The 110,432-nt window shown below is 70.8% G+C and carries 111 protein-coding genes, 1 pseudogene and 1 riboswitch (1 of these 113 running past the window's edge); of the genes and pseudogenes, 56 read left to right on the top strand and 56 right to left on the bottom strand.

Features of this window, described 5'->3' with window-relative positions:
* The 5 genes in view from ACFYWI_RS05525 to ACFYWI_RS05505 are tightly spaced (at most 11 nt apart) and all read left to right on the top strand, a layout consistent with a single transcriptional unit that may run on beyond the window.
* Positions 1 to 196, top strand: the 3' portion of a protein-coding gene (locus ACFYWI_RS05525) for a bifunctional 3-phenylpropionate/cinnamic acid dioxygenase ferredoxin subunit (RefSeq protein ID WP_389225519.1). 122 nt of this gene lie to the left of the window's left edge; the window shows 196 of its 318 coding nt (coding positions 123-318); its start codon lies off the left edge, out of view; its stop codon occupies positions 194 to 196.
* Between the two features lie 7 nt (positions 197 to 203).
* Positions 204 to 968, top strand: coding sequence for a Fe-S cluster assembly ATPase SufC (gene sufC, locus ACFYWI_RS05520; RefSeq protein ID WP_389225516.1), 765 nt, complete (start codon positions 204 to 206; stop codon positions 966 to 968).
* A gap of 2 nt (positions 969 to 970) precedes the next feature.
* Entirely contained in the window at positions 971 to 2,233 is a 1,263-nt protein-coding gene (locus ACFYWI_RS05515; RefSeq protein ID WP_389226286.1) for a cysteine desulfurase, read from the top strand.
* Between the two features lie 11 nt (positions 2,234 to 2,244).
* Complete coding sequence (gene sufU / locus ACFYWI_RS05510; RefSeq protein ID WP_389225513.1) at positions 2,245 to 2,709, top strand: Fe-S cluster assembly sulfur transfer protein SufU; 465 nt, start codon at positions 2,245 to 2,247, stop codon at positions 2,707 to 2,709.
* Positions 2,706 to 3,044: a metal-sulfur cluster assembly factor gene (locus tag ACFYWI_RS05505; protein WP_389225510.1), complete on the top strand. Its 339-nt coding sequence runs from the start codon at positions 2,706 to 2,708 to the stop codon at positions 3,042 to 3,044. The genes sufU and ACFYWI_RS05505 overlap by 4 nt, the downstream gene beginning before the upstream one ends.
* Before the next feature lie 126 nt (positions 3,045 to 3,170).
* Here the strand turns inward: ACFYWI_RS05505 and ACFYWI_RS05500 are convergent, their stop codons facing one another.
* Positions 3,171 to 4,253, bottom strand: coding sequence for a hypothetical protein (locus ACFYWI_RS05500; RefSeq protein WP_389225507.1), 1,083 nt, complete (start codon positions 4,251 to 4,253; stop codon positions 3,171 to 3,173).
* A 118-nt stretch (positions 4,254 to 4,371) separates the two neighbouring features.
* Positions 4,372 to 4,503, bottom strand: coding sequence for a hypothetical protein (locus ACFYWI_RS05495; RefSeq protein WP_389225504.1), 132 nt, complete (start codon positions 4,501 to 4,503; stop codon positions 4,372 to 4,374).
* A gap of 76 nt (positions 4,504 to 4,579) precedes the next feature.
* On the opposite strand from ACFYWI_RS05495, the gene dapD reads away from it, so the two are divergent.
* A complete protein-coding gene (gene dapD, locus ACFYWI_RS05490) occupies positions 4,580 to 5,581 on the top strand; it encodes a 2,3,4,5-tetrahydropyridine-2,6-dicarboxylate N-succinyltransferase (protein WP_389225501.1) in 1,002 nt (333 codons plus the stop codon).
* An 84-nt stretch (positions 5,582 to 5,665) separates the two neighbouring features.
* Here dapD and dapA read toward each other — a convergent pair whose 3' ends face one another.
* Both dapA and ACFYWI_RS05480 read right to left on the bottom strand, forming a co-directional pair.
* On the bottom strand, positions 5,666 to 6,562 hold the full coding sequence (gene dapA, locus ACFYWI_RS05485) for a 4-hydroxy-tetrahydrodipicolinate synthase (protein ID WP_389225498.1): 897 nt from the start codon (positions 6,560 to 6,562) through the stop codon (positions 5,666 to 5,668).
* Positions 6,563 to 6,734: 172 nt separating this feature from the next.
* Positions 6,735 to 8,573: an endonuclease/exonuclease/phosphatase family protein gene (locus ACFYWI_RS05480; RefSeq protein ID WP_389225495.1), complete on the bottom strand. Its 1,839-nt coding sequence runs from the start codon at positions 8,571 to 8,573 to the stop codon at positions 6,735 to 6,737.
* Between the two features lie 283 nt (positions 8,574 to 8,856).
* On the opposite strand from ACFYWI_RS05480, the gene ACFYWI_RS05475 reads away from it, so the two are divergent.
* From ACFYWI_RS05475 to ACFYWI_RS05465, 3 genes are all read left to right on the top strand, one after another.
* Positions 8,857 to 10,350 (top strand): hypothetical protein, encoded by a 1,494-nt coding sequence (locus tag ACFYWI_RS05475; RefSeq protein ID WP_389225492.1) that lies wholly within the window; start codon positions 8,857 to 8,859, stop codon positions 10,348 to 10,350.
* A gap of 421 nt (positions 10,351 to 10,771) precedes the next feature.
* Positions 10,772 to 12,247 carry an alkaline phosphatase PhoX gene (locus ACFYWI_RS05470; protein WP_389226283.1) on the top strand — a complete coding sequence of 492 codons (1,476 nt, stop codon included), beginning with the start codon at positions 10,772 to 10,774 and terminating at the stop codon, positions 12,245 to 12,247.
* A gap of 250 nt (positions 12,248 to 12,497) precedes the next feature.
* A complete protein-coding gene (locus tag ACFYWI_RS05465) occupies positions 12,498 to 12,728 on the top strand; it encodes a hypothetical protein (protein ID WP_328402060.1) in 231 nt (76 codons plus the stop codon).
* 77 nt (positions 12,729 to 12,805) lie between these two features.
* On the opposite strand, the gene ACFYWI_RS05460 is transcribed toward ACFYWI_RS05465, so the two are convergent.
* The 4 genes from ACFYWI_RS05460 to ACFYWI_RS05445 form a co-directional block, all read right to left on the bottom strand.
* On the bottom strand, positions 12,806 to 14,008 hold the full coding sequence (locus tag ACFYWI_RS05460) for a TerD family protein (protein ID WP_389225487.1): 1,203 nt from the start codon (positions 14,006 to 14,008) through the stop codon (positions 12,806 to 12,808).
* Between the two features lie 45 nt (positions 14,009 to 14,053).
* Positions 14,054 to 14,272, bottom strand: a complete 219-nt coding sequence (locus ACFYWI_RS05455) for a hypothetical protein (RefSeq protein ID WP_389225484.1) — start codon at positions 14,270 to 14,272, stop codon at positions 14,054 to 14,056.
* Positions 14,273 to 14,354: 82 nt separating this feature from the next.
* Positions 14,355 to 15,179: an NAD-dependent epimerase/dehydratase family protein gene (locus ACFYWI_RS05450; RefSeq protein ID WP_389225481.1), complete on the bottom strand. Its 825-nt coding sequence runs from the start codon at positions 15,177 to 15,179 to the stop codon at positions 14,355 to 14,357.
* Between the two features lie 505 nt (positions 15,180 to 15,684).
* Positions 15,685 to 15,810 carry a hypothetical protein gene (locus tag ACFYWI_RS05445; RefSeq protein WP_389225478.1) on the bottom strand — a complete coding sequence of 42 codons (126 nt, stop codon included), beginning with the start codon at positions 15,808 to 15,810 and terminating at the stop codon, positions 15,685 to 15,687.
* On the opposite strand from ACFYWI_RS05445, the gene ACFYWI_RS05440 reads away from it, so the two are divergent.
* The gene (locus ACFYWI_RS05440; RefSeq protein WP_389225475.1) at positions 15,809 to 17,215 is read left to right on the top strand and encodes an NCS2 family permease; all 1,407 of its coding nucleotides are present in this window, start codon (positions 15,809 to 15,811) and stop codon (positions 17,213 to 17,215) included. The genes ACFYWI_RS05445 and ACFYWI_RS05440 overlap by 2 nt on opposite strands.
* A gap of 152 nt (positions 17,216 to 17,367) precedes the next feature.
* Here the strand turns inward: ACFYWI_RS05440 and ACFYWI_RS05435 are convergent, their stop codons facing one another.
* From ACFYWI_RS05435 to ACFYWI_RS05410, 6 genes are all read right to left on the bottom strand, one after another.
* Entirely contained in the window at positions 17,368 to 18,816 is a 1,449-nt protein-coding gene (locus ACFYWI_RS05435) for a peptidoglycan D,D-transpeptidase FtsI family protein (RefSeq protein ID WP_389225472.1), read from the bottom strand.
* A 115-nt stretch (positions 18,817 to 18,931) separates the two neighbouring features.
* Entirely contained in the window at positions 18,932 to 19,627 is a 696-nt protein-coding gene (locus ACFYWI_RS05430; RefSeq protein WP_389225469.1) for a response regulator, read from the bottom strand.
* Positions 19,624 to 20,904, bottom strand: a complete 1,281-nt coding sequence (locus ACFYWI_RS05425; RefSeq protein ID WP_389225466.1) for a sensor histidine kinase — start codon at positions 20,902 to 20,904, stop codon at positions 19,624 to 19,626. The genes ACFYWI_RS05430 and ACFYWI_RS05425 overlap by 4 nt, the downstream gene beginning before the upstream one ends.
* The gene (locus tag ACFYWI_RS05420) at positions 20,901 to 21,890 is read right to left on the bottom strand and encodes a hypothetical protein (RefSeq protein ID WP_389225463.1); all 990 of its coding nucleotides are present in this window, start codon (positions 21,888 to 21,890) and stop codon (positions 20,901 to 20,903) included. Before ACFYWI_RS05420 ends, ACFYWI_RS05425 begins: the two co-directional genes overlap by 4 nt.
* An 89-nt stretch (positions 21,891 to 21,979) precedes the next feature.
* Entirely contained in the window at positions 21,980 to 22,462 is a 483-nt protein-coding gene (locus tag ACFYWI_RS05415; RefSeq protein WP_389225460.1) for a GNAT family N-acetyltransferase, read from the bottom strand.
* 4 nt (positions 22,463 to 22,466) lie between these two features.
* Positions 22,467 to 23,237: an IclR family transcriptional regulator gene (locus tag ACFYWI_RS05410; protein WP_389225457.1), complete on the bottom strand. Its 771-nt coding sequence runs from the start codon at positions 23,235 to 23,237 to the stop codon at positions 22,467 to 22,469.
* 128 nt (positions 23,238 to 23,365) lie between these two features.
* Between ACFYWI_RS05410 and ACFYWI_RS05405 the strand changes: the two genes are divergently transcribed.
* Together ACFYWI_RS05405 and ACFYWI_RS05400 are read left to right on the top strand one after the other, a co-directional pair.
* Entirely contained in the window at positions 23,366 to 24,922 is a 1,557-nt protein-coding gene (locus tag ACFYWI_RS05405; protein WP_389225454.1) for an aldehyde dehydrogenase (NADP(+)), read from the top strand.
* Positions 24,923 to 24,927: 5 nt separating this feature from the next.
* A complete protein-coding gene (locus tag ACFYWI_RS05400) occupies positions 24,928 to 25,536 on the top strand; it encodes a DUF1349 domain-containing protein (protein ID WP_389225451.1) in 609 nt (202 codons plus the stop codon).
* Positions 25,537 to 25,734: 198 nt separating this feature from the next.
* On the opposite strand, the gene ACFYWI_RS05395 is transcribed toward ACFYWI_RS05400, so the two are convergent.
* On the bottom strand, positions 25,735 to 26,172 hold the full coding sequence (locus tag ACFYWI_RS05395; RefSeq protein ID WP_389225449.1) for a hypothetical protein: 438 nt from the start codon (positions 26,170 to 26,172) through the stop codon (positions 25,735 to 25,737).
* Positions 26,173 to 26,187: 15 nt separating this feature from the next.
* The gene (locus tag ACFYWI_RS05390; protein ID WP_389225446.1) at positions 26,188 to 26,346 is read right to left on the bottom strand and encodes a hypothetical protein; all 159 of its coding nucleotides are present in this window, start codon (positions 26,344 to 26,346) and stop codon (positions 26,188 to 26,190) included.
* Between the two features lie 230 nt (positions 26,347 to 26,576).
* Between ACFYWI_RS05390 and ACFYWI_RS05385 the strand changes: the two genes are divergently transcribed.
* Complete coding sequence (locus ACFYWI_RS05385) at positions 26,577 to 27,053, top strand: GNAT family N-acetyltransferase (protein WP_389225441.1); 477 nt, start codon at positions 26,577 to 26,579, stop codon at positions 27,051 to 27,053.
* Between the two features lie 129 nt (positions 27,054 to 27,182).
* Here ACFYWI_RS05385 and ACFYWI_RS05380 read toward each other — a convergent pair whose 3' ends face one another.
* Both ACFYWI_RS05380 and ACFYWI_RS05375 read right to left on the bottom strand, forming a co-directional pair.
* A complete protein-coding gene (locus tag ACFYWI_RS05380; RefSeq protein WP_389225439.1) occupies positions 27,183 to 28,001 on the bottom strand; it encodes a helix-turn-helix domain-containing protein in 819 nt (272 codons plus the stop codon).
* Positions 28,002 to 28,242: 241 nt separating this feature from the next.
* Entirely contained in the window at positions 28,243 to 28,692 is a 450-nt protein-coding gene (locus tag ACFYWI_RS05375; protein ID WP_389225436.1) for an ATP-binding protein, read from the bottom strand.
* A 115-nt stretch (positions 28,693 to 28,807) separates the two neighbouring features.
* Between ACFYWI_RS05375 and ACFYWI_RS05370 the strand changes: the two genes are divergently transcribed.
* The 5 genes from ACFYWI_RS05370 to ACFYWI_RS05350 all read left to right on the top strand — a co-directional run bounded on the left by ACFYWI_RS05370 (position 28,808) and on the right by ACFYWI_RS05350 (position 32,913).
* On the top strand, positions 28,808 to 29,653 hold the full coding sequence (locus ACFYWI_RS05370; RefSeq protein ID WP_389225433.1) for a helix-turn-helix domain-containing protein: 846 nt from the start codon (positions 28,808 to 28,810) through the stop codon (positions 29,651 to 29,653).
* Positions 29,650 to 29,892, top strand: a complete 243-nt coding sequence (locus tag ACFYWI_RS05365) for a DUF397 domain-containing protein (RefSeq protein WP_389225430.1) — start codon at positions 29,650 to 29,652, stop codon at positions 29,890 to 29,892. Before ACFYWI_RS05370 ends, ACFYWI_RS05365 begins: the two co-directional genes overlap by 4 nt.
* 75 nt (positions 29,893 to 29,967) lie before the next feature.
* Entirely contained in the window at positions 29,968 to 30,681 is a 714-nt protein-coding gene (locus ACFYWI_RS05360; RefSeq protein ID WP_389226280.1) for a DsbA family oxidoreductase, read from the top strand.
* Positions 30,682 to 30,769: 88 nt separating this feature from the next.
* Complete coding sequence (locus tag ACFYWI_RS05355; RefSeq protein WP_389225427.1) at positions 30,770 to 31,819, top strand: aminotransferase class V-fold PLP-dependent enzyme; 1,050 nt, start codon at positions 30,770 to 30,772, stop codon at positions 31,817 to 31,819.
* 698 nt (positions 31,820 to 32,517) lie between these two features.
* Entirely contained in the window at positions 32,518 to 32,913 is a 396-nt protein-coding gene (locus ACFYWI_RS05350; protein WP_389225424.1) for a hypothetical protein, read from the top strand.
* A gap of 213 nt (positions 32,914 to 33,126) precedes the next feature.
* Here the strand turns inward: ACFYWI_RS05350 and ACFYWI_RS05345 are convergent, their stop codons facing one another.
* A complete protein-coding gene (locus ACFYWI_RS05345; protein ID WP_389225420.1) occupies positions 33,127 to 33,633 on the bottom strand; it encodes a MarR family winged helix-turn-helix transcriptional regulator in 507 nt (168 codons plus the stop codon).
* A 166-nt stretch (positions 33,634 to 33,799) separates the two neighbouring features.
* On the opposite strand from ACFYWI_RS05345, the gene ACFYWI_RS05340 reads away from it, so the two are divergent.
* Positions 33,800 to 34,873: an alkene reductase gene (locus tag ACFYWI_RS05340; RefSeq protein ID WP_389225417.1), complete on the top strand. Its 1,074-nt coding sequence runs from the start codon at positions 33,800 to 33,802 to the stop codon at positions 34,871 to 34,873.
* An 83-nt stretch (positions 34,874 to 34,956) separates the two neighbouring features.
* Here ACFYWI_RS05340 and thpD read toward each other — a convergent pair whose 3' ends face one another.
* The 4 genes from thpD to ectA are packed head-to-tail and all read right to left on the bottom strand — an operon-like array spanning position 34,957 to position 38,099.
* Entirely contained in the window at positions 34,957 to 35,853 is an 897-nt protein-coding gene (gene thpD / locus ACFYWI_RS05335; RefSeq protein ID WP_389225414.1) for an ectoine hydroxylase, read from the bottom strand.
* 3 nt (positions 35,854 to 35,856) lie between these two features.
* Positions 35,857 to 36,255 (bottom strand): ectoine synthase, encoded by a 399-nt coding sequence (locus ACFYWI_RS05330; RefSeq protein ID WP_328402109.1) that lies wholly within the window; start codon positions 36,253 to 36,255, stop codon positions 35,857 to 35,859.
* Positions 36,256 to 36,290: 35 nt separating this feature from the next.
* Positions 36,291 to 37,559, bottom strand: coding sequence for a diaminobutyrate--2-oxoglutarate transaminase (ectB, locus tag ACFYWI_RS05325; protein WP_389225410.1), 1,269 nt, complete (start codon positions 37,557 to 37,559; stop codon positions 36,291 to 36,293).
* A gap of 36 nt (positions 37,560 to 37,595) precedes the next feature.
* The gene (ectA, locus tag ACFYWI_RS05320; protein WP_389225407.1) at positions 37,596 to 38,099 is read right to left on the bottom strand and encodes a diaminobutyrate acetyltransferase; all 504 of its coding nucleotides are present in this window, start codon (positions 38,097 to 38,099) and stop codon (positions 37,596 to 37,598) included.
* 521 nt (positions 38,100 to 38,620) lie between these two features.
* Here ectA and ACFYWI_RS05315 point away from each other — a divergent pair.
* Entirely contained in the window at positions 38,621 to 39,706 is a 1,086-nt protein-coding gene (locus ACFYWI_RS05315) for an amidohydrolase family protein (RefSeq protein ID WP_389225404.1), read from the top strand.
* Between the two features lie 391 nt (positions 39,707 to 40,097).
* The gene (locus ACFYWI_RS05310; protein ID WP_389225401.1) at positions 40,098 to 41,015 is read left to right on the top strand and encodes an SCO1860 family LAETG-anchored protein; all 918 of its coding nucleotides are present in this window, start codon (positions 40,098 to 40,100) and stop codon (positions 41,013 to 41,015) included.
* 101 nt (positions 41,016 to 41,116) lie between these two features.
* Here ACFYWI_RS05310 and cobC read toward each other — a convergent pair whose 3' ends face one another.
* Positions 41,117 to 42,952: an Rv2231c family pyridoxal phosphate-dependent protein CobC gene (gene cobC / locus ACFYWI_RS05305; protein ID WP_389225398.1), complete on the bottom strand. Its 1,836-nt coding sequence runs from the start codon at positions 42,950 to 42,952 to the stop codon at positions 41,117 to 41,119.
* A gap of 99 nt (positions 42,953 to 43,051) precedes the next feature.
* Here cobC and ACFYWI_RS05300 point away from each other — a divergent pair, with 99 nt between their 5' ends.
* Positions 43,052 to 43,177: a hypothetical protein gene (locus ACFYWI_RS05300; protein ID WP_389225395.1), complete on the top strand. Its 126-nt coding sequence runs from the start codon at positions 43,052 to 43,054 to the stop codon at positions 43,175 to 43,177.
* 26 nt (positions 43,178 to 43,203) lie between these two features.
* Here the strand turns inward: ACFYWI_RS05300 and ACFYWI_RS05295 are convergent, their stop codons facing one another.
* From ACFYWI_RS05295 to ACFYWI_RS05265, 7 genes are all read right to left on the bottom strand, one after another.
* Complete coding sequence (locus tag ACFYWI_RS05295) at positions 43,204 to 44,547, bottom strand: cobyrinate a,c-diamide synthase (protein WP_389225392.1); 1,344 nt, start codon at positions 44,545 to 44,547, stop codon at positions 43,204 to 43,206.
* Positions 44,541 to 45,149, bottom strand: a complete 609-nt coding sequence (gene cobO, locus ACFYWI_RS05290) for a cob(I)yrinic acid a,c-diamide adenosyltransferase (RefSeq protein WP_389225389.1) — start codon at positions 45,147 to 45,149, stop codon at positions 44,541 to 44,543. Before cobO ends, ACFYWI_RS05295 begins: the two co-directional genes overlap by 7 nt.
* Positions 45,149 to 47,404, bottom strand: a complete 2,256-nt coding sequence (locus tag ACFYWI_RS05285) for a putative cobaltochelatase (protein ID WP_389225386.1) — start codon at positions 47,402 to 47,404, stop codon at positions 45,149 to 45,151. The genes cobO and ACFYWI_RS05285 overlap by 1 nt, the downstream gene beginning before the upstream one ends.
* 205 nt (positions 47,405 to 47,609) lie before the next feature.
* The gene (locus ACFYWI_RS05280; protein WP_389225383.1) at positions 47,610 to 49,157 is read right to left on the bottom strand and encodes a cobyric acid synthase; all 1,548 of its coding nucleotides are present in this window, start codon (positions 49,155 to 49,157) and stop codon (positions 47,610 to 47,612) included.
* Positions 49,154 to 50,173, bottom strand: coding sequence for a cobalamin biosynthesis protein (locus ACFYWI_RS05275; RefSeq protein WP_389225380.1), 1,020 nt, complete (start codon positions 50,171 to 50,173; stop codon positions 49,154 to 49,156). The genes ACFYWI_RS05280 and ACFYWI_RS05275 overlap by 4 nt, the downstream gene beginning before the upstream one ends.
* A gap of 108 nt (positions 50,174 to 50,281) precedes the next feature.
* Positions 50,282 to 50,418: riboswitch (cobalamin riboswitch) on the bottom strand.
* Positions 50,419 to 50,570: 152 nt separating this feature from the next.
* The gene (locus ACFYWI_RS05270) at positions 50,571 to 50,792 is read right to left on the bottom strand and encodes a hypothetical protein (RefSeq protein WP_389225377.1); all 222 of its coding nucleotides are present in this window, start codon (positions 50,790 to 50,792) and stop codon (positions 50,571 to 50,573) included.
* A 12-nt stretch (positions 50,793 to 50,804) separates the two neighbouring features.
* Positions 50,805 to 52,052, bottom strand: coding sequence for an anion permease (locus ACFYWI_RS05265; RefSeq protein WP_389225374.1), 1,248 nt, complete (start codon positions 52,050 to 52,052; stop codon positions 50,805 to 50,807).
* Between the two features lie 242 nt (positions 52,053 to 52,294).
* On the opposite strand from ACFYWI_RS05265, the gene ACFYWI_RS05260 reads away from it, so the two are divergent.
* From ACFYWI_RS05260 to ACFYWI_RS05250, 3 genes are all read left to right on the top strand, one after another.
* The gene (locus tag ACFYWI_RS05260; protein ID WP_389225371.1) at positions 52,295 to 52,954 is read left to right on the top strand and encodes a class II aldolase/adducin family protein; all 660 of its coding nucleotides are present in this window, start codon (positions 52,295 to 52,297) and stop codon (positions 52,952 to 52,954) included.
* A gap of 266 nt (positions 52,955 to 53,220) precedes the next feature.
* On the top strand, positions 53,221 to 54,348 hold the full coding sequence (locus tag ACFYWI_RS05255; RefSeq protein ID WP_389225366.1) for an alpha/beta hydrolase: 1,128 nt from the start codon (positions 53,221 to 53,223) through the stop codon (positions 54,346 to 54,348).
* A gap of 89 nt (positions 54,349 to 54,437) precedes the next feature.
* Positions 54,438 to 55,883 (top strand): hypothetical protein, encoded by a 1,446-nt coding sequence (locus tag ACFYWI_RS05250; RefSeq protein ID WP_389225363.1) that lies wholly within the window; start codon positions 54,438 to 54,440, stop codon positions 55,881 to 55,883.
* 16 nt (positions 55,884 to 55,899) lie between these two features.
* Here the strand turns inward: ACFYWI_RS05250 and ACFYWI_RS05245 are convergent, their stop codons facing one another.
* Entirely contained in the window at positions 55,900 to 56,307 is a 408-nt protein-coding gene (locus ACFYWI_RS05245) for a VOC family protein (protein ID WP_389225360.1), read from the bottom strand.
* A 469-nt stretch (positions 56,308 to 56,776) separates the two neighbouring features.
* On the opposite strand from ACFYWI_RS05245, the gene ACFYWI_RS05240 reads away from it, so the two are divergent.
* The 3 genes from ACFYWI_RS05240 to ACFYWI_RS05230 all read left to right on the top strand — a co-directional run bounded on the left by ACFYWI_RS05240 (position 56,777) and on the right by ACFYWI_RS05230 (position 59,927).
* A complete protein-coding gene (locus ACFYWI_RS05240; RefSeq protein ID WP_389225357.1) occupies positions 56,777 to 58,375 on the top strand; it encodes an ABC-F family ATP-binding cassette domain-containing protein in 1,599 nt (532 codons plus the stop codon).
* Between the two features lie 364 nt (positions 58,376 to 58,739).
* Positions 58,740 to 58,961 carry a helix-turn-helix domain-containing protein gene (locus ACFYWI_RS05235; protein ID WP_006123601.1) on the top strand — a complete coding sequence of 74 codons (222 nt, stop codon included), beginning with the start codon at positions 58,740 to 58,742 and terminating at the stop codon, positions 58,959 to 58,961.
* 174 nt (positions 58,962 to 59,135) lie between these two features.
* A complete protein-coding gene (locus tag ACFYWI_RS05230; protein WP_389225354.1) occupies positions 59,136 to 59,927 on the top strand; it encodes an enoyl-CoA hydratase/isomerase family protein in 792 nt (263 codons plus the stop codon).
* A gap of 339 nt (positions 59,928 to 60,266) precedes the next feature.
* Here the strand turns inward: ACFYWI_RS05230 and ACFYWI_RS05225 are convergent, their stop codons facing one another.
* Positions 60,267 to 60,944: a hypothetical protein gene (locus ACFYWI_RS05225; RefSeq protein ID WP_389225351.1), complete on the bottom strand. Its 678-nt coding sequence runs from the start codon at positions 60,942 to 60,944 to the stop codon at positions 60,267 to 60,269.
* 91 nt (positions 60,945 to 61,035) lie between these two features.
* Here ACFYWI_RS05225 and ACFYWI_RS05220 point away from each other — a divergent pair, with 91 nt between their 5' ends.
* From ACFYWI_RS05220 to amaP, 5 genes are read left to right on the top strand one after another with little or no spacing between them, the layout of a single operon-like run.
* On the top strand, positions 61,036 to 61,533 hold the full coding sequence (locus ACFYWI_RS05220; protein WP_389225348.1) for an Asp23/Gls24 family envelope stress response protein: 498 nt from the start codon (positions 61,036 to 61,038) through the stop codon (positions 61,531 to 61,533).
* Positions 61,534 to 61,552: 19 nt separating this feature from the next.
* Positions 61,553 to 61,744, top strand: a complete 192-nt coding sequence (locus ACFYWI_RS05215; RefSeq protein ID WP_389225345.1) for a hypothetical protein — start codon at positions 61,553 to 61,555, stop codon at positions 61,742 to 61,744.
* On the top strand, positions 61,741 to 62,121 hold the full coding sequence (locus ACFYWI_RS05210) for a hypothetical protein (RefSeq protein ID WP_389225342.1): 381 nt from the start codon (positions 61,741 to 61,743) through the stop codon (positions 62,119 to 62,121). Before ACFYWI_RS05215 ends, ACFYWI_RS05210 begins: the two co-directional genes overlap by 4 nt.
* A complete protein-coding gene (locus ACFYWI_RS05205; RefSeq protein WP_389225339.1) occupies positions 62,118 to 62,768 on the top strand; it encodes a DUF6286 domain-containing protein in 651 nt (216 codons plus the stop codon). Before ACFYWI_RS05210 ends, ACFYWI_RS05205 begins: the two co-directional genes overlap by 4 nt.
* Before the next feature lie 7 nt (positions 62,769 to 62,775).
* Positions 62,776 to 63,354 (top strand): alkaline shock response membrane anchor protein AmaP, encoded by a 579-nt coding sequence (gene amaP / locus ACFYWI_RS05200; RefSeq protein ID WP_389226277.1) that lies wholly within the window; start codon positions 62,776 to 62,778, stop codon positions 63,352 to 63,354.
* Positions 63,355 to 63,697: 343 nt separating this feature from the next.
* Here the strand turns inward: amaP and ACFYWI_RS05195 are convergent, their stop codons facing one another.
* The 6 genes from ACFYWI_RS05195 to ACFYWI_RS05170 form a co-directional block, all read right to left on the bottom strand.
* The gene (locus ACFYWI_RS05195; RefSeq protein ID WP_389225336.1) at positions 63,698 to 64,453 is read right to left on the bottom strand and encodes an SDR family oxidoreductase; all 756 of its coding nucleotides are present in this window, start codon (positions 64,451 to 64,453) and stop codon (positions 63,698 to 63,700) included.
* Positions 64,454 to 64,457: 4 nt separating this feature from the next.
* Positions 64,458 to 66,248, bottom strand: coding sequence for a glycoside hydrolase family 15 protein (locus ACFYWI_RS05190; RefSeq protein ID WP_389225333.1), 1,791 nt, complete (start codon positions 66,246 to 66,248; stop codon positions 64,458 to 64,460).
* Between the two features lie 30 nt (positions 66,249 to 66,278).
* Complete coding sequence (locus ACFYWI_RS05185) at positions 66,279 to 67,067, bottom strand: SURF1 family protein (RefSeq protein ID WP_389225330.1); 789 nt, start codon at positions 67,065 to 67,067, stop codon at positions 66,279 to 66,281.
* Between the two features lie 111 nt (positions 67,068 to 67,178).
* Complete coding sequence (locus tag ACFYWI_RS05180; protein WP_124002417.1) at positions 67,179 to 67,412, bottom strand: hypothetical protein; 234 nt, start codon at positions 67,410 to 67,412, stop codon at positions 67,179 to 67,181.
* Positions 67,413 to 67,476: 64 nt separating this feature from the next.
* Positions 67,477 to 68,547 (bottom strand): DEDDh family exonuclease, encoded by a 1,071-nt coding sequence (locus ACFYWI_RS05175; protein ID WP_389225328.1) that lies wholly within the window; start codon positions 68,545 to 68,547, stop codon positions 67,477 to 67,479.
* Positions 68,548 to 68,592: 45 nt separating this feature from the next.
* Positions 68,593 to 71,154 (bottom strand): MXAN_6230/SCO0854 family RING domain-containing protein, encoded by a 2,562-nt coding sequence (locus tag ACFYWI_RS05170; protein ID WP_389225326.1) that lies wholly within the window; start codon positions 71,152 to 71,154, stop codon positions 68,593 to 68,595.
* Between the two features lie 207 nt (positions 71,155 to 71,361).
* Between ACFYWI_RS05170 and ACFYWI_RS05165 the strand changes: the two genes are divergently transcribed.
* The 3 genes and pseudogenes from ACFYWI_RS05165 to ACFYWI_RS05155 all read left to right on the top strand — a co-directional run.
* Complete coding sequence (locus ACFYWI_RS05165; protein ID WP_389225323.1) at positions 71,362 to 72,084, top strand: VIT family protein; 723 nt, start codon at positions 71,362 to 71,364, stop codon at positions 72,082 to 72,084.
* A gap of 157 nt (positions 72,085 to 72,241) precedes the next feature.
* Positions 72,242 to 73,123 (top strand): sterol desaturase family protein, encoded by an 882-nt coding sequence (locus tag ACFYWI_RS05160; RefSeq protein WP_389225321.1) that lies wholly within the window; start codon positions 72,242 to 72,244, stop codon positions 73,121 to 73,123.
* Positions 73,124 to 73,183: 60 nt separating this feature from the next.
* Positions 73,184 to 73,387: pseudogene (locus ACFYWI_RS05155) on the top strand (IMP dehydrogenase); the annotation flags it as partial.
* A gap of 120 nt (positions 73,388 to 73,507) precedes the next feature.
* Here the strand turns inward: ACFYWI_RS05155 and ACFYWI_RS05150 are convergent.
* Together ACFYWI_RS05150 and ACFYWI_RS05145 are read right to left on the bottom strand one after the other, a co-directional pair.
* Positions 73,508 to 74,887: a CoA transferase gene (locus ACFYWI_RS05150; RefSeq protein WP_389225319.1), complete on the bottom strand. Its 1,380-nt coding sequence runs from the start codon at positions 74,885 to 74,887 to the stop codon at positions 73,508 to 73,510.
* Between the two features lie 77 nt (positions 74,888 to 74,964).
* A complete protein-coding gene (locus tag ACFYWI_RS05145; RefSeq protein ID WP_389225317.1) occupies positions 74,965 to 76,497 on the bottom strand; it encodes a S8 family serine peptidase in 1,533 nt (510 codons plus the stop codon).
* 266 nt (positions 76,498 to 76,763) lie between these two features.
* Here ACFYWI_RS05145 and ACFYWI_RS05140 point away from each other — a divergent pair, with 266 nt between their 5' ends.
* The 3 genes from ACFYWI_RS05140 (at position 76,764) to moaA (ending at position 79,891) form a co-directional block, all read left to right on the top strand.
* A complete protein-coding gene (locus tag ACFYWI_RS05140; protein WP_389225315.1) occupies positions 76,764 to 77,132 on the top strand; it encodes a DUF485 domain-containing protein in 369 nt (122 codons plus the stop codon).
* Positions 77,129 to 78,751, top strand: coding sequence for a cation acetate symporter (locus tag ACFYWI_RS05135; protein WP_389225313.1), 1,623 nt, complete (start codon positions 77,129 to 77,131; stop codon positions 78,749 to 78,751). The genes ACFYWI_RS05140 and ACFYWI_RS05135 overlap by 4 nt, the downstream gene beginning before the upstream one ends.
* A gap of 150 nt (positions 78,752 to 78,901) precedes the next feature.
* A complete protein-coding gene (gene moaA / locus ACFYWI_RS05130; RefSeq protein ID WP_389225311.1) occupies positions 78,902 to 79,891 on the top strand; it encodes a GTP 3',8-cyclase MoaA in 990 nt (329 codons plus the stop codon).
* Here the strand turns inward: moaA and ACFYWI_RS05125 are convergent.
* Together ACFYWI_RS05125 and ACFYWI_RS05120 are read right to left on the bottom strand one after the other, a co-directional pair.
* Entirely contained in the window at positions 79,874 to 80,149 is a 276-nt protein-coding gene (locus tag ACFYWI_RS05125) for a hypothetical protein (RefSeq protein WP_389225309.1), read from the bottom strand. The genes moaA and ACFYWI_RS05125 overlap by 18 nt on opposite strands.
* A 191-nt stretch (positions 80,150 to 80,340) precedes the next feature.
* A complete protein-coding gene (locus tag ACFYWI_RS05120; RefSeq protein WP_389225307.1) occupies positions 80,341 to 80,715 on the bottom strand; it encodes a DUF3099 domain-containing protein in 375 nt (124 codons plus the stop codon).
* A 242-nt stretch (positions 80,716 to 80,957) separates the two neighbouring features.
* Between ACFYWI_RS05120 and ACFYWI_RS05115 the strand changes: the two genes are divergently transcribed.
* Positions 80,958 to 81,230, top strand: coding sequence for a GlsB/YeaQ/YmgE family stress response membrane protein (locus ACFYWI_RS05115; RefSeq protein ID WP_389225305.1), 273 nt, complete (start codon positions 80,958 to 80,960; stop codon positions 81,228 to 81,230).
* Positions 81,231 to 81,398: 168 nt separating this feature from the next.
* Here ACFYWI_RS05115 and tyrS read toward each other — a convergent pair whose 3' ends face one another.
* The 3 genes from tyrS to ACFYWI_RS05100 all read right to left on the bottom strand — a co-directional run bounded on the left by tyrS (position 81,399) and on the right by ACFYWI_RS05100 (position 85,650).
* Positions 81,399 to 82,667 (bottom strand): tyrosine--tRNA ligase, encoded by a 1,269-nt coding sequence (gene tyrS, locus ACFYWI_RS05110; protein ID WP_389225303.1) that lies wholly within the window; start codon positions 82,665 to 82,667, stop codon positions 81,399 to 81,401.
* A 62-nt stretch (positions 82,668 to 82,729) separates the two neighbouring features.
* A complete protein-coding gene (locus ACFYWI_RS05105) occupies positions 82,730 to 84,127 on the bottom strand; it encodes a metallopeptidase TldD-related protein (RefSeq protein WP_389225301.1) in 1,398 nt (465 codons plus the stop codon).
* Positions 84,127 to 85,650 (bottom strand): TldD/PmbA family protein, encoded by a 1,524-nt coding sequence (locus ACFYWI_RS05100; protein ID WP_389225299.1) that lies wholly within the window; start codon positions 85,648 to 85,650, stop codon positions 84,127 to 84,129. The genes ACFYWI_RS05105 and ACFYWI_RS05100 overlap by 1 nt, the downstream gene beginning before the upstream one ends.
* Before the next feature lie 237 nt (positions 85,651 to 85,887).
* Here ACFYWI_RS05100 and fabG point away from each other — a divergent pair, with 237 nt between their 5' ends.
* From fabG to ACFYWI_RS05085, 3 genes are all read left to right on the top strand, one after another.
* On the top strand, positions 85,888 to 86,607 hold the full coding sequence (fabG, locus tag ACFYWI_RS05095) for a 3-oxoacyl-[acyl-carrier-protein] reductase (protein ID WP_389225297.1): 720 nt from the start codon (positions 85,888 to 85,890) through the stop codon (positions 86,605 to 86,607).
* A 5-nt stretch (positions 86,608 to 86,612) separates the two neighbouring features.
* On the top strand, positions 86,613 to 87,383 hold the full coding sequence (gene fabI / locus ACFYWI_RS05090; RefSeq protein ID WP_389225295.1) for an enoyl-ACP reductase FabI: 771 nt from the start codon (positions 86,613 to 86,615) through the stop codon (positions 87,381 to 87,383).
* Positions 87,384 to 87,597: 214 nt separating this feature from the next.
* Positions 87,598 to 87,999: a hypothetical protein gene (locus ACFYWI_RS05085; protein WP_389225293.1), complete on the top strand. Its 402-nt coding sequence runs from the start codon at positions 87,598 to 87,600 to the stop codon at positions 87,997 to 87,999.
* Here ACFYWI_RS05085 and ACFYWI_RS05080 read toward each other — a convergent pair.
* A complete protein-coding gene (locus ACFYWI_RS05080; RefSeq protein WP_389225291.1) occupies positions 87,962 to 88,648 on the bottom strand; it encodes a FadR/GntR family transcriptional regulator in 687 nt (228 codons plus the stop codon). The genes ACFYWI_RS05085 and ACFYWI_RS05080 overlap by 38 nt on opposite strands.
* Before the next feature lie 122 nt (positions 88,649 to 88,770).
* On the opposite strand from ACFYWI_RS05080, the gene ACFYWI_RS05075 reads away from it, so the two are divergent.
* The 4 genes from ACFYWI_RS05075 to ACFYWI_RS05060 all read left to right on the top strand — a co-directional run bounded on the left by ACFYWI_RS05075 (position 88,771) and on the right by ACFYWI_RS05060 (position 91,183).
* Complete coding sequence (locus ACFYWI_RS05075) at positions 88,771 to 90,045, top strand: CynX/NimT family MFS transporter (RefSeq protein ID WP_389225289.1); 1,275 nt, start codon at positions 88,771 to 88,773, stop codon at positions 90,043 to 90,045.
* Positions 90,046 to 90,062: 17 nt separating this feature from the next.
* Entirely contained in the window at positions 90,063 to 90,179 is a 117-nt protein-coding gene (locus ACFYWI_RS05070; RefSeq protein ID WP_389225287.1) for an SGM_5486 family transporter-associated protein, read from the top strand.
* A gap of 155 nt (positions 90,180 to 90,334) precedes the next feature.
* Positions 90,335 to 90,541, top strand: coding sequence for a hypothetical protein (locus ACFYWI_RS05065; RefSeq protein ID WP_389225285.1), 207 nt, complete (start codon positions 90,335 to 90,337; stop codon positions 90,539 to 90,541).
* Positions 90,542 to 90,631: 90 nt separating this feature from the next.
* A complete protein-coding gene (locus tag ACFYWI_RS05060; protein WP_389225283.1) occupies positions 90,632 to 91,183 on the top strand; it encodes a SixA phosphatase family protein in 552 nt (183 codons plus the stop codon).
* A 135-nt stretch (positions 91,184 to 91,318) separates the two neighbouring features.
* Here ACFYWI_RS05060 and serB read toward each other — a convergent pair whose 3' ends face one another.
* Both serB and ACFYWI_RS05050 read right to left on the bottom strand, forming a co-directional pair.
* Positions 91,319 to 92,545, bottom strand: coding sequence for a phosphoserine phosphatase SerB (gene serB / locus ACFYWI_RS05055; protein WP_389225281.1), 1,227 nt, complete (start codon positions 92,543 to 92,545; stop codon positions 91,319 to 91,321).
* 440 nt (positions 92,546 to 92,985) lie between these two features.
* The gene (locus ACFYWI_RS05050) at positions 92,986 to 94,560 is read right to left on the bottom strand and encodes a streptophobe family protein (protein ID WP_389225279.1); all 1,575 of its coding nucleotides are present in this window, start codon (positions 94,558 to 94,560) and stop codon (positions 92,986 to 92,988) included.
* Positions 94,561 to 94,794: 234 nt separating this feature from the next.
* Between ACFYWI_RS05050 and ACFYWI_RS05045 the strand changes: the two genes are divergently transcribed.
* Positions 94,795 to 97,356 (top strand): FHA domain-containing protein, encoded by a 2,562-nt coding sequence (locus ACFYWI_RS05045; protein ID WP_389225277.1) that lies wholly within the window; start codon positions 94,795 to 94,797, stop codon positions 97,354 to 97,356.
* Positions 97,357 to 97,426: 70 nt separating this feature from the next.
* Here the strand turns inward: ACFYWI_RS05045 and ACFYWI_RS05040 are convergent, their stop codons facing one another.
* The 3 genes from ACFYWI_RS05040 to ACFYWI_RS05030 form a co-directional block, all read right to left on the bottom strand.
* Positions 97,427 to 98,161: a transglycosylase SLT domain-containing protein gene (locus ACFYWI_RS05040; RefSeq protein ID WP_389225275.1), complete on the bottom strand. Its 735-nt coding sequence runs from the start codon at positions 98,159 to 98,161 to the stop codon at positions 97,427 to 97,429.
* 284 nt (positions 98,162 to 98,445) lie between these two features.
* Positions 98,446 to 99,552, bottom strand: coding sequence for an S-adenosylmethionine:tRNA ribosyltransferase-isomerase (locus tag ACFYWI_RS05035; protein ID WP_389225273.1), 1,107 nt, complete (start codon positions 99,550 to 99,552; stop codon positions 98,446 to 98,448).
* The gene (locus ACFYWI_RS05030; RefSeq protein ID WP_389225271.1) at positions 99,549 to 100,244 is read right to left on the bottom strand and encodes an SDR family NAD(P)-dependent oxidoreductase; all 696 of its coding nucleotides are present in this window, start codon (positions 100,242 to 100,244) and stop codon (positions 99,549 to 99,551) included. The genes ACFYWI_RS05035 and ACFYWI_RS05030 overlap by 4 nt, the downstream gene beginning before the upstream one ends.
* Before the next feature lie 171 nt (positions 100,245 to 100,415).
* Here ACFYWI_RS05030 and ACFYWI_RS05025 point away from each other — a divergent pair, with 171 nt between their 5' ends.
* From ACFYWI_RS05025 to ACFYWI_RS05015, 3 genes are all read left to right on the top strand, one after another.
* A complete protein-coding gene (locus ACFYWI_RS05025; protein ID WP_389225269.1) occupies positions 100,416 to 101,561 on the top strand; it encodes a GAF domain-containing sensor histidine kinase in 1,146 nt (381 codons plus the stop codon).
* A gap of 94 nt (positions 101,562 to 101,655) precedes the next feature.
* The gene (locus tag ACFYWI_RS05020) at positions 101,656 to 102,279 is read left to right on the top strand and encodes a response regulator (RefSeq protein WP_389225267.1); all 624 of its coding nucleotides are present in this window, start codon (positions 101,656 to 101,658) and stop codon (positions 102,277 to 102,279) included.
* Between the two features lie 154 nt (positions 102,280 to 102,433).
* Entirely contained in the window at positions 102,434 to 102,682 is a 249-nt protein-coding gene (locus ACFYWI_RS05015; protein ID WP_389226274.1) for a chaplin, read from the top strand.
* Positions 102,683 to 102,905: 223 nt separating this feature from the next.
* Here ACFYWI_RS05015 and ACFYWI_RS05010 read toward each other — a convergent pair whose 3' ends face one another.
* Complete coding sequence (locus tag ACFYWI_RS05010; protein WP_389225265.1) at positions 102,906 to 103,697, bottom strand: hypothetical protein; 792 nt, start codon at positions 103,695 to 103,697, stop codon at positions 102,906 to 102,908.
* A gap of 134 nt (positions 103,698 to 103,831) precedes the next feature.
* Between ACFYWI_RS05010 and ACFYWI_RS05005 the strand changes: the two genes are divergently transcribed.
* The 4 genes from ACFYWI_RS05005 (at position 103,832) to ACFYWI_RS04990 (ending at position 107,079) form a co-directional block, all read left to right on the top strand.
* Positions 103,832 to 104,623: an ABC transporter ATP-binding protein gene (locus ACFYWI_RS05005; protein WP_389225263.1), complete on the top strand. Its 792-nt coding sequence runs from the start codon at positions 103,832 to 103,834 to the stop codon at positions 104,621 to 104,623.
* A 128-nt stretch (positions 104,624 to 104,751) separates the two neighbouring features.
* Entirely contained in the window at positions 104,752 to 105,180 is a 429-nt protein-coding gene (locus ACFYWI_RS05000) for an NfeD family protein (protein ID WP_389225261.1), read from the top strand.
* A gap of 100 nt (positions 105,181 to 105,280) precedes the next feature.
* Complete coding sequence (locus tag ACFYWI_RS04995) at positions 105,281 to 106,228, top strand: SPFH domain-containing protein (protein ID WP_389225259.1); 948 nt, start codon at positions 105,281 to 105,283, stop codon at positions 106,226 to 106,228.
* 83 nt (positions 106,229 to 106,311) lie between these two features.
* Positions 106,312 to 107,079 (top strand): sulfite exporter TauE/SafE family protein, encoded by a 768-nt coding sequence (locus ACFYWI_RS04990; protein ID WP_389225257.1) that lies wholly within the window; start codon positions 106,312 to 106,314, stop codon positions 107,077 to 107,079.
* Positions 107,080 to 107,153: 74 nt separating this feature from the next.
* Here the strand turns inward: ACFYWI_RS04990 and ACFYWI_RS04985 are convergent, their stop codons facing one another.
* From ACFYWI_RS04985 to ACFYWI_RS04975, 3 genes are all read right to left on the bottom strand, one after another.
* Entirely contained in the window at positions 107,154 to 107,660 is a 507-nt protein-coding gene (locus ACFYWI_RS04985) for an HNH endonuclease (RefSeq protein WP_389225255.1), read from the bottom strand.
* Positions 107,661 to 107,851: 191 nt separating this feature from the next.
* Positions 107,852 to 108,388, bottom strand: a complete 537-nt coding sequence (locus ACFYWI_RS04980) for a YbhB/YbcL family Raf kinase inhibitor-like protein (RefSeq protein WP_389225253.1) — start codon at positions 108,386 to 108,388, stop codon at positions 107,852 to 107,854.
* 49 nt (positions 108,389 to 108,437) lie between these two features.
* The gene (locus tag ACFYWI_RS04975; protein WP_389225251.1) at positions 108,438 to 109,220 is read right to left on the bottom strand and encodes a sporulation protein; all 783 of its coding nucleotides are present in this window, start codon (positions 109,218 to 109,220) and stop codon (positions 108,438 to 108,440) included.
* Between the two features lie 75 nt (positions 109,221 to 109,295).
* On the opposite strand from ACFYWI_RS04975, the gene ACFYWI_RS04970 reads away from it, so the two are divergent.
* Entirely contained in the window at positions 109,296 to 109,937 is a 642-nt protein-coding gene (locus tag ACFYWI_RS04970) for a DNA-3-methyladenine glycosylase (RefSeq protein ID WP_389225249.1), read from the top strand.
* Positions 109,938 to 110,432 lie beyond the last annotated feature (495 nt).

Genomic DNA, 110,432 nt, shown 5'->3' with positions numbered 1-110,432 from the left:
CATCTGCTCGCACGCGAACGTCTCCCTGTCGGAGGGCGAGGTGGAGGACTGCTCCATCGAGTGCTGGCTGCACGGCTCCAGCTTCGACCTGCGCACCGGCAAGCCGTCCGGTCTTCCCGCGACGCGCCCCGTCCCCGTATACCCCGTAAAGATCGAAGGGGACGATGTGCTCGTCTCCGTCACCCAGGAGTCCTGAGTCACCCATGGCAACGCTTGAAATCCGCGACCTGCACGTTTCCGTCGAGGCCGAGAACGGCCCCCGGGAGATCCTCAAGGGCGTCGACCTGACCGTGAAGCAGGGCGAGACCCACGCCATCATGGGCCCCAACGGCTCAGGCAAGTCGACCCTCGCCTACTCCATCGCGGGCCACCCCAAGTACACGATCACCAGTGGCACCGTGACCCTGGACGGCGAGGACGTCCTGGAGATGTCCGTCGACGAGCGCGCCCGCGCCGGCATGTTCCTGGCCATGCAGTACCCGGTCGAGGTCCCCGGCGTCTCGGTCTCCAACTTCCTGCGCACCTCCGCCACCGCGGTGCGCGGTGAGGCCCCCAAGCTGCGTACCTGGGTGAAGGAGGTCAAGTCCGCGATGGAGACGCTCCAGATGGACCCGGCCTTCGCCGAGCGCAATGTGAACGAGGGTTTCTCCGGCGGTGAGAAGAAGCGCCACGAGATCCTTCAGCTGGAGCTGCTCAAGCCGAAGATCGCGATCCTCGACGAGACAGACTCCGGTCTGGACGTCGACGCGCTGCGCCAGGTCTCAGAGGGCGTCAACCGCGTCCACGCGAGTGGCGAGGTCGGCACTCTGCTGATCACCCACTACACGCGCATCCTGCGCTACATCAAGCCCGACTTCGTGCACGTGTTCGCGAACGGCCGCATCGCCGAGTCCGGCGGCGCCGAGCTCGCCGACAAGCTCGAGGCCGAGGGCTACGAGGCATACACGAAGGGTGGCGTATCCGCGTGACAGTGGCCCACCAGGGGCTCGCCGGCCTCCTCGACACCGAGGCGATCCGCAAGGACTTCCCGATCCTCGACCGGGTGCTCCACGACGGCAAGAAGCTCGTGTACCTGGACAACGCGGCGACCTCGCAGACGCCGCGCCAGGTCATCGACGTGCTGAGCGAGTACTACGAGCAGCACAACGCCAACGTGCACCGCGGTGTGCACGTGCTCGCCGAGGAGGCCACGGCGCTGTACGAAGGTGCCCGTGACAAGGTCGCCGCCTTCATCAACGCACCCAGCCGCAACGAGGTGATCTTCACCAAGAACGCCTCCGAGTCGCTGAACCTCGTGGCCAACATGCTCGGCTGGGCCGATGAGCCCTACCGCGTGGACAGCGAGACCGAGGTCGTCATCACGGAGATGGAGCACCACTCCAACATCGTTCCGTGGCAGCTGCTCTCGCAGCGCACCGGCGCGAAGCTGAAGTGGTTCGGGCTGACCGACGACGGCCGGCTCGACCTGTCCAACCTCGACGAGATCATCACCGAGAAGACGAAGATCGTCTCCTTCACGCTGGTCTCCAACATCATGGGCACGGTCAACCCGGTCGATGCGATCGTCCGCCGCGCGCAGGACGTCGGCGCCCTGGTGCTGCTCGACGCCTCGCAGGCCGCGCCGCACATGCCGCTGGACGTCCAGGCGCTGGGCGCCGACTTCGTGGCCTTCACCGGCCACAAGATGTGCGGCCCGACCGGTATCGGTGTGCTGTGGGGCCGGCAGGAGCTGCTCGAGGACCTGCCGCCGTTCCTCGGCGGCGGCGAGATGATCGAGACGGTCTCGATGCACTCCTCGACCTACGCACCCGCGCCGCACAAGTTCGAGGCGGGTACGCCCCCGATCGCGCAGGCCGTCGGCCTCGGCGCGGCCGTGGACTACCTCTCCTCGATCGGCATGGACAAGGTCGCCCAGCATGAGCACGCGCTGACCGAGTACGCGGTCAAGCGGCTGCTCGAGGTCCCGGACCTGCGGATCATCGGCCCCACCACGGCCGAGGACCGCGGCGCCGCGATCTCCTTCACGCTCGGTGACATCCATCCGCACGACGTCGGTCAGGTCCTCGACGAGCAGGGCATCGCTGTCCGCGTCGGCCACCACTGCGCGCGGCCCGTCTGCCTGCGGTACGGAATTCCTGCGACCACGCGAGCGTCGTTCTATCTGTACTCCACGCCCGCCGAGGTCGACTCGCTGATCGACGGGCTGGAGCACGTACGGAGCTTCTTCGGATGAGGGACTGACGCGTGAAGCTGGATTCGATGTACCAGGACGTCATCCTGGACCACTACAAGCACCCCCACGGGCGGGGCTTGCGGGACGGCGACGCCGAGGTGCACCACGTCAATCCGACGTGTGGCGACGAGATCACACTCCGCGTGAAGTACGACGGATCGCGGATCGAGGACGTCTCGTACGAGGGCCAGGGCTGCTCGATCAGCCAGGCCAGCGCCTCGGTGCTGAACGAGCTGCTGGTCGGCAAGGAACTCGCCGAGGCCCAGAAGATCCAGAGCACCTTCCTGGAGCTGATGCAGTCCAGGGGACAGATCGAGCCGGACGACGCGATGGAGGAAGTGCTGGAGGACGCCGTCGCGTTCGCCGGCGTCTCCAAGTACCCGGCCCGGGTGAAGTGTGCCCTGCTGAGCTGGATGGCATGGAAGGACGCGACCGCCCAGGCACTGGGCGAAGGCGCCGAGAGGAAGACGGCATGACCGAGAACGCCGAGGCCACGGTGAAGCCGGCCTCCGAGGAAGAGATCCGCGAGGCGCTGTACGACGTCGTCGACCCCGAGCTGGGCATCGACGTGGTCAACCTCGGCCTGATCTACGGCATTCACATCGATGACTCCAATGTCGCCACCCTCGACATGACGCTGACGTCGGCGGCGTGCCCGCTGACCGATGTGATCGAGGACCAGGCCAAGTCGGCCACGGACGGCCTGGTCAGCGAGCTGAAGATCAACTGGGTCTGGATGCCGCCGTGGGGGCCGGACAAGATCACGGACGACGGTCGCGAGCAGCTGCGCGCGCTCGGCTTCAACGTCTGAGACTTCAACGTGCGCGGTCCGCTCCGGACCCGCGAGCCGCAGGCTCGCGAAGAACGCTCATGCCCGCCGGGAACACCGGCGGGCATGAGCGTTTCCGCGTGCGCGTGGGGCGTGCCCGGACCGGGTCTAGACGGCCCCTCGCGGCACCGCGGCGGCCTCGATGAGGGACGGGGCCAGGTTCTCGTTGCGGATGCGCTGGTCGACGTACAGAAGGCTCGACACCAGCTGCGGGAAGGCAGCGGTGAGGACCTGGCCTATCAGTGTGCTGATCAGGCCGAACGCCAGGCTGGTGATGATGATGGTGGCGGCGACCCCGCCGTTGGACGCGTCGTCCGACAGCGAGGCCCCGCCGCTGGGCAGGGCGTTCAGCACGGAGAGCGGCAGCTGGATCAGATAGCTCGCCATGGCGGCCATGGCATACGCCAGCAGCGAGATGCCGAAGATCCGCCACCAGGCGCCGCGCACCAGCTGGGCGGAGCGGGTCATCGAGGCGACGGCCCCCTGGCCCTCGAAGACCGCGACGGCCGGGGCGAGACTGAACCTCACCCAGAGCCAGATCGCGACCGGGCCGGTGGCCAGGGCACCGAGGAAGCCGACCAGGATCACCCAGGCGTACTCCCCCGTCCCCGCCACCGTCAGAGTGATCATCGAGACGACGATCCCGATGAACATCATGCCTGCCAGGAGCAGCGGAACGACGGAGACCAGCGCGGTGAGCAGGACACTGCCGAGCACGGCCCACGTCCGCGACAGCGCGCGACGCCAGACGGAGCCGAAGGTCGTCGGGCGCCCCAGGACCGCGTCCTGGAGGATGGCGGGGCAGCTCGCGTAGATCACCGAGTTGGCGACCAGCAGCATGATCATGCCGAAGACATAGACCCCCAGGAACGTGAGCACCAGCGGACCGATCTCGTCCCAGCCGGGCGCATGGTCGCCCGACGGGTCGAGTACGCGGTCGAGTCGGTCCGAGACCGCCAGATACGCGAGGCCGATCGCCGCGACGACCACCAGGGCGACCGCGGTGTACGTCGCCAGCGCGATGCCGAGCAGCTGCTTCCAGTGGCGCCCGATGGTCGAGAACGCCCCGCCCAGGATCTCGCCGAGGCCGAGCGGCTGCAGCGGTATGACGCCGGGCTTGGGCGGTGGCGGCGGGGGCATCCAGCCGCCGTAGCCGGGCGGACCTGGGTAGGGCGTGCTTCCGTAGGCCACTGGTGGGTTCCCCCGTGTTCGAGATCGATCGAGTCGCAAGTGATCCCATCGGAGTTGATCCGATCGGACGGCACACCGTAGCCGGGCGGGTCCGTGCGCATGCACGGGCCCCCTGCGCTCAGCTGTGTGTGCCGCGGCGCGCCTCGGCCGTCGCCTCGGGCAGCGCGGGCGCCGCGCTCTCGAAACAGCGCGAGCCCGGCCCGGTCGGCTCGGCCGCTCCGGCGTGGTGGTCCCCGCGGTCCTTGTGCATGTGCATATGGTGGACAGGCGCCCGGCACCTGAGACCGGTTCGCGGGGGCGGTGCCCGGCCGGTTAGGTTTTCTGTCATGACTGACTCGCCCGCCAGCACCACCGCTCCGCGCACCACCGGCGCCGTCGCCGCCGGACTCGCCACCCTGACGGCCGACGGCACCGTACTCGACACCTGGTTCCCCGCCCCCGGGCTCACGGCCGAGCCCGGCCCCGCCGGGACCCGGCGGCTGACCCCCGAGCAGGCTGTCGAGCTGCTCGGCGAGGGCGCCGCCAAGGCGTTGGGCCCCGACCCCCGCCGCGGTGTCGAGGTCGTCGCGGTCCGCACCGTGATCGCCTCCCTCGACGACAAGCCGCTGGACGCGCACGACGCGTATCTGCGACTGCACCTGCTCTCGCACCGCCTCGTCCGGCCGCACGGCCAGAATCTGGACGGCCTCTTCGGCCTGCTCTCCAATGTCGCCTGGACCTCGCTCGGCCCGGTGGCGGTCGACGACGTCGAGAAGGTGCGGCTCAATGCCCGTGCCGAGGGCCTGCACCTTCAGGTGACCTCGATCGACAAGTTCCCGCGGATGACGGACTACGTGGCGCCCAAGGGTGTCCGGATCGCCGACGCCGACCGCGTCCGGCTCGGCGCGCACCTCGCCGAGGGCACCACCGTCATGCACGAGGGCTTCGTCAACTTCAACGCCGGCACGCTGGGCACCTCGATGGTCGAGGGCCGTATCTCCGCCGGTGTCGTGGTCGGCGACGGATCCGACATCGGCGGCGGCGCCTCCACCATGGGCACGCTCTCCGGCGGCGGCAACGTCATCATCTCCATCGGCGAGCGCTGCCTGATCGGCGCCGAGGCGGGCGTCGGCATCGCGCTGGGTGACGAGTGCGTCGTCGAGGCCGGTCTCTATGTCACCGCCGGTACCCGGATCACGCTGCCCGACGGCCAGATCGTCAAGGCGCGTGAGCTCTCCGGCGCCTCCAACATCCTCTTCCGCCGCAACTCGGTGACCGGCGCCGTCGAGGCCCGTCCGAACAACGCGGTCTGGGGCGGCCTCAACGAGGTGCTCCACAGCCACAACTGATGGGCTGTCACCGGGGGCCGGGCTGATCGCCGTATCGCCCGGTCCGCCGTGCGACTCCAGCACGCCGCGATCCCCGGCACCTCCCTACGTGGACGACCGAGTCAGCTCCTCGTAGGCCGCCAGCAGCCCGCAGGACGCCTCGCGCCCGGCGGGCTGCAGCGGTTCGCGCACCCCTCCCGCGGACAGCCCGAGCGCGCCGAGCAGCGCCTTCGCCGTCACCGTGCCGGGCAGGCCCGAGGCCATCATCAGCTCCGCGAGCGGCAGTGCGAGCTGGTTCAGGCGGATCGCCCGGGCGTTGTCGCCGACGTCGAACGCGTCCAGTACCGCGCGCAGTTGTGGGGCCGCGACATTGGCCACCGTCGACACGAAGCCCGCGCCGCCGACCGCGTACAGGGGAAGGTTCAGCTCCTCGCATCCCGAGTAGTAGGCCAGTTCGCTGCGGGCGATGACCTTCGTGCTGGCCGGCAGGTCGTACGCGCAGTCCTTGACGGCCACGATCCGCGGGTGGGCGGCCAGTCGCAGCAGGGTGTCCGGCTCGATCCGGGTGCCGGTGCGGCCCGGGATGTCGTACAGCATCAGCGGCACTCCGACCGCGTCCGCGACCCGCAGGAAGTGGGCCTCGACGGCGGCCTGCGGCGGGCGGCTGTAGTACGGGGTGACCACGAGCAGGCCGTCCGCGCCCGCCGCCTCGGCCGCCTGCGCGAGCTCGACCGTGTGCCGGGTGTCCGGGCTGCCGACCCCGGCGACGATCGACGTCAGACCGCCCACGGCCTCGCTCACCGCCCGGACCAGCGCTGTCTTCTCGGCGTCCGTCGTGGTGGGGGACTCCCCGGTGGTGCCGTTGAGCACGAGCCCGTCGCAGCCGTCGTCCACCAGCCGGGCGGCCAGCTTCTGGGCGCCGTCGAGATCGAGGGACCCGTCGTCACTGAAGGGCGTGACCATGGCGCACAGCGCCCGGCCCAAAGAATGCGAGGAGGACATGGACGCAGTCTGAACCCGAACCGTCGTGAAGCTCCAGTTAAATCTGCTTCAGGCCACAGGCAAGCAGGACTACGAGATTGCCTGGTCCGGCCGGGCCCGCAGGGTCGAACGCCGATGCGCCGGCCTGTGCGGGCCGGCGCATCGGTGTGTTCCCCCTTCGCAGGGCGGAGCCTTACGGGCGGAAGCGCAGCACCTGCGGGTCGTGGTCGCTGTTCTGGTCGGCGAACTCCGCGTTGACGTGCACGCTGTCGTAGCTGAAGTCACAGATCGACGGGCTGGTCAGGATCTGGTCCAGGACCTGACTGTTGCCCTGGTAGACGTACGAGTAACGCTCCCAGCGCGGCAGGGACTTGATCGCCGGGTACAGCGCCCCGCCGTCCGTCAGCGCCTCCGTCGTGGCCGAGAACTCGAAGTCGTTGATGTCGCCCAGCACCAACACGTCGGCGCGGCGGTCGGCCTTGAGGATGTCCTTGACGAAGGTGTTCACGGCCTGTGCCTGCAGCAGGCGCTTGCCCTCCGAGGAACGGTTCGGCGGCTGGTGGTGCGAGACCAGGCTCTCGTCGCCGCCCTTGGAACCGAAGTGGTTCGCGATCACGAAGACCGTGCGGCCGTGGAAGGTGAACTCGCCGGCCAGCGGCTTGCGGCTGTTGTCCCACGCCGTGTTCGCCGGGTCGATCCGGCCGGGGGACAGGGTCAGGGCCGCTTTGCCCCGCTCCGCCACGACACCGGTCGCGGCCGTCGCGTCGCCGCCCGCGCGGTCGGTGAAGGAGACCCGCTCCGGGTTGAACAGGAAGACCTGGCGGATGTTGCCTCCGGGCTCGCCGCCGTCCTTGTTGTTCTGCGGGTCGACCGAACGCCACTCGTACGCCGGACCACCCGCGGCGACGATCGCGTCCGTGAACTTCTTGACCGTCTGGTCGGCGGTGACCGTGCCGTCGTTCTTCGCGCCGTTGTTGTCCTGGATCTCCTCCAGGGCCAGGATGTCGGGCGAGGCCAGGTTCTCGACCACGGCCTTCGCCAGCGCGTCGAACTTCTCCTGCGGGTCGGACGGGTCCAGGTTCTCCACGTTGTACGTGGCCACCGCCAGTTCGCCCTTGCGCTGCGGGCGGGTCTGCTCGCGCTCCAGGCCGCGGTCGCGGACCGTGCCGAGAGTCCGCGCGGTCAGCGTGTAGCCACCGAACTGGTTGAAGTCCAGCGGGCCTTCGGTCGTGCCCGCCAGCACATCGCCGGCGTTCGCCTTGGGGAACGGCTGCTGGGCGAGCGGCGTCAGCGACTGGATCTGCAGCCGGCCGGTGTTCTGCGCGGTGTACGAGCCGTAGATCGAACCGCCGCGCGGGCTCGGGTTCTCGAACGGCTTCACCGTCACCCACAGCTCGGCGTACGGGTCGGTCGCGCCGACGATGCGCGAGCTGCCGATGCGGATGTTGGAGCCCTCGAGGGACTCGTAGTAGTCGAGGGCGTACGCGCGGGGCTGGAGCGTGAGCCCGTTGATGCTGCCGCCCGCCGCCGGGTCGCCGTCGGGTGTGTACGCCGAGGGGACCGACCGGGCGGAGACGGTGACCGGCGCGGGCAGTTCGTTGCCCGACGAGACGACGGTGACCGTCGGCTTGGCTATCTGGGTCAGCGACTGGTTGCCGGAGGACGTGCCGCCGGGGACGTACTCGCCGACCGTGCCCGCGACCAGCACCTGATCGCCGACGGCGACGGTGGGCGCGGAGCCGGTGTAGACGAAGATGCCCTCGCTGGTGGCCGGATCGGCGTCGGCCTGCGGGTCCTGGAACCAGAAGCCCTTCGAGCCGTACGTCCGCACGCCCGTGACGATGCCCGGCACTTCGGTGACCTGCTGCCCCACGAGCGGGGAGGTCCGGGTGGTGCCCTGGATGTCATGGATCCGGGCCGGGGTGGCCAGGGCTTCGGAGGCGTCGGCGGTGCCGGCGAGCAGGCCCGCGGCCAGCGCGGCGGCAATGACGGCCGAGATGGCGGTGGTTCTCGGTACGACGGAGGAAGGCATCAAGGTTCTCCGGAATGTGGGATGAGGGTTCTACGCGCGTCAATCTCTTGGCTGAGTAGGGCACTTGTCAAGAGTGGTCAGGTATACGGGGAGTGGCCGGCCGGTGAACTCACCGACGCGGCGGCCCCGTTCGATGCCGCCTGCGGCGCCCACCGCCACATGGTGAGCGGCCCCCGCGCCCACCCCTGTGCCCGAGCGCGGCGAAACCCGGTGAAATACGTCTACGCTGGGGGCCGCCCACAGGGCCGCCCGGATTCCGTACGCCCCGGAGGAGAACCGCCAGATGCCCGAGGACCGCCCCATCCTGCCGCCGGCGCGGCTGCACTCGGAAGTTGATCTGGCGCGGGCCGCGCTCGCCACTCCGCTGCTGACCAGGGCCGTCAGGCTCGCCCGCTGGGCGGGGCCCGACACCCGGGTCGGTGTGGGCGGCGAACTCGTCGACGAGCAGCTGTCCGTGGCCGCGGAAGTGCTGGGCCTGGGCGGGGCGAAGGGGCACGGTGGGGGCGAAGCGGAGGACGACGGCTACGGCGACGGGCCGGCGTACGCGAGCGAGGCCTGGCGCATCGCCGTCGACACCGGCCTGGTGGAGGTCGAGGAGCCCGAGGACGACGGCGATGCGGGGACCGTTTCCTCCGGGGACAACCTGGCGCTCGTCACCGGCGGCGGCCCGCAGGATGTGCTCGGCCTGTGGCTGGACGCCCTGGACGTGGTGCTCGCCGATGCGATCGCGCCCGTACTCGAGGACATCGCCGGCATCGACGACATCCTCGGTGAGGACGGCACGATCGACTTCGAGAGGCTGGACTGGGACCCCGAGGCGGAATCGGAGTTCCTGGACGGTGTGCTCGGCAATCTTTATCTGCTGACCGTCAGCGAGGGCCGCGCGGGCGAGGAGCCGGTGCCGCTGCCTGTCCTCGCCGCGTCCATGGTCGTGCCCGACGACATGGGCGAGCCCACCGACGACGTACTGGAGCAGGTGTCGGAGGCGATGATGCGCCTCGACGACCAGTTCCGGCTGCTGGAGCCGATCGGTCTGGTCGAATACCGGCCGGTCGACGAGGCGTTGATGGCCGAGGAGGGCGAGGAGCCCGTGCCGCCGGTCGACGACGAGGACGTCTCCCGGTACGGGATGGTCAAGCTCACCCCGCTCGGCCTGTACGGCGTCCGGGCCCGCATGCTGGAGGCCGGGGTCGACGCGCCCGCGGTCGGCGACCTCGCGGACAAGGCCGCGGACGCCCTGCTCGACGGTCTCGCGCGCTTTCCCGAGTTGTCGGCGCGTGCCGAGACCGAACAGTGGCTTGCCCGGCGCGCCCCGGTGGAAGCGGCCCGCGAACTGCTCACCGCCGCCAAGGGCGCGGACGCCGGCGCGCCGCTGCGCCGGCTGTACTGCCAGCAGGCCCTCACCCTGGTCGGCCCGTACGCCGAGCCCGCGGTTCGCGCGGTCCTGGACGATCCTGAGCTCGGCGGCCTGGCGCGCGTCTGGCTCGCGGAAAGCGGCGCGGCGGACGTGCCGGCCCCGCCGGAGCCGATGATCTTCTGGCTGGCGATCGACACGATCGCCGCCCAGCTGGACGCGGCGGAGGAGCCGGAGGAGCTCCAGGACCTCGTGGAGGGGCTGGTCGGCCGGCACAGCGGCTTCTTCGAGGCGGCCTGGCGGGTGGACCACCCGGCGACGGCGACGGTCCTGGAGGCGATGGGCCGCCTCCACCGCGACAAGAAGGCGGCCAAGGACGCCCGCAAGGCGGCCTTCAAGGCGCGCTCCCGCAGGGGGAGTTGACGCTCTCGTCACGTCCTCGGGGGCGTTGCGTCCCCCGGGGCGCCTGTCCCGGGGCGTTGCACCCCGAGCGGTGCGGTGCTGCCGCGGTGGGTGGGTGGTGCGGGGGCCGTGGCCTGCGGAGCGGGGTGCCCGGGCCGCTTTCCTGACCGCGCCACGCGCGAGTTGCGCCGCTTTACGTCCGGGCACCCCTCTCCTGCGACCCCGACCCCCCACGCGGGCGGGCGGCTGCGGGACGGTGGCCGTCCGCATGACCGGGAATCGGCCCCCCTGCCGGGCGGGTGCAGGCCGTGACCGGGCAACGCCCGAGACGCGCAGTCCGAGGGCCCTCTCGATGTCGTGCGGCGTTCAAGTGCCGTTTATGCGGGGACGCGAAGGTATGGCCCACATCAGCCAGGCCGGACGCGCCCCTCAGGAGACCTCGATGTCGCTCACTCGCAGGGATTTCACCAGGCAGACTGCTCTGACCGGCGCAGGCGTCGCCCTCACCGGGGTCGTCGGGGCGCTCGCCACCGCGCCCGGCGCGCTCGCCGCCGAGGACGGTGCCGTGGGCGAGAGCCACGACGACACCGAGGGCGAGGGCCAGGCTTCGCACGGGCAGCGGGAGCCGGGCTACGGGCCGCTCATCCCCGACCCCGACGGCATACTGGCCCTGCCTGCCGGCTTCTCGTACCGCGTCCTCGCCCGCAGCGGCGTCACCAGGCTGGAATCGGGTGAGTTCACCCCTGGCAAGCACGACGGCACCGCCACCTTCGAAGGACCGCGTGGTGTGACGCTGCTCGTCGTCAACCATGAGCTCAAGGGCGTGCGCTCCTCCGTCGAGCACCCCGTCCCGCTCACCGAGGGGCTGGTCTACGACCCCGCCGCGCCCGGCGGCTGCACCGTCGTCGAGAGCCACCGCAGCGGCGAGGTCGCCCAGTGGGTGGGCATCGCCGGGACCGTGCAGAACTGCGCGGGCGGCTCGACCCCCTGGGGCACCTGGCTGACCTGCGAGGAGACCGAGGACCGGGTCGGCAAGAACGGCGCGGCCAAGGACCACGGCTATGTCTTCGAGGTCGACCCCTGCGACCGCCGTGCCAACCAGGACCCGAAGCCCGTCAAGGCGCTGGGCCGGTACGCCCATGAGGCCGTCGTCGTCGACCCCAAGCGGGGCCACCTGTATCTGACCGAGGACGCGGACACCCCGAACGGCCTGCTCTACCGCTGGGTCCCGCCGCACGGCTTCAAGCACGGCCGCGGCCGGCTGCGTACGCTCGCCGACGACGCCGGGGTGCTGCAGGCCGCGACCTGCTACGACTCCGGCGGCCGGTTCGTCGACGATCTCTCCCGCGCCACCAGGATCGGCACGGTGTACGGGGTGGACTGGACCGAGGTGCCCGACCGCGACGCCAGGACCGTTTCGGTGCGCAAGCAGTTCGGCGCCGGCGAGGTCACCCGTGGCCGCAAACTGGAAGGCATGTGGTGGGGCGACGGCGGCGCCTATGTGGTGTCCTCGTACGCCCGTGACGAGAGCCCGCTCCAGCACGACGGACAGGTCTGGTTCTACGATCCGCGCCGCCGGACCCTGACGCTCAAGGTCCGCTTCGGAGTGAACCCCGACCCCTCGCGCGACGGCGCGTACGACGGCCCGGACAACATCACGGTGTCTCCGTACGGCGGGCTGATCCTCGCCGAGGACGGCGAGGGCGTCCAGCATCTGATCGGCGCCACGGACAGCGGCCGCACCTATCCGATCGCCCGGAACGAGCTGAACCTCGGCACCGCGGAGGATCCGGGCTACAGCGAGTTCGCCGGTGTCGTCTTCTCTCCCGACGGCCGGACCCTGTACGCCAGCATCCAGACCCCGGGCATCATGCTGGCCATCACCGGCCCCTGGAAGCGCCAGCCGCGCCGCCCCTGATGCTTTCCCGCCGGGTGTGCCGCACGGAGCGGGGCACCCGGCAGCCGCCCTCGTGAGGCCGGAACAAGGCGGGATTCCGGGCCCGTCCCGGGCCGTCGGGCACGCCCGGTCGGCACATTTTCGGCAGGCCCACCGATGCCGCGTTCCCCGTGGTAGCGCCGCTGGAGCGGGGCCGCGGCGGCGGATTGGCCGCGGCAAATGAGAGCCCCAACGTGGCGCTGGAGGGGGCCGGGGGCGCATACTCCAGGTAATGACAAAGTCAGCCGGTTCTCGGCGCCACCTGCCCTCCAGTCCCTTCAACCGTCCGGCCGCGCCAGAGCCGCCGATCGAACGCTACGAAGCGGGCGATCGGGTGTCCCATGATCAATTCGGCCTCGGCAGAGTCCTCGCAGTGGAAGGAGACAACGCCGCGGTGCTTGTCGACTTCTCCGGGAGGCAGGGCCGTATCCTCAGCCCCTTCGCCAAGCTGGCAAAACTCTGAGGATCGCTTCCGCCGCGGGCGGCCGTCAGTGATGGCGGGCACCCGCGGCGGATTCGTTCACACCGCCTGCGGTCGGTTCACAGCGCCTGGGCGGCGGGTTTGACCATGCCGCGCACGGTGCGGGACTTCACGAAGTCCCCGAGGGCGGTCATCTCCCACTCCCCCGAGAACTGCTTGATCAGCTTGGCCATCATCACGCCGGTCTGCGGCTCGGCGCCGGTCAGGTCGAAGCGGACGAGCTCCTCGCCGGTCGACGCGTCCAGCAGTCGGCAGTAGGCCTTGGCGACCTCGGTGAACTTCTGACCGGAGAACGAGTTGACCGTGAAGACCAGGCCCGTCGTATCGGCCGGGAGCCGGCCGAGATCCACGACGATCACCTCGTCGTCGCCCGCGCCCTCACCGGTCAGATTGTCGCCCGAGTGCTTGATGGCGCCGTTCAGGATCGACAGCTTGCCGAAGTAGCAGCTGTCCAGGTGGTTGCGGTTCGGACCGTAGGCGATCACGGACGCGTCGAGGTCGATGTCCGCGCCGCGGAAGGCGGGCTCCCAACCGAGGCCCATCTTGACCTGGGAGAGCAGCGGGCGGCCGCCCTTGACCAGGGACACCGTCTGGTTCTTCTGCAGGCTGACGCGGCCCTTGTCCAGGTTGATCTTCCCGGTGCCGGGCGGGGGTGCGGCCGGCGGTGCGGCAGGCATGGGCGGTGCGGGTGCGGTGACCCGCGGGTCGGCGGACGGTGCGGGTGCGGCTGCGGGGGCCTGTGCCGGGGCGGCAGCGGGCTCCTCGTCGACCGAGACACCGAAGTCGGTGGCGATGCCCGCCAGCCCGTTCGCATAGCCCTGGCCGACGGCACGGGCCTTCCAGGCTCCGTTCCGCAGATAGATCTCCACGACCACCAGCGCGGTCTCGGCGCCGAGCTGCGGCGGGGTGAAGGTGGCGATCGCGGTGCCGTCGTCGGCGTTGCGGATGGTGGCGGTCGGTTCGATGCCCTGGAAGGTCTGTCCGGCGGCGTCAGGGCTCGCCGTGACGACGATCTTCTCGATGCCGGGCGGGACGGCGGCGGTGTCCACGACGATCGCGTCGGGCGCGGAGCCGGCCCCGGAGCGATAGGCGACGCCGGGACCCGTGGGTTGGTTGTAGAAGATGAAGTCGTCGTCGGAGCGCACCTTGCCGTCGGCGGTGAGCAGCAGGCCCGATACGTCGAGCCGCACCGGTGCGGCGACGTCCACCGCCACCCGCGTGGTGGCCAGAGGGATGTTCGAGCCGGGGGTCATAGCTGTCATGCCAGGGGTAACGAGCGAGGGCGCTTTACCGTTCCCTTACCTTGGTCATCTGTTGCGCGGGTGGTTTCTGGCCATGCGCTCGTTCCCGAATTTGTACGCGCCGGTCCACCGGGCCATGACCAGCTGTGCGTCCCCCGACTCCACCTCGGCCAGGAACCTCCCGGCGCGTGAGCCGCGCAGCGTGCCGGCCGCGCGGCCGCGGTGGGTGATGACGACCGTGCCGTCGCCGCGCTGCTCGTAACTGAATCCAAAGGGTCTGGCCATGGCCGCCATCCTGACGGGTGGGCGGCCGGTGCGGCATGCGAATATCCCGGCGCGGCACGCGAATGTCAAGGCCGCACGGCGCTCAGTGGGGCCACTGCGGCGGGTCGGTGGTGAACTCGCCGCCCAGACAGGCGTGGTCCGGATTGTCCGGGTCGAGTTCGCCCTGCTCCGCGACCAGCTTCTCGGCGTACTGCTCCGAGTCGTCCTGCGGCTCGTATCCCAGGGCGCGGGCGGTCGACAGGTCCCACCAGAGCCGGGTGTTGGCCGACGATCCGTAGACGACGGTGTGGCCTACCTCCTCGGCGCCGAGCGCCGCGTGGAACAGCCGTGCGCCGTCCCCGGGGCTCATCCAGACCGACAGCATCCGTACCGAGGTCGGCTCCATCAGGCAGGAACCGATGCGCACGGAGACGGTCTCCAGGCCGTGCCGGTCCCAGTACAGCTGGGCCAGGTCCTCGCCGAAGCACTTGGACAGGCCGTAGAAGGTGTCGGGGCGGTGGCGGGTCTCCACGGGAATGAGCGCGTCCGGGGCGATGGGGGCTTCGCCCCCGGGTCGCGGTACGAAGCCGACGGCGTGGTTGCTGGAGGCGAAGACGACACGGCGGACGCCCTCCTCGCGGGCGGCCTCGTAGAGGTTGTACGTGCCCTCGATGTTCGCCCGCAGGATGTGGTCGAACGAGGCCTCCAGCGCGATGCCCGCCAGATGCAGGATCGCGTCGACGCCCTGTACGGCTTCGCGCAGCGCCTTCCTGTCGGCGAGATCGGCTGTGATCGCCTCCGGTGCTCCTTCGATCGGGTTGGCGTCGAGGAGGCGGAGCTCGTAGCCGTACGCGGGCAGCAATCCGCGCATCAGTGTGCCGATGCCGCCGGCTGCGCCGGTGAGCAGGACGGTGCGGGCAGCGGGCATGGGCGGATCTCCTCGCGATGCTCTTTGCTCTTGGATCTCATTCACATGCGTGGACACGCTAGGGAGTGGGCAGAGGCCCGTCAAGTGCGCCGAGACGCGTGATCCTTGCCACGACGCCCAGTTATGTGTCCTGACCTGCGCGGCGACGCCGTCATGGCATGAGCGTGTTCAGAAACATGGACACTGATCAGAAACGTGCGCGGTGTGGCGACCCGCCGCAGGGCTCAGGGGCGCCCGTGACCCGCCCTCGCCGAGATTCAGGTCTTGGGGCACTCGCCCACAACTCCCACCGGGGAGCGGCACATCGCGCGAGATCCGCGCTCGCCACGAACTCACGATCGGGGGTTTTCGGGTCGCGTCCCCGAGTGCGACAGAACTGCGGCTGCACCAGGCGGGCTTGGCGTCGGACGGAGACGGAGCGGCGGTTGTCGAGGCGCTGCCGTGTCGCTCGACCGCCTGACCGCCGGGGTGCCCCCACGGTGCACGTCTCAGTGCCGCCAGGCCGTCAACTGCCCTGGTCGAAGGGGTGACCGACGAGGCCGATGCGTAACCCGCGCGTGATCTGAAACCGCTCTTGCGCGGGCACAATCCAGCTACCTGCCGAGCGGATCAAGCCTTCGAGGAGCGTCATGTCAGCGATGGTCGACCGTTACTTCAAGATCAGCGCAAGAGGTTCGACCTACGCCCGGGAGGTACGCGGCGGTTTCGCCACGTTCTTCACGATGGCCTACATCCTGGTCCTCAACCCGATCATCCTCGGCGGCGCCGCGGACAAGTTCGGTCACAAGCTCTCCGACGTCCAACTGGCCACCAGCACGGCCCTGGTGGCCGCCGTGATGACCGCGATCATGGGCCTCGGCGGCAATCTGCCACTTGCCATCGCCGCCGGACTCGGCCTCAACGCCGTCGTCGCCTTCCAGATCGCGCCGCTGATGAGCTGGCCCGACGCGATGGGCCTGATCGTCCTCGAAGGCCTGCTCATCTGCGTGCTGGTCGTCACCGGGCTGCGCGAGGCGATCATGCACGCGATCCCTCAGTCGCTCAAACAGGCCATCAGCGTCGGCATCGGCCTGTTCATCGCATTCATCGGCTTCATCGACGCGGGCTTCGCCACCCGCATCCCCGGCGACACCGGCACCGTTCCCGTCCAGCTCGGCCTGAGCGGGCAACTGTCCGGCTGGCCGGTGCTGGTCTTCTGTATCGGTGTGCTGCTCACCATCTCGCTGATGGCCCGCAAGGTCCGCGGCGCGATCCTCATCTCCATCGTGGTCACGACCATCGTCGCCGTCGTCATCAACGAGATCGCCACCATCGACCCGTCCGCCTGGGGGCTGACCGTACCGGCCGTGCCCGCCGACATCGTTGCCGCGCCCGACTTCGGCCTTGTCGGCTCCTTCAGCCTCCTCGGCGCGTTCGAGCAGGTCGGCGTCGTCACCATCGTGCTGCTCGTCTTCACGCTGATCCTCAGCGACTTCTTCGACACGATGGGCACGGTCGTCGGTGTCTCCAACGAGGCCGGGCTCCTCGACGAGAAGGGCGAGGTCCCGAACCTCGGCCGGGTGCTGCTGATCGACGGCGCCGCCGCGGCGGCCGGCGGTGCGGCCTCCGCCTCCTCCGCCACCTCCTACATCGAGTCGGCGGCCGGCGTCGGCGAGGGCGCCCGCACCGGACTGGCCTCCGTGGTCACCGGCGCCCTGTTCGGCCTCGCGCTCTTCCTCACCCCGCTCGCCACGGTCGTCCCGGCCCAGGCAGCCGCGCCCGCCCTGGTCGCCGTCGGCTTCCTGCTGATGACCCAGGTGCGGCACATCGAGTGGGAGCGGTACGACGTCGCCATCCCGGCCTTCCTGACGATCGTCGTGATGCCGTTCACGTACTCCATCACCAACGGCATCGGCGCGGGCTTCCTCGCCTATGTCGTCATCAAGACGGTGCTGGGCAAGGCGCGTGAGGTGCACTGGCTGCTGTGGGCGACGGCGGCGCTGTTCCTTGTCTACTTCGCCATCGACCCGCTGCAGCAGCTGCTGGGCGTCAGCTGACGACACCGCTCCCGGAAGGCCGCCGCTCGTACGCGGCGGCCTTCCCACGGTCACGTTCCCCGCGGCGTCGCGGTCGCGGTCATGCCCGGTGCCGCAGGGACGCAGCCGCCACCGACAACGCGGCGCGTCAGGTCACGCCGGGCCGCTGCGGGTCAGCGCAGCGCCGCCTTCATCATCTTCTGGGCGATCGGCGCCGCGAGGCCGTTGCCGCTGACCTCGGAGCGTTCCGCGCCCGAGTCCTCGACCACCACCGCGACCGCCACCTGCTTGCCGGTCCCGGGATCCTTGGCGTACGAGGTGAACCAGGCGTACGGCGTCTTGCTGTTGTTCTCGCCGTGCTGGGCGGTGCCCGTCTTGCCTCCGACCTCGGCGCCGTCGATCCTCGCGTTGGTGCCGGTGCCCTCCTCCACGACCGTCACCATCGCGCTGCGCAGCTGCTCGGCGGTGGAGGAGGACACGATCCGCCGGCCGTCCCCGTCCCCGTACGACTGCAGGGCGTCGCCGTCCGCGTCCACGATCTTGGAGACCATGTGCGGCGCGGCCAGCACCCCGTCGTTGGCGAGCGCGGCGGACACCATGGACATCTGCAGCGGGGTCGCGGTCACGTCGAACTGGCCGATGCCCGTCAGCGCCGTCTGCGCCTTGTCCAGGCCCGACGGGTACAGGCTCGCCGTCGCCCGCACCGGCACATCCTGCTCGGCGTCGTTGAACCCGAACTTCTCGGCCGTCTCGCGGACCTTGTCCTCGCCCAGGTCGGCGGCCATCTTCCCGAAGACGTTGTTGCAGGAGAACTGCAGCGCCGTGCGGATGGTGGCGTCCTCGCAGGGCGCGGACGGGTTCTCGTTCTCCAGGTCCCTGGTCGTGCCGGGCAGCCGGTACGGGTCGGGGCTGTCGGTGTCCTCGTCGACCGAGCCGTACAGACCGTCCTCCAGCGCGGCCGCGGCGACCACCAGCTTGAACGTGGAGCCGGGCGGCAGCGGCTGGCGCAGTGCCCGGTTGAGCAGCGGCTGGTCCGTGTCCGCCAGCAGCTCCGTCCAGGCGTCGCCGTCCGTCCTGCCGCTGATGGTGGACGGGTCGTACGAGGGCGTGCTGACCATGCCGAGGATCTCGCCGCTCTTCGGGTCGATCGCCACGGCCGCACCCTTGGTGTCGCCCAGCGCCCGGTACCCGGCCTTCTGGACGGCTGGGTCGATGGTGGTCAGCACGCTGCCGGGCTCCTGCCGCTTGCGGGTGAGCGCGTCCACCGGGTTCTTCAGCCGGCTGTCGGTCCCGTCCAGCACATCCGAGTAGATGCCCTCGAGCTGTGTGGCGCCGAAAGCCTGCGAGCTGTAGCCGGTGACAGCCGCGTACATCGCGCCGTCGGTGTACGTGCGCCGGTAGGTGAGGTCGCCGCCGGCTGCCTTCTTCGAGCCGGTGACCGCGGAACCGGCCACGACGATGTCGCCCAGCGGCTGTCCGTACTTCGCGATCACGTTGCGCTGGTTGTGCTTGTTGTCGGCGAGAGCCTTGCCTTCGTATGCCTGCACCCAGGTGGCCCGCACCAGCAGGGCGAGGACCAGCAGCAGGCTGAAGACGGCGGCGCGCCTGATCGTCTTGTTCATCCCGTATGAGGACGAGTGGCCCGCACGGCCGCGTTCCGGTCCGCCGGTCTTCTCAGAGAATTCTCATACGGGCGCGCGATGCCCGGCCCGGCCCACTGGGCCCGGCACCGCCGCCTCATCGAGGGGCGATGAACCCCGTCTCGTACGCCGCGATCACTGCCTGTGTACGGTCCCGGGTACCTGTCTTCGCCAGTACCGACGCCACATGTGTCTTGACGGTCGCCGGGCCCACACTCATGCGATCGGCGATCTCCGCGTTGGTCAGACCGGTGGCCATCAGGCGCAGCACCTGTGCCTCCCGCTCGGTCAGCCGTGCCGCCCAGGGAGGGGCCGGGGCGGAGGTGCGGCGGCCGTACTCGGCCAGTGAGCGGACGGCCGCCGGGAAGAGCAGCGAGTCGCTGCGGGCGACCAGGCGCACCGCCTGCACCAGTTCCTCCGCCGCGGCCCGCTTGAGCAGGAAGCCGGCCGCTCCGGCGCGCAGCGCGTCGTACACGTACGAATCGTTCTCGAATGTGGTCACGACCACGATGGACGGTGGGTCGGCGAGGGTGCCCAGGATCTGCTCGGTGGCCCGTATGCCGTCGATCTCCGGCATACGCACATCCATCAGGACCACGTCCGGGCGCAGCCCGCGCACCACCGACACCGCCTCCGCGCCCGTCCCTGCCTCGCCGACGACCTCGAGGTCGGGCTCGGCAGCGAGGATGACGCGCAGCGCGGTGCGGACCATCCGTTCGTCGTCGGCGATCACCACCCGGATCACGTTCGTCGCGCCCGTGCCCGTCGTGCTCGTCGCCTCCGGCGTGTTCATCGGGGGCCCGTCGACGGCAGCCGGGCGGACAGCCGCCACACCCGGCCCTGCGGGCCGGCCGCCGCCTTCCCGCCGAGCAGGGCGGCCCGCTCGGCGATGCCGCGCACCCCGCGCCCGCCGCCCGGGCGGATGACCGGTGCCCGTTCGGGCAGCGGGTTCTCCATGCTGATCTCCAACTCCTCGCCGCGCGCGGCGATCGACAGGGACACCGGAGCCGCCCCGGCATGGCGCAGTGCGTTGCTCAGCCCCTCCTGGACGATGCGGTACGCCTCGCGGGAGACGGCCGCGGGGACGGCCGTCAGGTCGCCGTCGACGGTGAGGGAGACCGGCACGCCGCCGCGGGACAGCAGACCGTCGAGCGAATCGAGGTCAGGACCGGTGGTGACCCGCGGGCCGTCGGCGTCGTCGTCCTGGCGCAACAGGCCGAGGACGGAGTCCAGTTCGCCGACCGTGCGGCGCGTGGTCTCCTCGATCGCGGCCAGGGCCTCGCGTACGAAGGCCGGGTCGGTGTCCAGAACCTTGCGGGCAGCGCCCGCCTGCAGGGTGACGGCGCTGAGTGCGTGGCCGACCGAGTCGTGCAACTCGCGGGCCAGACGGTTGCGTTCGGCGAGCTCGATGGCATGCCGCTCGGCCGCGGCCAGCCGGTCCGCGGGCGTCGGGCCGAGCAGGACCGGCGCCAGGCGGGCGAGCAGTGCCCCGGCGGCCGCGGAGCAGGCCACGAGTGCGAGCAGCATCGCGATCCCCGCGAGCGGCAGCAGCAGCGCCGACCAGAGCGGACGCAGCGACCGCGGCACTCGCAGATGGTCCTGAAGCACCGGGGCGAACGGCGCGGCGATCACCGTGGCCGCGAACGGTGGCAGCGCGAGGGAGGTGCCGCTGACCAGCGCACCGACGCCCAGATGAAGGGTGAACCAGCCGGAGGTGCGCACCCGCGCGGTCCAGCCGCGGGCGGGCCCGTCGGCGAACCGCTCGGCCCCCACCCCGCTGAGCGACCGGGCCGCGCTCACCGACAGCGGTCTGGTCAGCGGGAACAGCGCGGCGATCGCGGCGAGTGGCAGGGCGAAGGCGTAGGCGCCGAACTGCAGCGCGAACGAGTTGGAGAACATGCCGTCCGCACCGACGAGAGGCCCCATGAACACGGTGCCGACCAGCCAGAACGGCATCAACAGTGCGCCGCCGAGCACCAGATGCACCCAGCGCAGCCTGGCCCGCGCCCCGAACAACGCCTGCCGGGCCGTGCGCCACAGCGCGCCGGAGTCCTTCACGCCGTTCGTCATGCGCCCCGGCGCCTCAGCCACGACGCGACGGCGGCGGTGAGCAGAAAGCCGGAGATCATCTCCACAGCGTAGGTCAGCGTCAGCATCGCCGAAGCCTGCTTGGGGTCATCCGCCTGGGCCGTCAGGGATGTGAGCAGCAACCAGCCACCCCAAGCGCCCAGTGCGCTCGCCCCGGCCCAGGCCATGCCCAGCGGGAGCTTCACCGGCAGCGAGGGGCCGCGGCGGAAGGCGAGCGTCAGCGTCCCGGTCACGGCGATGGCCACGAAGGCGAACCGTACGCCTTCCAGCAGGTAGAAATCGGTGGTGCGTTCGCCGCCTCGGGCGGGGGAGAGCGCCAGGGACGATCCCGCGGCCCACAGCAGATGCGTGACGGCGGGCAACAGCGCGGTCAGCGAGCCGAGTACGGCCAAGGTCCGCAGGGCGCCGCCCGTGGTGAAGTGGGGAAGCTCCCTCACCGGGCCGCGCCACAGATGACCCCAGCGGTCCCCCGAGTACAGCAGGAACAGGGCGCCGAGGGTGAGGCCTTGGAGGATGAAGCCGCCGTACACGACGCCGAACACCCAGTCGTCGAGGAACGGCCGGTCGAACGAGTCCTGCGTCCTGGTGCCACCGAAAGCACCGGCCAGCAGCTGCACCGGATAGCCGATCATGATGGGCAGCAGCAGCCCGGTCGCTCCCCAGATCGGCACAGCCAGCAGCCAGGCCCTCACCCGCAGCCCCCAGGGCCGGGTGAGCAGCAGGGCCAGCACGACGACGGCGCCGTCCATCAGGACCGTGACGCTGTTGGCGAGGGCCATCACGCCGCGGTGCTCCAGCAGCACACTGCCGGCGGGGATACCGATGCGGCTGCCCGCGATCCAGGCGATCTTGAGCGCTAGATACGGCACGCAGGCGGCGATCGCAAGTGCGCGCAGTGCCGGGAGCAGCGGGCGGGGCCGTACGGGAAGCAGCTCATCGCGGGCGGTCGGAAGCGAGGTCGGTGTCATGGCGTCCACGCTCCTCGAGCGGACGCCCGAGCACCTCCTGCGCTGCGACGATTCCCCTCCGCCGCACGGCGGAGGGACAGCGCGCCGACTCAGCCGGCGAGGGTGAGCACCAGCTCGTCGATCTCCTCGCCCCGGGCGTTGGCGAAGCCCCGGTCGTACCCGGTGACGGTGAACCCGCACTTCTCCAGGACGCGGAGCGAGCCCTGGTTGTCGGCGGCGGTCCGGGCGTACAGCGGCCGCACCGGTACGACCTCCAGCAGGGCGGTCAGCGCGGCGGTGGCCACACCGCGGCCCCAGTACGACCGGTCGATGACGTATGTGACCTCACGGAACTCCGGCGGCCCGTACACCGCGGTGTGCCCGACGACCTCGCCGTCCGCGAGCACGGTGCGGATGACGACGTCCTCCGAGGCCCGGATACGTGCCCAGTGGGCGTCGAAGGCGGCCCGGTCCGAGGGGTCCTTGCTGGTGAAGGCGGCGATCCGGTTCGACTCGGGGTCGGTCGTGTGCCGGAAGAACACCGGCAGGTCGGCGTCGTCGACCTCACGCAGCACGATGATCACGGGTTCCATCAGGTCAGAGCCTCCGGGTGGCGAGCGTGAGCCGGTCGCGGGCGTCGAACAGCGCGTCCTTGATCATCTGTTCGTGGGCCGGGGTGAGCCTGGCCACCGGCACCGAGCAGCTGATCGCGTCGCGGGCGGGGGTCCGGTAGGGGATCGCGACGCCGAAGCAGCGCAGTCCGAGGGTGTTCTCCTCGCGGTCCACGGCATAGCCCTGCTCACGGATCAGGTGAAGCTCCTCGATGAGCCTCTCCCGGTCGGTGATGGTGTGCTCGGTCAGCGGCGCGAGCGTCTCGGGCAGCATCTTGCGTACCTGCTCGTCGCTGTGGGTGGCCAGCAGCGCCTTGCCCAGCGACGTGGAGTGGGCGGGCAGTCGGCGGCCGACGCGGGTGAAAGGACGCAGATAGTGCTGCGACTGACGGGTGGCCAGATAGACCACGTTGGTGCCGTCGAGCCGGGCGAGGTGGATGGTCTCGGTGGTGTCGTCGGAGAGCCGGTCCAGGGTGGGCCTGGCGGCTGCGACGACCTCGTCGCCGTCGATGTACGAGGTGCCCACCAGCAGTGCGCGCACGCCGATGCCGTACCGGGTGCCGGTGGCATCGGTCTCCACCCAGCCGAGCTCGACCAGGGTGCGCAGCAGCATGTAGAGGCTGGACTTGGGGTAGCCGACCGCCTCCTGGACCGAGGCGAGCGAGTGCATACCGGGGCGTCCGGCGAAGTACTCGAGCAACTCCACCGTCCGCACAGCGGACTTGACCTGTGCCCCACCGGAATCGACAGCTGACATTGCCTTCGCCCCTTCTTGACCGTGCGGAACGCGCGGAAATAGAGTCCCCACACATTCACCACCGGGAACGCTGTTCAGAATACCGAACGCGGGTCGGTGGGTGGCAGTCGACCTGGAGGGAAGCCGCGGTGGCAGCAGCATCAGTCTGGAGTGTCGATCCCCGTACCGGGAACCCGCGGGCGCAGGTCGCGGTGGAGTCCACGTCACAGGAGATCGACCAGGCGGTCCGCGCGGCACACGCCACCCGCCCTGCGCTCGCCGACCGCGGCTTACGCGCGCGCCTGCTGCGCACTGCCGCCGAACTGCTCGACGAGGCCGCCGAGCGCATCGTTCAGGAGGCCGACGCCGAGACCGCCCTCGGACCGGTCCGACTGACCGGTGAACTCGCCCGCACCACCGCCCAGTTGCGCGCATTCGCCGACGTCGTCGACGAGGGCGCCTACCTCGACATCCGCATCGACCACGCAGACGCCGGCCGTACGCCGCCATGGCCCGACCTGCGCCGTTACAAGATCCCCCTGGGCGTGGTCGCGGTCTACGCCGCGAGCAACTTCCCACTCGCCTTCTCGGTGCCCGGCGGCGACACAGCCAGTGCCCTCGCGGCCGGCTGCCCCGTCGTGGTCAAGGCCCACCCCGACCACCCCGCCACCTCACAACGGTGCGCCTCGGTCCTGCGCACAGCCGCCTGCCGGGTCGGGCTGCCCGAGGACGTGGTGATCCTCGTCCACGGCTTCGAGGCGGGCGTCGAACTCGTCCGGCACGCGCTGGTCGCGGCGGCCGGCTTCACCGGCTCCGTACGCGGCGGCCGGGCACTGTTCGACGCAGCGGCTGCCCGCCCCGTCCCCATCCCCTTCCACGGCGAACTGGGCTCGCTCAACCCGGTCGTGATCACCGCGGCCGCCGCCGAGGAACAGGCCGAGCAGCTCGGAGCGGGCCTCGCCGGTTCGATGATCCTCGGCAAGGGCCAGTTCTGCACCAAGCCCGGATTCGTCCTCGCCCCGGCGGGCGACGCGGGCGACCGGCTCGTCAAAGCCCTGAGTGCAGCAGTCAGCGAGAGCGAGCCCGGTGTGATGCTCGACCCGCGGATGCGCGACGCCTTTGTAGCGGGCGTCCGCGAACGCGCCGCGCTCGCGGACGTCGAGACGCCTGTCGCCCCCGGCGCGGGCCGGGAGTCCTCCCACCCCCAAGCCGCAGGGGGACAGTCCGTCAGCGCCGGCTTCCTCACCGTCCCTGCCCGGCTGCTGGCCGCCGAAGGGGCCCACGACCTGCTCCTTCAGGAGTGCTTCGGCCCGGTCACCGTGGTCGCGCGCTACGACAGCGACGCCGAGGTCACCGCCGTACTGAGCCGGCTGCCCGGCAATCTCACCGCCACCCTGCACCTCTCCGACGGCGAGGCCGCGGGCGAGGGCCGTGGCGCCGAACTGCTGGCCGAACTCACCCCGCTCGCCGGACGTGTCCTTGTCGGCGGCTGGCCCACCGGCGTCGCCGTCGCACCCGCCCAGCACCACGGCGGCCCCTACCCGGCGGCCACCTCCACCTCCACATCGGTCGGCGCCACCGCGATCGAACGCTGGCTGCGCCCGGTCACGTACCAGACCACCCCCGGGGCACTGCTCCCGCCCGAGCTGCGCGACGACAATCCGCTCGGACTTGCCCGCCGCGTGGACGGGCGCCTGGAACACTGATCCGCATGGATGTGAAACTGCCCGAACTTCCTTTCCCGCTGCGGGCGTACGGGCCCGAGGGCGACTGGACGCACGAGGACGGCCTCCTGACCGCCTGGGCCGGGCCGCGCCAGGACCGTTTCGTCCCTCCCACGGGCGACGCCCTGGACCCGACATCCGACGCTCCGCGTCTGCTCGGCGCGCCGGAGGGCGACTTCCAGCTGATCGCCCGGGTCAAGGTGACCTTCGCCGCCGCCTTCGACGCCGGGGTGCTCTATGTGCACGTCGGCGAGCGGAAGTGGGCCAAGCTGTGCCTGGAGCTCTCCCCGGACAGGCCCACCGTCTGCACGGTCGTCACCCGTGGCCACTCCGACGACGCCAACTCCTTCGCGGTGGACGGCGACAGCGTGTGGCTGCGGGTCAGCCGCACGGGCAAGGCGTTCGCGTTCCACGCGTCGGCGGACGGACAGCACTGGACCTTCGTCCGGATCTTCGCGCTGGGCGACGAGGAAAAGGCAGGGGCGGCACTGGTCGGGTTCATGGCCCAGTCGCCGGTGGGGGAGGGGTGCGTGGTCACCTTCGACCGGATCGAGTACCGCCCGAGCTGGCCGGCGGGCCTGCGCGACGGCTCGTGAACGCGGGGCTCGTGCGCGCCGGCCGGGCGGTCCATGTCTCGCGGTTCGCCTTCGCCCAGGCGTTCAAGCCGGCGAGCGTTCAAGCGTTCAGGAGGAAGTACGGGGTGGCGCGGGCCGGTACCGCGGGCGGGGCCGACCAGGTTCTGTCCGGCCGACCGTGAGCGGAGCCTCAGCGGGCGGGATGCCCGCCCGGCCGGTTCAGCCCTGACGACGAGGACTCCGGTCGGCTACGGCCGGCTCCGTCCTGCCCCGGGCTCGCTCAAAGGACCACACGCCGAGGCCTACCAGCACGGCCGCCCCGGCCGCGTACACCGGAAGCCAGAGGGTCGTCGTGGCTGCCAGGCATTCGGCAACGACGTCGTGGCTCCGGACGTGCTGCGCGCGGGCCAGGGCAGCACTGTCGCGATCAGCCAGGTTCGCCAGCGCGGCCTCCACACGGAGGCCCTCGTACCGGCCCAGCTCACGACACTCACTGCGAGTGCCCGGCATCGGAAACAGCCATGCCCAGCGTTGCAGCACCGGGGCCAGTGTGATCGCGACGCACAGGCCCACGATCAGCGAATAGGCTGCCAGACTCCGCACATACGCAGACCCGCGGGGCATCCACACCGGCACGCGGTAGAAGCAGAAGAGCACCGCGAGAAGTGTTGCTCAGATGCAAGTGGCGAACCACTGCCAGGAACCGCTTGCGAAAGAGACCGTCAGCACGGCGGCGAACGCGATGCCGATGACCCCCGGCTGACCGGCGGTGCCAGGGCCCGCGCCGGGGGGTGCCGGTTTCCTGAGTCCTTGAGGGCTGATGTCGTCCACGGTCTCTCCTGCCTGGTTCCGAGGCCACCAGTGTCCGGGCACATCTCAGCGCCGGATCCGCACCATGCCGGGCCGGGCCGGAAAGCCCCGCCCGGTTGGCGGGGCCTGCGCATGTCCCATGGCCGTCCTCCGCTTCCTGTACGCGGATTCCGGTCACACCGGAATCCGCGTACACGACCTGCGCGACATCAGCCGGAACCGTGATCCGGCCCCACCGCGTCACCGTGATCATGCTCAGAATTGCCACTCCCGACGACCTCGACGCCATCGCCGTTCTCCACGCCGAGGCGCGCGCCGGCTACTACCGCGGCCACATCCCCGACGAGGACTTCGACAGCCCCGCCGAGCACGCCCGCACCCGCGCACGCTGGGCCGATGCGATCGAGCGCGGCGTGGTGCTGTGCGCCGTACGGGACGGGGTGGTCGCGGGGATCGCCGCCTCCCGGGAGGTGGACGGTGTCATGACCCTCGCCCAGTTCCACGTCGATCCGGGGCGCTGGCGCTCCGGCGTCGGCACCGCCCTGCACGCCGCGTGCGTGGAGGGCTGGCAGCGCGCGGGAGTCGGCGAGGTACGCCTCGAGGTCTTCGAACACAACACCCGGGCCCAGGCCTTCTACGCCCGTCACGGCTGGCTTCCGGACCCGGACGAGCCACGCTCGGGGAACCACCTGGTACTGCGCCTCGAGGTCCCGTCCGTCGCCGGCTAGCTCCCGCTACGGATACGACCGCAGCGGCGGAAGATCGGTGCGGAGCGTGAAACCGGACAGAGCGGAGAACGGAGCCTCGTGTTCCCGATCCGGCTCGTCAGGGCGATGGGCATGGCGCTCGCTCTCACGCTAGGCGGCTTCGGGGGCTGAGCGGCAGTCGTGGCAGGGGCCCGGTTCCGGGGCGCGGAAGGCTCGGTCGCAGTGGTCGCAGTTCTGGAGCGGGGCCGGACGGGCCGTCGCCGCAGCCGCCGCGAGCGGGGGCGGGAGCAGCGCGATGAGGCGGTGGCGCAGGAGGCCGGCCGGGTTACGCAGGTCCGGAGGCAGGCTCGCCGTGATGGCGCGGCGTACATCGTCGGCCGCGATGCCGCACTCCAGCCAGGCGCCCACGAGTGGGGCGAGTCCGCGTACGTCCCGTTCGGACAGCAGCAGCCGGGGGTCGTGGCGGCGCAGGTCGGTGAGGAGCGCGGAGGCGGCGCTCGGCCCTACGGGCTCGGCTTCAGGATGCGGCTCAAGGGCGGGTGGGTCCGGTACTGGTTCCGGCCCCGGCTGTGACCCCTGTTCGGCCTCGGCGGCGAGGCGGGATCGGGTCGCCGCGGGGTCGTTGAACGCGTATGTCCGCGTCACCAACCGCCCTTTGGCCGTACGCACCAGGACTCGCTGCACATAGCCGTGCTCCTCGAGCTCCCGCAGTGCCGCCGTGATCCGGTCCCTGCCTTCGGGGAACCGCTCCGCCAGCGTCATGATGTCCACCTGCGTCCCGTTGGGCAGCGACAGGACGTACGTCGCGAGTCCGATCGCGGTCAGCGACAACTCGGCGTGCTGCGCAAGGTGGTTGCCGACGATCGTGTACCGGTCGGGCTGGTGCTCCCGCACCTGGATCACGCCGGTGGTCGTTTCATGAACGACGGAAAGCGCGCGCGGGGGCGCGTTAAGCTGCTGCTCAGCCATCGGGAAGCTCTCTTCTTCCTCGGTGGTCAGGCCCTCGATCGGGATTGCGAGTCCCGGCCGGGGGCCGTCACATGTATGGGGTTGTCGGTGCCGAGCCTGCACCGTGAAGTGGCATATGCGCCAGCCAAGTTGGGGCGGATCACTCGTGAGGGTGACTCGAGCGGGTTTGGTCCGGTTGGTTGGTTCTCTCCCGAGGGTTCTTTGGTTGGGATCTCCCGGATCCCGGAATGCCGGGAGCCGGTCACAGGGCCTTCAGGCTGAGCTCCGCCCAGACCGTCTTGCCGGGCGCGGGCCCGTCGTCCACACCCCACCGGTCCGCCAGCGCCTCGACGAGCAGCAGCCCGCGCCCCGACTCTCCGCCCGCCGGATCCTGGAGAACCGGGATCCGGTCACCGCGCGTGTCCGTCGCTTCGATGCGGAGCACCTTCGTCCCGGTGACGGTGACGGTGACGGTGACGGTGACGGTGAGCGTCAGCCGGAAGTCCCTGCCGGGTACGCGGCCGTGCAGCGCGGCGTTCGCGGCCAGCTCGGCGACGATCTGGGCCGCCGTGCCGAAGGGCAGCCCCCGCGAGCGCAGTTGCTCGGTCGCGAGCAGCCGGGCGAGCCGGGCGCCTCGGCGGGTGGAGGAGAGCTGGAGGCTGAACTGAAGCGCAGGAGCGGAAGGTTCGGTTCGGGTGATTTCTCGGTTCACGTCACTGAGCGTGGCCGCCCGTACGTAGCCTGAACAGTCATGATGCCTGTACGGACGGTCACTGTCCCGGCGTTGTCCAGGCCTGTCCAGAGCGGTCCATAGGAGGTGGGTGCGGGTGAACGACGAGACGGACGAGCGCGACGGGGTGCTCGATCTCGAAGACGACTCGGGGGCGGTGATCGCCACCGTCGGTCGCCAGCTCAAGCTCTGGCGTGAGGCGGCAGGCTTCAAGCACGCGGAGTTCGGCTCGGCCATCGGGTACGGGGAGAACCTGATCTACAAGGTCGAGGCCGGCAAGCGCATCCCCCGCCCGGAGTACCTGGACGGGGCGGACAAGGTCCTGGGCGCGGGCGGCAGGATCTCCGCGATGAAGAAGGACGTGGCGGAGGCCAGGTATCCGAAGAAGGTCCGGGACCTGGCGAAGCTGGAGCGGGAGGCCGTCGAGATCGGCGCGTACGGAAACCACAACATGCACGGTCTGTTGCAGACCGAGGAGTACGCGCGGGCGCTGTTCGGCGTCCGGCGTCCTGCTCTCCGCACGGACGATCTCGAACGGTATGTGGCGGCCCGCCTCTCACGGCAGGCGATCTTCGACGCGACACCGCTGACCACGCTTACCTTCGTCCAGGAAGAGGTCACGCTGCGGCGGCCCATCGGAGGCAGAATGGTCCTGCGTCGCCAGCTCGAACGCCTGCTGGAGGTAGGGCAGTTACGGCACGTGGAGATTCAGGTGATGCCGACGGACCGCGAGGACCATGCAGGGATGAGCGGGCAGCTCCAACTGCTGAAGCTCAGGGACGACTCGGCGGTTGGGTATTCCGAGGCACAGCTCACCACGCGTCTTGTCGCCGATCCGAAAGAAGTGCAGGTCCTGGAATTGCGCTATGGAATCATCCGGTCCCAGGCTCTCAGCCCACGGGAGTCACTGGCCTTCATCGAGAAAGTGCGGGGAGAGACATGACGCTCGTGTGGATCAAGAGCAGCTACAGCGGGAGCGACAACAACGACTGTGTCGAGGTCGCCTGGATCAAGAGCAGCTACAGCACCAACGACGGCCCCGATTGCGTCGAGGTCGCCGCCACCCCCCGCACCGTCCACGTCCGCGACTCCAAGGCCCCCGACGGCCCCCGGCTCGCCCTCGCGCCCGACGTCTGGGCCCGGTTCGTGCCGCACCTCACACTGCCGTCCGCCGCGGAATGAGGCGGTCCCGGTGTGCGTTCACCTCGAGGCGGAGGCGGCCTCCGTGCACCGTACGACCCTGGAGTGATGAAGAAGATGCGCGTCGAGATCTGGAGCGACATCGCCTGCCCCTGGTGCTACATCGGCAAGGCACGCTTCGAGAAGGGGCTCGCGGCCTTCGCTCACCGCGACGAGATCGAGGTGGTCCACCGCTCCTTCGAGCTCGACCCGAACCGGGCCGGGCACGACACCGCACCCGTGGTCGAGATGCTGGCGAAGAAGTACGGCCGCACCCTCGAGGAGGCCCGGGCCATGGAGGAGCACGTCGCCACCAACGCGCGTTCCGAGGGGCTCGAGTACCGGACCGAGGGCCGTGATCACGGCAACACCTTCGACATCCACCGGCTGCTGCACCTGGCCAACGCCCGGGGCCGCCAGGACCGGCTGCTGGACCTCGCCTACCGGGCGAACTTCGCCGAGGAGCGGTCCGTCTTCGACCGCCACGTGCTGATCGCGCTCGCGGTGGAGGCGGGCCTGGACGAGCAGGAGGCCCGCGAGGTCCTCGCCGACGAGACGGCGTACGCCGACGCGGTACGCGCCGACGAGCGCGAGGCCGCCGAGCTCGGCGCGACCGGGGTGCCCTTCTTCGTGCTCGACCGCCGCTACGGGGTCTCCGGCGGCCAGCCCGCCGAGGTCTTCACGCAGGCGCTGGAGCAGGCCTGGCAGGGCCGGGCGATCACCCCGATCGGCACCGACGCGGCCGCCTGTGACGCCGACGGCTCCTGCGAGGTCCCGCAGACCGCGTCCTGACCGCACACCCGACTGTTGAGCGCACCTGAACAGTGCCCCGCAGCAATTCGTGATTGACCACAGCTGCGGGGCGTCGGAGGGTGATCCCATGGAGATCCTTCGCACGCTGGTCGACGCCGAGTTCGCGCCCAGGACGACGTATCTGAACACCTCGAGCTGTGGGCGGCTGCCGCGCCGGGCGGTCCGGGCGGTGAAGACGCTCGTCGACGAATTGGCCGCCGGGCGACCCGGTGGCGCCGGGGACTACTCCGCGATGAACGCCGCCCGCCGGTCCTTCGCCCGGCTCAGCGGCGTGGACGAGGAGCGGGTCGCAGCAGGCGGATCGGTCTCGGTCCATGTCGGGCTGATCGCGGCGTCGCTGCCGCCGGGGGCCGAAGTCCTTTTGCCGGAGGGCGAGTTCACGTCCGTCGTCACGCCCTTCACCGTGCGCGGCGACCTCAAGCTGCGCTACGCGCCACTGGACGCGCTTGCCGACGCGGTACGGCCGGGCACCGCGCTGGTGGCCTTCTCCGCGGTGCAGTCAGCCGACGGCCGGGTCGCCGATCTTGCGGCGGTGCGGGCCGCGGCGGCCGCGCACGGGGCCCGTACGCTCCTCGACGCCAGCCAGGCCGCGGGCTGGCTGCCGCTGGACGCGGGCGCCTGGGACTTCACGGTCACCGGCGCATTCAAGTTCCTGCTCTGCCCGCGCGGAGTCTCCTTCCTCACCCTGACGGAAGAGGCACAGGAGTCGGTGCCGCCCCTGCACGCCGGCCCCTTCGCCGCCGGGACCGAGACGTTGTACGGCCCGATCGAGGAGCTGGCACGCTCGGCCCGCCGCTACGACGAACCTCCGTCCTACCTCTCGTACCACGCGGCCGAACAGTCCCTGGCCCTCTTGGAGGAGATCGGGATCGAGGCGGTGCACGCCCATGACACCGAGCTCGCCGGGCAGTTCAGGGCGGGACTTGCGGATCTGGGGTACGAGCCGCTCCCGGGCGACTCGGCGGTCGTCGCCGTACCCGGGCTCGGCGACCGCGTACCGGAACTTGCCCGCGCGGACATCACCGTGTCGGGTCGCGCGGGCAACCTGCGGGCTGCGTTCCACCTCTACAACTCGGTTGCCGATGTGGAACGGGTGCTGGACCGCCTCGCCGACTAGCTCGTGTACGCGGATTCCGGTCTCACCGGAATCCGCGTACACGACGTGCCCCCCGGGCCAGGGGCGACACAGCATGTGGTGTGATCTTCGTAAAACACCCCCGTATCATCGTCGCACCATCCCCTCGAATGCCATGTGATTCGCTGCAGGCGTGACCCGTCGGACACGACCTGGGACGGCCGTCACAGAAAGATCAATGGCTTCACGGATGCCGCTGCCGGTAGGGTCGCAACGTCCGTGGATACCAAGGGAGTTGGGCAGTGGGGGAGGCAGCCGGGCAGCCGGATCCGGGGAGACTCCCTCCACGGCCGGACGTGCCGCCGAGCGTAGGGCCGGGGCCGGGCGGACCATCGGGCCAGCCGCCGCGATGGTCGTGGTGGGTGATCGGGATCGTCATTCCCCTTCTCGGCACCGTGGTCACGCTGCTCGCCGCGTCGGAGAGAGACAGCGTGTCTCAGCCGCCGGCTCCGACCGTCACGGGTCCCGGGGTCTCGGAGCCGGCGCCCGGCACGCAGTCGCCGACCGTTGACCCGATCGCCCCCGCGCCCAGTCCGTCCCCGTCGTCGGCCGAGGCGTCCGCGACTCCGGAAGGGACTCCGGACCTGACAGCCCCAGCCGGCTACAAGGCACATCAAGGGAGGTGGGGAGTCGCGCCAACCCGCTGTGACGAGCAGCAGTTCACCGATCTTGACACCGGGGTGTCCACGACCCTGAAGGTCACCGGCGGGACGCCTTCACCTGCGGCCCGGACCGCCGGTGCCGAGCTGGAGTACCGGGCTGATACCGAGTGGCCCTGCACGGACAACGGAACCCAGCCGATCGCCATGGAGTTGCGGTCGGCCACGGGCAGCCACGTCGGAATGATCCGCGAGGGGCAGCCCCGGACGTTCGAGAACTGCCGGGCAGCGGCGGGGACCGGATTCGGCCCCATGTCCTTCTTCGGCAGCGGCGAAGAAACACGCGGCTTTGTCCGGGGCGCCGCCGTGTGCTCCGTCACGGACCAGGGATCCGTCGCCATGGCGCTGATCGATGACCTGAGCAACGAGGACACCCCCGTTGCAGGCGGGCGGCTCATCGTGTGGACCAAGAGCTGAGCTCGTGGGATCTGCGCCGGGAGAATCCGTTACGGAGGCAAGCCGGCACCGCATCCGGAGCCACCTGCGCAAACCGGTCCGCACACCGTTACGGACGGGACGGAACCGGTCCCGAAACTGGTGCAGCCCCTGTTCGCCTGGGCGGTGACGTCTGTACCGGCGCCCGGGACGCCGTCTGCCCACCCGATTCCCCGGTGCACGCCCGGAGACGACCTACGGGCGCGCGTCGGGGCAGCCCGCCGTCTCGGTGCACAGATTCGCCTCGACCTTGCCCAGCAGGCGGGCCAGTTCCTGGCGTTCCTCCTCGTCGAGGCCGGCGAGGGTGTGTCGTTCCAGCTCGGTCCACGCCGCCGACACGTCCGCGAGCAGCGCGCAGCTGCGGTCCGTCGCCTCGACCACCACGGCGCGGCGGTCCGCCGGGTCCGGGCAGCGGGTGACGTGACCGGTCTGTTCCAGGCGCTGGAGCATCTTGGTGACCGTCGAGGGATCGAGGTCCACGGCCTTGATCAGTTCCGACTGCCGTACCGGACCCGCGCCCCACAGCCGCATCATCAGGAACTCCTGCCCGGGGTAGAGGCCAAGGTCCTTGAGCACCTTTCCGGCCGCGATCCGGTGGAGCCGCGCCACCCGGGACAGGGCATGGCTGACCGGGCCGCCACGGGCGGCCCGGGGCAGATCGCTACAGACGGGATCGCCCTTGGCCTGGGGTACGGCGGTCATCTGGACCTCCTCGGTCCTGCGGAACAGGTGGATCGTGTGCTGCGGCCGTAGCACAAGCTACTGCGAAGACGTCATGGACACATTTTACCTTGGTCGGCCAATGAATGGGTTACAGTGACTCCTGGCCTATTACTTGGCCGACCACATAGTTTCTCTGGGGGTTCCCATGACCACCGCATTCGACCCGATCCAGCTCGCCGGCAGGAAGCTCGCGAACCGCATAGCCATGGCCCCGATGACCCGCAGTCGTGCTCACGGCCCCGGCCTGTCGCCGACTCCGTCGGTCGTGGAGTACTACGCGCAGCGCGCGTCGGCCGGCCTGATCATCACCGAGGGCATCCAGCCCTCCGTCGTCGGCCAGGGCTACCCCGATACCCCGGGGCTGCACAGTGACGAGCAGATCGCCGCCTGGCGCAAGGTCACCGACGCCGTGCACGCCGCCGGCGGCGCGATCTTCGCGCAGCTCATGCACGCCGGCCGGATCGGCCACCCGGTGCTGCTGCCGGACGGACTCGTCCCCGTCGGCGCCTCCGCCGTCGCGGCCGAGGGGCAGGTCTACACCCACGAGGGCCCCAAGGACTTCATCACGCCCAAAGAACTGACCGACGAGGACGTACGGGCGACGATCGCCGACTTCGCCGCCGCGGCCCGCAACGCCGTGGAAGCCGGTTTCGACGGTGTCGAGCTGCACGGCGCAAACGGCTACCTCATCCACCAGTTCCTGGCGCCCAACACCAACACCCGCACCGACGAGTGGGGCGGCTCGGCCGAGGGCCGTATCCGCTTCGCCGTCGAGGTCACCAAGGCCGTCGTCGCGGAGATCGGCCCGGAGCGCACCGCCATCCGGATCTCGCCGTCCAACTCGTACAACGACATCGACGAGCCCGAGCCGGAGGCCGTGTACACCGCCCTCGTCGCGCAGCTCGAGCCGCTCGGCCTCGCCTATCTGCATGTCCTCGAGGCCGCCCCCGGGCTGCGGGAGCTCACCCTCACGTTGCGCAAGGGCTTCTCCGGGACGATCGTCCTCAACGCGGCGACCGACGGGCCCACCGGCCCCGGCGAGCTCGCCCTGATCGAGGACGGCATCGCCGATCTGGTCTCCTACGGCGTCCTGTTCCTCGCCAACCCGGACCTTCCGGCGAGGCTGAAGGCCGGCGGCCCGTACAACACGCCGGACCCGGCCACGTTCTTCGGCGGTGACGACAAGGGGTACATCGACTACCCGGCGCTGACCGCCTGACGCACGGCCCGAGGCCCGGCGCATGCGCGGGGGCCGGTCTCCCCGGGGGAGAGACCGGCCCCACCTGCATGCACGAACGCCCGCTACCGCACGGGTGTGAAGTCCCTCGCCCCGATGAACTCGGGGCGCGGCACCGGTGCGGCGAACGGCTCGACCGCCGCGTTCTCCACGCTGTTGAACACGATGAAGACATTGCTGCGCGGATACGGCGTGATGTTGTCGCCCGACCCGTGGATGCAGTTGCAGTCGAACCAGGTCGCCGACCCGGCCCGGCCGGTGAACAGCCGGATCCCGTGCGCGTCGGCGAAGCGGGTCAGCGCCGCGTCCGACGGTGTGCCGGCGTCCTGCATCTGCAGCGACTTCTTGTAGTTGTCCTTCGGCGTCTCGCCCGCGCAGCCCAGGAAGGACTTGTGCGAACCGGGCATGATCATCAGCCCGCCGTTGGTGTCGCGGTTCTCGGTCAGCGCGATCGAGACGGACACGGTGCGCATGTTCGGCAGTCCGTCCTCCGCGTGCCAGGTCTCGAAGTCCGAGTGCCAGTAGAACCCGGTTGCGCCGAAGCCCGGCTTCACATTGATCCGGGACTGGTGGACGTACACGTCGGAGCCGAGGATCTGCCGGGCTCTGCCCACCACCCGCTCGTCGCGCACCAGCGCGGCGAAGATCTCGCTGAGCTTGTGCACCTCGAAGACCGACCGCACATCCTGGGACGTGGGCTCGATGATCGAGCGCTCATCCGCGCGTACGGCGGGATCGCTGACCAGCCGGTCGAGTTCGGCGCGGTAGAGCGCGACCTCGTCGTCGCCGATGAGCTGGTCGACGGTCAGAAAACCGTCCCGCTCGAAGGCCATCAGGTCGGAGGTGACGATCGGTCCCGGGGCACCGGGCGCCGACCATACGACGGGGTCCTGGCGGGGGGTCGTCACCTCCTGCGGGCCGCGGGTCGGGTACAGGTCGGTGCGTACAGGGGCGGTGGTCATCTCTCAGCCCTCCTCGGTCAGCAGCGGGTACACGCCGTTCTCGTCATGGTCCTCCCGTCCGGTGACGGGCGGATTGAAGACGCAGACGCAGCGGAAGTCGGTCTTGGGGCGCATGGTGTGGCGCTCGTGGCCGTCCAGCAGATACATCGTTCCGGGCTCGATCCAGTGGGTCTCGCCCGTCTCGTCGTTGGTCAGCTCGGCCTCGCCCTCCACGCAGAGCACGGCCTCGATGTGGTTCGCGTACCACATCGACGTCTCCGTGCCCGCGTACAGAACGGTCTCGTGCAGCGAGAAGCCGACCTTCTCCTTGGCGAGCACGATGCGCTTGCTCTCCCAGGTGCCGGAAGCGGCCTTCACATGGCGCTCGGTGTTCTCGATGTCCTTGAACGATCGGACGATCACGGTGAGTCGGTGCCTTTCCTTCGTGTACGGGGGTGTCAGGCGGTTTCGCGGACCGAACGCGCCAGGATGCGCAGACCGTTGTCCAGCTCGTCGGGAGATACGGTCAGCGGCGGCAGCAGCTTGACGACCTCGCTCTCCGGGCCGGAGGTCTCCAGCAGCAGACTCAGCTCGAAGGCGCGGGCGCAGACAGCCGAAGCGCGCTTCTTGTCCGCGAACTCCATGCCCCACACCAGACCCCGGCCGCGGAAGCTCACGCCCTCGCCGCCCGTTTCGTCGACGATCGCGAGCAGCGCCCGCTCGACCTCCTCGCCCCGGGCGAGGGTCTGCTTCTCCATCTGGCCGTCGGTCCAGTAGGTGTTGAGCGCGGCGGCGGCCGTGACGAAGGCCGGGTTGTTGCCGCGGAAGGTGCCGTTGTGCTCGCCCGGCTCCCATATGTCGAGCTCCGGCTTGAACAGGCACAGCGACATGGGCATTCCGTAGCCGCTGATGGACTTGGACAGCGTGACGATGTCCGGGACGATGCCCGCCTCCTCGAAGGAGAAGAATCCGCCGGTGCGGCCGCAGCCCATCTGGATGTCGTCGACGATCAGCAGCATGTCCTGGCGGTGGCACAGCTCCTGGAGCGCGCGCAGCCACTCGGCACGGGCGACATTGATGCCGCCCTCGCCCTGGACCGTCTCGACGATCACGGCGGCCGGTTTGTTGAGCCCGGAGCCCTGGTCCTCGAGGAGGCGCTCGAACCACAGGAAGTCCGGGACCTGGCCGTCGAAGTAGTTGTCGAACGGCATCGGGGTGCCGTGCACCAGCGGGATACCGGCGCCTGCCCGCTTGAAGGCGTTGCCGGTCACGGCGAGCGAGCCGAGCGACATGCCGTGGAAGGCGTTGGTGAACGACACGACGGACTCGCGGCCCTTCACCTTGCGGGCCAGTTTCAGCGCCGACTCGACCGCGTTGGTGCCGGTCGGGCCGGGGAACATGACCTTGTAAGGCAGGTCGCGCGGACGCAGGATCACGTTCTGGAACGACTCCAGGAACGCGCGCTTCGCGGTGGTGGCCATGTCCAGGCCGTGGGTGATGCCGTCGCGCTCGATGTAGTCGATCAGCGCGCGTTTCAGTACGGGGTTGTTGTGCCCGTAGTTGAGTGATCCGGCACCGGCGAAGAAGTCGAGGTAGGTGTGTCCGTCCTCGTCGTGGAGGTAGCTGCCCTGCGCGCGGTCGAACACGGCCGGCCAGCCGCGGCAGTAGCTGCGCACCTCCGACTCAAGGGTCTCGAAGACACTCAGAGCGGGCGGGGTGATCGTCACAGCGTTCTCTCCTGGGTGGGGGTGTCAGATCCGGGTTCAGGCGGTGATCGGGCTGATGCGGTACAGCACTTCCGGCTGGTGCGTGCCCTCGGGGAACAGCCCGCCGTCGAAGAGGACTTCGCGGGTCAGCGAGGCCCTGTGGCGCTCTGCGTAGGAGCTGAACAGCCGGTCGGACGCGGTGTTGTCCGGGGTGACGGTCGTCTCGACCGTGTGGATGCCCCCGCCCGCGACACGCGCGGTGAGGGCGTCCAGCAGGACCCCGGCCAGGCCCTGGCCGCGGTGTGCATGGTCAACGGCGACCTGCCAGACGAGCAGGGTGTGCGGGCGCTCCGGCCTGACGTACCCGGTGACGAAGGCGATCGGCTCCCCGTCGGTGCCACGAGCCACCACGGAGGTCGCGGCGAAATCACGGCACCACAGCAGATAGCTGTACGAGGAGTTGAGGTCCAGGACCTCGGAGTCGCGGGCGATGCGCCAAATCGCGGCTCCGTCCTCCACGCGCGGGCTGTCCAGAACAATGGCTGCTTGTGCTGTGGTCATGCGGCTTGAATTTACCGAGCAAATTCAGAAATTGCATCGGGGAGGGGGGTTGGGTGAACGAGTGTTCTGTGTTATCGCGCGAGCGGGGGCGCCGCGCGAAATGCCGCTTGATCGCACCGTTTTGCCCGGATATATATGTCCAAAGTGGACTTCATGTGTCGTCTGTCACACCCGAGTAACCTACTGGAGACCCGCCCGAATCACATCTGGATCCGGTGCGAATCCCTACGTTTAGAGCCCGGAAACGGGGGCAGCAGAATGCGGGGAGCTGTTCACGGAAATTTGCTCTCCGCGTTTCTCGAGATTACTCGATTCGAATCCGTGCCGGACTCGTTCGGGCATCGAATCACGCAACGAATCCGGCAGAAATTCCGGTTGATCCCGGCCGGGTGTCGAGCCTGTGGCGCGCGCCGCAAGGGTCCGGCAGGGGGCCATCACGGTGGGGCCCGCTTCGGCACGGCGCCGGAGCGGGTGTTCGGGCCCCCGGCCGAGCCCCTCGAGCGCCTCGTACAGTGCTCGATATGAGCGATCACACGGTGCTGCATGTGAAGGGGCGGGTGCTCGTCGGACCCGACGAGGCACGGGACGAGCTGTGGGTGGTGGACGGCCGGATCTCCTACGACCGCCCGCGCGCCGAAGCGGTCACCGTGCACGGCTGGGCGCTGCCCGGACTGGTGGACGCGCACTGCCACGTGGGACTCGACCGACACGGCGCGGTCGACGCGGCGACCAGCGAGAAGCAGGCGGTCACCGACAGGGACGCCGGCACGCTGCTGCTGCGCGACGCGGGCTCCCCTTCCGACACCCGGTGGGTCGACGACCGTGAGGACCTGCCGAAGATCATCAGGGCGGGCCGGCACATCGCCCGCACCCGCCGCTACATCCGCAACTACGCGCACGAGATCGAGCCCGACGACCTGGTCGCCTATGTCGCGCACGAGGCCGGGCGCGGTGACGGCTGGGTGAAGCTGGTCGGCGACTGGATCGACCGCGAGGCGGGGGATCTGGCCCCGTGCTGGCCGCGTGGCGCGGTCGAGGCCGCGATTGCCGAGGCACACCGGCTGGGTGCGCGGGTGACCGCGCACTGCTTCGCCGAGGACTCGCTGCGTGACCTCGTCGAGGCGGGCATCGACTGCATCGAGCATGCGACGGGCCTCACCGAGGACACGATCCCGCTCTTCGCGGAGCGTGGTGTCGCCATCGTGCCGACGCTGGTCAACATCGCAACCTTCCCGGACCTCGCGAAGGGCGGCCGGGACAAGTTCCCCAAGTGGTCCGCCCATTTGAACCGGCTGTACGAGCGCCGCTACGACACCGTGCGTGCCGCCTACGACGCCGGGGTGCCCGTCTTCGTCGGTACGGACGCGGGCGGTTCGCTGGCCCACGGTCTCGTGGCCGCCGAGGTGGCGGAGCTCGTGAGGGCCGGCATCCCCCCGATCCAGGCGCTGTCGGCGACCACCTGGGGAGCGCGGAAGTGGCTGGGCCGCCCGGCGCTGGAGGAGGGCGCTCCGGCGGACCTGGTGGTGTACGACGAGGACCCGCGGGCGGACGTCAGGGCACTGGCCGGGCCGCGGCGGGTGGTCCTCAACGGCAGAGTGATCGACTGACCGGGGCAGCCCGACCGGCCGTGCCGTCGACTGCCGTGGCGGCGGGCGGCCCCGGGAGGCCGGCCGACTGGGGATCCATCGTGTTGACCGGGCGTGACCCTGACGCGGCGCCGCTCGTTGAAGCACCTTTCGACGCGGGGTTCGCCCGCGGCGTGCGACCCGGGCGGACCGCCGGTTCGCCGTCCATACCCCGCGACGGAGCGCACTCAGGGGAACACGCGTGCCGCAAGAATCGAATGTGAGTGCCGAAACCCCACTTTAAGGTGAACTCACGTCAGGTATCTGTCGGTTCACTCTCTGTGCGTAAAGATTCGGTGTCCCGGTCACCGCCGCCTCACACGTCCCTGTGGGGCGGCGGCGACGTCATGTCTCCTGTGGGGGTACCACCACCGTGAACAGCAACACCTTCCGCACACCCGGCCGCCGTGTCGCCGCCTCCGCGGCCGCCGCCGCGCTGGCCATCGGACCCGTGGTCGTCGCCACCCCCGCGCACGCCACCGGAGCCGAGGGCCGGGCCGGTGCGGTCGTGCTCCGCGCCGGCCTCGACGTGTCCCTGCTCGACAAGAGCGTCGATGTCCCGCTCAAGGCGACGCTCAACGAGGTGCACGCCCCCGAGAGCGCCGAGAAGACCGCGCTGAGCGTGCGGGTGGACGGTGTCGACCAGGACCGGCCCGTCCAGGTGCTGCGGGCGGACGTGGCCACCGCCAAGGCGAGCGCCGACCGGCAGGTGGCCGAGGCGCACAGCAATCTGGCCCACGCCACGCTGCATGTGCCCGGTCTGCCGCTGCTCTCCCTGATCGAGGTCGAGAAGGTCACCTCCACCGCGATCTGCGAGGCGGGCCGCGAGCCGGTGGCCACGTCGAACCTGCTCGGGAAGGTGACCGTGCTCGGCAAGAAGGTCACGCTCTCGACGGGCGGCCCGACCCGGGTCGAGGCACCGGGTGTCGGCGAGGTGAGCCTCGATCTGTCCCGGACGCAGACCACCTCCCGTACGGCCGCCGCCACCGCCCTCGCGCTGAAGGTGTCGGTGAACCCCCTCACGCTGAACGTCGCCGAGGTCACCGGCACGGTCACCCTTGCCGAGGCGACCTGCGAGTCGCCCGCCGTGCCCGCGAAGGCCGCCGAGGAGAAGCCGGCCACCGATCCCGGCGACGGTGTGCGGGCACAGTCGGGCGAGGAGCCGGCCAAGGACAACCTCGCGGAGACCGGGGGCAGTTCGGCGACCTGGTACATCGCGGGTGGTGCGGCCCTGCTCCTCGCGGCCGGAGGCACCGCGATGGTGCTGAGCCACGTCCGCTCCCGGGGCTGACCTGCCACCTGGGCCCCTCCGGCGGGGGAGGGCCCAGGTTCACCCGCCTTCCCGGGTCACCTCGGTCGCCCCGGTACCCGTGCCCCCGCCGGCTACCCGGGTCACCTCAGTGGGCCGACCATCGACAGCGCCTGGTCGAGCGCCTGCAGAAAGCGGTTGGTCGTCACCCGGTCGCGCACCGCGAGCCGCAGCCAGTCGGTGTCCAGCCCCGGGAAGGTGTCTCCGCGCCGGGCCGCGAACCCGAGCCCCCGCAGCCGCTCGCGCACCTCCGCGCCGCGCCGCACCCGTACGAGCACGAACGGCCCCTGAGCCGTCTCCACCGCCCGTACCTCGTCGAACTCGGCCAGCCCCGCCAGCAGATGGGCCCGCTCCGTCGCGATGCAGTGCGCGGCCAGCTCGGCCTCCGCCAGCGCATCGTGCCCCATACAGGCCTCGGCCGCGGCCAGCGCGGGTGTGGAGACAGGCCACAGCGGCTGCGCCTGCTCCAGCGCCGCGTTCGTCTCCGGTTCGGCGAGCACATAGCCGATGCGCAGACCCGCGAGTCCCCAGGTCTTGGTGAGACTGCGCAACACCACCAGGCCCGGCACATCCGTACGCCCCGCCAGCGTCTCGCGCTCGCCCGGCACGGCGTCCATGAACGCCTCGTCCACCACCAGCACCCGCCCGGGCCGGGCCAGCCGGGCGATGTCGTCGGCCGGATGCAGCACGGAGGTGGGATTGGTCGGATTGCCGACCACCACCAGGTCCGCCTCCTCGGGCACGGCCTTCGGATCCAGCCGGAACCCGTCCTCCTCGCGCAGCAGCAGCCGCGCCACCTCGTGCCCCGCGTCCCGCAACGCCGCCTCCGGCTCGGTGAACTGCGGATGCACGACAAGGGGCCGGCGTACCTCGAGCCCCCGAGCGAGCAGCACGAAGGCCTCCGCGGCACCGGCCGTCAACAGCACCCGCTCCACGGGCAGCCCGTGACGCTCGGCGACCGCGGCCCGCGCCGCGCGGCCGTCCGGATAGGCCGCGAGCACGGCCAGGGATCCCGCGATGCGATCGCGCAGCCAGGCGGGCGGCGTGCCGGTTCGCACATTGACGGCGAGATCGATCAGGCCCAGCGCTCCGTCCCGTACCTCGGCGTCGCCGTGGTGGCGCAGATCGTGTCCGTCGGTGACGACGGGTCTGGGTGGGCCGGGCGGGCGGGTCATGGGGGACTCCTGGGTGTGGGGGCGGGCAGGCACGGAGCACATACGGCGGGAAACCGCGCCGGATGAGGGCGGTCCGGCGGCACGGCCGGCCCTCACGACGGTCATCATGTCCGGTGCGGCTTGATCGAGTCCGGCGAGTACAGGGCCCCGGCCGGATTCGAACAGTTCCATTGGGTCGTACGGATCCGAGGGGCCGTTCGTTCCCGGCGCGCCGTACGGGTTCGCGGGACCACATGTCCGCGGCGTGGTCCCCGGATCGGAGGGACGGCCGGGCCGCGCGGGACGGGACGGCTGCACGACGTCGTACGACTCCGGGGGCGTGGTCGCCGGCGTCCCCGGCTCACCCTGCTCCCTGCGGCGCGCCACCGCGCATGTCGCCCCGGCCGGTCCCCTCGCCGGGCTCGACCTCCGCTTGGGCACCAGCAGTTCGCCGCCGCCCGCGAGCGCCGCTGCCTCGGCGACCGACGGCGTCCCCACTGCCCCCAGCACCGCCTCCGAGGGGTTCGGCACCTCGACCGCCGCCAGCCGTGCGGCGCTGTACGTCACCAGCGGCACGCCCAGCCGCTCGGCGGCGCCCACGATCCCCGGCTCCCGCCCCTTCGTGTCGACACTCGCCAGCTCCACGACGTCCGCGGCCGAAAGGCCGGCCTCGGCCAGAATCCCGACGACCAGTTCCAGCACCTCGCCGACGGACACGCCCCTGGACGCGCCGACCCCGACGACATGGACGGCGGCACCGGCCATGAGCGGGGCTCCTCTCGTGTCGAGCGATCTGTTCTCGTGCCGGGCGATCTGCGAGCTCCCGGGTCAACGAGGTGATGCGGACCGGTCGGTACCGGTGATGTGACGTACACCGGCCTGTACGGGAACACCCGGCGCAAGGGCGTCGTGATGCCGATCGCCGACGCACTCGCCCCCGTCCTGGGCGCGGCCTCCATGGTGCTGTGCACGGTCGGCCTTGCCGAGTGAGAACGCGGTGTGGCCCCTTGTCCGTCTCACGGGGCGCAGGCCGCGACGAACCGGGCGACGACCTCCGGCCGCGAGGCCCAGTGCGTATGCAGATAGCTCGCGTGCACGCCCTGCTGCACAAAGCCTTCGACCCGGCGCTCCGGGCGCACCATGCCCCACGCAGGTGTCGGCCCGGCGCCCGGCTCCAGCACGGTCCGGTGGAACTCATGGCCGCGCAGCCTGGTCCCCGCCGCGGCCAGCGGACTGTCGCCCACCGCGACGGCCTCCCGGTACCCCAGCGTCAGCCGCCCCGACATGCGCGCATCGGCGTCCAGGACCCCGCACATCGGCTTTCCGTCCAGCGAGCGCGCCAGATACAGCAGTCCCGCGCACTCGGCGGCGACGGGCGCACCGGAGCGGGCCAGAGCCGCGACCGCCTTGCGCAGCGGCTCGTTGGCGGACAGCTCGGGCGCGTACACCTCGGGAAAGCCGCCGCCTATGACGAGGCCGGCCGTCCCGTCCGGGAGCTGCTCGTCCCGCAGTGGGTCGAACGTCACCACGTCGGCGCCCGCGGCGGCGAGCAGCTCGACATGCTCCGCGTACGAAAACGTGAACGCAGCCCCGCCGGCCACCGCGACCACCGGCCGGCGCCCGCCGTGCGCCCGCTCGGCCACCGGCTCCCACGGGGCGTCCGGCAGCGGGGGAGCGGAGCGCGCCAGAGCCAGCAGCCCCTCCATGTCACAGCCCGCCCGCACCTGCTGCGCCATAGCCGCGACCGCGTCGAGAGCCTCGACGCGGCGCTCGGCGACCGGCACCAGACCCAGATGACGGGACGGAGTGCCGACCCGGTCCTCGCGCCGCAGCGCACCGAGCACCGGCACGCCCGACTCCGCCAGTGCCTCGCGCAGCAGCGACTCGTGCCGGTCGGAACCCACCTTGTTGAGGATGACCCCGCCGAGCCGCACCTGCGGGTCCCAGGAAGCGAACCCGTGCACCAGCGCCGCCACCGAGCGGGACTGCGAGGAGGCGTCCACGACCAGTACGACGGGCGCCCGCAGCAGCTTGGCGATCTGTGCCGTCGAGGCCAGTTCGCCCTGGCCCGAAGCGCCGTCGTACAGGCCCATCACCCCCTCGACCACGGCGACATCACAACCCGCGGCGCCATGGGCGAACAGCGGGGCGATCAGGTCCGTGCCGCACAGATAGGAGTCGAGATTGCGGCCCGGCCGTCCGGCCGCGAGCGTGTGGTAGCCCGGATCGATGTAGTCGGGGCCGACCTTGTGCGGGGACACGGCAAGACCAGCCTCGACGAACGCCGCCATCAGGCCCGTCGCGACGGTGGTCTTGCCGCTGCCCGACGAGGGTGCGGCGATGACGAGACGTGCTACCACTCGATGCCCCGCTGGCCCTTCTGACCGGCGTCCATCGGGTGCTTGACCTTGGACATGTCGGTGACCAGATCGGCGAAGTCGATCAGCTTCTGCGGTGCGTTGCGGCCGGTGATCACCACATGCTGGGTGCCGGGGCGGCTGCGCAGGACGTCGATCACCTCGTCGGTGTCGATCCATCCCCAGTGCAGCGGGTACGCGAACTCGTCGAGCACGTACAGCTTGTGCGTCTCGGCCGCCAGGTCCCGCTTGACCTGCTCCCAGCCCTCACGGGCCTTGTCCTCGTTGGACTGTTCGCCCTCGGCGGGGGCGCGCTGGATCCACGACCAGCCCTCGCCCATCTTGTGCCAGGCGACGGTGCCGCCCTCGCCGCTCGCGCCGAGCACCTTCAGCGCGTTCTCCTCGCCGACCTTCCACTTCGCGGACTTGACGAACTGGAAGACCCCGACCGGCCATCCCTGGTTCCAGGCCCGCAGCGCGAGCCCGAACGCGGCGGTTGACTTGCCCTTGCCGATGCCCGTGTGGACGAACACGAGCGGACGGTTGCGGCGCTGGCGGGTGGTGAGCCCGTCGTCCGGTACGACTGACGGCTGTCCCTGTGGCATTAGGCGGCCCTCCTGCTGATGGCAGATACGTCTCGAACGTCTTTGACGAGCCCGGCGATCGAGTCGGCGCGCAGCTCGTCGAGCGTGACGGCGGTGCCGCCGAGTTCACCGGCGAGGGAACCGGCCAGACCGAGCCGTACGGGCCCGGCCTCACAGTCCACGACGACGGCCGCGGTCCCCTCGGCGGCGTGCAGCCGCGCGGCGCGCAGGGCGAGCGCGAAGGCGTCACCGTGCTGCCCGCCGCCGGCACCGGCAGCGCCCCGCCGGGCGCCTGGGGCACGGCCGGGCATACCGCCCGGTGCATGCGTGAGTGCGCCGGCCCCAGCCGCGAGCGGGTCCATGCCCCCCGGTCCGCCGGGAGCCCGGCCCGCTGGTCCGGCCGCGGGACCCGCAACGGCAGGGACCGCAACGGACGCCCGGTCCCTGCCGGGGCGCCCGGCACCCGCGGCGGCCGACGCCGTCGCGCGGCCGTCCGTCACCACCACCAGCAGGGGGCGGCGCGACGGATCACGCAGGCGCTCGATGCGCAGCACGTCATGGGCCTTCAGCAGGCCCGCCGCCAGCGGGGTGCGGCCGCCCGTCGGCAGCAACTCCAGCCGCGCCGCCGCCGCGTCCACCGACGACGTGGGCGGGAGAGCCAGCTCCGCGTCCTTGCCGCGGAAAGTGATCAGCCCGACCTTGTCGCGCCGCTGGTACGCGTCCAGCAGCAGCGAGAGCACCGCGCCCTTCACCGCGCTCATCCGCTGCCGGGCCGCCATCGATCCCGAGGCGTCCACCACGAACAGCACGAGGTTTCCCTCGCGCCCCTCGCGGGTCGCCTGCCGCAGATCGTCGCGGCGGACCACCAGGCCGGGCCCGCTGCGGCCGCGCGCCCGCTGATGGGGCGCGGCGGCCAGGACGGTGGCCGTCAAGTGCAGCTTGGTGAGCGCGCCCCGGGGGCGCCTGGCACCGGTCGTCCGTCCGTGCTCGGTACGCGCGCGGGAGCGGCGCCCGGCCGCGCCCTCGCCGAGACCCGGCACGCTCAGCATCTTCGTACGAAACGGCTCGGCGGCTCGTACGGGCTGCTGCTCACTGCCTCCGGGACCGGCCGGAGGGGCGGGGGCGTCGTCCCCGGACGGGGGCGGTGAGGACGCCTCCGGGGCGTCGGGGCCGCTGCTCTGCGGGGGCACTCCACCGCCACCGCCGTCGCCGGGGCCGCCACCGCCGTCCGGGCCGGGGTCCGGGTCCGGGTCGGGCTCGTCCTCGCCGAACTCCTCCAGCGTCTCGTCGAGCTTGTCCTCGTCGAGGCCCGGCGCATCGAAAGGATTGCGCCGCCTGCGGTGCGGCAGCGCCAGCAGCGCGGCCTGCCGCACGTCCTCCTCGGCGACCTCGGTACGCCCCGCCCACGCGGCCAGAGCGGTCGCCGTCCGCGCCATCACGATGTCCGCACGCATGCCGTCCACCTCGAACGCCGCGCAGGTCGCGGCGATCTGACGCAGCACCACATCACCGAGCTCCACGGCCGGCAGCAGTTCGCGCGCGGCCACGATGCGGGCCCGTAGCGCTGCCTCCTCGTCCGCCCAGCGAGCCGCGAAGCCGGCCGGATCGTCGTCGTACGCGAGCCGGCGCCGTACGACCTCCACCCGCCGGTCGGGGTCCCGCGACGCGGCGACCTCCACCGTCAGGCCGAAGCGGTCCAGCAACTGCGGCCGCAGTTCGCCCTCTTCGGGGTTCATGGTCCCGACGAGCAGAAAGCGCGAGGCGTGCCGTACCGAGACACCTTCGCGCTCGACGTACGAGGCGCCCATCGCGGCCGCGTCCAACAGGAGGTCGACCAGGTGGTCATGCAGAAGGTTGACCTCGTCGACGTACAGGATTCCGCGGTGCGCGTCGGCCAACAGGCCCGGTTCGAAGGACTTGACGCCGTCCGCCAGCGCCCGCTCGATGTCGAGCGCTCCGACGAGCCGGTCCTCCGAGGCGCCGACGGGCAGCTCGACCATCCGGGCCGGACGGGCGGTCCCGGGGCCGGTCTCGTGCGGCCCGTCCGGGCACTGCGGATCGGGCGCGGCGGGGTCGCAGGAGAAGCGGCAGCCCGCCACCACCGGCACCTCGGGCAGCAGATCGGCCAGGGCGCGCACGGCAGTGCTCTTGGCGGTTCCCTTTTCGCCACGGACCAGCACACCGCCCACCGCGGGGCTCACGGCGTTGAGCAGCAACGCCAGCCGCAGGTCGTCCATGCCGACGACCGCGGTGAACGGATAACGGGTGCTGCTCATGGGGTGATCACTCCTTCGAGTGGCTGTCGGGCCACGTATGCGAAGCCTTGCGGGCTGCCTGGCATGGCGAAGATCTTGTCCCCGCCGATGCGGGGACGGCCCGTTGCCGCGCGACTACTGGGTCGAGCGCTTACTGTGCTCCCGGCGCATGCGGGGACAACGCGGTCCCGGGCGCCCCTGGCGCCACATGCCCCCCGCCCCCGCCTCACGGCGCACCCGGCGGGATGAACGGCAGCCCGGCCGGCGGCCCCTGCTCGATCAGCCGCAGCAGCGCGTCCGTGTCGGCGTACTCCTCGATCAGGTCGCCGAGCCGGTCCAGCTGCTGCTCGCGCAGCGCGCCGAAGCTCGTGTCGGGAGCGGGCACGAACCGTCGCCCCGCCGCCGTGGCGACCTCCCGCAGGAAGGCCCGCCGGAAGCCGTCGCTCTCGAGGGACCCGTGCCAGTGCGTGCCCCACACCGAGCCGACCCGGCAGCCGTCCAGGCTGTGTCCGTCGTCATCGGAGATGAACCCTTCGCCGCCCAGGACCTCGGCGATGCCGTGATGGATCTCGTACCCCTCGACGCGCTCGCCCAGCGCCTGGCCCACCGGCCTTGCGAGGGTCTTCTCTCGGGCGAACCGCACCCGTACCGGCAGCAGTCCGAGACCGTCGACCTCCCCGGCCCTCGACTCGACGTCGTCCTCGATGCGCTCGCCCAGCGCCTGGTAGCCACCGCAGACGCCGAGCACCGGCCGGCCCTCCGCCGCCCGCCGCACGATCGCGTCCGCGAGACCGCGCTCACGCAGCCAGGCGAGTGCCCTGACCGTCCCACGGGTGCCGGGCACCACCACCAGGTCGGCGTCGACGAGTTCTTCGGCACGGTCCACGAACCGCACCACCACGCCCGGCTCGGCGGCCAGCGCGTCCACATCGGTGAAGTTGGACATCAGCGGCACGGCGCACACGGCGACCCGCAGCACGTCCTCGCCGACCGGCGGCGCGACCACCGACTCCCGTACGGCACCGCGCAGGGACACCCGCAGCCCGTCCTCCTCGTCGATGCCGAGCCCGTGGGCGTACGGCAGCACACCGAACGTGCGCCGCCCGGTGAGCCCGAGGAGCATGTCCAGACCCGGTTCAAGAAGCGTCACATCGCCGCGGAACTTGTTGACGAGGTACCCGGCGATCAGCTCCTGGTCCTCGGGGGCCAGCAGCGCCGTCGTACCGAAGAACTGCGCGAACACCCCGCCCCGGTCGATGTCGCCGACCACGAGCACCGGCAGCCGGGCCGCCCGTGCGATGCCCATGTTCACGATGTCCGTGCGCCGCAGATTGATCTCGGCAGGACTGCCCGCCCCCTCGCAGATCACGGCGTCATACGTGCCCCGCAGCTCCTCCAGGCACGCCAGGACCGGCTCGAACAGCTCCCGCTGCCGCCCTCCGTGGTAGCCGCGCGCGCTGAGCTCGCCCACCGGCCTGCCCATCAGCACCACTTGGCTGGAGCGGTCGCTGCCGGGCTTGAGCAGCACCGGATTCATCAGCGCGCTGGGCTCCACCCGGGCGGCCTGCGCCTGCATCGCCTGGGCTCGCCCGATCTCCGCGCCCTCGCGGGTCACGAACGAGTTGAGCGACATGTTCTGGCCCTTGAAGGGCGCGACCTTCACTCCCTGCCGTACCAGCCACCGGCAGATGCCGGCGGTGACGACGCTCTTGCCCGCGTCCGACGTGGTGCCGGCGACCAGCAGTCCCCCGCCGCTGCGTCCGCTCCCGCTCATCCCCGCCCCTTTCCGGCGCCGCGGCGCCGTGTCCCCGCCCCTGGGCCCGCCGCCACCGCGGTACGGGCCGGCCGTCCCGCCCGCACCGCTCCGTACGCCAGTCGGGCGCCCGCTCCGACCGCGAGGGCCAGCACGCCGACGCGCCGCGACAGCCGCACGGCCCGTTCGATGTCCGTGAGCCGGACCGGCCGGCCCGAGCCGCCCAGCACCGGGCGGTGCTCGATGCGGCCGCCGTAGGAGAGGGTCCCGCCCAGCCGTACGCCGAGCGCGCCCGCGAACGCCGCTTCCACCGGGCCCGCGTTGGGGCTCGGATGCTTCTTCGCGTCGGCCCGCCACGCCCGTACGGCGCCCCGCGGATCGTCGCCCGCGAGCACCGCGAGAGCGGCAGTGAGCCGGGCGCCCGGCCAGCCGGCCAGATCGTCCAGGCGAGCCGAGGCCCACCCGAACCGGCGGTAACGGGGCGACTTGTGCCCGACCATCGCGTCCAGGGTGTTGACCGCCCGGAAGCCCACCAGACCCGGCACTCCGGCGAGTGAGCCCCACACGAGAGCGCCGACGACCGCGTCGGAGGTGTTCTCGGCGACGGACTCGACGACGGCACGGGCGATCTGCTGCTCGTCGAGGGACTGAGGGTCGCGTCCGCACAGATGCGGCAGCCGCTCGCGCGCCAGCTCGGTGTCACCGGCGGCCAGCGCGTCGCCGATGGCCCGGGCCTCGCGGCCGAGGGTGGTGCCCCCGACGACGGACCAGGTGGCGGCGGCGGTCAGGGCGAGCGATGCGGTACGGGAACGGAGCGCGGCCCGGGCCGCCAGCGCGCCCGCGGCCACCGCGCCACCGGCGCACACGGCGGTGTGCAGGGCGCCCCGGCCGCGGTGGTCACGCCACAGCACACGCTCGACGGCGCCCGCCGCCCGGCCGAAAACGGCGACCGGATGACCGCGGCGAGGGTCGCCGAGCAGCGAGTCGATGACGAGACCGGCGGCGGCGCCGTACACGAATACACGGTCGGCACGCATGGATTCAGCGACCCCTTGCGCTTTCGGCCCGCCCGCAGGGGGGCTGAGCAGACACGGCTGAACCGCAGCCAGGCATGGCGATGAGTCCTCACTCAGGGTCCGCGCCCTGGTTCGACGTGACCGGCGGTGAGAGTTCCTGGCTCCCCGGGGACTGCTCCTCGGGTGACAGTGGCGGGACCGCGCCGGATTTGCACCGGACTTCCTCTTCTGCCGCCGTAGATGGCCCCGGCAGTCCACCACGCGCGCGAACGCCCGTCAACTCACCCTTGACCTGCGGCGGGACAGTGTGCCGAGCCCCACACAGGGGCCCGTACCCGGGGACGCGCGAAGGCCGGTCCCGGTCCACCGGAGGATGGACGGGAACCGGCCTGTGAGGCTCGTGCGGTGCTTCCGGCCGTCAGCTGACGATCAGGTAGATCCCGTACGCCACGGCCGCCGCGCACAGCGCGAAGGAGGCGTACGCGCCGGTGCGGGCCAGTGCCGCGGAGCCGCCGCCCGATGCTGCCGCCTCGTGCTTGGTCAGGCCCACGACGCCCAGGGTGAACAGGCCCACCAGGGCGACGGTGGCGACGAGGCTCACGCCGAAGACGGAGCCGAGAGCTGCCCAGTCGATTTTCATGCTGCTGCTTCCTTACACCGTGGCCGGGCTGTCGACCGGCTCGGCCGGGGGAGCGGCCGGGGCGGGGATGGTGGTCTTGAGGTCCTGCGCGGGGGTGCCCGCCGGCGGCGGGGTGACGGCCGCGATGGCGGTCGTGACAACGCCCGCGGGCTCCTCGGCCCCGGTGTCGTTGACGTTGGTGTGGTCGATGACCTGGCGGCGGGAGATGAACCAGATCGCGATGCAGGAGGCGACCAGGAAGACGGCGACGGCCGCGACACCCCAGTCACCCTGCTGGGTGACGAACTCCGCACCCGCCGCGACGAGGCCCGCCGCCGGCAGGGTCAGACCCCAGGCGACGAACATCCGGGTCGCGGTCGACCAGCGGACGACTCCGCCCTTGCGGCCGAGGCCCGCGCCCATCACCGCGCCGGAGCACGAGTGCGTGGTGGACAGGGAGAAGCCGAGGTTGGAGGAGGCGAGGATGACGCTGGCCGCGCTGGTCTGGGCGGCGAAGCCCTGCTGCGGCTGGAGGTCGGTCAGGCCCTTGCCCATGGTGCGGATGATGCGCCAGCCGCCCAGGTAGGTACCGAGGGAGATCGCCAGACCGGCGGTCAGGATGACCCACAGCGGAGGGTTCGAGCCCGGGGCGAGCACACCGCCGGCGACGAGCGCCAGCGTGATGATGCCCATCGTCTTCTGGGCGTCGTTGGTGCCGTGTGCCAGCGAGACGAGGCCCGCGGAAGCGATCTGGCCGGAGCGGTAGCCCTTCGCGGTGGCCTTCGAGTCGGCGTTCCTGCCGAGCCTGTACGTCAGCCGGGCGGCGAGGAAAGCGGCGATACCGGCCACCAGGGGCGCGGCGATCGCGGGGATCAGCACCTTGGTGACCACGACCGGGCCGTTGACGCCGCCGAGGCCGACCGAGGCGACGGTGGCGCCGATGAGGCCGCCCATGAGGGCGTGCGAGGAGCTGGACGGCAGGCCGATGAGCCACGTCAGCAGGTTCCAGAGGATGGCGCCGACGAGCGCCGCGAAGATGACCTCGGGTGTGATGCCTGAATCGTCGACGAGGCCGCTGGAGATCGTCTTGGCGACCTCCACGGACATGAAAGCGCCGACCAGGTTCAGAACGGCGGACATGGCGACCGCCGTCTTGGGCTTCAGTGCGCCGGTCGAGATGGTCGTCGCCATCGCGTTGGCGGTGTCGTGGAAACCGTTCGTGAAATCGAACACGAGAGCTGTCACGATCACAATCGCGAGCAGCAGCGTGATGTGTTCCATTTACCCAGGCAATCGTTCGACGTCAGTGGCTGGACGAACGTAGGCAACCTGAGTGAACGGAAGATGAACTGAGTCCGGCGTTGTGGTGTCTACAAGTGAGGAAACGCAACTCCGCTTGCGAAGCGGAGGCTTCACCGAGGCCTCGGAAGGCCTGTGGAGTCTGTTCGAGCCGCCCCCGGGGACGGCTGCGACGGCTCGTCCCCCGGCCGCGACTCGCCGCCCGTGACTGAGAGAATCGCCACATGACGGAGCAGGGGCGGGACGCGATGGAACGGGCATGGCAGGACCTCGTGGCGACGGCACGCAGGACGGCCTCCGAGGGACTGGTGGTCGGCACATCCGGCAATGTCTCGGTACGGGTCGGTGAGACCGTCCTGGTCACCCCCAGCGGGGTTCCCTACGACCGCCTCACCCCCGAGGACGCCGTCGGCGTCGACCTCGACGGCGTCCGGCTCTTCGGCGCCCTCGCCCCCACCAGTGAGCTGCCGCTGCACCTCGAGGTCTACCGCAGCACCTCCGCCGGGGCCGTGGTGCACACCCACGCCGTGCATGCCACCGCCGTCTCCACCCTCGTCCCCGAGCTCCCCCCTGTCCACTACATGACGGCCGCGCTCGGAGGCCCGGTACGCGTCGCCCCCTACGCCCTCTACGGCACCGACGAACTCGCCGCGAACATGCGGGAGGCCCTGCGCGACCGCACCGCATGCCTGCTGCGGAACCACGGCACGGTCACCTACGGGGACTCCCTCGACCAGGCCTACGACCGCACCGCCCAGCTGGAGTGGATGTGCCGGCTCTGGCTGACCGCCTCGTCCGTGCCGGGACACACGCCCACCCTGCTGTCCGGGGCCCAGTTGCGCGACGTGGCCGAGCAACTTCGGGGTTACGGCCAGTCCCGCTGACGCCGCCCCCGCCCGGCCCGCGCCTCGGTCCGCCTGTGCGGCCACCGGCCTTCCTGCCCGGTCCTCCCGCCTTGTCCCCGCGGGCCCGCCCGCGGCCTCGGTCCGCCTGTACGGCCCGCGGACCTTCCTGCCCGGCCCGGTGCGTCCTGCTTTTCGACCCTGTCCCCGCACCCCCGGTCACCCGGTCCACCCCGTGCCCCGATCACCGGCGCATGTCGGCCGGGTCCTGCACTGGCAGCGGGGCCTGCGGCTGCCACACTGGACGGGTGCGCCTGGCTAAAGCGACGGCAGCCGCCGTCACCACTCTGATCGGCGTCGGTGCGGCCGCAGTAGCTGCCGGCCGCTACGCGAGCAGCGCCGCGCTCAAGGCACCGGCAGGGCGGCCTCTGCCCGGCGACCCCCCGCTCACCGTGCACGAGACCGTCGGCGACCGCATCATCCTGACCCGCAGTCTGGCCTCCCTGCGCCCCGGCACCTACGGACTCGAGGGCTCCGGCGTCCATGCCGTCGTCGGTCCCGTCCTCGAAGAGGTCCCGCACTCCGCCGACACCGTGGTACGCCGCCTGGAACGCGTCGCCCGTGGCCGCCTGGAACCCGGCACCCGGGTTCGGCTCACGCCCCAGGTGTACAACGGCACTCCGTCCGAGGCGCTCGGTATCGACTGCACCGAGGTCTTCGTCGCCGGCGAACTGGGCGCACTGCCCGCCTGGTTCGTGCCCGGCCCACGTGCCACCTGGGTCATCACCGTGCACGGCCTGGGCACGACCTGGGAACACCCTCTGAACGTGCTCGAGTTCCTGCACGGCCAGCAGTTCCCGGTCCTCGATCTGGCCTACCGTGGCGACGCCGGCGCACCCCGGCCCCCCGACGGGCTCGGCCACCTCGGCGACTCCGAATGGCGCGACCTGGACGCGGCCGTCCGCCATGCGGTGCGGCACGGCGCCCAGCGCGTCGTCATCCACGGCTGGTCCATCGGTGCCTCGATGGCCCTGCACGCCGCCGCCAACTCGGCGCTGCGCGACCGGATCAGCGGACTCGTCCTGGACTCGCCGGTGCTCGACTGGCAGGTCACCCTGCGCTCCCTGGCCGCCGCGAGGGGCACCCCCGCACCGCTGCTGCCCCTGGCCGTCAGAGCGGCACAGGGCAGGACCGGACTGCACGGCGACCGCCTGCTCCAGGCCGCCGACCCCGCCGCCCTGAGGGTGCCGACCCTGATCTTCCACGGCCCGCACGACACCCTCGCCCCGTGGCAGCCCTCCCGTGAGCTGGCGGCCCGGCGACCCGAACTGGTCAGCCTCCACCCCGTCCCGAACGCCCCGCACGGCGCCATGTGGAACGCCGGACCGGCCCGCTACGAAGAGGCCCTCCGTCGCTTCCTCACCCCCTTGATGTAGTGCCTGTGGCCCCCGGTGGGGCGACCGCCGGGCCCGGCCGGACAGGTTCCGTTTGGGCTTTCGGGCCGTCAACGGGAAGACTGCACCCCGTGACGTCCCGAAAGCCTGATGAGCAATTGGCGCGCAACTCCAGACTCCGTCTTGTCCGCCCGCGATCCCTGGCCACCGCACGACGGGCCGTGACGACCCGGCGCACCCGGACGGCGCCCAGGCCGCCCGAGGGCACTCCCTCCCCGGCAGAGCTGGCCCGCCAGGCCAGGGCGCTCCTCGCCGACGCCGTACGCATCGCCCGCTGGGCCTGCGTCGAGCACGACCCCAGCACCGCCCCGCTCACCGCCCGCGCCCGGGAACGCGTCGCCGCCGCTCTGGAACTGACACCCGACCAGGTCCGCGCCGGCTGGGACCGCGCCCGCCTCGCCGGCCTGGTCGAGCTGCACGGCGACACCGCCCGCCCCGGCTGGCGGCTGCGCGCCTGGGACCGCGACGACATGGCAGTCCTGCGGGGCTGGGTCGCTCTCTTCGATGCCTGGTCACTGGTCCATCCGGCCCCCGGGGACATCGCCCCGACCGCGGTGGCCGAGGTCGTCGAGGCCGTGCCCCAGGTGCTCTCCCTCCTTCAGCTCTCGGCCGGCCCCGTACCTGTACCGGCTCTGCTCGATCTGCTGCAGCAGCGGGTCGCCGAGCTGCGCGAGGAACGCTGCGAAGTCCCCTACACCGCGCCCGGCGACGCGCACCCGGCCGTGCCCGCCGCCTCCGGGACGGCCCCCGCCGGGTCCGAAGGGGCCCGGCCCCCCGGAGCCGGCGACGGCGTCCCCGTCTCCGTCCTGCTCGACTGGGCCCTCGAGGGACTGTCCGCCGTCGGCGCCCTGACCCTGGAGCGCGGCCAGGCGGCCACCCTCACCCCGCTCGGCAACTGGGCGGTCTGGGTCAAACTCGAGCAGATCTGCGTCGCCGCCCAGAGTCCCGCGGGCAACATCGAGCAGTCCGCCGAGGACATGCTGCGCGGCTGTGCCCGCCTCACCCCCGGCCCGGCCCGCGCCGAATACCGTGCCTGGCTCGCCGCACGCACCGTCTCCGGCGCCGTCGGCGAACTCCTCGTCGTCGCCCGCGGCGAGGACGCCCTGCTGCGCGGACTCGCCTTCGAGGCGCTGCGCGTCGTCGGCGCCCCCGCCGAGAGCGAGGTCCGCGCCGCCGCCACCGAGCCCTCCCTGCGCCCCTACGCGCTGCTCTGGCTCGCCGAGTACGAAGGCGCCGACGCCGAGGACGCCGCCGACATCCTCACCCGCGAGGAAGCCACCTGGCTGTGGGTGGACACCGCGGCGGCCGTCGCCGACCACGGTGAGCCGCAGCTGCTGTTGCGCCACCTCGACTCCGCGGTCCAGGGCACGGTCCCGGCACTCATCGAGGAGGTCCGGGCCGGCGGCCACCCCCGCACCGTCCAGGTGCTGGTGGCCCTGGCTGCCGCGCACCCGGACCCCGCGCTGGCCAAGGCCGTGCGCCGGGCGGCGTTCCAGGTGCACACCGGAGGCGCCTGAGCCGGGGCGGGGGAACCTACAAGGACTCCGCCGCTCCAGGGGTGTACGTCCCGAAGCTCCAGATGTTGCCCTCGAGGTCGCGGGTCATGTAGTCGCGTGCCCCGTAGTCCTGGTCGGTCGGCGGCATCACGATCTCCGCCCCGTACTCCACCGCCCGGCTGTGGTGCGCGTCCACGTCGTCGACATGGACGAACACGCCCGTCGGCCCCGCCCCCTTCATCAGCTTGTCGAACTCGCTGCCCGTGCCTTTGCTGCCCAGCATCACCATCCCGTTGCCATAGGTGAGCTCGGCGTGCATCACCCCGCCGTCCTCGTCCTCGTACACGGCGTGTTCGGTGAAGCCGAAAGCCTCGGTGAGCTGCCGGATCGCTGCCTTGGCGTCCGCGTACACCAGCGTCGGACAGATGCTCGGCGACTGAGTCATCCCGATCACTCCTCAACTTGCTCGACGACACGCGTGTGATCTGTGTCTCAGATCCGGGACTCAGTCTGGCACCCGCCACCGACAACGCCCGGACGCAGCGCGGCAGCCCGGCGCCACCGGTTCGGCGAAGGCGTTGCGGCGCGCCCGCTCGCTTCGGGCGGGACACATGGGACGAGCCACTCTGCGCCGAGTATCGGCCACACTTGGGCGATACATCCCTTTGGGTCACCGGTCGAACGGACGGGACGGACCGGCGGATGGACCGGAGGCCGGACCGGCCGACGGGCCGTCGCCCAAGCGCTCCTGGGGGCCTTGTTGCGGCCCTCGGACGTGACGGCCGCCACGGAAAACCACTTGCCCGGCCCCGTTAGACTGGGTCCTATGGCAATTCTCCTTGTGCATTAGACGGCGTCGAAGCGTCGACCACCCGTCCCTTCCGCCGTCCATACCGCCCTGGAGTAATTCCCCCGTGATCACCGCATCCGGTATCGAGCTGCGCGCAGGCGCGCGCGTTCTCATCGAGTCCGCTTCCTTCCGCATCGCCAAGGGCGACCGCATCGGCCTCGTCGGCCGCAACGGAGCGGGCAAGACCACCCTCACCAAGTGCCTCGCGGGTGAAGGTGTCCCCGCCGCCGGTGCCATCGCCCGTTCCGGCGAGGTCGGCTACCTCCCGCAGGACCCGCGCACCGGCGACCTCGACGTACTCGCACGCGACCGTATCCTCTCCGCCCGCGGCCTCGACGTCCTGATCCGCAAGATGCGCCTGAACGAGGAGCGCATCGCCACCGGCCAGGGCGCGACCCGTGAGAAGGCGATGCGGCAGTACGAGCGGCAGGAGACGGAGTTCCTCACCAAGGGCGGTTACTCCGCCGAGGCCGAGGCCGCCACCATCGCCGCCGCGCTCGGCCTGCCCGACCGGGTGCTCGGCCAGCCCCTCCATACGCTCTCCGGTGGTCAGCGCCGCCGCGTCGAGCTGGCGCGCATCCTGTTCTCCGACGCCGACACCCTGCTGCTCGACGAGCCGACCAACCACCTGGACGCCGACTCCATCGTCTGGCTGCGCGACTACCTCAAGACCTACCGCGGCGGCTTCATCGTGATCTCCCACGACGTCGACCTGGTCGAGACGGTCGTCAACAAGGTCTTCTACCTGGATGCCAACCGCGCCCAGATCGACGTCTACAACATGGGCTGGAAGCTCTACCAGCAGCAGCGCGAGGCCGACGAGAAGCGCCGTAAGCGCGAGCGCCAGAACGCCGAGAAGAAGGCCTCCGCCCTCAACTCGCAGGCCGACAAGATGCGCGCGAAGGCCACCAAGACCGTGGCGGCCCAGAACATGGCCAAGCGCGCCGAGCGGCTGCTCGCCGGGCTCGACGAGGTAAGGGTCTCCGACAAGGTCGCCAAGCTCCGCTTCCCGGAACCCGCGCCCTGCGGCAAGACCCCGCTGACCGCGGCCGGCCTGTCCAAGTCGTACGGCTCGCTGGAGATCTTCACCGATGTCGACCTCGCGATCGACAAGGGGTCGCGGGTCGTCATCCTCGGCCTCAACGGTGCCGGCAAGACGACGCTGCTGCGGCTCCTCGCCGGAGCGGAGAAGCCGGACACGGGCGAGGTGATCCCGGGCCACGGCCTCAAGCTCGGCTACTACGCCCAGGAGCACGAGACCCTCGACCCGGACCGCACCGTGCTGGAGAACATGCGCTCGTCGGCGCCCGACCTGGACCTGGTCCAGGTGCGCAAGACGCTCGGCTCGTTCCTCTTCTCGGGCGACGACGTCGACAAGCCGGCCGGTGTCCTGTCCGGCGGCGAAAAGACCCGGCTGGCGCTGGCCACCCTGGTCGTCTCGTCCGCCAACGTCCTGCTGCTCGACGAGCCCACCAACAACCTGGACCCGGCCAGCCGCGAGGAGATCCTGGGCGCGCTGCGTACGTACAAGGGCGCGGTCATCCTCGTCACCCACGACGAGGGCGCGGTCGAGGCGCTCGAGCCGGAGCGGATCATCCTGCTGCCGGACGGCGTGGAGGACCTGTGGGGTGCGGACTACGCGGACCTGGTGGCGCTCGCCTGACGACCGGGTACGGTCCGGCCCCCGTGGACCCGGCGGGTGATCCACTCCGTATGGATCATTCGGCCTACGCGTGATCCATCATCTGTGTGAGTGCCTCTCGTATCGCGGCGTGGCGCCGAGCGGATCGCGTCCGTCCGCTCCCGTGCTCTTCCCTTGTGTCATGGTGCGGTGCTGACCTGGTACTTTCCCCGGTGCTCGACAGCGAGAGGTTCGTTCCGGTCGACCGGAACGAAAGATTCCGTTCGTGGTGGGCTCCTAGCGCATTCCCAAGCCTTTTGCACTGACCTTGCCGAATGGGTGGCCAGGATGCCCATGAGGGGTGATCATGAGAAGTCCAGAGCGCACTTCCCATGAGGAGGCACGGGTGGCCGAGACTCTGAAGAAGGGCAGCCGGGTGACCGGCGCCGCGCGCGACAAGCTCGCGGCAGACCTGAAGAAGAAGTACGACTCCGGTGCGAGCATCCGGGCGTTGGCCGAAGAGACCGGCCGCTCCTATGGATTCGTCCACCGGATGCTCAGCGAGTCCGGAGTCACGCTGCGGGGACGCGGCGGAGCGACACGAGGCAAGAAGGCTGCCTCGGCCTGACGATTCAGTCGATCAAGGCGAATCGTTTAAGGCGAATCGTTCAGGGAGTCGAGGCTCCTTCGGCCAACCGGTTTCATGCGGTGGCCACCCGGTCGGTCGCACGGTCGGCCGGGTGGTTACTGTGCAGTCGCTTAGCTTAATCTGCACTGACTGCACCTGAACCGGAGGCGCCTCATGACTTCGCTCGACTCTGTGCTCGACAAGGACGGCGTACGGCTCACCGTCGAGGACGCGGTTGCCACGGTGACCCTGACCAATCCGGACAAGCGCAACGCCCAATCTCCCGCGCTGTGGCGGGCGTTGGCGCAGGCCGGACGGTCGTTGCCGGGCAGTGTGCGGGTCGTGGTGCTGTGCGGCGAGGGCAAGTCCTTCTCCGCGGGGCTCGACCGGCAGGCGTTCACGCCCGAGGGTTTCGACGGCGAGCCGTCCTTCATCGACCTCGCACGCGGCTCCGACGCGGAGCTCGACGCGGTCATTGCCGAGTACCAGGAAGCGTTCACCTGGTGGCGCCGCAGTGACATCGTCACGATCGCGGCCGTCCAGGGCCATGCGATCGGGGCCGGCTTCCAGCTCGCCCTCGCCTGCGACCTGCGGGTCGTTGCGCAGGACGTGCAGTTCGCCATGCGCGAGACCAGCCTTGGTCTCGTCCCCGACCTCACAGGTACACACCCCCTGGTGTCGCTCGTCGGCTATGCCCGCGCGCTCGAGATCTGCGCGACCGGCCGGTTCGTCCACGCGGAGGAGGCCGAGCGCACGGGCCTGGCCAACCTGGTCGTGGCCCCGGAGGAGCTCGACGGCGCGGTCCAGGACCTGGCCGCGGCGCTGCTCGCCGCGCCCCGGGACGCGGTGATCGAGACGAAGGCACTGCTGCGGGGAGTGGCGGGCCGCTCCTACGAGGACCAGCGCATCGCGGAACGCGCGGCCCAGGCCCGCCGTCTGCGCGACCTCGCCGGCCTCGCGGACTGAGGCCGCCCACGCCTGCACCCGGCGCGAACGGAACGAAGGGATCGGACGCGCCGGGTTCCTTCGGTACGCGGACGCGGACGCGGGCTGCGCGGGCGCCGGTCCTGCTCGCACGGGCTGCGCGGCGGTGTAGCACCGGGCCGCTGCCGCGTGGTGCGCGCCCGGGCACGAGGCCTCGCGCGGGCGCCCGCGCGAGCCTGCCCGTGTACGGGACGGCCCCTCACTTGCAGGGAAGGCCGTCCTCCTGCTGCGCGAGCCTGCCCGTGTACGGGACGGCCTGCTCGCGGCGCGGTCCAGCACGTGTACGACTGCCGTCCGCGAGTGCACACGCGCTGCGCGCGGTCACGCCACCGACGTGACCAGAACCGTCACCGCGCGGTCGTCGGCGAGGGCCGCGGAGACCGCGGCGCGGACCGCGCGGGCCACGTCCAGCGGGTGATGGTCCGGCGCCGTCGCCAGTTCGACACGGACATGGTCCGGCGCGAGATGCACGGCCGTGCCCATCGTGGCTGTCAGATGTGCCACCCCCGTGGTCGCCGCCGCTGCCGCCCCTGCCGCGTCCGTGGGCTCGGCCGCACGCACCCCGCGCGGGTCCGACTCCTGCGCCGACTCCGACTCCGGCGCCGCGTCCAGCAGTTCACTCACCTGCAGATCCACCTTGGTGACCTCCAGCCCCAGCCGGTCCGCCGCGGCCGCGAACAGGGCCGCCCGTAGCGCGGCGGCCAGTGCGGGCAGCGGCTCCTGACCCCAGACCGAGACCTGAGCATCCAGACGCAGCGGCCCCGGGGGCAGGGCGCTCGGCGGAGGCTGCACCGCCGGTTCCGCCGCGGTGTCCGCGTCGGCGAGCGTGATCCGGACAGGCCCCAGCGCCACCCCCGGAACCGCGGCAGCCGCACGCCGCAGCACCGGTTCCGCCGCCTGCTCCGTCAGCCAGGCCCCGTCCGCGGGTCCGCCCAGCGGAACCAGCCTGCCCATGCCCATCGCCCGCCGTACCCGCCACACCGCATCCGCACCGGTCATTGCTCCAGCCTGCCGCATCCCCGGCGCGAGACGGAGCAAGCGCACTTAATGTGAGCAAAAGAGCCCATAGCCGTCCGGAAAGGACGAGGCGATGACCGACACCGTGCAGCGCAACCGGTCCGAGAGCCAAGGAGCCGAAGCGTCGGGCAGTTCCGGCGAACAGCCCCGCAGGACCTCGATGGGCAAACGCGACGGCGATCCCGGAACCCGCGGCCGTACCACCATTGCCGACGGCGTCGTGGAGAAGATCGCCGGGCTCGCGGCCCGGGATGTCGTCGGTGTCCACGCCATGGGTGGCGGAGTGTCCCGGACCTTCGGCGCGGTGCGCGACCGGGTGCCCGGCAGCAGCAGGTCCAACGCCACGCGGGGGGTGAAGGCCGAGGTCGGCGAGGTGCAGACAGCCCTCGACCTGGAGATCGTCGTCGATTACGGCGTCTCCATCTCCGATGTCGCCCGCGCGGTCCGCGAGAACGTCGTCTCCGCCGTCGAGCGGATGACCGGCCTCGAGGTCGTCGAGGTCAACATCGCGGTCAGCGACGTGAAGCTGCCCGACGAGGAGGAGGACGAGCCGGAGCCACGTATCCAGTAGATCTCCATTGGAGGAGCTCATGAGCATGGCTGTGGTCGGCCTGATCGCCGGCATGGCGCTCGGCTTCGCCGGATACTTCGGCGGCTTCGGGGCATTTCTGCTGGTGGCCGCCTTGGGGGCGATCGGCTTCATCGCAGGACGCTTCGTCGAGGGCGACCTCGAACTCGGCGACTTCTTCCGCAGCCGCGACCGAGGCGACGGGCGGCGGTGACCGCCGTGGCCGCCGGGGATTCCCTCACCGGAGGCAGGGGGAGGGCCGTTGCCCCCGCCGAGCGCGGGGCGACCACGATCGCGGACCGCGTCGTTTCGAAGATCGCCGCGCGGGCGGCGCGGGAAGGGCTCGGCCGCGTACCTCAGGGGGGCGCACCGCCGCACGCCACGGTCACGGTGCACCATGACGTGGCTCATGTACGCATCGTCCTGGAGCTCGACTACCCGTCCGACATCGGCAGGCAGTGCGGCGCGGTGCGTCACCGCGTCATCGAGCGGGTAGAGGCGTTGGCGGGGATGGAGGTGCCCGAGGTCGCGGTGCAGGTGGAGCAACTGCACTCGGCCCACTCGCGCGCGGCGCAGGGGAGGATCCGATGACCGAGCCCGAAGAACCCACACGTCCGGTGCTCGAACTGGACCAGTCGGCGTCCGCAGCCGCCTACGAACCGGCGGCGGAGCTCCAGGAGGGCGACGGCGGGAAGGCCCGACGGTTCTGGTCCGCACGCCGGGTACCGGCCGCGATCCTAGCCCTGGTGGTCATCGCCGGTTCGGCGCTGCTGCTGTACGACATCGCGGCCGTACGGGCCGACCGGCCGGCCATGCACTGGCGCCGTGCCACAGCGGACCAGCTCGCGCATTGGCAGCTCGACGAGGTGGCGGTGCTGGCGGTCGCGGGCGCCGTGGCACTCGTCGGTGTCTGGCTGATCGTCCTCGCGGCCACGCCCGGGCTGCGCGCGCTGCTGCCGATGCGCCGGGATCAGGCCGACGTCCGGGCCGGTCTCGAGCGTCAGGCGGCTGTGCTGGTGTTGCGCGACCGGGCCATGGAGGTCTCCGGAGTGCAGTCCGCACGCGTGCGGGTGGGGCGCTCGAGGGTGTCGGTGCGGGCGCAGTCGCACTTCCGTGAACTCGACGACGTCCGTGCGGACCTGGACTCGGTGCTGGGCGTCGGCCTGAAGGAGCTGGGCCTCGCGCGGCCGCCCGCGCTGTCGGTGCATGTCGGCCGGCCCCCGGCCAAGAAGAGGTGAGATGCGGATGCTACGGGTGGTCAACCGGGTCCTGCTCGGCCTCGCCGGCCTGGTCCTGGTGTGCGCGGGCGGCGCGGTGCTGGCGGCGGGAACGGGTCTTCCGGTGCCGTCCTGGTGGCCCTACGACGGGCCCGACGACGTCCTGCTGAGCGACGCGGACCGGGCCGGATGGCGGGACCAGGGCTGGTGGTGGCCGGTGGTCATCGCGGTCCTGGCGGCAGTGGTCCTGCTGGCGTTGTGGTGGCTGCTCGCCCAACTGCGCCGCGCCCGGCTGGCGGAGGTACTCGTGGACAGCGGCGACGGTGAGGGGGCGTTGCTGCGGGGCCGGGCGCTCGAAGGTGTCCTCGTGGGCGAGGCGGAGTCCATGGATGGTGTGTCCCGCGCCCACGTCACCCTGACAGGCCGGCGCAGCACCCCCGAGGCCCGGGTGTCCCTGCTCCTGGAGCCCCGCGCGGCCCCGGCCGAGACACTGTCCGGGTGCGTCAACGAGGCGATCGCGCACGCACGGGACTCGGCGGGGCTGGAGTCGCTGCCGTCGGAGGTAAGGCTGGCGGCGGCGAAGCACCGTGCGCGACGGGTGAGTTGACCCCACCCCACGCCTGGCGGCGTGGGGCCCGTCGGGCCCGACCGGCCGGATCCGGGGCTCGCCCCCGGTCTGGGCGGGGGCGAGCCCTCGACCCGGGGCGGGTGCGGCGGCTTCGCACCGGGCTGCTGCTGTGCGCGGCGCGTGCGGCCACTCCGCCCGTGCCTGCAGCGGCTTCACGCCGCGGGTCCGGGGTGCTCCCACCTGGCGTGTCCGGCGGGATCTCCCCACCCCGCTCGTGGGTGCGGCAGCTTCGCGCCGCAGGTGGGGCGTTCCCGAGGCCCCGGCCGGGGACCCGGGAACGCCCCACCTGCGGGACGCACCCCGTCCGGCTCGTGAGCCGGTGTCAGAAGCCGTGGCGGGCGCCTCCGTCCACCGGGAGCATGATGCCCGTCAGGTAGGACGCCGCCGGGGAGAGCAGGAAGGCCGCAGTCCTGCCGAACTCCTCGGGGGTGCCGTAGCGCCGCAGCGGGATGCGGGACTCGTTGGATGTGCGCGCCGCCTCCGCGTCGCCGGAGAGCGCGTCGAGTTCGCGGACCCGGTCCGTGTCGATGCGGGACGGGAGCAGGCCCACGACTCGGATGCCGCGGGGGCCCAGCTCGTCCGCGAGGGACTTGGCGAAGCCGGCCAGGCCGGGGCGCAGGCCGTTGGAGATGGTCAGACCCGGGATGGGCTCATGGACCGAGCCGGAGAGCACGAAGCCGATGACCCCGCCCTCGCCCAGTTCCGTCGCCGCGGCGCGGGCCATCCGTACCGCGCCCAGGAAGACCGACTCGAACGCGCTCTGCCACTGGTCGTCCGTGTTGTCCGCGACGAAGCCCGGCGCCGGGCCGCCCACGCTGATGAGAATGCCGTCGAGGCCGCCGAAGTGCGCCCGGGCCGCCGCGACGAGGCGCTCGGCCCCGGACGGGTCGGCGTTGTCGGAGGCCAGGCCTACCGCGTTCGGCCCGAGCTCGGCGGCGGCGTCCGCGACCGTCTTCGCGTCCCGCCCCGAGATGACCACCTTCGCGCCGTCTGCGACGAGCGCCCGCGCGGAGGCGTTGCCCAGCCCCCGCGACGCGCCCGTGACGATGTAGACGCGGTCCTTCAGTCCAAGATCCATGGCCCTATCCTGCCGTCTGGTCCGTCGAGAGCGCGAGGGCCGTGTTCACCAGCCCGATATGGCTGAACGCCTGCGGGAAGTTCCCGAGCTGCAGCCCTGCCCCCGCGTCGTACTCCTCCGACAGCAGCCCCACATCGTTGCGGAGCCCCAGCAGCCGTTCGAACAGTTCCCGGGCCTCCTTCACCCTGCCCGTCATCAGCAGCGCGTCCGCCAGCCAGAACGAGCAGACCAGGAACTCCCCTTCATGTCCCGGCAGCCCGTCGACGTCGTTGGCGCCCTTGCTGTAGCGGCGCACCAGAGGGCCGGTGCCCAGCTCCGCCTGTACCGCGTCCACCGTGCCGATCACCCGCGGGTCGTCCGCCGGCAGGAACCCGACCCGCGGAATCAGCAGCGCGGCGGCGTCGAGCTCCACCGAGCCGTACGACTGGGTGAACGTGTTGCGCTGCGGATCGAACCCCTTCTCGCACACCTCCCGGTGCACCTCGTCCCGCATCGCCCGCCAGCGCGTCACGTCGCCGCTCAGCTCGGGCACCTCCTCCAGCGTGCGCACGGCACGGTCCGCGGCCACCCACGCCATCACCTTGGAGTGGACGAAGTGCCGCCGCCGGCCCCGTACCTCCCACAGTCCTTCGTCCGGCTCACGCCAGGCCGACTCCAGGAAGCCCATGAGGCTCAACTGGATGTTCCACGCGTGGCGCTCCGCGGCCAGTCCCGCCCTTCTCGCGACGTACAGGGAGTCGATGACCTCCCCGTACACATCGAGCTGCAGCTGGTGCACCGCGTCATTGCCGATACGGACCGGCGTCGACCCCGCGTATCCGCCGAGCCAGGGCAGCACCGTCTCGGGGAGCCGGCGCTCACCGGCCAGGCCGTACATGATCTGGAGGTCGGCCGGGTCACCGGCAACCGCCCGCAGCAGCCAGTCCCGCCAGGCCGCGGCCTCGTCCAGATACCCGGCCGAGACCAGCGCGCCCAGGGTGAGAGTGGAGTCGCGCAGCCACGAGTACCGGTAGTCCCAGTTGCGCACGCCGCCGATGTCCTCCGGCAGCGAGGTGGTGGGCGCGGCGACGATCCCGCCGGTGGGCGCGTAGGTGAGCGCCTTGAGCGTGATGAGGGAGCGCATCACCGCCTCGCGGTACGGGCCCTGGTAGCGGCAGCGCGACGACCAGTCGTTCCAGTCCGCCAGCGTGTGCTGCAGCGATTTGTGCGGGTCGATGAGTTTCGGCCGCGGCATGTGCGAGGGATGCCAGGTCAGTACGAACGCCACCTGTTCGCCCTCGGCGACGGTGAACGAGGAGCGGGTGCTGAGCTGCTCCCCCCACGTCTTGACCTCGGGCTCGCTGCGCAGCCATACGGAGTCGGGCCCTGCGACGGCCACCCGATGCCCGTCGACGCGCCGCATCCAGGGCACGACCGAGCCGTAGTCGAAGCGCAGCCGCAGTGTGCCGCTCATCTCCACCGAGCCGCTGACGCCTTCCACGATGCGCACGAGGTCGGGGGCCTTGTCGCGATGCGGCATGAAGTCGGTGACCTTGACCGTGCCGGTGCGTGTCTCCCATACGGACTCCAGGACCAGCGAATCACCCACGTAGCCCCGGCGGGTGCACGGTCCCGCTCCCGCCCCCTTGGGGGCGATCCGCCAGTGACCGTTCTCCTCGCCGCCGATCAGTGCGGCGAAACAGGCCGCCGAGTCGAAGCGGGGCAGGCACAGCCAGTCCACCGATCCGTCCCTGCCGATCAGTGCGGCAGTCTGCAGATCACCGATGAGGGCGTAGTCCTCTATGCGTAGCGTCACGCTCGGGCGTGTTCCCGCCGGAGCTGACCGCTATGCAGTCGCGGCGGCCGGCTCGGGCGCGGACTCGGCGGACGCGGCCGCCCGGTCCCGCTTCTCCCGGCGTACGAGAATGACCCAGCCGACGGGCACCCCCGCGGCGAACAGCCACCACTGGACGGCGTACGCCATATGCGCACCGATCGAGTCATGGTCGGGGTCGGGGATCTGTTCCGGGCTGTCGCCGGCCGGCTTCGGCGCGGTCAGCTCCAGATAGCCGCCCAGCAACGGCCGTCCGAGCGACGCGGCCTGCTGCTCGCTGTTGATCAGCATGACCTGGCGCGGAGGCAGACCCGACAGATCCTTGATGCCGCTCGCGTGGGTCGTCTCGTCGGCCTTGAGCCGGCCGGTGACGGTCACGGCGCCCTTGGGCGCGGCCGGCACGGTCGGGAACGCCTTCTGGTCGGCGGCGGCCGGGATCCAGCCCCGGTTGACCAGTACGGCGCGGCCGTCGGCCAGTACGAGGGGGGTCAGGACATGGAAGCCGACCCGGTCGTCGGCGTTGGTGCGGCGCCGTACGACGACTTCGTGGGTGGTGTCGAACGTGCCGGTCGCGGTGACCTGCCGCCAGTAGTCGGCGCGCGGGACCGTGTGCCCGGGCGAGGTGAGTTCGCCCACCGGTACCGGCTTCGCTTCGAGGTTCCGGGCGATCAGGGAGTTCTGTGCGACCCTGCGCTCGTGCCGGTGCAGCTGCCAGAAGCCCAGCTCGACCATCGTGGGGATGAGAACGAGGGCGATGAGGGTGAGGATCACCCACTGCCGGGTCAACAGGAAGCGGTACACGGCTTCGACCGTACCTGTCGGCGGCCCGTGGCCGGGACGGGGGGTCCCGTCCCGGCACCACGGATCGGTGTCCGCGGAGATCCGAGCTGTGGCCGGGCCGCCCCGGCCCGGTCACACCTTGTCGACGATGCCCGCCCTGCCCTCCGCGCGGGCGCAGTGGCCGCCGCAGTACCAGTGGCCCTCGACCTCGACTCCCTGGCCGATGATCTGGACCCGGCAGTGTTCACAGATGGGCGCCATGCGGTGAATGGCGCAGGAGAAGCAGTCGAAGACGTGCACCGCGCCCTGCGCGTGCACCTCGAACGACATGCCGTAGTCGTTTCCGCATACCTCGCAACGTGCCATGCGCCACAGGGTGGGACGAGAGAGGGGCGTGGGGCGAGCGGTCGGCGGGCGAGTCGCGGCGGTTTCACTCCGATGCGGGTGCCGGGGCGGAGGCCGGGGGAGACACCCGCGCCGATGCCGACGCGGTCCGCTCCGCGGGTGCCGGAGACGTTCCGGGTGCCGCCGCGGCCGGTGTCACGTCCCGCAGCAGCTGGGTGAAGGCCGCCTCGTCGATGACCGGCGTCCCGTACGACGCGGCCTTGACCGTCTTCGACGTCGAGGCGTCCGGGTCGTTGGTCACCAGCAGGCTGGTCAGTCGCGACACGCTCGTGGCGACATGCAGCCCGGCCTCGATCGCCCGGTCCTCCAGCAGTTCACGCTCGATCGAGGTGTCGCCGGAGAACGCCACCCGCATCCCCTGCACCAGATGCTTGCCCGGCTCGTACCGCCCGGGGTTGGGGTGCGGGCAGGCCGGGCGCTTGCGCGAGGGCCGCCAGCTGCTGTGACCGTACGATGCCTGGTAGCCGATCCGGGGCGTCACGGGCGAGTCGGACCACTCCGTCAGCGGACGGCACTCCAGCAGTGGCAGCCGCACCCCGTCGCGCGCCGCCGCGTGCAGACTCGGCCGGAACGCCTCGGCCAGCACCCGCGCGTCGTCCAGCGCGTGGTGAGCCCGCTGCTGCACCACACCGAAGTGCGCGGCGAGCGACTCCAGCTTGTGGTTGGGCAGCGGCAGCCGGAGCTCCTTGGCGAGCGCGATGGTGCACAGCCGCTGCCGGGTCGGCGCGGTCCGGCTCGCGCGTGCGTACTCCCTGGCGAGCATCGACCAGTCGAAGACGGCGTTGTGCGCGACCAGGACACGGCCGTCGAGCCGGGCGGAGAGCTCGGCCGCGACCTCGCCGAACAGCGGCGCGCCTTCCAGGACATCGCTCGTCAGACCGTGGATCCATACCGGACCCGGATCGCGCTCCGGATTGACGAGCGTGTACCAGTGGTCCTCGACGTTGCCCAGGGCGTCCAGACGGTAGACGGCTGCGGACACTATCCGGTCGTCGCGGGCGAGGCCGGTGGTCTCCACGTCGACGACCGCGTACCCCTCGGGGTACGCGGCCGGCCACGTCGTCGCTGCGGTCGTACGGTCGTCGAGCATGGTCACAGAGAATACGGGCCGCCACCGACAGCGCCCGGCCGCCCCGCCCCCTCAGCCGAGTGCCGCGACCAGGTCCCCGGCGGTGGCCTGTTCCAGGCCGCAGCCGTCAACAGGCCCCGGCAGCAGGCGGTATACAGTGCCGCTCGCCAGCTCCGGCGCCACCCACCCGTGTACCTGCGCAAGCAGCGCACGCTTGCCGGAGGCGAACTCGTGCGCCGTCGACGAGGCGCTCGTGCGCTCCGGCGCGGCAAGGCCGCGGATGCGGGCCGCGAACTCCGCCGCTGTCTCCGCCGGATCGCGCCGGTAGTGCAACAGTTCGTCCCCCCGCACCACCGCGACCTCGTCGGTACGGGCCGCGGCATGCCATACGGCCAGGTCCCACAGAGTGGTACGGCCGGCGGTGAAGTACTGGTACAGGTCCTTTCCGACGCGGCCGAGGTCGGCGCTGTGCCGGTGGACACTGTGGAAGCCCTCCGAGGCCGGCAGATGCAGATCCGTCCACAGGAACGTGCCCTGCTCCAGGTCGACGAGCATCGGGACATGGATCCGGGAGTGGCCCTCCAGGTCGTAGCGCTGACGGACCGTGCGCGGGTCGTAGGAGGCGTCGCGCCGGTCCTTCGACGGCAGCGCCATGAATCCGGCGAAGGCGTCGGGGAGCTCGTCGAAGGGGATGTCGTTGTAGCTGAAGACGATGGGCATCGCGAAGCGCCAGCCGCAGGCGGCGAGGGCCGCCGTGTCCAGGTCGACGTACTCCGTCGCGCCGTCGGGCGCCGGAGCCGACGTCAGGTCCCCGGAGTGGACGGCGGCCCGTCCGCCCTCCACCAGGCTGGTCCAGTCGCACAGACCGGTGAACTTCCAGTCAGTGTCGAACAGTGCCACGGACAGGTCGAGGTCCACCTCCGTCTTCGGCGGCTCCATCCAGTGCAGGAACAGCCGCAGGATCTCGCCCCGCGGCAGCGGCTGGGTGCTGCCGCGCGGCACCGACACCAGCGTCTTGGCCGACGCCCGCTCGGCGCCGGGTACGGCGAGGCCCGCCAGCTGCGCGTCCAGCACCGCCACTTCGAAGCGAGGCGCCGCGTCGAGCCGGCGCAGCGCCTCGTCCTCGAGGAGCGCGCAGACCTGGCCGGTCAGCGCCCGGGGCAGCGGCGGGCGGGTGTCGTCGAGGGTGTACGAGTGCGTCACCTGCCCACGCGGGAAGAACACCCTGCGTTCGCCCGGCAGATGTCGGATCCGCAGCCGGCCGAATGCGGCGAGCAGCGGACCGGGGCCGGCCTTCGGCAGGACGCGCCGCAGCAGCTCCACGGTGGCGTCGGGCAGCGTGCCCACCCCGTACAGGCGCAGCACATGGTCGAGCCGGCGCAGCAGCTCGCCGGGGCGCTGCGCGAGCAGGGTGAGCACCTCGGTCATGTCCCGTTCGTACAGCGCCTGTTCGACGCGGGCCGTCCAGGTGTGCGCCTTGATGAGGACGCCGTCGACGCGCACCGCTTCCGGATGCTCGGCGGCCGTGCGCAGCAGTGCGGCGCCCAGTGGCGTGGCCGAGGTGTCGGTGCCGCGCAGCACCGCGAAGGCGAGGGCCGCCCTCGGATGCCGTTGGTGCTGCTCGTAAGGGTGCAGCAGCTCCGCCACGTGCTTCCACTCGGCGGGTCGGCGCAGGACGTCCTCGATCAGATGAACCGTCTTCAACCCGTCGAGAATGCACAGGAGTTGACGGCGCAGCCCGCGCGGCAGCGAACGGAAGCGGGGCGGCGTGAGCAGATTCGCCTCCCCACCGGAGAAGACGCACAGCAGCCGCAGCACATCCGTGGCCGTGGTCAGCATCGCTGACAGCAGCGGCCGTACGGCCTCGCGGGTGCGCGGGTCGCGCAACAGGGTGCCCAGGACGAACGCCTTGGTCTCCCGCACGGCGATCTCCTGCGGCAGCCAGTCGAGTCCGGCCGGCGCGTGCGCGAGAAGTACCGCCAGATCCTCGCGGTCCTGCGGCGGCAGTGGCGTACGGCGGGCCAGCAGCCGGCCCAGGGCGCGGGCCGCGTCGGCCGGCGCGTCGATGCCGAGGTCCAGCGGCTGCAGCGGTCCCACGGCCGCGTCCTCGGGAAGAGGCCCGCGGGGGTGTGTCGGCCTCAGGAACGGATCGTCCCCGTCGAGCTTGCGGTGACAGAGGGGGCAGCCCGAATGGTCCGCGCCGTCCCAGCAGGTCCGGCACACCAGATGGGCGCACGGCGATACGGGGTGCACGCTGCCGACGGTGCCGCACAGTACGCACGGCTGGGAGGGCCATTGCAGGAGCAGGGCGAACACCCGCTCCACGTACAACTGGCAGGTGTTGTCGGGCACGGAGACAGGAAAGCAGCGGAACTGCGGCATATGGCTGCGGTCGGCGCCCAGTTGGGCGTCGATCTGCCCCACCAGCTCCTGACCGGCGCGGGCGAGGCCCGCCGGACCCAGCCACGCCAGTGCAGCGTGCAGCTGCGGGGTCAGTGCGAAACCGCGGTCGAGCAGTTCGGTCTCGAGGGCGACGAGGCCCTCGGCGGTCGACGCGTCGCCGGGGCGCGGCCCGGCCTGGTCGACGTAAACGGTACGGAGACGACGAAGCAGCACGGCCGACAGTGCGGACAAAAAGGAATCCCCTTGGAGGAAAGAAGAGATGAGGCGGGGGCTGGAGAGGGAGCGCGCTACGGGATTCGGGGAGAAGAGAAGGAAGCACGCTGCGGAGCCGCCCCCGCGTGCCGCGAGTCTATGAGCACGTCGAGCCCGTCCTCCACCCATTTGATTCCGGCGAGTTGGTCGCGCATGCGGTACGCCCCGGGATGAGACCCTCCCCGGGTGAATGATGCGACGGGCGGTCAAGCCCACGAGGAAGCCCATGGCGGCGGTCTCGGCACCCGCCTCAACTGGCTGCGCGCCGCGGTACTCGGCGCCAACGACGGTGTCGTGTCGACCGCGGGTCTGGTCGTCGGTGTCGCCGGCGCCACCGGCTCCAAGGGCACCCTGCTCACCGCGGGCCTGGCCGGGCTGCTGGCCGGCTCGATGTCGATGGCGGCCGGTGAGTACGTCTCTGTCTCCGCGCAGCGCGACTCCGAGAAAGCCGCCCTGGAGATGGAGCAGCGCGAGCTGATGGAGCAGCCGGAGGCAGAACTCGAGGAACTGACACAGCTGTTGGTGGACCGGGGGCTGTCGTGGGACGTGGCCGGGGAGGCTGCGGTCCAGCTCACCGAACGGGATGCGCTGCGCGCCCACGCCCGCGTCGAACTCGGCATCGATCCCGACCGGTTGACCAACCCGTGGCATGCGGCGGGCGCGAGCTTCCTGGCGTTCACCGCGGGTGCGATGCTTCCGCTGCTGGCGATCGTCCTGCCCCCGCCGTCGTGGCGCCTGCCGGTCACGGTCCTGTCCGTCCTGGCGGCCCTGGCCTTCACCGGCTGGTGGAGCGCCCGCCTGGGCGGGGCGGAGGCGGGCCCCTCGGTGCTGCGCAATGTGGGGGGCGGGGCCTTGGCGATGGCGGTGACGTACGGGGCGGGGACGCTCCTGGGAGTGGCGGGCGTGTGAGTCACGTCCGACCGCGAGGCGCTCCGGCGGTGCCGCGAGGCCGGGCGCCGGTCGCGCGGCTTGTCGGAAGTCACCAAAGGCTGCTGACATACCGTCTCGCATACTTGTTGGTAACAGCATCTAGCCGGGCCCGTGCACCCGCCTCTACGTTTCCCGAATGCCGCCCAACCTGCCCGATGTCGTGCTGTGGTCCATACCCGCGTTCATCCTGCTCGCCGTCCTGGAGATGGTCAGCTACCGGCTCCACCCCGACGAGGACGCCGCCGGTTACGAGGCCAAGGACGCCGCCACCAGCATCACCATGGGGCTCGGCAGCCTGGGCTTCGACGTCCTGTGGAAGATCCCGGTCGTCGCGATCTACACCGCGGTGTACGAGCTCACCCCGCTGCGCACCCCCGTGCTGTGGTGGACGATCCCGCTGATGCTGCTCGCCCAGGACTTCTTCTACTACTGGTCCCACCGCGGGCATCACGTCATCCGGATCCTGTGGGCCTGCCATGTCGTCCACCACTCCAGCCGGAAGTTCAACCTCAGCACCGCGCTGCGCCAGCCGTGGACCGGCTTCACGAGCTGGCCCTTCTATCTGCCGCTGATCGCCCTCGGCATGCATCCGGCAGCCCTCGCCTTCTGCTATTCCGCGAACCTCGTGTACCAGTTCTGGATCCACACCGAGCGGATCGACAAGCTGCCGCGGCCGCTGGAGTACGTACTGAACACGCCGTCCCACCACCGGGTGCACCACGCCTCCCAAGGCGGCTATCTGGACCGCAACTTCGGCGGCATCCTCATCGTCTGGGACCGGATGTTCCGCTCGTTCGCGGCCGAGACCGAGCGGCCCGTGTTCGGGCTGACCAAGAACATCGGGACGTTCAACCCCCTGCGTGTCGCCACGCACGAGTACGTGGCCATCGCCAGGGACGTACGGGCCGCCCGTACCTGGCGCGAGCGGGCGGGACGGGTGCTGCGCGGACCCGGGTGGCAGCCGGGAACAGGGGGCGCGGGTGTCGACGCGGGGCCGGCCGCCGAAGGCGCCGCGTGAGCGGGCCGAACGCCGCGGGCGCGAGGCCTTCACGCTGGATCACGCTCACCGGCGGCGCCGGGCGCCCGCTTCGACCGGAACATCGCCCTGCGCGGCGGCGTCGCGCCGGTCCGCGCGTACATCCCCGAGCTGCTCCCCGACGTGCTGGACGGCACCATCGACCCGTCGCCCGTCTTCGACCTGACGGTCGGCCTGGAGGGGGTCCCGGCGGGCTACCGGGCGATGGACGAGCGCACCGCGCTGAAGGTCCTCATCAAGCCGTGACCCCGCACCGGGCGTGACCTGCCACGGGCCCGGTCACGCCCGAGCCGGGCTCAGGCTGCCGCCGGCTCGGGGACCCGGCGCAGCCTGAAGAGAGGGCAGCCGCAGGCTGTGCGACCGACCTCACCGCCACTCCGGCGCGTCCGCTCCCCAAAGGCCGGGCGGGCGCTCCCAGTCGGACGGGCCACCGGCGTACGACACCGCGGGCAGGGCATGCCGGAGCCGGCCCATCGGGCTGTCCGTCAGCGTGAGCCACCGCTCGGCGTCGTAGCCGTCCGATGTACGGTCCGGGGTCTTCTCCAGGCCGTTCACCAGCCATGCCGCCGTCTGCGACAGGGCCAGTTCCACCAGCCGGGCGCCGCCCGCCCGGTGCTGTTCGGTCAGCGCCCGCAGCACACCCGCGGCCAGGAGATATCCGCTTCCGTGGTCCAGGGCCTGGGTGGGCAGCGTCCCGAGCCGCTCCTGACCGCCCTCGACCGTCGCGATGCCGGTGGCCACCTGCACGAGGCTGTCGAAGCCGCGCCGCTGGGCCCACGGGCCGTACCGCCCCCACGCCGAGAGCCGGGCCACGACCAGGCCGGCCCGGCGCGCGGCGAGTTCCTCCGGGCTCAGGCCGAAGCGGTCCAAAGCGCCCGGGCGGTAGCCGGTCACCACCACATCGGCCGAGGCCAGCAGCTCCTCGAACGTGTCACGGTCGGCGGTGCTGCCAAGGTCGAGCCGGGTGGACCGCTTGCCCATCCCCGTGTCGTTGTGGGCGTCCTGGCTTTCCGGCAGCTGAGGCGCGTCGATCCGCAGCACGTCTGCGCCGAGCAGGGCCAGTGTGCGGGTGGCGACCGGGCCGGCCAGCACGCGGGTGAGGTCGAGCACGCGCAGCCCCGAACAGGGCAGCGACGGTGATGCGCCCCCGGCCCGCGGCGGCTGCTCGGCCCCGATCCGCTCCATGACCAGCAGCGCATGTCCGGCGGCGGCCGCCCCCTGCGGATGGTCGGCCCACTCCTTCGGGCTGCGCGCGGCAATGGCCAGTCCGCCCGCCGCGTACACGCTCTCCTCGACATCCAGGGCCCGGCGCTCGCCGATCGCCGCCGCGACGGCCGTCGCCTCCGCGTCCGCGGGCAGCGCCAGTGCATTGAGCAACCGGGCCCGGTGGTGCGGGTAGTTGGCGTGGGTACGCACCCAGCCGTCGGCCGCCCGCCAGAAGCGGGACAGTGGGGCGAACGTCGTCGGGGCAGCGCCGTCGACGCGCACCAGCCGGTCGCTGAGGAACGCGGTCGTCACCGCACCGTCGTCGACCCGGACCGCCGGGAGCGGGCAGCCGGTGCGCCGTGCCGCGAGTTCGGCGGCGGCCAGCGAAGCGACGGCCACGGTGGAGCGCGCCAGCTCCATGACGGGCAGGCGCGCGGGCAGCGAGCCGTGCCCTTCGTACGTCACCAGATCCAGCAGGGCGGGATCGCCGCCCAGAGCGGCCCACGCCTGGGCCGTACCGCTCGAGGATGTAGGGGCCATGCACCCACTATGGCACTGAGTGCCATGTGAAGGGGCCGGAGCGGAACTCCGCTCCGGCCCCTCCTCGGCATGCGCTGTTACCGGCGAACGGCGTCCAGAGCGTCGGCGACGCCTGAGCCGTAGAAGCCGTTGTTGCGCGTGTTGCCCTCGCAGACGGCGTCGACGGTGCCGTTACCGTCGATGTCGTAGGGGTTGGTGCACGCGGTGTCGTCCGCCTGCGTGTACAGCAGACCCTTCACCAGGGCCGGCGGCGCGTACGGGTGGGTCGACTTGATCAGCGCGACGACGCCCGCGACATGCGGGGAGGCCATCGACGTGCCGGCCTTGTAGCCGTAGCCGCCGCCCGGCAGCGTCGACAGGATCCGGCCGTCGGTCGCCGGTGCGTCCGGCGCCTGGAAGCGCGTCGCGTCACCGCCGGGGGCCGAGATGTCGATGACGCCCTGGCCGTAATTGGAGTACGAGGCCTTCAGGCCCTTCGCGCCCAGCGCGGAGACCGTGACGACACCCGGGAGCTGGCTCGGGATGTCCAGGCACTCGCGGGGGTTGATGACCCGCTCGACCGGGGTGGTGTCGTTCGGGCTCGTGGTGTCGGTGATCGCGTCGGCGGCGAGGTCCATCCGCGAGTTGCCGGCCGCGGCGACGTTCACCGTGCCCTTGCTCTCCGCGTACCGGGTGGCCCGGGAGACGGCCTCGACCAGAGCCTTCTGGTCGGCGTCGGTCTTGCAGTTGAACAGCCACGGGTCGGTGTAGTAGCTGTTGTTGGTCACGTCCACGCCGTGCTCGGCGGCCCAGACGAAGCCGCAGACGACGGCCTCGGTGTAGAAGAAGCCGTCGGGCTGCGACACCTTGATGCCGGAGACCTTGACGCCCGGCGCGACACCGGTGACACCGACGCCGTTCTTCGCCGCGGCTATCGTGCCCGCGACATGCGTGCCGTGGTCGCTCTCGCCCGGGCCCGGACGCCAGGCGCCGTCAGTGGAGTTGGGCGCACCGCCCACACAGCTGACCGAGGCGTTGCGGTCGAAGTTCGGCGCGAGGTCCGGGTGGGTGTCGTCGACACCCGTGTCGATGACACCGACCGTGACCTTCTTGCTGCCCAGTGTCCTCTCATGGGCCTTGTCCGCCTTGATGGCGGGCAGGTCCCACTGCAGAGGCTCGAGCGGGTCCTGGTCGGAGTCCGCCACGGCCGCCGCCCTCTCGGCCTCCTCGGCGGTCAGCGGACGCTCCGAATCGATGGCCGTGTCGGCCGAGGGCGTCAGCGGAGCGGTGCGGGTGGCACCGGCCGACTCGACACCGCGGACCTTGCGGATCGTCTCGGCGAACGCCGGGTTCTGCGAGTGGACGACGATGACGCCTATCTGGTCGTAGGCGATCACCACCGAACCGCCGGCCTCGGCTATCGCCTTCTTGACCGACTTGGCGGTGCCGTGGCCGCCCTTCACATTCACGACGTACGACAGCTTCGGGCCGTCGGTCGACACGGCCGCCGGCACCTCGTCCACCGGAGCCGCCGAGGCGGCTCCCGCGGGCAGAAAGCCGAGCGAGGCCGTGAGCGCCAGACCGGCGGGCAGAGCAAGCGCGCGCCGCCGTCTGGATCCCAGATGAGCCATGGGTTCTCCACATCATCCGTGAAAACCGCTCAGACACCCCTGTTGCGAATGAGCGGGACATGCCGAGTGAAGCTATCGCTGATCAAGGGGCGCCATCAATGCGTTCGGAGCAGAAGTTTCGGCAGGAAGTGCGCAAGAGGACGCCGATGTTGAACCGGCCCGGCGCGTGCTCCGTGCCGTTGTCAGGGGGCGGAGCAACATCAAACCGCCCCTACCGAGAGGTCGTCCCCATGTCGAGCCCCACCGCAGCGTCGCGAGGAGATTCCGTGGCCACCGATGCACCGCCGCCGCCCCCGAGCGGTACGGACACCAGTCCCGCCCAGCCCACCACAGAGTCGTTCGTTCAGGTGCAGCAGAGTCCGGAATTCGTCGAACTGCGCCGCACCTACCGTTCCTTCGCCTTTCCCCTGACCGTCGCCTTCATCGCCTGGTACCTGCTCTACGTCCTGCTGTCCAGCTACGCGGGCGGCTTCATGGGCACCAAGCTCGTCGGCCACATCAATGTGGCCCTCGTCTTCGGTCTCGCCCAGTTCGCCACCACGTTCCTCATCGCCTGGCTCTACTCGCGCCATGCCGCGGCCCGGCTCGACCCCAAGGCCGAGGCGATCAAGTCCCGTCTGGAGGCAGACGCATGAGCAGCACCCTGCAGCTGGCCGCGCAGAGCGCCACCTCCGAGCACCGGCCGCTCATCATCACGCTGTTCGGCTGCTTCGTCGTGGCGACCCTGTTCATCACCGTGTGGGCGGGCCGGCAGACCAAGAGCGCCGCCGACTTCTACGCGGGCGGCCGTCAGTTCACGGGCTTCCAGAACGGTCTGGCCATCTCCGGCGACTACATGTCCGCCGCCTCGTTCCTCGGCATCGCCGGCGCCATCGCCCTGTTCGGCTACGACGGCTTCCTCTACTCCATCGGCTTCCTGGTGGCCTGGCTGGTCGCCCTGCTGCTGGTCGCCGAGCCCCTGCGCAACTCCGGCCGGTTCACCATGGGCGACGTCCTGGCCTACCGCATGCGCCAGCGGCCGGTCCGTACCGCCGCCGGCACCTCCACCATCGTCGTCTCGATCTTCTATCTGCTGGCGCAGATGGCGGGCGCCGGCGTGCTGGTGTCGCTTCTGCTCGGCATCACGAGCGACGCCGGCAAGATCGCGATCGTGGCACTGGTCGGCGTACTGATGATCGTCTACGTGACCATCGGCGGTATGAAGGGCACCACCTGGGTGCAGATGGTCAAGGCCGTCCTCCTCATCGCCGGAACCCTGCTGATCACCTTCCTGGTGCTGTGGAAGTTCAACTTCAACGTGTCCGACCTGCTCGGCAAGGCCGCCGAGAACAGCGGCAAGGGCTCGGCCTTCCTGGAGCCGGGCCTCAAGTACGGCGCCACCGGAACGTCCAAGCTGGACTTCATCTCGCTCGGTATCGCGCTCGTCCTGGGCACCGCCGGACTGCCGCACATCCTCATCCGCTTCTACACGGTGCCCAGCGCCAAGGCCGCCCGTAAGTCCGTCAACTGGGCCATCGGCATCATCGGCGCGTTCTATCTGATGACCATCGCGCTCGGCTTCGGCGCCGCCGCGCTCGTCGGATCCGCCGAGATCACCGCGTCCAACAAGGCCGGCAACACGGCGGCACCCCTGCTGGCCCTGCACGTCGGCGGCGTCGATTCGGCGGGCGGCGCGATCCTGCTCGCCGTGATCTCCGCGGTCGCCTTCGCCACCATCCTCGCGGTGGTCGCCGGTCTCACCCTCGCCTCCTCGTCGTCGTTCGCGCACGACATCTACGCGAACGTCATCCGCAGGGGCAAGGCCACCGAGCAGGAGGAGGTCCGCGCGGCACGCTGGGCGACCGTCGCCATCGGCGTCGTCTCCATCGCGCTGGGCGCGATGGCCCGCGATCTGAACGTCGCGGGCCTCGTCGCCCTCGCCTTCGCGGTCGCCGCCTCGGCCAATCTGCCGACGATCCTCTACAGCCTGTTCTGGAAGAGGTTCACCACCCAGGGCGCCCTGTGGTCCATCTACGGCGGCCTCGTCACGTCCGTACTGCTGGTGCTCTTCTCGCCGGTCGTCTCAGGAAAGCCGACGTCGATGTTCCCCGACGCTGACTTCGCCTGGTTCCCGCTGGAGAACCCCGGCCTGATCTCCATCCCGGTCGGATTCCTGCTCGGCTGGCTCGGCTCGCTGCTGTCCAAGGAGGAGCCCGACCAGGGCAAGTACGCCGAGCTCGAGGTCAAGTCGCTCACCGGTGCCGGAGCCCACTGAAGCCGGGTGGGTGTGTTCCCCCGACCGGCCGCGTCGTAGAGTCCTACGACGCGGCCGTGTCGTTGCTCGTGTCAATGGGGCCGCTGTGCTGCCAGAGGCGTGGCGTAGTCTCGGATGTGTCAGTTCCGCGAACCGGGGAGGGGGCCCGCAGTGCTCATCGACACATACGGCCGTGTGGCCACTGACCTGCGTGTTTCACTCACGGACCGCTGCAATCTGCGGTGTGCGTACTGCATGCCCGAAGAAGGCCTGCAATGGCTGTCCAAGCCCGATCTGCTCTCGGACGACGAGATAGTCCGGCTGATCCGGATCGCCGTCACTGATCTCGGCATCACCGAGGTCCGCTTCACCGGCGGTGAGCCGCTGCTGCGCCCCGGCATCGTCGGCATCGTCGAGCGCTGCGCCGCCCTGGAGCCCCGCCCCCAGATGTCGCTGACGACCAACGGCATCGGACTCAAGCGCACCGCGACCGCGCTCAAGGCCGCCGGGCTCGACCGGGTCAACGTCTCGCTGGACACCCTGCGCCCCGATGTCTTCAAGGCCCTCACCCGCCGCAACCGGCACCAGGATGTACTGGACGGCCTCGAAGCCGCACGTGCCGCCGGCCTCACCCCGGTCAAGGTCAACGCCGTGCTGATGCCGGGCCTCAACGACGACGAGGCCCCTGATCTGCTCGCCTGGGCCGTGGCCAACGAGTACGAGATGCGTTTCATCGAGCAGATGCCCCTCGACGCGCAGCACGGCTGGAAGCGCGACGGCATGATCACCGCCGGAGACATCCTTCAGTCCCTGCGGACGCGCTTCACCCTCACCGCCGAGGACAAGGAAGCGCGCGGCTCCGCGCCCGCCGAGCGCTGGCTCGTCGACGGCGGACCGCACCGCGTCGGCGTCATTGCCTCCGTCACCCGGCCGTTCTGCCGGGCCTGCGACCGCACCCGGCTCACCGCCGACGGCCAGGTACGCACCTGCCTGTTCGCGACCGAGGAGACCGACCTGCGGGCCGCGCTGCGCTCCGAGGCGCCGGAAGAGGAGATCGCCCGCATATGGAAGCTGGCGATGTGGGGGAAGAAGGCCGGATCCGGTCTGGACGACCCGTCCTTCCTTCAGCCCGAGCGCCCCATGTCAGCCATCGGCGGCTGAATCCCGCGGATCGGCGCTCTCGTCGGCCGGGCCCCGCGCATCGGCTGCCGCGCGCTGCTCCCACTCCTTGAACGTCACGACATCCTTCAGGAAACCGCGCACGCCGAGGAACTGGGACAGATACTCGCGGTGCTCCTCGCAGGCCAGCCAGGTCTTGCGGCGCTCAGGGGTGTGCAGCTTCGGGTTGTTCCAGGCCAGTACCCATACGGCTGCTGCCCGGCAGCCCTTCGCGGAACAGATCGGGGTTTCGTTGCTCACCTGATCATTGTCCCAACATGGCGACGCCGAGCAGCCACGGGGGGAGCTGCCCGGCGTCGGTCCGTCGCTCCGACGGGGGATGCGGAGCGCGCTTCGAAGTATGTCACGGGTAACGGGGTGCGGTGCACCGGAACTTCATGATTGATCTGAGCTTTTCCTGAGCTTCGTGCGCCGCCCACCACGGGCTGCCGTCACCTCTGGCCAGGCCCTGAGCGGCCCGGCTCGGACGACCCCGGTTCCGGGTCGGATTCCGGTGAGTCGTGCCCGCCGAGCGGTGCGATCATGGGCCGGCTCGGCGCGTGTACGAACGTCGACGGAAGTGAAGGGGCGTTCTCCCGGCCCGCGTTGGCGATGACCACGGAGATATAGGGCAACAGGACACCCAGCACCAGGGCCACGATCGCCACATGACGCTCGACGTTCCACAGGACTGCGGCGGCGATCACCGACACGGTCCGTACGGACATCGAGATCACATAGCGGCGCTGCCGGCCACGTACATCATCGGCAAGACCCCGTCTGGCCCCGGTGATCCGGACGACCTTTGTGCCACCGCGCTTCCACATCGCATTCCACCGCCCGACTACCCCACCGGACGTTCCCCGGCCCGGACTGCCTCCACCGTACGCCGCGGTGGCGCGTGCTTCGAGAGCGGGGCGGCCTTCCCCCTGCGTTCCAGGCGGGCGCCGTAGCGCGTATGGCCATGCCCGACATGCGCACGTCGGCCCACAGGCCGAGACTGGCGGCGTAACCGCTCACGCGGAGCCGTACACGCACGGCCTTGCGTCAGCCGTACAAGGAGGCAGCCATGGGCTGGTTGTGGGCGATCATCGTGGGATTCGTGCTGGGGCTGATCGCGAAGGCGATCCTCCCCGGCAAGCAGCACAGTCCCCTCTGGCTGGTGACCATCTTCGGCATCATCGGCGCGCTCATCGGCAATGCGCTGGCGGGTGCCTTCGGTATCGACGAGACCGCCGGCATCGACTGGGGCCGGCACGCGCTCCAGCTCGGGGCAGCCGTGCTCGTCGTCTTCCTCGGCGAGATGGCCTACATGGCCGTACGCGGCAAACGAACGGCCTGAGAAGCGAACACCTGAGAACCGACCGTGAGAACGGGAGCGTGAGAACCGGACCGGGACGGCGGACGGCGGCGGCCGGGTGGGAACCACTCCCACCCGGCCGCCGCCGTTTCCTGCCCGTGCCCGTGCCCGTGCCCGTGCCCGTGCCCGTGCCCGTGCCCGTGTGCCGGGTCAGCCGGCGGTGACCTCGATCGCCGCCAGGTTCTTCTTGCCCCGGCGCAGCACCAGCCAGCGCCCGTGCAGCAGCTCGTCCTTCGCCACCACGGCGTCCTCGGCGGTCACCTTCACGTTGTTCACGTACGCGCCGCCCTCCTTCACCGTGCGACGGGCCGCGGACTTGCTCGGCGCCAGACCGACCTCGGCGAGCAGATCGACGACCGGCAGCAGCTCGGTGACCTGGGCGTGCGGCAGCTCGGAGAGCGCCGCACGCAGCGTCGGCTCGTCCAGTTCGCTCAGCTCGCCCTGTCCGAACAGCGCCTTCGACGCGTTCACGACCGCGGCGCACTGGTCGCCGCCGTGCACGAGCGTCGTCAGCTCCTCGGCCAGCGCCCGCTGAGCGGCGCGCGCCTGCGGCCGCTCCTCGGTCAGCTTCTCCAGCTCCTCGATCTCCTCGCGGGACTTGAAGCTGAAGATCCGCAGGAACTTGGAGACATCACGGTCGTCCGCGTTCAGCCAGAACTGGTAGAACGCGTACGGCGTGGTGCGCTCCGCATCGAGCCAGACAGTGCCGGACTCCGTCTTGCCGAACTTGGTGCCGTCCGCCTTGGTGATCAGCGGCGTCGCCAGCGCGTGCACCTCGGCGTCGGGCTGGACCCGGTGGATCAGGTCGGTGCCCGCGGTGAGGTTGCCCCACTGGTCGCTGCCGCCGGTCTGCAGCACACAGGCGTAGCGCCGGTACAGCTCCAGGAAGTCCATGCCCTGCAGGATCTGGTAACTGAACTCGGTGTAGCTGATGCCCGCGTCGGAGTTCAGCCGTCGCGCCACGGCCTCCTTCGCGATCATCTTGTTGACCCGGAAGTGCTTGCCGATGTCGCGCAGGAAGTCGATGGCCGACAGACCCTGCGTCCAGTCCAGGTTGTTGACCATGGTCGCGGCGTACGGGCCCTCGAAGTCCAGGAACCGCTCGATCTGCCCGCGCAGCCGCTCCACCCAGCTCGCGACGACCTCCGGCGCGTTCAGCGTGCGCTCCGCGTTCGGCTTCGGGTCGCCGATCAGGCCGGTGGCCCCGCCGACCAGACCCAGCGGGCGGTTGCCCGCCTGCTGGATCCGGCGCATGGTCAGGATCTGCACGAGGTTGCCGAGGTGCAGGCTGGGGGCGGTCGGGTCGAAGCCGCAATAGAACGTGACGGGACCGTCCGCGAACGCCTTGCGCAATGCGTCCTCGTCAGTGGAAAGGGCGATCAGCCCCCGCCACTGCAGTTCGTCGACGATGTCCGTCACGGTCCCGGGTCTCCTTCGGTGTTCACTCGGCGCTCTGCGCGTACGCGCAGGCACCCCCGAGGTTATACGCCCTGGCTGACCGAACTCATATTGAAATCGGGGATGCGCAGCGCGGGCATCGCGGCCCGGGTGAACCAGTCGCCCCATTCACGCGGCAGGGTCTTCTCGCTGCGTCCTGCCTCGGTGGCGCGGGACAGCAGATCGACGGGGGACTCGTTGAAGCGGAAGTTGTTGACCTCCCCGACGACCTCTCCGTTCTCCACCAGATACACGCCGTCCCTGGTCAGCCCGGTCAGCAGCAGCGTCGCCGGGTCGACCTCGCGGATGTACCAGAGGCAGGTCAGCAGCAGGCCGCGGGCCGTCGCGGAGACCATCTCCTCCAGAGAGCGCTCACCGCCGCCCTCCAGGAGAAGATTCCCCGCCCCCGGTGCGACCGGCAGCCCGGTCAGAGAGGCGCTGTGCCGGGTGGTCACCAGGTGCTCGAGCTTTCCGTCACGCACCCAGTCGGTCGCCGTCAGCGGAAGCCCGTTGTCGAAGACCGAGGCGTCGTCGCCGGAGGCGTGCGCGATCACGAACGGGGCGGACTCCAGGCCGGGCTCGTTCGGATCGCTGCGCAGCGTCAGCGGCAGTGGGCACAGCGTCTCGCCCACGCGGGTACCGCCGCCGGGCTTGGAGAAGACGGTCCTGCCCTCGGCGGCGTCCCGGGCCGTCGACGACCACAGCTGGTAGATCAGCAGATCGGCCACGGCGGTCGGCGGCAGCAGCGTCTCGTACCGGCCGGCCGGCAGCTCGACGCGGCGCTCGGCCCAGCCGAGGCGCTGTGCCAGCTCCGCGTCCAGCAGCCCCGGGTCCACATCCTTGAAGTCCCGCGTCGAGCGGCCGGCCCATGCGGAGCGCGTGCGGTCCGGGGACTTGGCGTTCAGCTCCAGGGTGCCGGTCGGCTGGTCGTGCCGCAGCCGCAGCCCCGTCGACGTACCGAGATACGTGGAGGTCAGCTCATGGTTGGCGAAGCCGTACAGCTCACGCCCACCGGTCCGGGCGCGGGCGAAGGCCTCGCCGAGCGCGGGCGCGAAGTCGGTGAAGACGGCCGACGAGGTCTCGGCGGGCGCGTCCGTGAAGTCGGGGGACGCGGGAACGCCCGCGACCAGCGGCTGGGCGTCCTCGGCCGGCCCGGCGGCGCGGGCGGCGGCCTCCGCGGCCCGCACCAGTGGTTCGAGGTCCTGGGCGGTCACGGCCGAGCGCGACACCACACCGGAGGCCGTGCCCTCGGCGCCGTCGACGGTCGCGACGACGGTGAGGGTGCGGCCGCGGGTGACACCGTTGGTGGTCAGGGCATTACCGGCCCAGCGCAGATTGGCGGACGACTGCTCGTCGGCGATGACGACACAGCCGTCGGCGGTGGACAGCTCCAGGGCCCGCTCGACGATCTCGTGCGGAGGGGTGGTGCGAATCGTCGGCATCAGCGTCCCGCTTCCTGCGTCATGTTGAGGATGTTCACGCCCCTGAACAGGGCGGACGGGCAGCCGTGGGAGACGGCGGCGACCTGGCCCGGCTGGGCCTTGCCGCAGTTGAACGCGCCGCCCAGCACATAGGTCTGCGGCCCGCCGACCTTCTCCATCGAGCCCCAGAACTCCGTCGTCGTCGCCTGGTAGGCGACATCCCGCAGCTGCCCGGCCAGCCGGCCGTTCTCGATACGGAAGAAGCGCTGGCCGGTGAACTGGAAGTTGTACCGCTGCATGTCGATCGACCACGACCGGTCGCCGACCACGTAGATCCCGCGCTCGACCCCGCCGATCAGATCCTCCGTCGACAGCCCGCCCGGATCCGGCTGCAGCGACACGTTCGCCATCCGCTGCACCGGCACATGCCCGGGGGAGTCCGCGTACGCACAGCCGTTGGACCGGCCGAGACCCGTCAGTTTCGCGATCCGCCGGTCCAGCTGGTACCCCACCAGCGTGCCGTCCTTGACCAGGTCCCAGCTCTGCGCCTCGACGCCCTCGTCGTCGTACCCGATGGTGGCGAGCCCGTGCTCGGCCGTGCGGTCGCCCGTCACATTCATCACCGACGAGCCGTACGCCAGCTTCCCGAGCTGATCGAACGTGGCGAACGAGGTGCCGGCGTACGCCGCCTCGTAGCCCAGCGCCCGGTCCAGCTCGGTGGCGTGGCCGATCGACTCATGGATGGTCAGCCACAGGTTCGACGGGTCGACCACCAGGTCGTAGCGCCCGGCCTCCACGCTCGGCGCGCGCATCTTCTCCGCGAGCAGCGCCGGGATCTGCTCCAGCTCCGAGTCCCAGTCCCAGCCGGTGCCGGTCAGGTACTCCCAGCCGCGGCCCACCGGCGGCGCGATGGTGCGCATCGAGTCGAACTCGCCCGTCGTCTCGTCGACCGCGACCGCGGTGAGCTGGGGATGCAGGCGCACCCGCTGCTGGGTGGTCACCGTCCCTGCCGTGTCCGCGTAGAACTTGTTCTCGTGGACCGTGAGCAGCGAGGCATCCACATGTGCCACACCGTCCGCGCGCAGCAGCCGGTTGCTCCAGTCGGCCAGCAGCGCCGTCTTGTCCTCGTCGGGCACCTCGAACGGGTCGATCTCGTACGAGGAGATCCAGGTCCGGTCCGCGTGCACCGGCTCGTCCGCCAGCTCCACCCTCTCGTCGGAGCCCGCCGCCGCGATCACCTTGGCGGAGAGCTTCGCCATCGCCACCGCCTGGCTCGCGACCCTGGCGGCGCCGTCCATGGTCAGATCGACCCCGGAGGCGAAACCCCAGGCCCCGCCGTGCACCACCCGCACCGCGTACCCGAGGTCCGTGGTGTCCGAGGAAGCGGAGGGCTTGGCGTCGCGCAACCGCCAGGCCGCGCTGCGTACGCGCTCGAGGCGGAAGTCGGCATGCTCGGCGCCGAGCGCACGCGCCCGGGCGAGGGCCGCGTCGGCGAGCGCGCGCAGCGGCAGTGCCGTGAACGCTTCGTCGATGGAATGAGGCACGGATGTCTCCTGTCGTCGAGACGGGGTCGCCCCCGATCATGTCGCGCGGAGGGGCTCGTTGCCCAGCGGGACCAACAGGCCGTCCGGCCGTGACATGCCACGACCGTTTTCTGCGTCGGCTTTCTGTAGGGATCCGACAGGGTCTGACGGAGGGCGCTGTCGGGGCCCGAGTCTTCGGGAGAGGGGTTGGACCGATAGGTTTTCGGCGTACCAGATCTCTATCGAAAGGGTGACCCGTTGAGCCGCTCGGTTCTCGTCACCGGAGGAAACCGGGGCATCGGCCTCGCCATCGCCCGCGCGTTCGCCGACAACGGCGACAAGGTCGCGATCACCTACCGGTCCGGCGAGCCGCCGGCCGCCCTGACCGAGTTGGGTTGCCTGGCCGTCAGGTGCGACATCACCGACGCCGAGCAGGTGGAGCAGGCCTACAAGGAGATCGAGGAGAAGCACGGTCCCGTGGAGGTGCTGGTGGCCAACGCCGGTGTCACCAAGGACCAGCTCCTGATGCGCATGTCCGAGGAGGACTTCACCTCCGTCCTCGACACCAACCTCACCGGTACCTTCCGCGTCGTCAAGCGCGCCAACCGTGGCATGCTGCGTGCGAAGAAGGGCCGCGTCGTCCTGATCTCGTCCGTCGTCGGGCTGCTGGGCTCGGCAGGGCAGGCCAACTACGCCGCCTCCAAGGCCGGCCTGGTCGGCTTCGCCCGCTCGCTGGCCCGTGAGCTCGGCTCGCGGAACATCACCTTCAACGTCGTCGCACCCGGCTTTGTCGACACCGACATGACCAAGGTGCTCAGCGACGAGCAGCGCGCGGGCATCGTGTCCCAGGTGCCGCTCGGCCGTTACGCGCAGCCGGAGGAGATCGCCGCCGCCGTGCGGTTCCTCGCCTCCGACGACGCCTCGTACATCACTGGAGCCGTCATCCCGGTTGACGGCGGATTGGGCATGGGTCACTGATCACCATGAGCGGAATCCTCGCCGGCAAGCGCATTCTGGTCACGGGCGTCCTCACCGAGGGGTCCATCGCCTTCCACGCCGCGAAGGTGGCCCAGGAGGAGGGTGCGGAGGTCATCCTCACCGGCTTCGGCCGGCTCACTCTCGTCCAGCGCATCGCCAAGCGGCTGCCCAAGACCGCCCCCGTCATCGAGCTGGACGTCACCAACCAGGAGCACCTGGACGGTCTCGCGGACCAGATCCGCGAGCACTCCACCGACGACACGGGCCTGGACGGCATCGTCCACTCGATCGCCTTCGGCCCGCAGGGCGCGTTCAACTTCCTGGAGGCCAGCTGGGAGGACGTCGCGACCGCGGTGCAGGTCTCGGCGTACTCGTACAAGTCGCTGGCCACGGCCTGCCTCCCGCTGATGGAGCGCGGCGGCTCGATCGTCGGTCTCACCTTCGACGCGACGATCGCCTGGCCGAAGTACGACTGGATGGGCGTGGCCAAGGCGGCCCTGGAGTCCACCAACCGCTACCTCGCCCGCGACCTCGGCCCCAAGAACGTCCGCTGCAACCTGATCTCGGCCGGCCCGATCAAGTCGATGGCCGCGAAGTCCATCCCGGGATTCGAGGAGCTCGCGGACGTGTGGAACCACCGCGCCCCGATCGGCTGGGACCTGTCGGACCCGGACCCGGCCGGCCGTGGTGTCGTCGGTCTGCTGTCGGACTTCTTCCCGCGCACGACCGGTGAGGTCGTGCACGTGGACGGCGGCGTGCACATGATGGGTGCCTGACCCACCAGGACGCATTCGTCCGTACGACGGCGACGCCCCGTTTCCCGCAGCGCGCGGGAAACGGGGCGTCGCCGTTTCGCGCGGTGCGGGTCATCGCCCGTTCGGCCCCACGGGCGGGCGGCGCGCGCCCGGAGCGGCGACGCTGGGAGGACAACTCTTCCTTGTGGTGCAGCCGCGGCCGCTTGGCCGCCGTTCGGCCGAGGAGGTCCTGCTTGTGCGTACGACCTGGCGTTCTGCCTGCGTACTCGCCACAGTGACGGTCCTGCTGTGGGCGACGCCGACCGCTTCACAGCCGCTGCGACGGCTGTCACCGCCACGGACCGAGCCGGACCGGCACACGCAGACCCAGGAACGCGAACAGTCGCCGTCGTACCAGGCCGACTGCCGTACCGTCGTCGACGGCTCGCAGGTCACCGCCTACTGCCACAACCCCTATCCGGACACGGACCGTGTACGGCTGCATGTCGAGTGCGACCGCTGGTGGGACGTGGACGCGGACACCGCCGCGGTGCAGGTCGGGCCGGCCGGCTATGTCGAGCTGACCCAGCGGTGCTGGAAGGAGATCCGCGCGGTCTGGGTCAGTCATCAGCCCCTGCGGGACGGCGCAGGCACATGAACGGATAGCCGGCCGCCTCCGCGGCCGCCGCGTCGCCGTCGCCCGCGCGGATCGCCTCCACCATCCGCGCATGGTCCATATGGTTCTCCGGGCGCAGCTCCTGGCCCACGTCGTCGCGCAGCCAGTCGCGCAGCAGATCGCCCAGGTCCGCGTACAGCTCGCTCAGTACGTCGTTGTGCGAGGCGGCGACCACGGCCAGATGGAAGGTGGTGTCGGCGGCCACGAACCGTTCGGCGTCGCCGGACTCCCAGGCCTCCTCGCGGCGGGCCAGCAGGGTGTCCAGCTGCTTCAGATCGCGCTCCGTGCGCCGCTGTGCGGCCAGCCGGGCCGCCGACGACTCGAGAGTGGAGCGCAGCTCGGCGATATGGATGGGGTCGGCGTCGGCGAACCGGCGGTGCATGACGCCGGCCAGCTCGCTGGTGGCCACCACATACGTCCCCGAGCCCTGCCGGATGTCCAGCAGCCCGTTGTGCGCGAGCGCGCGCACCGCCTCACGGACGGTGTTGCGCGCGACGCCCAGCTGCTCGACCAGTTCCGGCTCGGTCGGGATCCGTGAGCCCACCGGCCATTCGCCCGACGTGATCTGGTTGCGCAGCTGGGCGATCACCTGGTCGGAGAGCGCGGAACGCCGGGGGGAGGACAGCGCCATGGTGCTCCCTTGTCGTGGAGGAGTGGAGGATTCCGCGGGACGGTCGGATTGTCCTTGAGATTGTCCACCGGAGTTCGTACGGAATTGGACAATCAATCATCCCATGATTCTATGATGGCTCCATGCCGGACGAGACCCAGACCCTGAGCCCTGCCGCCACGGCCCCTGCTGCTGTGGATTCTGCCGCGCCGCGGCCTCCGGTGTGGATCACTCGGCTCGTCGTCGTCGGTATCGTCCTCGCCGCGCTCAATCTGCGGCCCGCCATCACCAGCCTCGGAGCCCTCCTCGAAGAAGCGCGCACCGGGCTGCACATGAGCGGCAGTGTGGCCGGTCTGCTCACCTCCGTACCGCCGCTGTGCTTCGCCGTCTTCGGTGTCGCGGCCCCCCGGCTCGCCCGCCGCTTCGGCCCCGGGGCGGTCGTCTGCGCGGGCATGGCGGCCATCGCCACCGGGCTCGTCATCCGCCCCTTCGCCTCGGACACGGCGTCCTTCCTGGCCGCGAGCGCCCTCGCGCTGATGGGCATCGCCGTCAGCAACGTCCTGATGCCGGTGATCGTCAAGCGGTACTTCCCCGGCCGCGTCGGCTCGATGACCGGGCTCTACTCCATGGCTCTGGCGCTCGGCACCTCGGCCGCTGCCGCCGCGACCGTGCCCATGACCGACGCGCTGGGCGGCAGTTGGCGCGTCGGCCTCGCCGTGTGGGCGGGGCTCGCGGCGCTGGCCGTGCTGCCCTGGATCGGCCTGGTGCGCGACCGTGACGCAGGGAGCGGACGGGAGCCGAAGGGCATGAGCCCGGGGCCGGACAAGGCCGCCCCCGCACCCCGGATCACCCGCAGCCCCACTGCCTGGGCGCTCGCCTGCTTCTTCGGGCTCCAGGCCACCGGCGCGTACATCACGATGGGCTGGATGCCGCAGATCTTCCGGGACGCGGGCGTCTCGGCCGGCACCGCGGGTGTGCTGCTCGCCGTGACCATGGTCATGGGCGTACCGCTCGCCTTCGTCATCCCGCGGCTGGCCACCCGGATGAAGAACCAGGGTCCCATCGCCGTCGCTCTTGGCCTGTGCGGGCTGACCGGCTATCTGGGCCTGCTGCTCGCCCCGGCCGCGGGAGCGTGGGCCTGGGCGCTGCTGCTCGGCATCTCGAACTGCGCCTTCCCGCTCGCCCTCACCATGATCGGCATGCGCTCGCGCACGGGCGCAGGAGTCGTACGGCTCTCCGCGTTCGCCCAGTCCACCGGCTATCTGATCTCCATCCCGGGCCCTCTGCTGGTGGGTGTGCTCTACCAGCACAGCGGCGGCTGGGAGCTGCCGATCGGCCTGATGGCCGCCCTGATCGTGCCCCAGGTCGCCGTCGGGATCCTGGCCGGGCGGGACCGGACGATCGAGGACGAGATCTGAGATGCGAGACTGAGCCCATGCCTGTGCTCGACCCGAACCCCCAGAACGGCCAGAAGAAGCTCCTCACGGTGCTCGGCGCGATGCTGTTGATCGGCGTGGTCATCGGGATCATCGCCTCCATCGCCTCGCCCTGATCGAAGGCGGACCGAGCGACAGGGAGAGGGTGGGGCCGGCACCACCATCCCCTAGGGGGCAAGGGTCAGGGTGAAGTGGGTGGGTCACCGGATGGGCCCGGGTTCCCATGATCCGTACGTTTGAGGTACTCAACCGCAGACCTACGGAGGCGGCCATGCCGGCCCACACGCACACCCGGTCCCGCTCCGAGGCCTCGCGCGTCGTCGGGGTCCGGCTGCCCTGGTGGGCGCTCGCCCTTCCGATGCTCGCCTTCTGCACGCTGCTCCTGCTGATCGCCGGGCCCGGCGATGCCCACGCGGCAGGCACCGATCCGGCCGTGGGGGAGTTCCTCCAGCGCGTCCAGCAGACGCTCGCAGGGTGACCCGATGCGGGCTCCACGGGACTCATGCTGGGCAGGAGAGCACGTCAACACCCTGCGCCTGATGGCTGATTTCGTGCGAAGCTGGGGTTCATGAGCGCCGCTGTGTCTTCCGGGGGGACGCCCCCCGGACCTCCAGAGTCCCGCAGGATCGTTCTCCTTCGGCATGCGAAGGCGGACTGGCCCCAGGTGTCCGACCATGAGCGCCCGCTCGCCGAGCGTGGCCGCATGGACGCCCCCGTGGCCGGGCGCCGGCTCGCCGAGACCGGAATCGCCTTCGATCTGGCTCTCTGCTCGACCGCGAGCAGAACCCGCGAGACCTGGAAGCTCGCGGTGCACGAGCTGCCGCACCGCCCGAAGACGGTGTACGAGGAGCGGCTGTACGAAGCCTCCCTCGGCAACCTGATCGCACTGCTCAACGAGGTGTCCGACGAGGTGAACGACCTCCTGGTGGTCGGCCACAACCCCGGGATGCACGCGCTCGCCGACGCGCTGGCCGGCAGCGTCGAGGGCGACGCCCTGGCCCGGATGACCACGGACGGCTTCCCGACGTCGGCCTTCGCCGTCCTGTCGTTCGAGGGTTCATGGAAGTCCGTGGAGCACGGCGTGGGCAAGCTGCTCGACTACTGGACGCCGCACGACTGAGCCGCCGGCAGCCCTCCGAGGGCTCCCTCTGCCGTCCCCATGACAGACGGGCCCTGAGGAACGGCCCTGACAGGCCCGGACATGGCCAAGGCCCCGGCGCGCACCGTGCGCCGGGGCCTCACCGCGTCGTTACGGTCAGTGCTCCTCGCCGTCCCCGTCGGCGGCCTCGACCTCTTCGCGGGTGATGCCCAGCAGATACAGGACCGTGTCCAGGAACGGGACGTTGACCGCCGTGTGGGCGGCGCGGCGGACGACGGGCTTGGCATTGAAGGCCACGCCCAGACCGGCCGCGTTCAGCATGTCCAGATCGTTCGCCCCGTCACCGATCGCGACCGTCTGCGCGAGCGGAACCCCGGCCTCGGAGGCGAACCGTCGCAGCAGCCGCGCCTTGCCCGCACGGTCCACGACCTCGCCGACGACCCGGCCGGTCAGCTTCCCGTCCTTGATCTCCAGCGTGTTCGCCGAGGCGAAGTCGAGTCCGAGCCGCTCCTTGAGGTCATCGGTGACCTGAGTGAATCCGCCCGACACCACGCCCACTTGATAGCCGAGCCGCTTCAGCGTACGGATCAGGGTGCGGGCGCCGGGGGTCAGCCGTACCTCGTGCCGCACCTTGTCCACGACGGAGGTGTCCAGGCCCTCGAGCAGCGCGACCCGCGCGTGCAGCGACTGCTCGAAGTCCAGCTCGCCGCGCATGGCGGCCGCGGTGACCTCGGCGACCTGCTCCTCGCACCCGGCGTGGGCAGCGAACAGTTCGATGACCTCGTCCTGGATGAGTGTCGAGTCCACATCCATGACGACCAGCCGCTGCGCCCGTCGGTGCAGGCCCGCGGACACGACGGCCACATCGACGCCGATCTCATGGGCGTCGGTGGCCAGCGCGGTGCGCAGCGGCTCGGTCTCCGCGCCGGACACCGCGAACTCCACGGCCGTGACGGGATACTTCGCAAGCCGGAAGACACGGTCGATGTTCCCGCCGACGCCGGCGATCCTGGCCGCTATTGCGGCTGTGGCCTCGGCGGTGAGCGGGTGTCCGAGCACGGTCACATGCGAACGTCCACTGCCGCGCGGCCGGTTGTCGCCGTGACCGGAGATGATCTCGGCCTCCAGCTTGAGGGACTCGGCCCAGCTGTGCACGGTGGCCCGCAGTTCGCCCTCGGCGGCCACGTCGGCGGGCGGCGCGGTGACGAGCGCGCACAGGACGAGTCGGCCACGGGAGACGACCTGCTCGATATCGACGACATCGACGGAGTACGCGGCAAGGGTGTCGAAGAGCCCGGCGGTGATCCCGGGACGGTCCTTCCCGAAGATCTTGACGAGGAGGGTGGGGACGTCGGCGGTGTGAGGGGGCTGCGATGCACTCATGGTGTTACCACCGTATCGGGCGCCGCCGCGGATGAGATGCCCCGTCCCGATGGCCGGACACCCCGGGGGCCCGGTGTGACGGGCGGGCGCCGTGCGTCACGCCCTGTGGCCGCGGGCACCGGCCCGGAGCAGGAGGTCACCCGCCGCGTCGCCGCACGGCCTGCGCCGGGATCGCGCCGCGCCTCACGCCGAACGGGGTTCGCTGCCCGTGGGCGCTCCGGTTCGTGGCGACGCGGGGCTTGGAGCCGGCGTCGCGTCCGCGCCTCACGCCGGCCGGGGTTCGCTGCGCGTGGGTCCTTCCGGTTCACGCCGCCGCGACGTGGGGCAGGGCTGGGAGCCGGACGTCGTGGTCTCGGGCCGGTGGCTGGGATTCGCTGCGCGTGGGTCCTCCCGGCTCGTGCGGGCGGCGCGTGGGGCCAAGGCCGGGAGCCGTGGCCGCGTCACCCGTCGCGGCCACGGGTGTCCGGCCCGGGCCAAAAGTCCCTGGGGCCGTCGGGCGGCGGGTCGGGGGCGGGTGGAGGCGTCGGGGCTTCGTGGATGCCCGGCGGCAGGCGCAGATACGGGTTCGTCGCGGCGTTCGGCGGGCGGTACGGCGCCGCCGGGCAGTAGGGGCCCGGCCCCTCCGTGACGGCGGGCACCGGCCGCGGAGCACCTCGTATCCCGTGGACCAGCAGAGCTCCCGCCGCGCCCGCCCCCGCGCCCCAGGCCCCGCCCAGCGCGCACGCCATGCGCGGATCGCCGTGCAGCTCGATGCTCGCGTCGAACGCGTCGATGCCCAGCACCGACACGGACGCATCCACGAAGACGTCGGTCAGCCGCACCAGCAGCGGGAGCGCGACGGCCGTCGCCGCACCGAGCCGCAGCGCACATCGCACGGTGAAGGCTGCCGCGCCCGTCCGCCTGCCCCGCTCCGCCGGCGTCCGCGCCGCCGTCAGGACGCCCGCGTACAGCATCAGCGCGGCGGCGCCGGCCGTCAGCAGCCACACCCGTCCGTCCAGCGCGGCGAGAGAGCCCACCGTGACCGGCCGCCCGTCCGAAGCCGTCAGCGCCTCGTTCAGCGGGTCCGGCAGCAACTGCGCCAGAGCGCCCGTCGCCGCGCCGTCCCATGGCACGAACAGCCCGAGCACCACGCCGAGCCACGCCCCGTTGGGCGCGCCGAGCAGGGCTGCGCCCGCGATCGACTCCCGGCTCCCGGCGGGTGGACCTCCGGGGTGGCCGGTGCCGACCGCCGCGTACGCAGCCGCCGCGTACCCGGCGAGTACGGCGACCAGCGCCGCGCTCACCAGCGCGGAGACAGCCGGCCGCACCCGGCTGTGTACGGCGTCCCAGCCGGCGCCGCGTGGCAGCGGCGTACGCGACGACGCGAGATACGCGATCGCGAGCACACCCAGCACCCACAGCAGCGCGCCCACGAGCGACCGTGGGGTGTCCACGCCGAAGCCGACCGCTGTATCGGCGTGCGCGAGCTCCTCCCACCGCCCTGGTGGCAACCCGCCGACACCCGGCACGCCGATGCTCCCGATACCGCCGGCATCGGGCAGTTCGCGATCCAGGCCCAGCCTCGCACCGTCGATCGTGATGACGTCGTGACCTGCCCATGCCAGGCCGCCCGCCGCGGTGACGAACAGCACCACAACTCCCGCCGTCCGCACGCAGAGTTCGCTCAGCGATATGTACGCCCTCGTACCGCGCAGTGAACGCAGAAAGAGGTACGCGAGGAGCAGTGCGCCGACCAGCCCCACGCCCACCGGCGTGAGGTCGATCGCGCTGTGCACCTCCGCGTCATCCGGCCCGAAAGCGGACACATCGCCTGTCGGAGTCACCGATCCGCCGGCCGCCAGCACCACGACCGCAGCGGTCATCGGCCCCAACGCCCCTGCACGGTCAGCCCCCAGCAGATGCAGTCCGGCCGCCGCCGCACCGGCCATGCCCACCAGGCACCAGCTCACCGCGGCGACCGACGACAGCACCACGTCGCCCCACACAGCACCGCCGCGCCCACTGCCCGAGCCCATCCGGAACCCCCCGATACCCTCTGGGTTTGACCCAGTTGCTGCCCATCACGGATGATCCGTATGCACTCATGGGTGCTTACCACCCTCCGGGCGCGTTTCGCCGCCGTCAACGGCCGCCCCCAGGGGCTCTTCACATGGCCCGACTTTCCGACACGGGACCGGGCCTGAAATAGTTCCTCACGATGTTCGCCATCCCTAGACTCCCTGCGACGGGGGAAACTCGGGGGACAAGTAGTGGGGCATGGAGTGCCGGAACTCGTACTGGAATTGAACGGAAGGACCTGGACGCTCGATCCGTCCAGGTCGTACACCCTCGGACGCGATCCGCAGGGCGATGTGGTGATCGACGACGCCAGAGTGTCGTGGCGGCACGCCACCATCAGCTGGGGCGGGCGCAGTTGGGTCATCGAGGACCAGGGCAGCACCAACGGCACCTACTCCCAGGGCCAGCGGATCCACCAGTTGGAGATCGGCCCCGGTTCGGCCGTGCATCTGGGCAACGCCACTGACGGCCCGCGGCTGAATCTCTCCGGCCCGGCGGCCGGTGGCGCCGGCGGGTACGGCGACCAGGGCGCCGTGCCCCAGCAGGCCCAGGGTGCCGCCCAGCACGCTCCGGCCCAGCAGGCTCCCGCGCAGCAGGGCTGGCCGCAGGCTCCCGCCCAGCAGCAGGGTTGGCCGCAGCAGCCTCCGCAGGGCCAACAGCCTCCGCCGGCCCAGATCCCGCAGCAGCACTCCGGTCAGAAGCAGGGACAGCCGGCGGGCGGCGCCGCCGGTGCCCCGCCCGTCTACGGCGACCGCAGCCCGACCACGTTCCACCAGGTCTCCCTCGGCCGTGTGATGCGCATCGGCCGTGCGCTCGAGAACGAACTGGTCGTCTCCGACCTCCAGGTCTCGCGCCACCACGCCGAGTTCGTGGCGACTCCCGACGGCCGCTTCGAGATCCGCGACCTCGGATCCCACAACGGCACGTACGTCAACGGTCAGCCGATCGCCAAGTCGTCGGCCGCGCTCATCGGCCCGAACGACATCGTCGGCGTCGGCCACTCCACCTTCCGGCTGGTCGGCGACCGGCTCGAGGAGTTCGTCGACACCGGCGAGGTCTCCTTCTCGGCCCGGCATCTGACCGTGACGGTCGACGGCGGCAAGCAGATCCTGCGGGACGTCTCCTTCGGCGTACCGGAGAAGTCGCTGATCGGCGTGATCGGCCCCTCGGGTTCGGGCAAGTCCACCCTGCTCAAGGCGCTCACCGGTTACCGGCCCGCCAACCAGGGCGATGTCCTCTACGACAACCGCAGCCTCTACAAGCAGTTCGCCGAGCTGCGCCAGCGCATCGGTCTGGTCCCGCAGGACGACATCCTGCACAAGGAGCTGACCGTCCGCAAAGCGCTCAAGTACGCGGCCAAGCTCCGTTTCCCCGGCGACACCGCCGAGGCCGAGCGCGAGGCCCGTATAGGCGAGGTGCTGCGCGAGCTCAAGCTCGACATCCACAAGGACAAGAAGATCACCTCGCTGTCGGGCGGTCAGCGCAAGCGCGTCTCGGTCGCCCTCGAGCTGCTGACCAAGCCGTCGCTGATCTTCCTGGACGAGCCGACCTCCGGTCTCGACCCGGGCATGGACCGCGACGTCATGCAGCTGCTGCGCGGCCTCGCCGACGACGGCCGCACGGTCCTGGTCGTCACCCACTCCGTCGCCGAGCTGCAGCTGTGCGACAAGCTCCTGGTCATGGCGCCGGGCGGTTCGGTGGCGTACTTCGGCCCGCCGGAGGAGGCGCTCAACTTCTTCGGCTACAGCACCTGGGCCGACGTCTTCTCGGCGTTCGAGAACTACCGCGACTACGACTGGGCGGGCCGCTGGCGCGGCTCGCAGCACTACCAGATGTACGCCGCGGACATCGACGCCGTCGCTGCGCAGTCGGTGCACATGCCGCCACCGCAGCAGATGCGCCCGCCGAAGCCGCAGAGCTGGGGCTCCCAGCTGCTCACCCTGGTCCGCCGCTATCTCTCGGTCATCGCCTCGGACAAGGGCTTCATGGCGCTGATGCTGGTCCTGCCCGCCGTCCTCGGCACGGTCAGCATGCTGATCAAGCCGGACCAGGGGCTGCTCCCCAGCGAGCGCGGCCCCAACGCCACGGGCGCCACGGTGCTGCTGATTCTCGCGGTCGGTGCCTGCTTCTCCGGCGCCGCCAACTCCGTACGTGAACTGATCAAGGAACGGGTCATCTACGAACGGGAGCGGGCCACAGGCCTGTCCCGCTCGGCATACCTGATGTCCAAGGTGATCGTCCTCGGCCTGATCACCGCCCTGCAGGGCGTCATCATCGGTGCCATCGGCTTCGGTCTGCGTGAGGTGCCCGAGGAGGGCCTGGTCCTCGGCAGCGCCGTCAGGGTCGAGATGACCCTGCCGATCATGGCGCTCGGGTTCACCGCGATGATGTTCGGTCTGATCATCTCCTCGCTGGTGAAGACCGCGGAGAAGACCATGCCCCTGCTGGTGATGTTCGCCATCGTCCAGGTGGTGTTCACCGGCTGCCTCTTCACCCTGCACGGCAGCGTCGGTGTCAACGAGCTCTCGTACCTGATGCCGTCCCGCTGGGCGGTGGCGGCCGCGGGCACGACGCTTCAGCTGAACGTCCTGTTCCCCAACGAGAACGACCCGACCGACACGGATCCCCTGTGGGACCACGAGGCCGCCCAGTGGTTCGTCGACATGGGCATTCTGCTCGCGATCGGGGCGCTCTGCGCCTTCATCGTGGCGCGGTTCCTGCGCCGCCACGAGCCCGAGGTCATGCGCAAGTGAAGCGGTCCTGATTCGACGCCGAAGGGCGCACCCCGCGCGGGGTGCGCCCTTCGGCGTGTGACAGCGTCCGTCAGTACGCGCTGTTGACGTTGTCCATGGAGCCGTAGCGGTCGGCCGCGTAGTTGCAGGCGGCGGCGATGTTGGCGACCGGGTCGTACTGGTCCCAGGCGGTGCCGGGGACGTGGTACGCGTCGAAGGTCGGCTTGATGACCTGCAGCAGGCCCTTCGACGGGATGCCGTTGATGGCGTTGATGTCCCAGTTGTTGATGGCACGCGGGTTGCCGCTGGACTCACGCAGGATGTTGCGCTTGATGCCGTCGTAGCTGCCGGGGATGTCGTGCTTCTTCATGATGGACATCGCCTCGCGGATCCAGCCGTCCAGGTTGTTGGCGTAGACCGGCTTGCGAGCGGCGGCGCGGCTCGCGGCCGCGGCCTTCGCGCGCTTCTTCGCCGCGGCCTCGGCCTTGGCCTTGGCCTCGGCCTTCTTCACTGCGGCGACCTTGGCCGCAGCGGCCTTCTGCTTCGCGGCCGCCTCGGCCTCGGCCTTGGCCTTGGCCTGCGTGGCCTTGAGGCGGGCCTCGAAGGCCGACTGCTGGCTGGTGATGCTCTTGTGGACGGACGCCTCGGCGGAGTCCAGCTCCCACGCGACGGGGGCCGCGGCGAGCGCCTCGGTCTCGACGCTGGCCTCGGCGTCGCCCGGAGCGAGCGAGAGCGCAAGGGCCGCGGTGGCGGCAGCGGCGACACCGGCGACGGCAGCCTTGCGGGACGTGAGACGGCGAAGGACAGGGGTGCTGGACGCGGACATACAGAAGTACCTCTTCGAATAGCGGATGTCGTCCCTGGCCGGTGCGGCACTTCTTTCCTCGGTGACGACGTCGGCAATTCTTAGCGGCAGCAAAATCCCCTGGCAAAGGTGTGACGTACGACCCGCGATAGTGGATCAGGTTGGGCGAATAGTCCGATTTGGGCTCGCGATACCCGATCAAACGCCCTTTATGCGTCCACTAACTAGCTTCGTAAGTGACCTGCGTCCTATGCGCGGGCTCACATCGGGCGGGTGCCGGTCTCACCATGTGTTGCGTCGGCAATTCAAAGCGTGAGGGCCTCGACGGGCCCATTCCCAGGGGCCTGTTCCGGCAGTATCAGGTGGACGTCGCCGAACTCGTGCCACAGATAGCGACGGCGCAGCGCTTCCGAATAACTGCAGGTCAACGCGGCTCTGCCGGCGATCGCCTCCAGCATCAGCAGATGCGAAGCCTCCGGTTCGTGCAGCCCCGTCAGCAGTCCGTCCACCGCCCGCACCCCGCGCGCCGGAGTGATGACCAGATCCGTCCAGCCCGCCGCCGCCCGCACCACACCGTCCGCGTCGACCGCGGACTCCAGCGCCCGCACCGCTGTCGTTCCCACCGCGACGATGCGGCCCCCTCCCGCACGAGCAGCGTTCACCAGCCGGGCCGTCGCCGCAGGCACCGCGAAGCGCTCCGGGTACGGCGGCTCGTGCGCCTCCGCCGACGCCACCCCGGTATGCAGCGTGAGAGGCGCGAACTGCACACCACGGCTGACCAGTTCCGCCACCAGCCCCGCCGTGAACGGACGCCCGGCGCTCGGCATCTCGGCGGAGCCCGAGCCGTCGGGGGAGGGCAGCGCGAACACCGTCTGATACGCGGCCAGGGACTGGTCCCGCGCCGTGTACCCGTACCGGATCGGCCGCCCGTAACGCGCCAGCAGACCGGGTACCGCCACGGACACCGAGGCCCACCACAGCCGGTCCGCACTTACGGCGAGCGGCTCCTCGAGAACCAGCCGCGCACCACCGGGCAGCCGGATCACCGCCCCGCGCGGCCCGCCTGCCCGCGGCCCGGTGCTGCCCGCACCGTCCGGGCGGCGCAGCTCCACGGCCCACCGCCCGTCCTCGCCCCGTGTGGAGAAGTGCACGACGACCGCCTCGCCGCCCCCGGCCCGCGCCGTGACGGCGGCCGGCAGCGTGGCGGACGTGTTGACCACCAGTACATCGCCGGCCCGCAACTGCCCGGGCAGGTCGGCGAACCGGTGATGGGTCACCCGGGTCCCGCGCGAGAGAAGCAGCCGTACGTCGTCCCGCCCCGATCCGCGCACCTCGGCGGGCTCACGGGCGGACAGTTCGTCGGGCACCCGCAGCGCGGCCGGAACGGACCCTCCTTCCTCCACCGTCGTCACCGGGTCTCCAGCAGAGCCGGTGCCGCGTACCGGCCGCTGGCGGGACGCCGCTCCAGCAGCCGCAGGAAGCCCGGCACGACCGACTCGGGCGACGGACGGGGAGCGTCGTCGTCCGGGACGGCGGCCGCGTACAGATCCGTCCGCATGTCCCCCGGGTCCACCGACCACACGCGCAGCCCCGGCTCCTCCACCGCGAGCACCGAGGCCAGCTGGTCGAGCGCCGCCTTGGAGGCCCCGTATCCGCCCCAGGTCTCGTACGCCTCCGCCGCCGCGTCCGAGCTGACCGTGACGACCGCGCCGGACCCGGAAGCCCGCAGCAGCGGCAGAGCCTCCTGTACGAGGCCGAGCGCCGCGACCACATTGGTCTCCAGCGCCGCCCGCAGGCCCTGTGGCGGCAGTGCCTCCAGCCGCACCAGCGGCTCGGCGCCGAGCGCGCTGGCATTGCTCACCAGCAGATCGAGGCCCCCGAGGCCCCGGGCCGCGGCCACCAGCTCGCGGCGGTGCCCGGCGTCGGTGACATCCCCGGGGACCGCGATCACCCGTGTCCCGTATACGCCGATGTGATGCGCGCTCTCCTTCAGTACGTCCGCCGTCCTGGCGCCCAGCACCAGATCCCAGCCCCGCTGTGCGAGGGCGGCCGCAAGCGCCCGCCCCAACCCCTTCGACGCCCCGGTGATCACCGCTACCGGCATGATGTCCATCCCCTTGTCCAGTCGATGGACCCAACGTAGGAACAGCGCCCGGCCTGCCGCCTCGTGCGCGGGGCCCTACCCGCAAGGCACTTCGACCTACGTCCGGAGTCCCGACCAGGTGCCGTCCCCGGGCCGATACGGACTGTCACAACCCGCCGGTACGGTGAGTTCATGAGTCATCGACCGAGTTCCGGCCTGGCCGCCGTGAGCACCGCACTCCTCGCGATGAGCAGGCATCTCGAGGTGCGCGACGTGCTGAAGACGATCGTGGCCTCGGCCCGCGAGCTCCTGGACGCGCAGTACGCGGCGCTGGGCGTGCCCGACGACCACGGCGGCTTCGCCCAGTTCGTCGTGGACGGGGTCAGCGACGCCCAGTGGAAGGCGATCGGCCCGCTCCCGCGCCAGCACGGCATCCTCGCCGCGATGCTCCATGACGCGAAACCCGAGCGGCTCGCCGACGTCCGCAAGGACCCGCGCTTCGAAGGCTGGCCGTCCGCCCACCCGGAGATGTCCGACTTCCTCGGACTGCCGATCAAAGACAGCGACGAGACCATCGGCGCGCTCTTCCTCGCCAACAAGCGGTGCCCGAAGCCCGACGACGGCTGCGGCTTCACCGAGGCGGACGAGGAACTGCTCGGCATCCTCGCCCAGCACGCGGCGATCGCCCTGACCAACGCCCGGCTCTACGAGCGCAGCCGCGAGCTCACCATCGCCGAGGAGCGCTCCCGGCTCGCCCACGAGCTGCACGACGCGGTCAGCCAGAAGCTCTTCTCGCTCCGGCTGACGGCCCAGGCCGCGGCCGCCCTCGTGGACCGCGACCCCGCCCGTGCCAAGGGTGAGCTCCAGCAGGTCGCGGCGCTCGCCGCGGAGGCGACCGACGAACTGCGGGCGGCCGTGGTCGAGTTGCGCCCCGCCGCCCTCGACGAGGACGGCCTCGTCAACACGCTGCGCACCCAGATCCAGGTGCTCGACCGCGCCCACACCGCCCACGTCACCTTCTACAGCTGCGCGATACGGGCCCTGCCCGCGGCGCAGGAGGAGGCGCTGCTGCGCGTCGCCCAGGAGGCGCTGCACAACGCACTGCGCCACTCCGGTGCGGACGAGGTCGATGTGGTCCTGGTCCGGCGCGGACAGGGTGCGGTGCTCAGCGTGACCGACAACGGCAAGGGGTTCGAGCCGAGGTCCGTCCGCAGGGCCGGCCGCCATCTGGGACTCGTGTCGATGCGGGACCGGGCGAGCGGTGTCGGCGGCACACTCAGTGTGGAATCGGCGCCCGGCAAGGGCACCACGATCGAGATGGAGGTCCCCGGTGGCTGAGGATGCAGGGGGCAGCGTGATGGGGGTCCCCCCGGACGGAGCCGGAGAGAGCTTCGCCACAAGGGCACCGGCGGGAGGGAGGAGGGCCATCCGCGTGCTGCTGGTCGACGACCACCAGGTGGTCCGCCGCGGGCTGCGCACCTTCCTCGAGATCCAGGACGACATAGAGGTGGTCGGCGAGGCCGGGGACGGGGCCGAGGGGGTCCAGCGCGCCGAGGAGCTGAAGCCGGACGTGGTCCTGATGGACGTGAAGATGCCGGGCATGGACGGTATCGAGGCGCTGCGCAAGCTGCGCGAGCTGGCCAACCCGGCCAAGGTTCTGATCGTCACCAGCTTCACCGAGCAGCGCACGGTGGTCCCCGCGCTGCGCGCCGGAGCTTCCGGATACGTGTACAAGGACATCGACCCGGACGCGCTGGCCGGTGCGATCCGTTCCGTTCACGCGGGCCATGTACTGCTGCAGCAGGAGGTCGCGGGCGCGCTGCTGTCCGACGACGACCCGGGCAGCGGCACGGGCCGTGGCGGCACCCTGACCGAGCGGGAGCGGGAGGTGCTCGGCCTGATCGCCGACGGGCGGTCGAACCGGGAGATCGCCCGGGCGCTGGTCCTCTCCGAGAAGACGGTCAAGACACATGTCTCGAACATCCTGATGAAGCTCGATCTGTCGGACCGCACGCAGGCGGCGCTGTGGGCCGTTCGGCATGGGCTGGCGGGCTGAGCGCAGGGGAGGGGAGTCGCGGAGCGTCACCCTCCGGTGCGAGATTCATACTGTCGGGTGTATGTCACCCGTCCGGCGCATCCTGATCGACTCCGGACCGTTCTTCATGGCGTGCTGCGGCGACTGCCGCAACGACGCTACGGAGGATGACGAAGTGAAGAACCTGAAGAAGGCCGCTGCTCTCACCATGATCGCCGGAAGCCTGGTCGCAGCCGGCGCGGGTGTGGCGTCCGCCACCACCGGTGGCGCCCACGCCCACGGTGAGGCCGTCCACTCCCCGGGTGTTGCCTCCGGCAACCTGGTGCAGGTCCCGATCCACGTCCCGGTGAACGTCGTCGGCAACACCGTGAACGTGATCGGCCTGCTGAACCCCGCGTTCGGCAACGTGGGCGTCAACGGCTGACCGCTCCCCACGACGGCGACACATCGCACGGCCCCGCAGGCACACCGCCTGCGGGGCCGTGCGACGTCCGCCCTGTCGGACGGCACCCACAGAAGCCGGCGCCCGCGCGCTCCGGCGCCACCTCCCCGGTCGCGCCCGGCCGCCGGCGGGAGCGCGATCCGATGCCCTCCGGCCCGCGGCCTCGACGCACCCCGGCGGCCTGGTCGGCGGACCCCACCGGGGGTCAGCGCCCCCCGCGCTCCCGTTCCTCCACGTACGCGTTGTACGCGGCCACCTGCGCGCGCCGCGCCACCCGTTCCACCGGGCGCAGCGCCTCGCCCCGCGCCGCCATCTCGGACGCGCTGACCGCGCCGCCGTGGCCGTTCTCGTACGCCACGGAGATCAGCAGCCCGATCCGCTGTGCCAGCTCCAACACCCGGACGGCACGTGGTGGGTACCCGGGTGCGAGCATCTCCCCGGGCCCCCGTTCCGCCCGCGCCCGGTACGCGTCCACCGCTGCCTCGGCCACCGGACCCGACCCCGCGACATCCAGTCGCGTCAGCGCCGCCGTCGCCTCGCGCAGCGCCTCCGCGAGCTCCCGCTCCGCCTCGCCCAGCGAGGGCACATCCGCCGGCGGCGCCTCACGGACCGGCAGGCAATGCCAGACGACCTCCACGTGCCGGTCCCCGTCGGGCCCGGCCTCGTGCACCTCGGGCACCAGCCCGTACGCGGCCCCCGTGGCGACCACGGCCTCCTGCGCATCGAGCGCCCGCGCGTTGAACTCCGGCGGTCCGCTGAGCCCCAGCGGATGCCCCGGCGCCGGGAGCGCGACCCGGTACCCGGTCACCCCGAGTGCCCGCAGCCGCCCCAGCGCCAGCGTGAGCCCGACCGGGGCCGCCTCGCCCGGCAGCGCCTCCACCCGGTGCACCGCATCGTCGCCGACGATCGCGCCGGCGGCGTCGTCCGGGGATACAAGTCCGGCCAACAGGGCATTTCCCCATGCGGCCAGCCGTCCTGAGCGTGGTTCGGAATGCATGGACCCAGCCTAGGGACCGGGCTGGGCAGTGGAGCACTCGACCGGTGGCGTAGGTTTTCCCTGGGAGCTGCGCCCACAGGTGCACAAACGCACCCGAACACCTCAAGACGATTGCATGGGGAGACAACGCGCTCATGAGCGATGTACTGGAGCTGGTGGACGTATCGGTGGTCCGCGACGGACGCGCTCTGGTGGACGACGTCTCCTGGTCGGTCAAGGAAGGTGAGCGCTGGGTCATCCTCGGCCCCAACGGCGCCGGCAAGACCACCCTTCTCAACATCGCTTCCAGCTACCTCTTCCCGAGCGCCGGAAAGGCCCGCATCCTCGGCGAGCGGCTCGGCAAGGTCGATGTGTTCGAGCTCCGTCCGCGCATCGGCATGGCGGGCATCGCCATGGCCGAGAAGCTCCCCAAGCGCCAGACCGTCCTGGAGACCGTGCTCACCGCCGCGTACGGCATGACCGCCACCTGGCACGAGGACTACGACGACGTCGACGAGCAGCGCGCCCGCGCCTTCCTGGACCGGCTCGGCATGACCGAGTACCTCGACCGGAAGTTCGGCACGCTCTCCGAGGGCGAGCGCAAGCGGACCCTGATCGCGCGCGCCATGATGACCGACCCCGAGCTGCTCCTGCTGGACGAGCCGGCCGCCGGTCTGGACCTCGGCGGCCGCGAGGACCTGGTCCGCCGTCTCGGCCGGCTGGCCCGTGACCAGTACGCACCCTCGATGATCATGGTGACGCACCATGTCGAGGAGATCGCGCCCGGCTTCACACATGTCCTCATGATCCGCCAGGGCAAGGTGCTCGCCGCCGGCCCGATGGAGACCGAGCTGACCTCCCGCAACCTCTCGCTCTGCTTCGGCCTCCCGCTCGTCGTCGAGCGCAACGGGGAGCGCTGGACCGCGCAGGGCCTCCCGCTCGGCTGACCGCACGCGGTGGGCCGCGTGCACGGACCCGGCCGGCCCGCCCGAAGCGGCCGAATCGCCAACTCGGCCCGCGGTGACCTGATATCGCCCCCTGTCCCGACCGCGACCGGCGGACCTACCATGACCACGTGGACATCGACGCATGGGTGTGGTGGCTGATCGGCGCGGTCGGACTGGGCATTCCGCTCGTGCTGACGGCGATGCCCGAATTCGGCATGTTCTCGGCCGGAGCGGTGGCCGCGGCCGTCGTCGCGGCAGTCGGCGGGGGCACGGTGGCCCAAGTGCTCGTCTTCGTCGCGGTGTCGGTGGCCCTCCTCGCCGTCGTACGGCCGATCGCCAACCGGCACAGAGCCCAGAGCCCCCGGTTCGCCAGCGGCGTCGACGCGCTGAAAGGCCGTCAGGCGGTCGTGCTGGAACGGGTCGACGGCAACGGCGGCCGTATCAAACTGGCCGGTGAGATCTGGTCCGCCCGCGCCTTCGACCCGACCATGACCTACGAAGAGGGCCAGCAGGTCGACGTCGTCGAGATCGACGGCGCGACGGCCGTCGTCATGTGAACTGAGCAGGCCGAACAGGCCGAACGCCCCACAATCCAGCCCGTGTTCTGGAAAACTCGATCATCAGAATCATTCGGCAGCGAAGGGCACAGGGAACACGATGCAACCGATCATCATCGTCCTGATCATTCTGGTGGTGTTGGTCTTCATCGCCCTCATCAAGACGATCCAGGTCATCCCCCAGGCCAGCGCCGCCATCGTCGAGCGCTTCGGGCGCTACACCCGAACCCTGAACGCGGGCCTGAACATCGTCGTCCCGTTCATCGACTCCATCCGCAACCGCATCGACCTCCGCGAGCAGGTTGTCCCCTTCCCGCCGCAGCCGGTGATCACCCAGGACAACCTGGTCGTCAACATCGACACCGTCATCTATTACCAGGTGACCGACGCCCGCGCCGCGACCTACGAAGTCGCCAGCTACATCCAGGCGATCGAGCAGCTCACCGTCACCACGCTCCGGAACATCATCGGTGGCATGGACCTCGAGCGGACCCTGACCTCCCGCGAGGAGATCAACGCGGCCCTGCGCGGCGTCCTCGACGAGGCCACCGGCAAGTGGGGCATCCGCGTCAACCGCGTCGAGCTCAAGGCCATCGAACCGCCCACCTCCATCCAGGACTCGATGGAGAAGCAGATGCGCGCCGACCGCGACAAGCGCGCCGCGATCCTCACCGCCGAAGGTATCCGCCAGTCGCAGATCCTCACCGCCGAGGGCGAGAAGCAGTCCGCGATCCTGCGCGCCGAAGGCGAGGCCAAGGCCGCCGCGCTGCGCGCCGAGGGCGAGGCCCAGGCCATCCGCACGGTCTTCGAGTCCATCCATGCCGGGGACGCCGACCAGAAGCTGCTCGCCTACCAGTACCTCCAGATGCTCCCGAAGATCGCCGAGGGCGACGCCAACAAGCTCTGGATCGTTCCCAGCGAGATCGGCGACGCCCTGAAGGGCCTCAGCGGAGCGATGGGCAACTTCAACCCCATGGCCGGCATGGGCGGTGGTTCGGGCACATCGGGCAGCAGCAAGGAGCGCCGCGAGCAGCCCCCCATCGACTGACGCCCCGCCTCTTCATGCATGATCAGTGAGGCCCTTCGACCTTCATGGCGGGGAGGCGACTCACTGATGTGAAGGAGATGGCGTTGTCCATCTGGGAGTCACTCGCGATCTTCGTGGCCGGCGTCAGCGCAGGCACGATCAACACGATCGTCGGCTCGGGCACCTTGATCACCTTTCCGGTCCTGCTCGCCACCGGACTGCCCCCCGTCACCGCCACGGTGTCCAATGCGCTCGGCCTGATCCCCGGCTCGGTCAGCGGAGCCATCGGTTACCGTGCCGAACTGAAAGGCCAGCGCACACGGGTCCTGCGCCTCGGCGTCGCCGCGGCGATCGGCGGTCTCAGCGGAGCCGTACTTCTGCTGATGCTGCCCCCGACGGCCTTCGAGACGATCGTGCCCGTACTGGTCGCCCTCGCCCTGGTGCTGGTGATCCTCCAGCCCCGACTGTCCAAGGCGGTCCAGCAGCGCCGCGAGCGCAACGGCACCCGCACCCACGCCGACGGCGGCCCGCTCCTGTTCGGGGGTCTGCTGCTCGCCAGTGTCTACGGCGGCTACTTCACCGCGGCCCAGGGGATCATCTACCTCTCCCTGATGGGCATGCTGCTCGACGACAGCCTTCAGCGCATCAACGCCGTCAAGAACGTCCTCGCCGCCGTGGTCAACAGCATCGCCGCGCTCTTCTTCCTCTTCGTCGCGGACTTCGACTGGACGGCCGTCCTGCTCATCGCCGTCGGCTCCACCATCGGCGGCCAGATCGGCGCCAAGATCGGCCGCCGGCTCCACCCCACTGTGCTGCGCACGCTCATCGTGATCGTCGGCACGCTCGCCATCGTCCAGCTGCTGCTGCGCTGAGACAGGCACGAAACGCCGGAGCCCGCCTTCATCGGAAGGCGGGCTCCGGCATGACCGCGGGTACGGACGGAGGCCTACGCGGCCGACTGCCCCAGCCAGTCCGGCAGCGCCTCGCGCTCACCCGAGCGCAGCCCGAGCAGCATCGCATCGGCCGGCGACGGCACGAACGGCTGGTGCAGCAGCGGCATCCCCGCCTGCTCCGGCGTACGGTCCGCTTTGCGGTGGTTGTCCTCGGCGCAGGAGGCCACCGTGTTCAGCCAGCTGTCGGCGCCACCGCGCGACCTCGGCACCACGTGGTCCACCGTCGTCGCGCGCCTGCCGCAGTAGGCACACCGGTGCTGGTCCCTGACCAGCACACCCCGCCTCGACCACGGTGCCTGTCTTCGGAACGGCACCCGGACATATCTGCAGAGCCTGATCACCCGGGGTACCGGAAGATCAACTGCCGCACCGCGCACACGGAGTCCGGGATGGGCCTGCTCAACAACGGCCTTGTCCTGCAGCACCAGCACCACCGCACGGTTGAGTGTCACCGTCGACAGCGGCTCGAAGCTCGCATTCAGTACCAGTGTGTCCCGCATCTCGCCCACCTCCGTTCGCCCGGCCGGCCGCGTCGGCGGGCATCAGGCTTGGATCAACTCTGGCCGGGCGCGCCGAGATGGACAACGCAATATCTGTGCCTGCCCGGGGAGTGACCCCCCGCCCCCCGGGAACAAAACTGCCCTGCCCTGATCTCTCCAAGACCAGGGCAGGGCAAACTCCGGGCGAACACTCAGCTCTCGGCGGGACTCTCGTACTCGCCGATCAGCTGCGCACGGCCGAGCGTGTGAAAGCGCAGATTGAAACCCACCGCCGCGGGCGAGGCATCCGCGCCGGGGCCGAGTTTCTCGCTGTCCACCGCGTACACCGTGAAGACATAGCGGTGGTTCTCACCGGCCGGCGGAGCGGCACCGCCGAAGTCCTTCGACCCGTAGTCGTTACGGGCGTGGACGGCGCCCGCGGGCAGCCCTTCGAACTTCCCGCTGCCCGCACCCACCGGCAGCTCCGTCACCGACGCCGGGATGTCGAAGAGCACCCAGTGCCAGAACCCACTGCCGGTCGGCGCGTCCGGATCGAAGCACGTCACGGCGAAGCTCTTGGTCTCCGCGGGAAAGCCTTCCCAGCGCAGATGCGGCGAGGTGTTGCCCGCCGCGTGGACCTGGGCGTCCTTCAGCACCGATCCGGGCGCGATGTCGTCGCTCACCACCGTGAACGGCGGGACCGCCGGATGAAAGTCGTGCGGAAGGGGCGCCCGCTTGAGCTCGGTCACGTCAAAACCTCCGATTCGGCTGTCTGCATGTGTCCTGCCGAAAGGGAGCCTAGAGCCAGTTGCGGCGGCCGCCGACGTTCGCGATCCACTGGTTGAGGTACGCCCCCCAGTCGGTGGACCGGAAGTCGTGGTGCCCCACCTTGAAGGCCTTGTACGAGTCGCTGCTCTCACTGAAGAGCCCCGGCTTCTTGTCCATCTCCAGGATGACGTCCATCTCGTTCTCGTCCGCGACGAACGTCAGCTCGACCTGGTTCAGCCCGCGGTACTGGGCCGGCGGGAGGAACTCGATCTCCTGGTAGAAGGGCAGCCGCTGACGCGTCCCGCGGATGTGACCGCGCTCCATGTCTGCACTCTTGAAGCGGAAGCCCAGCTGGATGAAGGCATCCAGGATGGCCTGCTGCGACGGCAGGGGGTGCACATTGATCGGGTCGAGGTCGCCCGAGTCCACGGCCCGCGCGATCTCCAGCTCGGTGGTCACGCCGATGTTCATCCCGCGCAGCTGCTGGCCCTGGATACTGGTGACCGGCGTCTCCCAGGGAATCTCCAGCCCGAACGGCACCACGTGCACCGCACCGGCCTTGACCTCGAACGCGCCACCGAGCCGCAGCTTGGTGAACTCGATGTCCTGCTTGACCTCCTGGTCACCGCCCTCGACCTCGACGCGGGCCTGCAGACCGACGGACAGCCCCTCGATCTGCTGATCCACCGATCCGCCCTGGATGCGCACCTCGCCCTGGACGACACCGCCCGGCACGACGTTCGCCTCGGTCAGCTCCGTCTCCACGGAAGCACCGCCGGCGCCCATGCTGGCAAGCAGCCTCTTGAAGCCCATGTCCACTCCTTCTAGGTCCTGACCCCTACATACGCGCGAGGGACCGTGGTCGGTTCCCCGCTACGCTCGTACGCGATGATCGAGCGCTCCGACCGTACGCCGCTGCCCCGGGCCTTCTTCGACCGCCCGGTACTCGAGGTTGCTCCGGAACTCCTCGGCTGCACCCTGACACGTCTGACGGGCGCGGGCCTCATCGAGCTGCGCCTCACCGAGGTCGAGGCGTATGCCGGGGAGGCCGACCCCGGCTCCCACGCCTTCCGCGGCCGCACCAAGCGCAACGACGTGATGTTCGGCCCGCCCGGTCATGCCTACGTCTACTTCACCTACGGCATGTGGCACTGCCTCAATGTGGTGTGCGGCCCCGAGGGCAGGGCGAGCGGAGTCCTGCTGCGCGCCGGCGAGATCCGGGTGGGCGCGGATCTCGCACGCAAACGTCGATTCTCGGCCCGTCACGACAAGGAACTGGCCAAAGGGCCCGCCCGACTGGCCACGGCCCTCGCTGTTGACCGGACCCTGAACGGCAGCGACCTCTGCGCCGGTGCCACCGCCCCGCTCTCCCTGTCCTACGGTCACCCCCCAACCCCTGACCAGGTACGCAGTGGCCCCCGCACGGGAGTCGGCGGAGACGGTGCACACCACCCGTGGCGCTTCTGGATCGAGGGCGACCCAACGGTCAGCCCCTATCGGGCACATGTGCCACGCCGCAGGGCAACTTGACTCGGTTACTCCGGCCGCCTAACGTAGCCCGAGCCGCTTGAGCCGGGCCCTGCTGTTCAGCACCCCGAAGTGGCCATCCACTACTCACGACCAGCCCGAACGGGTCCGGTTTCGGCATGCCGAAATTCAGCTCGAATGACTCGATTATGAGTCGCCCGGGAAATCGGTTAACGTAGTGACCGCGCCGAAAGGGAAACGCGAAAGCGGGAACCGGAAAGCGTAGTAACAAATCTCCTGCCTGGCAGGGGGCCCGCCGACCGGGAATCGGACACGAAAGAGTCTGATAGAGTCGGAAACGCAAGACCGAAGGGAAGCGCCCGGAGGAAAGCCCCAGAAAGTGTTCTGCGGGTGAGTACAAAGGAAGCGTCCGTTCCTTGAGAACTCAACAGCGTGCCAAAAGTCAACGCCAGATATGTTGATACCCCGTCCATCCTTCGGATGGTCGAGGTTCCTTTGAAAAAGTCCATCCCGCTTGCGGGGTGGCGAAACACAGCG

The organism is Streptomyces sp. NPDC002889 (genome assembly GCF_042888425.1).
GTDB lineage: Bacteria > Actinomycetota > Actinomycetes > Streptomycetales > Streptomycetaceae > Streptomyces.
This window is presented reverse-complemented; position numbering and strand designations above follow the sequence as displayed.

What these genes read in the sequence shown, in the direction of transcription:
- sufC (WP_389225516.1), top strand. Translation starts at nt 204, where the DNA reads ATGGCAACGCTTGAAATCCGCGACCTGCACGTTTCCGTCGAGGCCGAG.
- ACFYWI_RS05505 (WP_389225510.1), top strand. Translation starts at nt 2,706, where the DNA reads ATGACCGAGAACGCCGAGGCCACGGTGAAGCCGGCCTCCGAGGAAGAG.
- ACFYWI_RS05495 (WP_389225504.1), bottom strand. Translation starts at nt 4,503, where the DNA reads ATGCACAAGGACCGCGGGGACCACCACGCCGGAGCGGCCGAGCCGACC.
- dapD (WP_389225501.1), top strand. Translation starts at nt 4,580, where the DNA reads ATGACTGACTCGCCCGCCAGCACCACCGCTCCGCGCACCACCGGCGCC.
- dapA (WP_389225498.1), bottom strand. Translation starts at nt 6,562, where the DNA reads ATGTCCTCCTCGCATTCTTTGGGCCGGGCGCTGTGCGCCATGGTCACG.
- ACFYWI_RS05480 (WP_389225495.1), bottom strand. Translation starts at nt 8,573, where the DNA reads ATGCCTTCCTCCGTCGTACCGAGAACCACCGCCATCTCGGCCGTCATT.
- ACFYWI_RS05475 (WP_389225492.1), top strand. Translation starts at nt 8,857, where the DNA reads ATGCCCGAGGACCGCCCCATCCTGCCGCCGGCGCGGCTGCACTCGGAA.
- ACFYWI_RS05470 (WP_389226283.1), top strand. Translation starts at nt 10,772, where the DNA reads ATGTCGCTCACTCGCAGGGATTTCACCAGGCAGACTGCTCTGACCGGC.
- ACFYWI_RS05465 (WP_328402060.1), top strand. Translation starts at nt 12,498, where the DNA reads ATGACAAAGTCAGCCGGTTCTCGGCGCCACCTGCCCTCCAGTCCCTTC.
- ACFYWI_RS05460 (WP_389225487.1), bottom strand. Translation starts at nt 14,008, where the DNA reads ATGACAGCTATGACCCCCGGCTCGAACATCCCTCTGGCCACCACGCGG.
- ACFYWI_RS05455 (WP_389225484.1), bottom strand. Translation starts at nt 14,272, where the DNA reads ATGGCCAGACCCTTTGGATTCAGTTACGAGCAGCGCGGCGACGGCACG.
- ACFYWI_RS05450 (WP_389225481.1), bottom strand. Translation starts at nt 15,179, where the DNA reads ATGCCCGCTGCCCGCACCGTCCTGCTCACCGGCGCAGCCGGCGGCATC.
- ACFYWI_RS05440 (WP_389225475.1), top strand. Translation starts at nt 15,809, where the DNA reads ATGTCAGCGATGGTCGACCGTTACTTCAAGATCAGCGCAAGAGGTTCG.
- ACFYWI_RS05445 (WP_389225478.1), bottom strand. Translation starts at nt 15,810, where the DNA reads ATGACGCTCCTCGAAGGCTTGATCCGCTCGGCAGGTAGCTGGATTGTG.
- ACFYWI_RS05435 (WP_389225472.1), bottom strand. Translation starts at nt 18,816, where the DNA reads ATGAACAAGACGATCAGGCGCGCCGCCGTCTTCAGCCTGCTGCTGGTC.
- ACFYWI_RS05430 (WP_389225469.1), bottom strand. Translation starts at nt 19,627, where the DNA reads ATGAACACGCCGGAGGCGACGAGCACGACGGGCACGGGCGCGACGAAC.
- ACFYWI_RS05425 (WP_389225466.1), bottom strand. Translation starts at nt 20,904, where the DNA reads ATGACGAACGGCGTGAAGGACTCCGGCGCGCTGTGGCGCACGGCCCGG.
- ACFYWI_RS05420 (WP_389225463.1), bottom strand. Translation starts at nt 21,890, where the DNA reads ATGACACCGACCTCGCTTCCGACCGCCCGCGATGAGCTGCTTCCCGTA.
- ACFYWI_RS05415 (WP_389225460.1), bottom strand. Translation starts at nt 22,462, where the DNA reads ATGGAACCCGTGATCATCGTGCTGCGTGAGGTCGACGACGCCGACCTG.
- ACFYWI_RS05410 (WP_389225457.1), bottom strand. Translation starts at nt 23,237, where the DNA reads ATGTCAGCTGTCGATTCCGGTGGGGCACAGGTCAAGTCCGCTGTGCGG.
- ACFYWI_RS05400 (WP_389225451.1), top strand. Translation starts at nt 24,928, where the DNA reads ATGGATGTGAAACTGCCCGAACTTCCTTTCCCGCTGCGGGCGTACGGG.
- ACFYWI_RS05385 (WP_389225441.1), top strand. Translation starts at nt 26,577, where the DNA reads ATGCTCAGAATTGCCACTCCCGACGACCTCGACGCCATCGCCGTTCTC.
- ACFYWI_RS05380 (WP_389225439.1), bottom strand. Translation starts at nt 28,001, where the DNA reads ATGGCTGAGCAGCAGCTTAACGCGCCCCCGCGCGCGCTTTCCGTCGTT.
- ACFYWI_RS05365 (WP_389225430.1), top strand. Translation starts at nt 29,650, where the DNA reads ATGACGCTCGTGTGGATCAAGAGCAGCTACAGCGGGAGCGACAACAAC.
- ACFYWI_RS05360 (WP_389226280.1), top strand. Translation starts at nt 29,968, where the DNA reads ATGCGCGTCGAGATCTGGAGCGACATCGCCTGCCCCTGGTGCTACATC.
- ACFYWI_RS05355 (WP_389225427.1), top strand. Translation starts at nt 30,770, where the DNA reads ATGGAGATCCTTCGCACGCTGGTCGACGCCGAGTTCGCGCCCAGGACG.
- ACFYWI_RS05345 (WP_389225420.1), bottom strand. Translation starts at nt 33,633, where the DNA reads ATGACCGCCGTACCCCAGGCCAAGGGCGATCCCGTCTGTAGCGATCTG.
- ACFYWI_RS05340 (WP_389225417.1), top strand. Translation starts at nt 33,800, where the DNA reads ATGACCACCGCATTCGACCCGATCCAGCTCGCCGGCAGGAAGCTCGCG.
- thpD (WP_389225414.1), bottom strand. Translation starts at nt 35,853, where the DNA reads ATGACCACCGCCCCTGTACGCACCGACCTGTACCCGACCCGCGGCCCG.
- ectA (WP_389225407.1), bottom strand. Translation starts at nt 38,099, where the DNA reads ATGACCACAGCACAAGCAGCCATTGTTCTGGACAGCCCGCGCGTGGAG.
- ACFYWI_RS05315 (WP_389225404.1), top strand. Translation starts at nt 38,621, where the DNA reads ATGAGCGATCACACGGTGCTGCATGTGAAGGGGCGGGTGCTCGTCGGA.
- cobC (WP_389225398.1), bottom strand. Translation starts at nt 42,952, where the DNA reads ATGGCCGGTGCCGCCGTCCATGTCGTCGGGGTCGGCGCGTCCAGGGGC.
- cobO (WP_389225389.1), bottom strand. Translation starts at nt 45,149, where the DNA reads ATGCCACAGGGACAGCCGTCAGTCGTACCGGACGACGGGCTCACCACC.
- ACFYWI_RS05285 (WP_389225386.1), bottom strand. Translation starts at nt 47,404, where the DNA reads ATGAGCAGCACCCGTTATCCGTTCACCGCGGTCGTCGGCATGGACGAC.
- ACFYWI_RS05280 (WP_389225383.1), bottom strand. Translation starts at nt 49,157, where the DNA reads ATGAGCGGGAGCGGACGCAGCGGCGGGGGACTGCTGGTCGCCGGCACC.
- ACFYWI_RS05275 (WP_389225380.1), bottom strand. Translation starts at nt 50,173, where the DNA reads ATGCGTGCCGACCGTGTATTCGTGTACGGCGCCGCCGCCGGTCTCGTC.
- ACFYWI_RS05270 (WP_389225377.1), bottom strand. Translation starts at nt 50,792, where the DNA reads ATGAAAATCGACTGGGCAGCTCTCGGCTCCGTCTTCGGCGTGAGCCTC.
- ACFYWI_RS05265 (WP_389225374.1), bottom strand. Translation starts at nt 52,052, where the DNA reads ATGGAACACATCACGCTGCTGCTCGCGATTGTGATCGTGACAGCTCTC.
- ACFYWI_RS05260 (WP_389225371.1), top strand. Translation starts at nt 52,295, where the DNA reads ATGACGGAGCAGGGGCGGGACGCGATGGAACGGGCATGGCAGGACCTC.
- ACFYWI_RS05245 (WP_389225360.1), bottom strand. Translation starts at nt 56,307, where the DNA reads ATGACTCAGTCGCCGAGCATCTGTCCGACGCTGGTGTACGCGGACGCC.
- ACFYWI_RS05230 (WP_389225354.1), top strand. Translation starts at nt 59,136, where the DNA reads ATGACTTCGCTCGACTCTGTGCTCGACAAGGACGGCGTACGGCTCACC.
- ACFYWI_RS05225 (WP_389225351.1), bottom strand. Translation starts at nt 60,944, where the DNA reads ATGACCGGTGCGGATGCGGTGTGGCGGGTACGGCGGGCGATGGGCATG.
- ACFYWI_RS05220 (WP_389225348.1), top strand. Translation starts at nt 61,036, where the DNA reads ATGACCGACACCGTGCAGCGCAACCGGTCCGAGAGCCAAGGAGCCGAA.
- ACFYWI_RS05215 (WP_389225345.1), top strand. Translation starts at nt 61,553, where the DNA reads ATGAGCATGGCTGTGGTCGGCCTGATCGCCGGCATGGCGCTCGGCTTC.
- ACFYWI_RS05205 (WP_389225339.1), top strand. Translation starts at nt 62,118, where the DNA reads ATGACCGAGCCCGAAGAACCCACACGTCCGGTGCTCGAACTGGACCAG.
- amaP (WP_389226277.1), top strand. Translation starts at nt 62,776, where the DNA reads ATGCTACGGGTGGTCAACCGGGTCCTGCTCGGCCTCGCCGGCCTGGTC.
- ACFYWI_RS05195 (WP_389225336.1), bottom strand. Translation starts at nt 64,453, where the DNA reads ATGGATCTTGGACTGAAGGACCGCGTCTACATCGTCACGGGCGCGTCG.
- ACFYWI_RS05180 (WP_124002417.1), bottom strand. Translation starts at nt 67,412, where the DNA reads ATGGCACGTTGCGAGGTATGCGGAAACGACTACGGCATGTCGTTCGAG.
- ACFYWI_RS05160 (WP_389225321.1), top strand. Translation starts at nt 72,242, where the DNA reads ATGCCGCCCAACCTGCCCGATGTCGTGCTGTGGTCCATACCCGCGTTC.
- ACFYWI_RS05150 (WP_389225319.1), bottom strand. Translation starts at nt 74,887, where the DNA reads ATGGCCCCTACATCCTCGAGCGGTACGGCCCAGGCGTGGGCCGCTCTG.
- ACFYWI_RS05145 (WP_389225317.1), bottom strand. Translation starts at nt 76,497, where the DNA reads ATGGCTCATCTGGGATCCAGACGGCGGCGCGCGCTTGCTCTGCCCGCC.
- ACFYWI_RS05135 (WP_389225313.1), top strand. Translation starts at nt 77,129, where the DNA reads ATGAGCAGCACCCTGCAGCTGGCCGCGCAGAGCGCCACCTCCGAGCAC.
- ACFYWI_RS05120 (WP_389225307.1), bottom strand. Translation starts at nt 80,715, where the DNA reads ATGTGGAAGCGCGGTGGCACAAAGGTCGTCCGGATCACCGGGGCCAGA.
- ACFYWI_RS05115 (WP_389225305.1), top strand. Translation starts at nt 80,958, where the DNA reads ATGGGCTGGTTGTGGGCGATCATCGTGGGATTCGTGCTGGGGCTGATC.
- ACFYWI_RS05105 (WP_389225301.1), bottom strand. Translation starts at nt 84,127, where the DNA reads ATGCCGACGATTCGCACCACCCCTCCGCACGAGATCGTCGAGCGGGCC.
- fabI (WP_389225295.1), top strand. Translation starts at nt 86,613, where the DNA reads ATGAGCGGAATCCTCGCCGGCAAGCGCATTCTGGTCACGGGCGTCCTC.
- ACFYWI_RS05080 (WP_389225291.1), bottom strand. Translation starts at nt 88,648, where the DNA reads ATGGCGCTGTCCTCCCCCCGGCGTTCCGCGCTCTCCGACCAGGTGATC.
- ACFYWI_RS05075 (WP_389225289.1), top strand. Translation starts at nt 88,771, where the DNA reads ATGCCGGACGAGACCCAGACCCTGAGCCCTGCCGCCACGGCCCCTGCT.
- ACFYWI_RS05070 (WP_389225287.1), top strand. Translation starts at nt 90,063, where the DNA reads ATGCCTGTGCTCGACCCGAACCCCCAGAACGGCCAGAAGAAGCTCCTC.
- ACFYWI_RS05065 (WP_389225285.1), top strand. Translation starts at nt 90,335, where the DNA reads ATGCCGGCCCACACGCACACCCGGTCCCGCTCCGAGGCCTCGCGCGTC.
- ACFYWI_RS05060 (WP_389225283.1), top strand. Translation starts at nt 90,632, where the DNA reads ATGAGCGCCGCTGTGTCTTCCGGGGGGACGCCCCCCGGACCTCCAGAG.
- serB (WP_389225281.1), bottom strand. Translation starts at nt 92,545, where the DNA reads ATGAGTGCATCGCAGCCCCCTCACACCGCCGACGTCCCCACCCTCCTC.
- ACFYWI_RS05050 (WP_389225279.1), bottom strand. Translation starts at nt 94,560, where the DNA reads ATGGGCTCGGGCAGTGGGCGCGGCGGTGCTGTGTGGGGCGACGTGGTG.
- ACFYWI_RS05040 (WP_389225275.1), bottom strand. Translation starts at nt 98,161, where the DNA reads ATGTCCGCGTCCAGCACCCCTGTCCTTCGCCGTCTCACGTCCCGCAAG.
- ACFYWI_RS05030 (WP_389225271.1), bottom strand. Translation starts at nt 100,244, where the DNA reads ATGCCGGTAGCGGTGATCACCGGGGCGTCGAAGGGGTTGGGGCGGGCG.
- ACFYWI_RS05025 (WP_389225269.1), top strand. Translation starts at nt 100,416, where the DNA reads ATGAGTCATCGACCGAGTTCCGGCCTGGCCGCCGTGAGCACCGCACTC.
- ACFYWI_RS05010 (WP_389225265.1), bottom strand. Translation starts at nt 103,697, where the DNA reads ATGCATTCCGAACCACGCTCAGGACGGCTGGCCGCATGGGGAAATGCC.
- ACFYWI_RS05005 (WP_389225263.1), top strand. Translation starts at nt 103,832, where the DNA reads ATGAGCGATGTACTGGAGCTGGTGGACGTATCGGTGGTCCGCGACGGA.
- ACFYWI_RS04995 (WP_389225259.1), top strand. Translation starts at nt 105,281, where the DNA reads ATGCAACCGATCATCATCGTCCTGATCATTCTGGTGGTGTTGGTCTTC.
- ACFYWI_RS04985 (WP_389225255.1), bottom strand. Translation starts at nt 107,660, where the DNA reads ATGCGGGACACACTGGTACTGAATGCGAGCTTCGAGCCGCTGTCGACG.
- ACFYWI_RS04975 (WP_389225251.1), bottom strand. Translation starts at nt 109,220, where the DNA reads ATGGGCTTCAAGAGGCTGCTTGCCAGCATGGGCGCCGGCGGTGCTTCC.
- ACFYWI_RS04970 (WP_389225249.1), top strand. Translation starts at nt 109,296, where the DNA reads ATGATCGAGCGCTCCGACCGTACGCCGCTGCCCCGGGCCTTCTTCGAC.